Raw genomic sequence first — 105969 nt, forward strand, 5'->3', positions numbered from 1 at the left:
GTCAAAATCAACTGACATTAAGTGCACCCAGCTACTTGTTAGTCCCCGCCTTTGCCTTGCTATTTTCACATATTGTACTAGGTGAGGAAGTCACCACGCAGAAAGTATTATTTTCATGCATTGTCGTGCTGGGAGTGGTCATCAATGCTAGCGCACAAAATTTAGGGCAATGGCGTAGCGAAAGAAAAAAAGCGGCGATGATAGCATAGAATTTTTTTAGAGATAAGGTCGTTTTCCCCTCTGCTCAAAAATCGGAGGGGAAGCCAAAATAGCCATACTGAGCTTTAATCGACTGGAGTTCGAGCATGGCCTACCCTGACTTACAATTATTGCAAAATAATAGAAGTGAATTTTGTAGAATTGTATCCAACCACATTCAGTATCAGCTCCCCCAAAGCGAATGGGAGCGGCTATTGGCACTAGCACAAAGCGCCCCACCCTACTCGCCTGAGCTTAGCTTCACGGCATTTGACGCCATCGAGGCCCGAGTTCACCACCTAACCTTCATCGAGCAAATTTCGCCGTTGGAAATGCAATCAGTGCCTGAGTACTCCCAACGATTGCAAACCATCGGACTACTCGATGGGCAGCCCGTCTGCTATTACAGGGGAAGTGGCATTTATCAGTGGAGCATCGCGCCCGATGCCGACTCGCTCTGCTTCTGGCTGACTCATCCGGCCTACCCCCCTGACTGGCCTGCGGATGATTCCGAACGAGCGTATAGCAAGGCCTCTTATGGCCGATGTTTATTCAAGCCCTCTGATTTTATATAAACATATTTACAATATGGCAATTTTAATAAAAAAATGATTGGCGACACAGCATGATCGCCAATCATTCTTTTTCTCGGGTCAAATAACAGTAACAAAGAACAACGACAGCAACCACACCAAAGATGCCAAGCGATGAGAGTCCCATCAGTTACTCCTTAAGCCTCTTGTCTCGGAAGTTGCATCATGAATCCAGCACACTGGACTGGAACGCCGGCCGTCATCGATCTACAAGCTGGCTGCTTCCCGCCTCGATGAAAACGCTAAACCTCTTCGCAGCACGCTTGAGTGTCAGATACGATCTTCAATCGTGACGAATCCATAATACACCCGTGGTATACAGCATTATGGAATATTTCAATACGCCATCTGGATAACAAATCGCAACGGAAGAAGGCTTGGCGCGCCGCAATGGCACGTCGCGACAGCGTTTCCGGAATTGTCGCAGCGGTGGATAGCTTTGAACCGAAAATCGTTCGATACAGAGGTGGGGACAACAGCTCGGGGCGAGTCGCGCGTTTGGCAGCGGTTAGCTGGCCAGAAATGAAAAAAGGGTTACAGGAACATCCCCTGTAACCCTTCGTTCTGATGGTGCCGGTAAGAGGCCACGAACACAGATTGTGCATATTGGTACAACACTTCGGAAAGTGCTGCTAAGCCTGCATTTTAGTCCATTTCAAGAGCCGCCACCCCGATCTCTTTGTGGCGTAGTGGTGCATAATGGCGTAAATTCCTGCCATCGATTACGCCAAGAATTACGCCAAGATGGCAACCTACAGAAAACGCGGGGACAGCTGGCGCGCCGAAGTGGCAAAGAACGGCGTCCGCCGGTCCGCGACGTTCGACACAAAAGCCGAAGCCGTCACTTGGGCAACAAAGACCGAAGCGGAGATATTCGACGGGAAGCTGCGAGCAGTCAAGTCCATCAAGACAATGGCGCAAGCGCTGGAAAAATACCGCGACGAGGTTTCGCCCCATAAGGGCGGCCACAAGTGGGAAAGAGTCCGGCTGAATAAATTCATCGATGAGCTAGATTTCATTGCCACGCCCGTCGACAAAATCACCAACGACAAGATTTCGGCTTGGCGTGATAAACGCGCCAAAGAGGTATCGCCCGGTACGGTCAACCGCGAAATGAACCTGCTATCCGCCGTGTTCGAGGAATGCAGAACGGAATGGAAGTGCTGTTCTATCAATCCAGTGCGAGGTGTGAGGCGTCCAAACGAGCCGCCGCCTCGCGAGCAACGTATTACGGACAAGATGGTCGATGCGTTGATCGCCGAAATGGGTTATGAGCGCTGGACCACGCCAGAGAACAAGATCCAGCGTGTCGCGCTAGCGGTGCTGTTTGCGATCGAGACAGGCATGCGGGCGGGCGAGATAATCGGGCTGGCGCCTGAGCGCGTGTTTCTGAGCAAGCGGTATGCTCGTCTGCTTGAGACCAAAAACGGCGACGCGCGCAATGTGCCGCTTTCATCGACAGCCACGACAATTCTAAACTTGCTGATCACTGGAGATATGCAAAAGGGGGAACCGGTATTCGGCTTGACGAGCGCAACACTGGATGCGCTATTTAGAAAGTACCGCGACAAGGCCTTGCCGGCCTGCCCGGAACTGGAGAGTGTACGTTTTCACGATACCCGACATGAAGCGGTGTCGCGCCTGGCCAGGAAGCTAGACGTGCTCGATCTCGCCCGCATGATCGGGCACCGTGATATTCGCAGTTTGATGATTTACTACAATGAGCACGCGGCAGACATTGCCACGCGCCTTGATTAAGCAGCTTTCCGCCGCCTGCCATTCTGTCGCCCCACCGGAAGTGCTCCGCGATATTTACGAGCCCACTCGATCACCTCGTCGGCAAACCAGCGCTTCTGGCACTCTTTCGTGCCGGTGGCGCGGATGGCGGCCGGAAAGCCCGGCTGCGTCACAACATGATGGCTTACCGTGTATTCCGATAGGTCAAGCCATTCACCGATATTTTCAGCCTTCCACAGCGCCGGCGCATTCCTCACCGACATCGTTGTGACCAGCTTATCGATGCTGGCCACCAGTGCCGCCACGTCGACCGGTCGTTCCGGCTGATCCTGAATTTCTTCACGTTCTTCGATAGACATTCCCGCCCCCCTAAAAATACTGAGGGCCGCTCAGGCGGCCCATGCGAATACCGAATCAGTTGCGTACTGCGCCCATCGTCGCCTTGCGTTGTCGACGAAAGCACGCCAGGCCGCCACTTCCATCCCGGGCAACAGGTCGTTGAGCGCCCGCACCAGCAACCGCGCCGCCCTCAATTCGTCGCCGGTCAGCACCACCCGGTCGGCAATGCCGTGATCCGCACAGCGCTGTGCGCCGGCGATCCACATATCGCCGGCCTTGTCGGCTATCTGCTTAAGCGCGTCGTGCTTGTAGTAGAGCGCGGCATCGTATGCCGCCGCGGCGAATAGAGTGACCACGCGAATACTGATCGCGTAGCCCTGCCCGGCGGCTACTTCATATAGATGCGCCGCGAGCGGGAACAACAGTCGATCGGCGTCGTCTCGGCCGATCCGTTGCTTACCGGCGATCATCAACAGAGGGTTGCGCGCCGGCCGCGCCGTGCGCTTGGGTTTTGTGCTCATGCTCGGTTCCATGAAAAAAGCCGCCTGGCTGGCGGCTTGCTTAGTGTTGAGTGTGGTCAAAATGGGATTTTGATTTTTGCCCCAAAAATTGAAGCAACATAAAGACGCTCGAGCGCCTGCAGAAGATGCTTATCTCGCTGGCAGACCTCCGGGGCTTCTGAATTGTGAGGTGGAAGCGTCGCCTTCCATGTGCCATTAGGATCTTGTCTGATCCAGACCCCGGCCTCTTCAATATCGAAGGGCAGATTCTCCCAAAACTCATTTCGAGTTTGCCAGAACTGGCTATCAAGGTCTTTTCGGGTAAATTTATGCTCTCGCTCGCGATCTTCGTCCGTGGTTTCATGTTCCGTCTCGAACCGAAGTGCAAGAGTAACGGCGATATTCAAGCGCGTGTAATCCAGTCGTGCAACCGTGCGAATTGGCATAGCCAGGCCCATCGTCAGTTAAGCAATTGTTGGATTATAGCGCCTAGCTAGTTGCTATCCCCTCCGCTTTGGCGATGGCTGCGCGGGCTGTCTCATGCGCCTTGATGTTTTCGCCTGCGTCATACAGGCCGAAATGGCCATCGCTGGCGAGAATTCGTTTCAGCGCCGCCAGCAGCTCGGCGCTCTTTTCGCGCTCGCGGTCGAGCTGTTCCAGAAGCGGCGAAGCACTCGGCCCGACCGGCGGCCTCCACTCTGCCGCGCCTTCGAGATACGTCCAGCCCGTCCGGATTAGGGCGCGTTCAGCGCGATCAGCACGCTCGGCCAGGCGGTCGCGGTCGGACTCGGCTCGGCGCAGCTCCAGGCTAGATGGCCGCAAGAGTCCGTCACAGCCAGGGGTCTTGCAGCACAGGTCGAAGCCTTTGGGCGGCAGATGGATCGTGCGGCACTTATCGCAGAGCCATTCAGTCACATGGCCGGAGAGTAGCTCTGCCCGCTCGATCAGCTTCTGCACGGCGGCGGGGTTCGCAGCGGCGTAGAAAGCGGCCAGCGTCAGCACCTCTTCCGGCGCCACATATTGCCCAGCATCAATTTTTGCAACGGGGAACAAATACCCATCATCATCAGCGCCAACAAAGAAGACGCCATCCTTTTCGCCATGCGGCCAACACTCGGTGACATTTCGCCAGCTATTTGCCGCCAGCGCCCGCCGCTTCAGTTCGTCAAGGTTGGTCACGCTGTCTTCCTCCATGCGAACGACACCGGGCCAGGCATGACCCACAGGTGCCGCATGTTTGCTACGTTCACGACATCGCTTGCGCGCGGGAAAATCTCAACCGCGTCGAAATCCGCATAACCGACCTCGGCCTTGATCTCTTGCAGCTCGTCCCATGTGATGCCGTCCTCCCACCGCGAGCCGTCCAGCTTGGTGCGGCAGATGGAAAGGCGGACAACCGCCTCTGCCTCCATGAATGCCTGCACCAAGAACTTGCGACTTCGCCAGACCTTGAAAGGCGGCCTCACGGCGCGGGCCTTGGGCCACTGCCCGGCCGGTACCGCTTCCAGCCGTTCGGGAAACTTGGCGACATGCGCGTGCTGCGCCTTCTGCGCCATCCGGCGCTGTTCTCGGTTCATGCCGCACCATCCTTCACATGCTCGATGGCCTTGTTCGGATCGGCGGTGCGCCAGTCCGGCCAGGTGCGCGCCTCGTTCTTGGTCTGCTTGGCGCCCAGCGCCGCGGCGATCTCCTCCGGCGTGAAGCCAGCGCGCCAAGCGCCGTCAAAAGCCAGCAGGATGACGTCTGCCCATTCGGTGACGTCGTTCGGGCTCGCCTCGACTTCGATCAGTTCCTTGCGGATGTGGTCGCAGACGCCGGCCGTGCGTGCGCCGGGGCCGAAGGTCTTTTCCGAGAAAGCGCGCTGGCGGTGCAAGTGGGCGATGAGGTCGAAATGCGTGCGGTTCGGCCCAATGACAAAATCACACCCCTGGCGTTCCGCCTCTTCATCCGGCTGTAGGTATCCCGGCTGACAATCAGTCACGCCGGGGTTGTCACATGGCATTAGGTCGTCGCACTTGCAAGCGCAGATGTCAGTGTTGTACAGGCCGTCGAAGCCGTTGGCGTGTAGAAATTTGAGCGTAATTGCTTGAACGTCCATGCTGTCACCTCAAAAAGAAAGCCGCTCGGGGCGGCTGTTGCTTTGTTGCGATATTGAAAGTAACTATATGATTTTGTTGCTTAAATGCCGCAGTTGCGATGCTGCATCTTTCTGTGAGTTTGTCGTTGATATACAATCTCTTCGTCATAACAGCCGAAGGAAAAATGATGTGTGAATGTGCTAATTGGTATAACTTCAAAAGTTTCCGTGAGCCTCACGCCTTGCTTACACGAGTCCCAAAACATCCTGGACAAGATGGTTTCACTAGCGTTGCTGAACTAGCAAAGCGCCCTGTCTCCGACGTTCATGTAGCCTATTTATTTCGTTGTTCTGAGTGTTTTGGCCACTATTTGGTTGGTCAAAACTTCGGCTGGTTAAGCTGTAGGTAATGCCTTGGCTTCAGGCGGCATCGTCCTGGCCAAATAACCCGGCGGCGTGCGCCGCATCGAGCGCAGCTTTGCCACTCGCCTGACAGTACAGAAACAGGTACAGCTCAGTTGCGTATCCCATCACTTTCTCCTGTGAATTTGGGTGATGCCCAGGTTGATCGACTGCCCGCGCCGGCGCAGCGCATTGGCGAGCCGGCAGCGGTCGCGATGGCTTGCTGATGCTTGGCGAAGCAGGCCGAAATAGCTGTTGGCGGTCTCGAAAAGATTCTCGGCCGGCACGCCGACTGTTCGCCGAATTGCTTGGCGGTACGTTCGCCGCCGGGTCTCTCTCCGCCATGGCTTTATGACCTGGCCGACCATATCGACGCCGCGGTAAATCGGCTGGATGAATGTCTTGCGCGGGTTGAGCTGCAAGCCCAGCGCGGCCAGCTTCTCCTCGATCTGTAATCTGGCTTTGTGCAGCCACTGCGGTGACTCATGCAGCAGCACGAAATCATCCACATAGCGCACGTAGCGGCACTTGAGCCTGTGTTTGACGAACTGGTCGAGGCCGTCGAGCAACACATTGGCAAAGAACTGGCTCGACAGATTGCCGATCGGCAGGCCATGGTCGGCGTCGGCGTTAGTAAGCCGCTTATGTGGCGGCACCAGATCGAACAGCGCCGGATCCCCGCGAACCTCTACACCTTTGCGCGGATCGTGCATCAAGGTTTGCTCGGCCAGCGCCATCCACCAAGGCTCGTGGATCTTGCGGGCCAGCCGGTCTAGTACGACACGCTTGTCGATACTGACGAAGAAATTGGCCAGATCGCCCTTGAGATAGTACGCCGGCTGACTCCAGTTGCTTGTTATCGACCGGATGTGACCCTCAAGCCTTTCGGCGCAATAGCTTGTCCCGCGGCCGGGGATGCATGCGCACGAATCGGCGATGAAAGATCGGTGAAATCTTTCGCTGACGTGGTTGTACAGCAGATGGTGAATGATGCGGTCGCGGAACTGCGCCGCCCACACCTCGCGCGGCTTGGGCCGCGTAATAACGAAGCAAATGGAGTTCCCTGGCTGATACCGCCCCTCCATCAGTTCGTCGTATAACTCGATCAGATTTCGTTCGAGTTCTATCTCGAATGCTAGCGCCGAACGGCTGTTGCGCTTTGACTTCCTGCAATCGAAATAGGCTTGCACCATGGCGCCGAAAGTCGGCTGGGTTGAGTCTGCGGACTGCGACGGCGAACCCCTCGTAATCCTTGCCGGTGTCGTCCTGGTTGCCATTGTTGAAGTTCTGTTCGTACGCATTGTTCTCGGAGTACTCCGTCTTTTCGTGCTTTACAGGTCGCCACGCCGAAGGCGTTGCCGATCAGCGTAACGACTGCGCCAGACCTGCCGGCCTAGGCCGGTGGTTTCCCCATTGCGCATGGCGGTTCCCTTGTGAGGAAGCGGCACGACCAGATTCAAATCGCGCAGGCATAGCCGCCGTGACGGCTATGCAGCAGGCGATGCGTTGCGCCAGCCTGTGGCTTGCTTGCCTATCTCCCCGGTCAGCTTGATGGCCTGTGCGTACTGCGCCCGACTGATGAGCTGCAAATCGTGACTTTGTCTGAGCAAAATATTCACGACTTGCAGCCGCTCAAGAAGTTGGTTGAGGTGTGGGCGCTTGTCGTGCGCCACGTTGGCCCGATAGATCAACAGCGCCAGCTCAAGGCACTCTTCGTCCAACTTCACGCCGTGGCTTCGGAAGCTGCGCCGGAAGTTGGAAACGAGTCGCTTAACCAGTAGCGTCAGGTCGTAGGTATCTTTGTAGATGGGGAGATTGGTGCTTAGTGCCATGATGGAAGCGCGCGGCTAACGCCGCGCTTAAATGGTTAAAGGGATGAATCGGTAACGGGAATCAAGCGGACTGCGACGGCGAACCCCTCGCAACCCTTGTCGCCGTCGCTCTGGTCGCCATTGCCGAAGTACTGCTCGTCGGCATAGTCCTCGGAGCACTCCGTTTCGAGCCAGTGCCAAGCGTCCTTGAACAGACGCTTGAGATTGGCGTACAGCAGCGCGCCTTCCTGTCGGTTCGGCAGTTTGCCGCCAGCTCCAAGCGCCCATTCCTTCTGCTCCGCCCAGCCTCGCCGCGTGTCGGTCATGGCGACCAGAATCAAGTGCGCAGCCGGCTCGCCGGTTTCTTCGTTCAGTAGCAAGCCGGCGTAGGTTTCGCCTGGGTGCAGCACCAGCCCCGAGATTGCCGATGTCTTGGCCATAGGCTGAACCGGCGGCTCGAATACTGATTTCATGATGGCTTGCAGGATTGGAAGTGGTGCAGAAACACGGACTTCCTTGTGTTCAAAGGTGGCGATTTCGGACATGTCATGCTCCTGAAAAGGCAAAGCCCGGCATGCCGGGCTAAATGGGTGAATGGGTCAATGGGCGACAGCTACACTGCGGACTGCGACGGCGAACCCCTCGTAACCCTTGCCGTTGAGGCCCTGGCAGCCATTGTGGAAGGTCTGTCCGTAGGCATCGTCCTCGGAGGACTCCGTCGAAGAGACAATCCACTTCGCGGGCAAAGCCAGCTTGCCTCCCTCGCGGAACGCTTCGATGCGGGTCTGCGCCGGGAAGTCCGGCGTGTATAGCAGCTGCGGCGGCACGCTGACCGGATTGACACCATCGAGCCATCCGCAATAGTTCTTCTGCACCGTGGGTTTGAAGTTGCGGTATGCCATATCGAGGATGAAGAAGGCGGCGATACCCCAATCGTCCTTGCCGCCGATACGCAGCGCGAGCGCTTCCTGCGCCAGCTCGCTACCGGCCTCGGCCATGGCGATGGTGTTTGCCAGGCTGTCAGTGAAACTGCGTGCGCCCGGCACCGATTTGTAGTCCGGCAACCAGATGCCCTTCAGGATGCCTTCCGGCCCGGCAATGATTGATGCGCGCTCTTGGCCGTTTTCGAGGTAAAGCCCGTTGAAATATCCGCCCTCGAACGGGGTGCCGAGTTCGGAAGGAATGAGGTGTGCTGCGATTGCTTTTTGCATGGTTCAGTCCTTTGCAGGCGTAAAAAATGCCGCATCAGCGGCTATTGATTGGAGTTCCGGGGTTGGCGCGGCGCCATTCGTCTTCGTCCATCAGGCGGCCTCGCGCAGATCCTCGTAAGGCTCGATCTTCTCTCCAAGGTACACGACCCCGAGAACGGCTCGAACTGGCTTGGGCATCGGTCGGCCGGACTCGTACCGGCAACCGCCTGATTGAGTGATACCGATGCGGCCCCAAAAGTCGGTTTGGTTGAGGCCTAGTTGCTTGCGCAAAACGCGCGGGTCGAGTTTGGTCTGTTTCATGCGTTTCTCCAGGCGTAAAAAATCCGGCGCGCGGCGGGTCAGTTGTTCCGTTTGGCCGAACTACTCGGCTGGGCTACGGGCGATTGTCTGTACCGCAGTTGCGGCAGGTGCCGCCGTAGTAGTCGTCGATCTTCATCAGTCGTCCGCAACCATGGCAGCGATAGGTTTCCGGTTTCAGCCGCTGCGGTTTGTGCAGTTCGATGCCAGATCCTGCCAATGCCTTGGCACGCCTCACATGCTGCATATCGACGGCTGGGCGAGTGTGAGCGTCGATATATGCCTTCGGCCATGGGATGTCGGATTCGCGTGCATTGTGCTTTGCCTGAGCCTCGGCATGGCTATAGACCTGCGCCTTGCTGACGTCAGTCGTGTAGCCGCCATCCTTTGCCCAAAACAGCATGTCGTTGCCAACGTACGAGCGTGAGTCCTGCAGGTAGAAGCCATCCATCATAAACCGCCCTTCAACTTGGCCGCGATGGCGCGGGCGCATGCCTCCTCGGGTGTGCTGCCTTGCCCGCAGGCTAATACCACGCGATCAGGATCATCTGCGTGCGGCTTGCTGCAAATCCAAGCCATCCAATCGGTGCGGCGGGTGTACGCAAGCTCGAAATAGCAGTACGGGTTTGCATCCAAATACTCAGTGTGGATGCCAATCAGCTTGCGGATTGGGTCGCCGGCCAGCGTCTGCGCGGGTTGCGCCAGTTCTGTCACCTCATGGCACTCCGGGCAGAGGATCATGCTTGCGTCGTGCTTGGGGTGAACGGTCTCTGAAAGAGGGCCGATCCATCCGCACTCATCGCTGATGCATACGCGCCGTTCTTCTTGCGCCGTCAGCTCAACCTTCGGCGCGGCGCCGAGCATGGCTCGATATCCGTATACGGCGTTTGCCGAAATTCCACATTCAGCATATTGCGCGCCAGCTTGGCGCATTGATTCCGTTGGCTCTACGGGAACCAGCCTCCACCCATCCGGCACGCTCACCGGCTCGGGCGGGATGGCGGCGAGGATGGCGGGCAATGACAGTGGCAGTCTGTCAACGTCATCTGGATATGCAGCATCAACTGCTTTCATGACCGCCTCTGCAATCTTCAATTCACGTTCCGTGTTCATGTCCGCTCTCCCCTTGTTCCGATTCATCGGCCTGAACGCTTAGGCGCTGATCCGATGGCAATAAGTCACCCCACATTTCAATCAATATTTTCTCCGCTTCCTCTGGCGTCAACGGGTGTTGTTGCTCATCGGCCGGTGCACGCACAAGCGCCGGGATGAATTGATGCTGACATTCGCCGTCGAGGCCGCACTCGACCATGCCGGTGATGATGTACTGGCACATGCCGGTCTGCCGGCCACGCTGAAACAGGCCGTGAACATCACAATGAGGTCGGTTACTCACGATCTTCATCCTCCAAATACTCTTCCTCAGGCTCTTCGACGACCTGGTTATTGATGGCGCCGCAGGATAGGCAGAGGGTGTGCGTCAGGTTGCTCATCGGCCCTTGCCACTCAACGAGGCCACCGCAGGATGCGCAGATCATTTCCCTTGCTCCATCGGTGCGGCGCGGCCGGTCTTCCACGCCTCGCTCTCGGCCCGTAACTCGACATAGATTTCGTCGCGAGTTTTGGGTTGGCCATCGGCGTTTCGGTTGAACGGGTTCAGCGTCTGGAAGAAAGTCTTGGTTTGGCTACGGCGCTTGCCGGTCGCTGGGTCTTTCCATGTCCGCGTAGCCGTAAGCGTTACCTTCACGAAGGTCTGTCGCATCACTTCCCCTCCCTCAGTGCGGCGCGGGCTTGCCATGCGGCAAACATGCTTTCATGGAATTTTTCAAACCCGGAACCTTGAACCCACTTTTCAAACTCCGCCAGTTCCCGCACCTCGTCGTATCCCGGCAGCACGGGGGCGGCGTAGACGGCGAATGCCTCCTTGTTGTCCGGCTCGGCCACTTCCAGCCAATCGTGCCCTTCGGCATCCTGTCCGTCAGGGGATACGCGGAATGCGTGACACTCTGCCAAATGCGCCACCGGATCAACCGGCATCACCTTGGCGATGATGGCGTCGGGGGCGATAGCACGGATACGTTCTGCGTCTCTCTCCGCGATGAACTTTTCTCGCCGGTCTCCACGAACCATAGCGTGCATCTCGCAAGATGACGCCGCCTCTTCCAACGCCGCCCGCACCAGGGCTTCGGCGCCATACACGGGCGTGTTCATCGCTCATCGTCCTTATGATCTAACCAGCGTTTCCAGGCCATCAGGCAGAAGAACCCCAAGAGAATTAGTGCGTCCCAGCCGTTCATAGCTCGTCCTCAATCAGTTTCCGGCCGGCGCCGTGGAGTTCGTCCAGAGTGGTGCGACCGATGGCCTGCAGGCGCAGAAAGCCGTACAGCTCAGTCAGGTAGCACATACACATCCACCTTTCCGGTACCTCGGCACACCTGACACGGCTTGTTACGCTTGCCGCCAGAGCCGAAGCATGCCGGGCAACCTTTGATTCCCTTGGCCGGCGCATACTGCGGCGACATGGCGGCTAACTCGTCCTGCAGCACCTCGGCAGCCATCACCGCACGCTTGGCGCAACTGGTCAGTTGCTCAACGCTCGGATCGGTCAACCTAGCGATCAGATCGAGGTAGTGCTCTTTGGCGACCTCTTGGGCAATCGGAAGCATTACGCCGCCCTCCTCACCAAGTTGATGACGTTGTCGCGGCTCTCGGCCGGTAGCTGAGCGATCGCCAGCGCAGCCTCCAACTCGTCGATACGCCGGTCTGCTGCCTCGAGCTGAGCCTCCAACTGATCCGCCTGCTCTGCGCGTGCGGCCAGATCGGTATTGCGCCGGCCGAGTTCGTCGACCTGATCCTGAAAACGTAGCAATTCCGCCTGCATTTCGTTGCCGTCGCGCAAGATGGTCACCTGGTGCTTGAGCTGAACAATTTCCTTGTCCATGCCCTGAATGCGCTGCCAGTATTCACGCAAGACGTCGCCACGACCGTCATAGGCCGCGCGCATCGCGGCGTGCATGCCCTTCTCGCGCACAAGCGCAGCGCGCAAGCGCTCGATGAAGCTGGCGTCGTTACTGGCTTCGACTTCGGTTTCAATCACGATGATGGGGATCATGGAACTTCCCTCAGAAATGGACAGCCCCGCACTTGGCGGGGCCGTTGTTGGTCAGGCGGCGAGCTGGCCGCCGGTAGAGTCGTCGAACAGTGCGGGCTGGTCGGGCTCGCCGTCTAGGGCGTCGCCAACTTTCAGGAAGTCGGAGCCATCCTCGATCACGATCATGACCGTGCGCTCCGCGTAGTTCGCCAGCTCGTGCGCTTCGTCGCAGTTGACCATGGTCAGTTGGGCTTTGACGCCGTCGGGCTTGAATTGCACCGTCTCGACCGCGGCGCGGAAATTCACGCGGTTTCCGGCAGCGATGCAGACGACCGCTTTGCGGACTGCCGATTCGCAGGACAGGTGCACCTGGCGTAGAACGTTCTCTTGCTCGCGCTCGGACAAGCCAGCCCAGGTGACTGCCATTTCCCTCATGGGCTTGGTCGCGGCCTTGATCAGTTCGCCCAGCAAGAATTCCTGAGCGACTTCGTTTTCTTCAACGGTGCGGTCATGCAGCTGGTCGATGATGGCGTTTTCGGACATGTGTGCTCTCCAAATTGTTGGCAATGCGTTCAAGGTGATGGCGCTGCAATGCACTCAGGTGCATGTTGTCGCCGTAGGATTTGTGGCGATCGATCATGTCGCCGATGAAAGTCCGATCCCAGTCGCTGGAGGCGTTGTTGAAGGCGTCAGCCAGAAGGGACCGGAATTTCTGCGGCTCGTAGCAGAGGCTGACCGGCTTGCTGAGCGTGATGGCCATTACATCGTCTCGCGCCGGTCATTGACTGCGTCGTAAACCTCTTGCGCCAGTGCGTCCGGCAGTTCACGGGCCTCATCAGCGATCAGATTCAAGGTGTCATCATCGTTCGCCGACTGCGCGCGGCCGATCAGTTCCTCTTTCTTCTGCGCCAAGCCCTTGAGGTATGCCGTGCGCGCTGAGTACGCCTGCAGCGCTTCGGCGGCGTCCTGCCCGTGCGTCAGATCCTTGATCTTCTCTTTGGCGGCATGCAGATCAGCGCCGCCGGCAGCCTTGGCGATCATGCCGACCACCTCGGCCAGAAGCCCTGGATTGCGCGGATCGGCCGCCGGCGAAACATCGACGGGCGGCTGCTCGGCGCGCGTACCAATCTTCGACTTGAGCGTCGCGGTACGTGATGCGCGAGACGGTGCGGCCTGCTCTTGGTATTCACCCGCCGGCGTGATGTCGTGTTCTCGTTCTGTTTCAGTCAACTCGTCTGGCGTGTAGACGCCCAGCAGCACGTCTGGGCAGTGCAGGCGCGCCCAGCGCTTTGCCGCAAGATATGCGAGTTGCTGCTTGGGATCCTGCCCCCACAATGGCGAGTTCCGGACGCCTGCTTGGCTAAGAAGGAGATCCAGCACGCGCGGCTCACTCTCGCCACGGATCGTCGCCCAGACTTTGACGCCCAACCCCTTTTCATCGGCCAGCGACCAGTCTTTGACGATGCGCTTTTCATCTGGATTGTTCTTGGCCGGCACCTCTTTGAAACGGCCGATCACCCTGGCCCACTCGCCGTACCACTCATAGTTGAGACGGCCGACAATGGGCGCGCGCGTGTTCAGCACGGCCGTGACAAGCTGAGCCTCATACCCCAAGACGCCGTTGACGAGGTGCGTTTTCTGCGCGACGGCAAAGGGGTTCATCTGCCATTGCATGGACTGCATGATCACCGCCATGCAATCACCGGCATTGCCTCGAAGGTGCGCGGGGATAGTCGACTTTCCGGTCGCCATTACGGAAGCTACGCGCATCATGCTGTCGAAACTATTGGTGTCCAGTACCAGGGCGGCGGTACTTGTCGCCGGACCGTCGTAGCGCGGCGCCAGGCCGGCGCTATCGCCAACCTCGGCCAGTTGAGTATTTTGATTCACGCTGCTTTCTCCTTGGATTTCTTGAACCGGAAGTCGATGTAGGTGACGGCGTCGACGGCATAGGCGCCGCGCTGTACCGCCTTGCGGGTAAACTGCGCACCGTCCGGCAGGTGGCCGACGGCGGCCTCGCCCATCAGATGCAGAAGGTGATTCTTCGCGCCGTCGGCGACGCCTTCATAGAACTTGACCTGCTCTTTCGCGTCCGCCATCACGCGCTGCCAGTGGAGCGCCGCATCCGGCAGCTCGATTTCCTGACCATTGGTGCCCGGGTACAGCTTTGCCAGTACGCCGGCGGTCGTTGCGTGGTCGTAGTCCGGCGCCGGCGCGTTGCCGGATGTGACACGCGCCCAGAACTCGGCCTCGCGGGCGATCATTTCCTCAATCAGCTCGTTGTCGCGCTGAATGTGGTAGATGCGGAACTCCGGCCCGGACAGCAGGACGGCCAGGTCGCATATTTCAGCGTCAGTCACGGCCAGGTAGTGCTGGCACTGCGCCAGGTAGGACATAGGCACCTCGTCGGTACCGTCCGGTCCCCACAGCTCCTTGTCGACGAACCGGCCGAGCGCGGTCTTGCACTCGAGCAGATGGTTGGTGCGGATCTGGCCCTTGAACTGCGGCCGCTTGTCGCCTTGCCAGACGAGCCGATCGAGGTTACCCAGGATGAAGCCGTGTTCCGGGTGGCGGAGCATCGTGTTGCAGCGCTCTACCTTGTTGCCGCTGCGGCGCGCGTATTCCTGGGCGACCACATCTTCGAGCAGGTTGCCGAACAGCACCGACTCTTTCTCGCTGATGTCGTCCGGCTCGATCTCGCCGCGCTTCTCCAGGTAGAGCTGGAACTCGGTCTTGTACGGGTTGACGCCCAGCACGGTACCGGCATCGGATCCGCCGATCCCGGTATTGCGCAGCGCCAGCCACTCGTCGCGGGTAATTGCGTTCATGATTTCCTCATGCAGATAGTCGGTCTTGATATTCCATGTGCTCGGCCGCGCGTTCACAGGCGTGCAGCACCTCTTGTTCTTCGCGCCAGGTGCCCATAAAGGCGATCAGCTCGTCACCACCAAGCAGATCTGTCACATCGACCGCGCTGTCGGTCAGAAACACGCTCTCGAGCACGAACGGTGTGTCGTCGCCGAACTCGCCGGCCACCACCAGTTCCCAGCCGTCGAAATTGACGCGGTAGTGGTGGGCGCTGGTCTTGCGCCGCCCCGCCACATTGAAGTCGGCGATGTTCGCCGCTTCGGACTCGACGGCGGCGACATCACCCTTGGCAAAAGCCTGAAGCAGCCGCTCGGCTGCCAGAACGATTTTCAGGTTCATGGTCAGTACCACCCGATCAGTTGCAGGCCGGCGAAGAAGGTGATCGCAACGCACATCAGTGCCATGGAAAACGCGAAGGACTTGGCCACGACGGCCAGGAAGTCGCGAAAGTCAGCGAACAAGGGGGTCATGATCAGTTGCTCCAGTGCTGGGCCAGGCCGATCGCCAGAAAAAAGCCGGCGCTCAACAGCACGCCGGCAACGGTTTGCTTCAGGATGAAGAGAAGGCGCGCTTTCATCACGCCACCTCTTTGGTGGTGGCCGGCTTTACCAACTGGATGACGCGCGGGCCGCCACGCGTGCGGATGGCCACCAGCCCGGTGGCTTGCTCGACGGCGCGCACCGCGGCGGGGCTGTGCGAGCACGCCGGGTGCAAAATCACTTTTGACATGGTGACCTCCTGAATGAAAAAGCCCGCGGGTTGGCGGGCAAAGGGTCTTGCTAGAGAAACAGAGGGAATGAGCTGCAGACGCAGCGGTCAGGGGCCGACACCGAAATTGCCCATGTCTGCCAACGATGATCAAATCGCCAGCCCCTGGCCGATGCATCGCATCGGGCCGGTTACACCTTCCGGCGCGCTTTAGGCGGTCGCCTCCCGGCGGCGCTGCGCTGTTGTCGCGTGTTCAACCTACCTACGTACAACCATACCGGCGAACGGCCGGCGCGCTGGTGGGATACCCACCCGGAAACACATGGTTTGATGTGCTTTCGGGTAACTACCCCGGTCGGCATCAGGCTACCCCTGTGAGGGCTGCCGACTGCTGTAGCGAACTTCGAGCGATTGGGACAGTTCGCACGCCCCGAAGCGGTCACGCCTTGCGGCGTCCCGGTGCTCGTCCCTGGTCTGCGTTGCTACACACTGTTTAGCCGCTTCACGGGGATTGCCCGCAACCGGCCAGGCTCCCGAATCACTTGGCGTCGTTCATCGGGTAAAGCGGCTAAACGGTGCCGCCTCGAGTGAAGCGGCGCGCCGGGCTTTCCCCGGCCGTTTGCATATGAGCCTCCGTCGAGTTGGTTACGCGGTCTATGGCGTCCGCGCTGCCTTGGAAATGTTGCCGGTCTTTGCCGGCTGTCAGGGAAACTGTGTCTTAAAGTCGAACTATCTTTCCCATTCCCGACTGATCGGAGCTTTGGTCAGGCGCCCGCGTGTCGGGCATCAATCCTTGATACATATGTGGTGCCCTTTCTGAACCGTACTACCCGCTTGGCTTTCAATTGCCTTTGCTGCCGTTTCGCAAGCCTGAACGGTGTTGAAGCGGATACTGGTTATTGCCACATCGTCGTTGTGGCTCATCATTCCGGCGTGAAGCCAGATGATTAGAACGTATGCCATTTCGTTCTCCTGTTGATCACATGTAGCGGGGCCGGGCGCTAATCCGGCGGTTGGCATCGGTGCTCTTCTCGGGTAATTGCCTCGTCTGAGGTGATCATGCCGATGCCCGGAACTTCGTCAGCCTGATGGCTGCCCACATGCGCGCTTGTTCCCGCGCTTCCCGCGTGTCTCCAGCATCTCGATTCGCTGAGATGCAGCTTTCCACGCCGCCCGTTACATGTGCCCCCGCGTTGGCAGGGGTCACAAATCCGGATCTCCACTCCCCTCCTCTGCGTCTTGGCCGCCAGGCCTCCCATTGCTGGGTCGCATCGGTTCGTGTGCCGGTGTTGGTGGCACTCTCTTCGCAAGCCGATTGCCGTCGGCCTGATCTCGGCGAGTGCCTGTACCGCATGCATTTTGTTAAGGATCGAAGGCGCGTTGCGTTGGCGTGGGCTGCATCCGCTGATCTGATTCACTCGGCGCCGTGACGCGGTTCGAGGTGATCGGCTTACTCGGCCCAGGGCCTGCCTGGAGCCCGGTGCGTTGGGCTGTTGGAGTGAATATACAAGCAATGCTTTTATGATTCAAGCAAAACTTCAATTTATTAAAGCATTGCTTGTTGCGTGGACGCAAAAAAACCGCCGGCAGGCGGTTTGGGAAGGGTTACAGCGAGGCGATGATCTGTCGTATATCTCGGCGCTGCTGTTGTAGAACGGAGAAAATTCGATTCTCCATGAGGTCAATATTGACCAAAGTATTTTCCAGGCTAGCCTTGATCAGCTTGGCCTGGCTCGCCGAATTCCCGCCATCCTGAGCGAAGTGATGGCAGTTGCCGGCGTGATTGCACGCTCTGTTGGTACGCATTCTTTCCTCGTGTCTCGGTTGGTACTAGCTTATTTTTCAAAACTGGCTTTGGTCTACAAAGGCGACCGGTTCGAAAAAGTCTAGACCGCTTGGTCGACGATGGGGACTGTGGTTTGCACTTAGTCACCCAACTTTGGCCTAGCTAATTACTGGTTTTCGAGGGCATTAAGTCGGCGGAACTGATCCGATGTGGCGGCCAGCAGCGCAATCTGTTCGCCATCGAGGTGGGAAAGGTTTGATAACAACAGGTGCATGCTTGCCTCGCGCCCTGGATCCTTCAGTCCGGTTTCCAGGAATTCGACGCTGACGGCAAAGATTGTTGCCAGGCTGTGCATGTGCTTTTTGCGTGGGCGGGTTGGGCCTTTCAGCCATTTTGTAACGGACCAGGACGACACCCCGCATAAGCGAGCTATCTCTTTCTCCGTAAGCTTTCGCGCTCGCTTCAAGCCGCGTAGCCTGTCTTTAAATGCCTCCATAATCCGATGGTAGGCATATTTCGGATGTATCGTAAGTAAAAGTACTAATCGCACCCAACTTTACCCTATCGGCAAGGTTGAGCAAATATTCTATGACTGGCCGATAGTACAGTTGCGTTTTTTGTATGCTATTTGCGGGATTTCAGCTCGAGGATGCGCTGCAGCAGCTTAGCGATCTCTTTATCGCCTTTACCGATAAGCTTTTGAGCAAGATCGTCCAGGCTCGACGCCGAGACGTATGATGCGAGGGGATCGATGGCCGGGTGTTTGGGCTCTTTCCCTGATTCGAGATATGCGGGTTCCACTTTGAGCGCTCTAGCGATGGCGACAAGGCGAGTTGTACCACGATTTGGGTCTTTCTCGATCTCGCTGATCATCGTTCGACTTACGCCGGCCCGGCGCGCCAACTCTTCTTGCGTGAGGCCCAGCGCTTCGCGCTCCTCCCGAATCCGCGTTCCCATATTCATGGGTTGGATGATGTGACAAGGGAACGTCTGAATGCAGACAACACCGTTTGACTTCAGACAATCAAGGGAAAGAAAAACCCGCCGAAGCGGGTCTTCTACAGGAATGGCAGATCTTTACAGGCCAAATTTCTTGAGCAGCATGGGCAGCACCTGCGCAAGCAGGATGGCACTCACCACCCACATGATGATGCTGTTCTTGGCCTCAGCCACATCAGCCTTGGTTGCATAGTTTGACTTGATGACAGCGACGTCGGTCGTGACGGCATTTAACTTGTCGTTGATCTGAGCGAAGTCCTGCTCAAGCTTTGAGACTCTGGCTTCCATGTTTCTATTATCGGGCGGTTCTCCGCCAAAGCCAACCCCTGATGCTGCTTCCATGCGCTTTCTAATGGCAGCTGAGCGAGCACCAAGATCATTCACTGGCATAGCGTAGGCTCTCCACGTTTCCGACAAATCTGTCTGACGAATCCAATAAAACGGCAGCCATACTCTCTAGCTCGTTTAGGTCTTGCGGCTCAAGCGAAGCGGAATATTTCGTCCTAATGCGCTCAATCAACTCGGCAGCATACGTTGCACTGTCAACCAATTCGATCCCTGCAGTTAACAATGCAAGCTGCCGATCTTCCATTTTCATAAGAAACACCTCATTCAAACCGCCCCGCACGTCCCTTTGACCTGGCCAACGATCTGCACGTAGCCCATCTTCTCTTCCGGCACCGTGCGATCGCGGAAACGGGCTTTGTCCTGGCTGTCGCAGGTGATGCGCACGTCGCCGAATTCTTTGAACAGCCGACGAACCTGCATTTCACCCTCAAGCAAGACGACATATACCAATCCGTCGGTGATGACTTCTACCGGCGTGCATTCAACCACCAGTAAGTCGCCCTCCTGAAGCCTTGGAGCCATGCTCTGGTCGCCCATGGTCATCACTGCGGCGGCCTCAGGGTCTATCCCTAAACGCTCTGCCAGAGAGCGCGGATAGGCTTGGCGCTTTCCGTCGATGTCGACCATCCACCCCACCGCTTGCGCCCCATCACGCTCGATCTGCAGTTCCGGTAGAAAAATGTAGTCCGACTCGTCCGGCATGTCGTCCCACACTCGGACAGGAAACATGGATGGGGGTGGCGCCGGCTCGTCGAAAAACAACTCATTGATTGTTTTCCCAACAATTCGCGCGATGGTTTGTTGGCGCTCAGCACCTCGGGGCATGGTGATGCCCGCTTCCCATTGTTGATAGGCCTGCGGGCTCACGCCTGCTTTCTCCGCCAGTTCTGGCCCGGTCAATCCCGCAGCCTTTCTCGCATCGCGCAGGCGCAACCCAAAAGCCAGATGTTTCGCTTCTCTTTTCATGATGAACGCAACCTTACAAGCAAAACTTCAAGTCTTCCAGCAAGCAATGCTTCTGTTTTTTTGACAAAATCAAGCATTGCTTGAATAATGCCGACAGGAGGACTTTTATGGATCAGAACATCGTCACCCGAGCCGCTGATGCAGTGGGCGGGAAATCTCCCCTGGCAAAAGCTGTCGGCTTCTCGTATCAGGCCATTCAGCAATGGGAGCAGGCCGGCTATGTGCCGCCTAAACGTATCCCTGCCGTGGCAGCCGCATCAGGAATCGATATCGCCGAGTTCTATGCGGCGTATCAACGTGCCAGCGCAGCAAAGGAGGCGGCGTGATGGCCTGCGCTGCCTTCCCCACGAACCATAACCAGCAATGCGCGCAAGTGCATGCAAACCTTTTTGCACGACGTAAAGGAGAACCCCTGATGGATGAAATCATCATCCCATCGCTGGCGCATCGGATACGCCAGATCTTGATGGATCCAAAGCTCAAGCAGGAGCTGATGACGGTACTTGGATGGGACAACAGCAATGTGTCTCGCTACCTAGCCGGCAATCTTGGCATCACCGAGGACAAGATCGACAAGGTTGTCGAATTTCTCGGCATTTTGAACGTGGAGAACCGCCGTCTGGCGCCGATCATCGATATGGCGGATGTCGGATTCAAGGCGATCAAGTTGGACTTTGAAAGGAGGTTTGCGACGCGAGAGACGCTAATGAAAAAGGCCGGCTAAACGGTGCGCTAACACCTAACCGGCCTGTTGCTTAAGGCACAACCAATAAGCACAACCAGTATGCCCTGACAGACTTTTGAAATCAATAGTTTGTGGGGTATGCGGAGGACTTTTTTTATGAAAATCCAACACCGCAACAGCGGCAGGAGAAAGGCTTATATCCATGAATTTCTACAAGCGATTTATGGGTGACTACGCGCGCGGTACGGCGCACCTGTCGCTTGCTGAGCATGGCGCCTATTCGCTCCTGTTGGACTACTACTACGCGACAGAAAAGGGACTTCCTGACGACATGGTCGCGCTCTATCGGATCTGCCGTGCCTTCTCGCCCGAAGAGCAGCAGGCGGTTTCATCGGTTGCCGAGCAGTATTTCCCGATCGGGGATGATGGATTGCGTCACAACACCCGCGCCGACGAACAGATCGAGGATGACTCGACCAGAATCGACGCGGCAAGGGCTAATGGGAAGCGCGGCGGGCGCCCGAGAAAAACCCAAGCAAAACCCAGTGGGTTACAAGATGAAAACCCAATGGGTTTTGAAAATGAAACCCAGACGGAACCCAACGAAAACCCAGAAGAAACCCAGGACGAAAGCTCGCCACAGCCAGAGCCAGATGCTCATAAACCTAACGGTTTATTCGCGGGAGATTCGCGCGCGCCAACGCGCACGCACGGCGGGCACGACACGGTCATGACCTCCTGCCCATCAACCCTCGAGCCAACCCGAGCACATCGCGGCATTGCCGCAAACCAGCACCTGGATCTCGACAACGAACTCGCCATGTTCCTGGCCCATGCCAGGGAGAAAGCGCAGATGTCCGCCGACTGGAACGCCAGTTTCGAGAAGTGGCTTCGCCGATCGCGCAACTTCGGCGGCGGCAAAGACCAGCGCCAGCCCGCCAAAACCTCCCTCGAAGAACACAACCGCGAGGCCATGCGGCTCGCCAAAGCCAGGATCTTTGGCACGGACATGTCAGCCGAGAAGGAAATCAACCCATGACCCAAGACGACTTCGAGCAGTTCGACAAAATCCTGGAGGGCGTGACTGAGCTGTACGGCAAACGCCTGGCACCGTTCGCGATCGAGATTTACTGGCGCGCGCTCCAGCACCTCGACATCGCCGTGTTCCGCGAAGCGATGCAACGCCACGTCACCAGCCCGGACAACGGCCAGTTCATGCCCAAACCGGCCGACATCATCCGCATGACCCAAGGGTCGAGCCAGGACAAAGCCCTGCAGGCCTGGCACAAGGTCGACAAGGCCGTGCGCACCGTCGGCGTGCATCGCAGTGTGGCATTCGACGATCCGCTGATTCACCGTGCGATCGCCGAAATGGGCGGCTGGATCATGCTCGGCAACAAGACCGAGGACGAATGGCCGTTCGTGGCCCGCGAGTTCGAACAGCGCTACCGCGCCTTCGCCAGCCGGCAAGAGCGCCCTGACTACCCGCCGGTTCTAGTCGGCATCAGCGAGGCGAACAACAACCGCAAGGGCCACGACAGCGAGCCCCCGGCGCTGATCGGCGATGCGGCCGGAGCCAAGGCGGTCATGATCGCCGGCACGCAGAAGCCGCTGCTGGGCATCACGATGATGGATCCGCGTCAGGCGGTTCAAGCCCTGCAGCTCGTCGACAAGCGAGACGTGGCATGACCACCACCTGCCCACTCTGCGCCACCGGTGGCCACCTCTACGACCGAAATTGCCCCGATTGCGTCGCTCGCGACCTCGCCCGGAGTCCGAAAGGCCACCGCACTGCCGCGTATTCGGCCATAGAGCGCGAATTCTGCCGTCAGGCTGCCGAGGATATGCGCGAGCGCGTAATCGAGGCGCATAGGACGTTTGTGTCGAAATTTCTCGGAGGGAATGCAGCATGGCCTACGTTATCTCGTTCACCGTACCCGGTACGCCGGTCGGCAAAGGGCTGACGGCTGACCAGCTCAAGCAGATTGTCAGTTACGACAAAAAAACGGGCGTCTTCACGTGGCTCACGAGGATGGGGCCACGCCACCCAGGCGAAGTGGCCGGCACCAAGTGCCGAAGAGGTTATTTGAGCATCTGTATTCACCGGAAAATTTACAAAGCGCACCGGTTGGCATGGCTTTACGTGTATGGCGTTTGGCCATCCGGGCAGGTGGATCACATCGACAACAATAAGTCCAACAACGCGATTGCTAATTTGCGCGATGTGGATCAAGCGCTCAACCAAAGAAATCGGCGCATAGCCAAAAACGATAGCGAAACAGGTGTTCTTGGCGTGTCGCGCTGGCCAGATGGTCGCCCAGGTTTCAAGGCGCAGATCACAGTGGATGGGCGGTGTCGATACATAGGGACGTTTGAAACCATGGAATCCGCGCATGAAGCGTATCTGTTGGCGAAGAAAAACTTACACAAGGGGGCTTGCCTGTGAAGGTCGAATTTATCGTGCCGGGTGCACCAATCGGGAAGGCGAGACCGCGCGTATCCACTGTTGCCGGGCATGCTCGCATGTATACCCCGGCTAAGACCGCCAGCTACGAGGGCATGGTAGCGCTTGCCGCTCAACGGGCGATGGCAGGCCGTGCGCCGATCACCGGCCCGGCCGACGTTCGGCTGACCATGTTGCTGCCGATCCCGACGAGCTGGTCGAAGAAAAAACAGGCGGCAGCCCTCGCCGGCCAGGTCTACCCGACCAAGAAGCCGGACGCCGACAACGTCGTGAAGGCGATCTTCGACGGCATCAACGGCGTGGTGTGGGTCGACGACGTGCAGGCCTGCGACATCGCCGTGCGCAAGCGCTACGCCGAAACGCCTGGTGTGCAAGTGGTGGTAACCGAGATTCAAGGTGCGCTGTTCGCCGCGTAAGCAGTACCAGCAGGGCAAAAGCAACAAAACGGGGGGTGATATGCAGTTCTCAAGCGTGCGCAGTCTTGTCGGTTGGTCTTTCCAGATTGAGACCAGCTCGATGATCAAAGTCCAGAAGTTCCAAGAGCAGACCTCGCCGGCGTTCGCCAACCTCACCCCCATGGACTTGAAGGCGCAGTCGGCGATGGTCATGGCCAAGATCAACCGGTTGCCGTTCGAGGAACGCGCCGTGCTGTGGTGCCTGCACGTTCAGCGCGAAACCGAAATTATCTTCCTGGCCGATCGCACGCCGCGGCGCTGGAGCATGGCGACCGACAAGGACATCATCCGCAAGTGGTGCACCGGTGACGGCCCGGGATGTCGCGACATCGGGGATCGGCACGACGTCAGCTTCAAAACAGCGAATAGGTACGAGAAGGAAGTTGTCAGAATGCTGGAATGCTGGATGCACAAGGCTTACGCGACGCTAGAGATCCAGCACCGAGCGATATTGCAACACCTGTATTACGCCGAACGCTTGACAGCGTGATGACACAAAACTATCATTTTTGCAGCAGCCCGAACTTCGTCCAGAGTTCGGGTTTTTTGTTTTATGGTATCGTTTGACGTGCGTATGTTTGGCAGCGAAAATATATGCACTTTCAATAAAACGGTATCTGAGACATGAAACGAATCCTACTTGTTGCTCTATGTGCCACTCTCGCCGCCCCGGTGTTTGCAACTACGATTACGCCGCCGACAGAGGCTGATTGCAAAGGGGTAAACGATTCCACTCTTGCATTTGCCACGAATCCTGCGATGGTTTCCAATCAGCAGAAGGCCGCCGATATTGCGCAGTTAATCCAAGGCGGTCGAGGCAGCGGAGTGAGTGAGTGCCTAATCATGCAACAGGTCAAAGCCGCATCGATCCAATGAGTTGACTTGAAATTTACTGAAGACCCGCCACTTGGCGGGTTTTTGCATTTCAGGGGTCGCCAAATGCCCTTCACTTTGTCATTTTGTGTGCAATCGTTCCATGCTGGGGGTATATGATGTTTCTTCCTGTTGAACGAAAAAGGCACGCCATGATCACGTACGATATGCTGATGCAGCAGTACAAAACGTTTGATAAAGCGCGAGACATGTATTGGGATCGCCTGGCAAAAGCTGCCATACAGCTAGCCAACGAACTCGAAGAATCGCTACACCTCACCGCCAAATTTTATGCAGAAGACGGGAAATCATATCGATATGTCGACATCGGCGAGGTGGTGGATGGAAAGTTCGTGCCGAAGAATCCACACCTGTTGAACGCTGATGATCTTTCATTGAGCTTTGCAATAAAGGTTGCCCTTGAAGTGGCACCGAACGCCTTCCCTAAGCTGTTCTTTTCCCAGCAAGTTTTGATCAAGGATACTGGCGGCCGATTGCAGGTTACGCTTGTTGGAAATAGCGAACACATTCTGTTTGTGACTGGTGCGGATGCAACGGGGAAATTTTCAGAAGTGGCTGAGCAAATCAAACAGAACATTGTTGATCTGTTAGACCCTGCAGCTTTTAACCCCGCTGGCGCCTAGACAGCGCCTGATATTTTATTTTGATTGCCCCGCCAAGTGCGGGGCTTTTCCGTTTCTGGAGCCGTGATCATGAAAACTTGGTACCTGCAAACCGATGGTCTGCGCCAGATGATCGACGACCATCTGCATGCCGGCTTCGAAGAGGTCGACACCTGCGAGGCCGAATCCTGGCTGCAGGCTAAGGCCATTCTGGCTGGGGAATGATCATGCACCTCGAACGCTGCAAATCCGTGCTCGACGCGTGCCACCTCCGCGAAGGTCAGCATGTTCTCATGGCAACCGGCCGTGCTGCCAAGGTGGCCGTGATCGACCAGACTGTGATTCGCTTCGACTATTTCGAGCGCCGCGGCCCCGACGATTACGTGATTGTTCCGCGACACAAGGTGCCGGAGCTGGTTCGCGTCTGAATTCCCGGCCCGGCCGCCTCGAAAGGAGGTGATCCGGGCATTAACCCCTGCGAGGCCAAACATGGCTCACGTTGATGTACGAATCCCCGCTATCGAGATTGCGATGTGCCGGGACGAGATGGCTTATGGCCAGTTGCTGCTGACTCGCCTTCGCGAAGCCGGCATCCCGGTCATTGGTAAGCTGACGTTCCAAGGCGTCGAGAATGGCGAGCTACTGCAAAGCAAGTCCGACAAGCTCGATTACATGATCTACCGCTGGGTCCCCGGCGAGACCAATACCACCCACGACCAGATACTGGTCGCCCACTGACGCCGAGGAGGCGCGAGCCTCATGGCAAACACGACAAAAGCTACACCTGAAAAACTGGCGCAGTTCTTGGAGGTTCTGGCCACCACCGCCAATGTCTCTGCCGCAGCAAAAAAGGTGCGCATTGATCGCACTCACATGTACCGGCTGCGTGATGACGACCCCGAGTTCGCCGCAGCCTGGGACGAGGCGGTCAAGCTCGGTACTGCTGCGCTCGAGGATGAAGCCGTCCGCCGGGCACATGACGGCACCCTCAAGCCTGTGTTCTACAAGGGCGAGCGCTGCGGGACCATCCGCGAGTACAGCGACACGTTGCTGATCTTTCTGCTGAAGGCGCGCGACCCTGAGCGCTTCGCCGACCGGCTAAAACAGGAAGTCACCGGTAAAGGCGGCGGCCCGCTACAGAGCGTGGCGGTCACCACCACCGACCCGATGGAAGCGGCCAAGATTTACCAGGACATGATGAAGAGCTGACATGCCGATCCCGTTCCCCTTCGACTTCAAGAACCCTGACTACGTGCAGGTGTTCGAGTGGCGAGTGGAGCGGCTGAAGCGCATTCGCGCAAATCCTGGTTCGTTGCCAGCGCTCAAGGCGTACTACCGAGACCACCCGGCCCAGTTCATCATCGACTGGGGCATGACCTTCGACCCTCGCAATGTCGAGCGCGGGCTACCTGCCAGCATCCCGTTTCTGCTGTTCCCGCGACAGGAAGAGTGGGTCGAGTGGTTCATGGATCGCTGGAAGAAACGTGAACCTGGGCTGACTGAGAAAACCCGCGACATGGGCATGTCGTGGCTGACGATCGGACTAGCCGACACGGTTTGCCTGTTCAACACCGGCGTTGTCGCCGGGTTCGGTAGCCGCAAGGAAGAGTACGTCGACAAGATCGGCGCCCCAAAGTCGCTGTTTTGGAAGGCGCGTCAGTTTCTGCAGATGCTGCCGCCCGAGTTTCGCGGTAGTTGGGACATCAACCGGCACGCGCCGCACATGCGGATTCTGTTCCCCGACACCGATTCGGTGATTACCGGCGAATCAGGCGACGGCATTGGCCGCGGCGACCGCACAAGCTTCTACATTGTCGACGAGTCGGCTTTCCTTGAGCGCCCGCAACTGGTCGACGCTTCCCTATCGGCTACCACCAACTGCCGGCAGGACATCAGCACACCAAACGGCATGGGTAATCCGTTCGCTCAAAAGCGACACAGCGGAAAAATCAACGTCTTCACTTTCCATTGGCGAGACGACCCGCGCAAGGACGATGCCTGGTACGCAAAGCAAGTAAGCGAGCTAGATGCCGTCACCGTCGCCCAGGAAATCGACATCAACTATTCGGCGTCCGTTGAGGGCGTCCTTATCCCATCGGCTTGGGTTCAAGCTGCGATCGGCGCCGCGGAGAAGCTAGGCATTGAACCAACCGGCGGCCGTAAGGGTGCGCTTGACGTCGCTGATGAGGGAGCGGACAAAAACGCCTTCGCCGGTCGCACGGGGATCGAGTTAGATTTTCTGCGCGAATGGTCCGGTGTCGGCAGTGACATCTACCAGACTGTCATCAAAGCGTTTTCCATCTGTGACGATTTGGAGCTTGATGGATTTGAGTATGACGCCGACGGCTTGGGCGCAGGCGTCCGTGGCGACGCCAATCAAATCAATGCCACGCGCCAAAAGGAAAATATCCGCTCTATCAACTGCGACCCGTTTCGAGGCTCTGGCGAAGTACTGGATCCTGAAGGGGAAATGGTCAAGAAGCGGAAAAACAAAGATTTCTTTTCCAACGCTAAGGCGCAAGCCTGGTGGGCGCTCCGACTGCGATTCCAAGCGACCTATCGCGCAGTTGTTGAGGGGCTTGATTACGACCCCGACGAGATTATTTCCATCCGCTCGGATCTTCCTGAGCGCGCCAGACTGCAGATTGAGTTGTCGCAGCCGACATTCAGCAAGAACGGCGCCGGCAAAATCCTCATCAACAAAAAACCGGATGGCACAAAGTCTCCCAACCTAGCCGACTCGGTGATGATCTGTTTCCGGCCAGACATCGGCAATAAAACTGGCCTACTCACCTTCATGGCCCAGGCGGCGAAACAAGCCAAAGCCAACAAGCAGTAACCCCACCCAGCCCGCCTCGCGCGGGCTTTTTCGTATAGGTCCCCCCATGGCAACTTTTCTGATGCACCCGCCCGGCGCGGGCAGCTCGACCATTACCGTGAACGGCCGGAAATACTCGACCACGCCCGGTACGCCGATCCCGGTACCCGACTTCGACGCCGCAGTACTGCAGGCGAATGGCTGGATGGCCACCACCAACGGCGGCACCGGCACCACTGTGGCCCGACCGCTCAACCCCAAGTCCAACACCGTTTTCTACGACTCCACGCTCGGCATCGATGTGGTGTGGGACGGCAAAACCTGGCGCAACAAGATCACCGGCGCCATCGCATAACAGGGAATGATGGCCATGGCCGAGAAGAAACCGATTGATCCGGGGCTGGTTGCTTGGGCTACTGCGTTCCCGAAGGCGGCAAAATCGGCCAGAGTCGCATCCGCCGGATCCTCTCCGGCAGACGAGTTCATGGGGCCGCTCAATCCGCCGCAGCCGTCCGTAGAGCCGTCATTGGCCGCCAGCGTGATCGGGCGCCGGTTCGACTACGACGCCGGCTACAACATGCGGACGCGCCCGCGCCAGGGCGAGGCCGTTACGTTCGACCAGATGCGTGCGCTGGCGGACAACTGCGACATTCTCCGGCTGGTGATCGAAACCCGTAAGGATCAGGTCGCCAAAATCAAGTTCGCGGTCAAGCCGCGTAGCGACAAGCAAGAGCGCGACGCGCGCTGCGACGATGTCGAGGCTTTCCTGCAGTTCCCCGACGGGGAGAATACCTGGACGGACTGGCTGCGCATGCTGCTCGAGGACATGCTGGTCATCGATGCCGCCACCGTCTACCCGAGTATGACCAACGGCGGTTTGCCGTATCAGATGCAGTTGATCGACGGTGCCACGATCAAGCGCGTTCTTGATGCGCGTGGCCGGACACCGCTATTGCCCGCCCCGGCGTACCAGCAGGTCATCAAGGGTGTAATTGCCTGCGACTACACCTCTGACGAACTGATCTACGCACCGCGCAACAAGCGCACGCACAAGGTCTATGGCTACTCTCCAGTCGAACAGATCATCCTGACGGTCAACATCGCCATCCGGCGAGCCATGGGCCAGTTGCAGTATTACACCCACGGCTCTATGCCCGATCTGCTGTTCGGCGTGCCGGACACTTGGCAGCCGGACCAGATCAAGACCTTCGAGGAGTATTTCAACGAGCTACTGTCGGGTGACACCGCGGCTCGGCGCCAAGCCAAATTCGTCCCGGGCGGCATCAAGCCGATCGACACCAAAGAGCGCGCACTCAAGGACGATTACGACGAATGGCTGACGCGCATCATCTGCTACGCCTTCAGCGTGTCACCGCAGTGGGCCACCAAGCAGATGAACCGTGCCACGGCCGAGACGGCGAAGGAACAGTCGCTCGAGGAAGGCCTGGAGCCGATCAAGCTGTGGGTGAAATCGATCCTGGATCGCATCATCTGGCGCTACTTCGGTTTCCACGATCTCGAGTTCGCTTGGGTCGAGGAAGAAGCAACCGACCCGCTGGTGCAGTCGCAGATCGTCGACAGCAAGGTGCGCGGCGCACGGATGACCATCAACGAGGCGCGCGCCGCCGACGGCATGGATCCGGTGGAAGGTGGCGGCGTGCTGCTGATCTTCACGGCCACCGGCGCCGTTACGCTCGATAGCGTGCTCAATCCGCCGCCGGTCGAGCCCGGGCCAGAGGGCGACCCGCCGCCAGGATTGGACAAGCCGGCCGAGGACAACGCCACGCCGCCACCTGGCGAAAATCCGCCGTCCGAGGAATCGAAGAAGGTCGCCAAGTCGGCAAAAAAAGCGCTGCGCCCTATCGACCGGGAACGCAAGGCCATTCTGGCATTGCGCGCCAAGCTGAAACGGGCGCTGACGGATCTATTCACCGAGCAAGCGGATGCGGCTGTGGCGCAAGCCACCCAGACCATGGGCAAGATCGCCAAGGGGCGAGAGTTCCCTACTGACGAGTTGCCCGACTTCGACTTCTCGCCGCGCTCTGATGAGCTTGTGCCGCAAGTCGTCTACATCCTGTCCGCCGCAGGCAAGGATGGCGTCAAGACAGCCACCTTGCAGATCGACGCCGAGCTGGATGACGACGCGCTCGAGCTAGCCAACGAACGGGCGGTGCAGTTTGCCAACGACCGTGCCGCCGAAATGGTCGGCAAGAAGTGGGTCGACGGCAAGCTAGTCAACAACCCGGACGCGCGCTGGGTCATCGACGACACGACGCGCGACCGGATGAATGCGGTTGTCGCGCAAGCGATGGAAGAAGGCTGGTCAAACGACGAGCTGTCCGACGCCATCAATGACGACTACGCCTTCTCCGACGCGCGCGCCGACATGATCGCCCGCACCGAAACCGCCAATGCGGACATCGCCGGCAACCTGGCGCTCTACAAGTCCAGCGGCATGGTATCCAACAAGCAGTGGCTCACCGCGCCGGACTGCTGCGACGAGTGCCAGGATCTGAACGGCGCCGTAGTGGACATCGATGACGATTTCGAGGGAGGCGGCCCACCGCTACACCCGCAATGCCGCTGCGACGTCCTGCCGGTGCTTGATGACGAGACAGACGACAACTCCGACCAATGAACCCGCCCCCGTGGCGGGTTTTTTCATGGGTGAATCATGAAATTCAAACAGTTTGCAACGATCAGCAAGGTCGAAGAGCACGACGACGGCACTGTGACCGTCGAGGGCATCGCCTCCGACGGCAGCACGGATCTTGCCGGCGAGATTGTAGCGCCCGATGCGATGAAAGCGGCCCTCCCCGACTTCATGCGGCTAGGAACCGGCGCGCTACGTGAGATGCATCAGCCGATGGCGGCGGGTCGCGTCGACGATGCCTACGTCAATGACGCCGGCGAGACGATCATCCGCGCGCTTGTTGTCGACCCTGTGGCCGTGCTCAAGGTCAAGCAAGAGGTTTACAAGGGGTTCTCCATCGGCGGCAAGTCCACGCTGCGCGAGGCGAACGTGATCAAAGGGCTAAAGCTGACTGAAATCAGTCTGGTGGATGCGCCCTGCAACACCAATGCGGTCTTTCAAGTCTGGAAGGCCGATGGACTCGAGGACAACCAGATGGAAGCTCAGGAAGAACTGGCCTTGATGATCCAGAAGGGCGACATCACGCATGAAGCCTTGCTGGAGCTGGCCAAGGCCAAAAAGCCGAAGGACGACGACCAATCGACTGCCGCTGACGATAAGGCGGGTAGCACCGACCAAACCGGCAACGACAGCAACGACGGCCAGGATGGCAACGGCGATGGGGCCAAAGGCGGCGACCAGAACGTTGACGAAAAGAACAAGGATAAGGCGGCCAAATCCGCGCCTGAAGGCGATGTCGCGAAAGGCATGTGGACGCTGCAAGACTTCGCCGCGGTACTCCAGTCGTTGAGCTGGATCGTCGGCGATGCGCAGTACGAGGCCCAGGCCGAAGGCGACAGCAGCCAGATCCCGGCTCAACTGCGCGACTGGGTTGCCCAAGGCGCCAAGATTTTCACCGATATGGCGGCCGAGGAAGCCGGCGAGTTGGCAGCCAACCTGCAAACGCTGGTGCCGCCGCCTGTCGTGGTCGCGGTCGACGATGTGGCGCTGGCCGATGCTGGCGGCGATGTCGCCAAGGCCGGCGCGAAGTTCAGCACCGACACCAAGACCGTCCTGGACAAAGCCACGGCGTCGATTCAAGCCGCTCTCGATGCCCTGAAGTCCTTGGGCCACAACGACGACGCAGCGGACAACCAAGCCGCAGATGATGGCAAGTCGACCGATAAGGCAGTGGTAGCCGGCGACGTCGCCAAGGCCAGTGCCGGTACCGACATCGCCAAGCTGGCCGACGATCTCAGCAAGGCGCTAGCCGCCAATGCGGATCTGGCCAAGCGTTTCGACACGCTATCTGCCCAACATGACGATCTGCAAAAGCGCTTCGATGCACAGCCCGCGCCCATGAAGGGCGTGGCCATGGCCGTGTCGAAGGGCGAAGACATCAACGGCACGCACACCGCGGAAGCTGTAGAGCCGGTGCGCAAGGCCGACGGAACTGTCGACGACTTTGCCACCGAGATCAAAAAAGCGCAGCAGTCCAACGCGTTCCAAGTGTTCCGATAATCACCGGGCGTAAAAGCCCACTCCCCCCACCGCCTACGGGCGGTTTTTTTACGTCCGCAGCCGCCCATCGAGGCGGCTTTTTTATTTCCGAGGGAAAAAATGGGTGCACTCGCTGAAGTAACCAACGAAACGATGGACTTGATCAAGTCGTCTTACGGTAACGACATTTCCAAGTCCATCACCACCGCGTCGGGCCTGGTCGCCTACGACCTGCAGGCGCCGGCCAAAAACCTATATCCGGTCTACACCCCGCTGCGCAATAAGATTCCGCGTACCGGCGGCGGCAAGGGCGTGGCCACCAACTGGCGCACCGTGAAGTCGATTACGGGCTCCGGTTTCGACACTTCGCCGTGGTTGCCGGAAGGCCAGCGTTCGGGCCGTATGAGCTATGCGACCGCGCCGAAGGCTGCCAACTACGTGACGCTGGGCGAAGAGGACAGCGTCACCTTCGAAGCGACCAACGCGGGCCAAGGCTTCGAAGACGTGCGCGCCACCATGACCGCACGCCTGCTGCAGAAGTTCATGCTGAAGGAAGAAAACGCCATCCTGGGCGGTAATGCCACGCTCCAGCTCGGCACGCCGAGCGCACCGACCGTTTCGGCTTCCGGCACCGGGGGTACCCTGGCCGCCGCCACCTACTCGGTTATCGTCGTCGCACTGACCCAGGAAGGCTTCTACAACTCGAACATTTCCGCCGGCGTCGCAACCACCAAGACCGTTACCGGCGCCGATGGACAGACCTACGTTCTCAACGGCGGTTCGTCCAACAAGTCGGCCAACGCCACCCAGGCGGTAACCCTTGGCCAGAGCCTTGTTGCCAGCGTATCCCCGGTCATTGGCGCAGTCGGTTACGCCTGGTTCGTTGGTGCGGCTGGCTCCGAGTCGTTGCAGGCCATCACCACCGTCAACAGCGCGGCCTTCTCGGCGCCGCTGGCTGGCGGTCGTCAAGCCGTTTCCGCGATTACCGGCGACTGCTCGGCTAACCCGGGTCTGGCATTCGATGGCCTGCTCTCCACCGCCTTCAACCCGGCAAACTCGGCCTACGTGTCCATGCAGCCGACCGGTAACGCCGGTGTCGGCACCCCGCTGACCGCCGGCGGCCGCGGCAACGTTGTCGAAATCGATGCGATGCTGAAAAACATGTGGGACGGCTACAACCTGTCCCCGACGGTGATCTACGCCAACAGCCAGGAAATCAAGAACATCACCGACAAGGTGATGGCGACTGCCAGCGGCACGATCCTGCGTATGCAGCAGAACACGAAAGAGCCGTATGCGGTTGTGGCCAACGGTGTGGTATCGGCCTACTACAACCCGTTCATGCCGAATGGTGGCCAGATCATCCCGATCATCATTCACCCGAAGGTTCCCCCGGGTACGCTGATCGGCTGGTGCGAAGATCTGCCGATCTACTACCAGAACAACGAGGTGCAGAACGTGGCGGAGATTAAGACCCGCCAGGACTACTACCAGATCGACTGGCCGGTTCGCACTCGTCAGTACGAAACCGGCGTTTACGCCGAGGAAGTCCTGGCAATCTACGCGCCATTCGCCATGGGGATCATCGGTAACATCGCCAACGGCTAATCGCACAACCAACCTTGACCGGCCCTCTTGTGGGGCCGGTTTTCTTTTGGAGCGTTCCAAAATGAGCGATCAAATCAAACTGATGGCCCCGGAGAACTGTGATTCGTTCAACTTCGGCGGCCAAGAATACGACGTGTCGGATGACGGTACCGTCGACGTGTCGGCCGGTGCCGTCAAGGATCTGCTGTCGCACGGCTTTACCGTGTCGACCAGCCAGGACACGCCGCCGGCGAAGGGCAAGCGTGGCCAGAAGGCGGCGGCTAAGCCCGCAGACGTGCCGGCCGACGCCTCCACCGAAGGCAGCCAGGACACGCCGCCGGCTACCGATTCTGCCGGGAGCTGATCATGTCCACGCTGACGTCACTGGCGAACGTCAAGCAGTGGTTGACCCTGACCACCACGACCGATGATGCCATGCTGACGCGGCTGATTGCCGCGGCCAGCACGTTTATCGAGACGTGGCTAAATCGCACGCTTGGCCAGCAGCAATACACCGAGACGCGGAATGGTAACGGCAAGCAAACCATGCTGCTGGGCAACTACCCGGTGACGGCAGTGACGGGGGTTCAGATCAACGGCGCGCCGGTTCTGCCCTCTGCCGCATTCGGTCAGGCTGGCTACACGTTCGACGGCACCACGCTCTACCTGACGAGCTACACATTCGCGCGCGGACGGCAGAACGTGCAGATCCAATACACCGCAGGGTACGCCACCATCCCGCTCGACATTGAGCAGGCCTGCATCGACCTGGTGTGCGTGAGGTACAAGGAGCGGCAGCGCATCGGCGAGCAGTCGAAGGCAATCAATGGCGAGACCGTGAGTTTCATGATCAAGGATCTGTCGCCGTTCGCGTTGTCGGTTCTCCAGAACTACAAGCGCGTGGTGCAGCCATGATCAAGGGTGCCATCACCGGCGACCGTGAGGTGATCGCTCGGTTCACGCACATGCCGAGCAACCTGCTGGACAGGCTAACAAAGACCATCACTCGGCTTTGCATCAAGCTGCGAATCATGGTGGTTCAGGACTACCTGTCCGGCCAGGTGCTCAATGTGCGCAACGGGCGCCTGCGCCGCAGCATTACCTACGACGTGAGCCACGCAGGCATGTCGGATGTGACCGGTACCGTCGGCACCAACGTCGCATATGCCCGCTTCTTCGAGAAGGGTTTCCACGGCACCGAGAACGTGCGCGAGCACCTGCGCTTGGTGAAAAAGGCCTTTGGCAAGGAGCTACGATCTCCGGTCTGGTCGACGGTACGCGCCCATCCTCGTCAAGTCGACATGGATGCCAAGTCGTTTCTGGCGCCGGCGCTGAAAGGCATGACGCCAGAGATCCTGGATCAGATCAACGCCGCGGTGAAGGAGGCACACTAATGAATCTGCCACGCGAAACCATTTACGCGGCCTTGTTTGCGCGCTTGGCGGCCATTCCAACGCTGGTCACCACGTCGCGGAAGCTTCGGCACTGGTCCGATGTCCAGCCAGCCGAGCAGCCGGCGCTGTTCCAAGCACAGAAGAACCAGCGCGGCGTCGTCACAACGCCAGGCGCCCCGACCAAGTGGACGCTGCCGGCTGATGTCTACCTCTACGCCTGGGCGCCGGACGACCAATTGCCATCCAGCATCATCAACTCGCTGCTCGATGCCGTCGAAGCGGCGCTGGTACCGGATAACCCAATGACCGGCAAGTGCACGCTAGGCGGCTTGGTCGAGCACGTCTATCTCGACGGGGAAATCGAGACGGATGGCGGCGTCTTGGGCAATCAGGCCATCGCAATCATCCCGATCAACATCGTCACCACGTAGCCGGCGCCAACCGGCCAGTTGTTTCAACACCCGCCACTCGGCGGGTTTTTCATTTTGGAGACTCAAATGGCGCAATACGCTTTCGGCGCGGGCAACATGTACGTCACCCAGCTTATCGACGCATGGGGCAATACGATCGCCACGCCTACCCCATTGCCGCTGATGGTCATGCAGGAAGGGAGCATCGACTTGTCGGCAGACAGTAAGGAGCTGTACGGCCAGAATCAATACGCTGCGGCCGTTGCGCGCGGCAAGGGCAAGATCGCAATCAAGGTGAAGCCGGCCCGGATCTACGCCGGCATCTGGAACGCGCTTTTTTTCGGCCAAAGCCTGACCTCTGGCCTGCTGGCCATCAACACCGACAACGTCGGCACGGCGATTCCTGCATCGACCCCTTATACCGTGACCGTGGCACCGCCGAACAGCGGCACATTCGTTGCCGACATGGGCGTGATCGGCGCCAGTGGTTCGCCGTTGGCCAAGGTCGCCAGCAACCCGGCAACCGGCCAATACGCCTGCTCGGTCGCCGGCGTCTATACGTTCGCCGCGGCCGACTCCGGCAAGATGGTCTACATCAACTACCAGTACACCGTCGGCAGCTCGAGCGCCGGTACTGCGCAAATGCAGACCGTGCGCAACCTGCCGATGGGCTATGCGCCGCAGTTCCGCGCCGACCTCGGCGTGTCGTACCAGGGGAAAATCGTTACCTTCTCGATCCCTCAGGCCGTTTCCACCAAGATGACCCTGGGCTTCAAGAATGAAGACTTCATGATCCCCGAGTTCGATTTCTCGGCAATGGACAACGGTACCGGCAACGTTCTGACCTGGTCCACTTCGGAGTAAGCAACCATGATCGAAGGCGTAAAACTCAAACTCGGCGGTAAGGATCTGATCGTGCCGTCCCTGTCGTTCAAGCAGATCAAGGTTTTGCTGCCGACCGTGCAGAAAATCGGCGGCAAGGGCGTATCGGCCGAGAACATGGACGACATTGCACTGGTTGTCCATACGGCCCTAAGCCGGAATTACCCCGACATGACCGTTGAGGAGGTCGAGGAAGCCCTCGACATGAATAACGGGATGAAGGCAATTCTTGCTGTCATGGGTCAATCAGGTCTGGAGCTTGTCTCCGAGGGGGAAGCGGAACCGGGGAGCCGTTAGATTGGGATCTGCTGTACTCCCACATCATCGCTTGTACGGGTTGGACGTGGGAGTACATCGACGATTTCATGACGATTCCCCGGTTGGCGGCCATGAACCGCTATTGGCAAGACAATCCGCCGCTGCACTCGATGGTGGCGGCCTACTTCGGCATCGGCAAAGTCAGCCAGACCAGCAACACCCCGCGCGACCCTGGGCTTGATGAAGCTGGACAGAGCTTGTTCGACCTTTTACCGCGCGCGTAGAATCCTGTGACATTTATGTCAGGGGTATTCTATGAAAAGAGTCATTATTACTGCCCTTTGTGTCTTGCTGTTCGGATGCGCGGGCACTCCATTCAAATGGGGATCGGCCCGTCAAATCAAATCAGGCATGACGCCGACAGAGGTTACGCAGATTATGGGGGCACCGTATTCCGTGACGGCGTCAGGCGAGAAATTGATCTACACATGGGTTGACGTCAACAGCTTGACAATGTCGACCAAATCGCTTGCTGTCGTATTCATCGATGGCAAAGTCAAGCAGGCTCCTGTAATTCCACCCGATTATCAATAGCAAGTAAATCTTAAGAAGCCGCCCAATTCGGGCGGTTTTTACATTTCAGCCTCACGGTTCCCCGTGGGGCTTTTTTTGTCCACGGCTAGGGTAGCTCCCGAACATCTGGCGCCAAGACCCTGCACAACGCCGGCCGCCGTGGACGCCTTTCTTTGTGCAGGCGAGGGTAACAACATGACCGATCTGACGATTTCGAATTTCAGTGACTTGGTGATGATGGCCGGCGACAGGATCGTCACCGACTCGCGCCGAGTGGCAAGGCATTTCGGCAAACGGCACGACAACGTTCTCCGCGCATACGATCGCATCGAGTGCAGCAAAGAATTCAACCAACTCAATTTTGAGGCAGTTGAATACATGGATGCCAAGGGTGAATTGCGCCGCATGATTCGCATGACCAAGGACGGCTTCATGTTTATGGTCATGGGGTTCACTGGCAAAAAGGCCGCACAGACTAAGGAATCCTTCATCGTTGCCTTCAACGCCATGGCCGACCACATTCGCCGGCAGTCTGCCAGCGCCTGGCAGGAATACCGCGCTGCGGCGATTGAGTTCGAGAAGGGCCGCGACACGGCCAGCCTGTGCGGCAAGGGATTGCGGCGCTGGCGCACCATAAAGCACGCGCTCGAGGATCGCCTAGATCGACTCGAATGCGAAGTTCAACCTGCCCTCTTCCTTAACTGACCCGCTCCGGCGGGTTTTCTCATTTGTGAGCCGCCATGTCAGATAACGTCGAAGTAAAGATTACCGGCAATGCCGCTGGCGCGGTTGCCGCGATGACGGAGGCCAGTCAGGCGGTCAAGATCGGCGTCGAGTCGATGAAGGGACAGATCGAGCGCATGGGCTCGCTGTTCGAGGCGGTACAGTCCAAGTTCGCCATGCTCTCAGCGGTGCTTGCAGGCGGTGCAGCTTTCAAGGCGGCAATGAAAGCCGCAAGTGATTGGAACATGCAGGCGGGTGGCATGGCGCGCCAGCTTGGGATCACGACTCAGCAAGCATCGGTTCTGGCTGTGGGCCTGCATAGCGTCGGTGTCAGTACCGACACCTACCGCCAAGCAGCCATGCTGCTGACCCGCCAAATGTCGGCGAACGAGTCGGCATTCAAGACGCTGGGCGTATCGATCAAAGACACGCACACCGGCGCGTTGCGGCCGATCACCGAGATCATGTCCGACGTAAATACCAAGCTTGGCAGCATCCATAATGCCACCGAGCGAAATACCGCGGGGATGAAGGTATACGGGCGAGGCTGGGCAGAAGTACAAGGCGTGCTGAAGCTAAACGCCGCGGCGATGAAGGAAGCGCAGGAAACGGCTGAGCGACTACACCTCATTGTCGGCCCGGACGGTGTCGCACAAACCAAGGCCTACGCCAAGGAACAGCGCGAGCTGGGGCTGATCGCCGAGTCGCTGGAAATTCAGCTCGGCAACACCCTGATGCCTTCACTGGTTGATCTCGGCTCCTGGCTTGGGGAGATCGGCCCGCGAGCGGCCGATGCATTCGGCAAAGCGATGGATCTCGTAAAAACCGCCGTAGGCGGTGTATGGGAAATCGTCAAAGCCCTTGGCGAACTGTACAACCAAGTCTGCACCGAAGTGGTGGCCGCTGTGGCATCCGCCTTTGGCGAGAAGATTCCCGCCGATTTCGATGCCTTCGGCAGTGCAGTCAAAGTCGTGCAGTCTTTGTTTATCGCCTTCAAGTTCGCCGTACTGGAGTGCATCCAGTTCATTGCCGGCTATCTCGAAGCCGGGGCAAAAAATTTCGAGACATTTGGCAAGGTAGCCAACGATGTGCTGCACCTGGACTTTGCCGGCGCAAAAGCAGACATGGCCGCTGGGTTTGACGCGATCGCGGCCATTGTCAAACGCCGTGCCGCCGAAATGGTGGCAATCAAAAACGCGGCTGACGCCCAAGTCAAGGACGTGTGGAATGGCAAAAAGAAAACGCCGGAAGAAGGCGCCCAGCCATCGGAAGATGGCGCAGACAAGCACCTCGACTTCAACAAGGGGAAGAAAAAGGGCGGCGGCAGCGACCGCATGGCCGCCTGGCGCGACGAGCTGACGCAGAAGAAGGAGGCCGAGGGCGACTATTTCAAGTCCTCGCTGGACATGGAAGAGAGCTTTTGGCAATCCAAGCTCGCGCTCATCAAGGGTAACAGCAAGCAAGAGGTCGCCGAGCGCCGTTCCATCCAGCACGAGCTTTACCAGATCCACAAGCAACAGGCCGAGCAGCAGCGCCAGCTCGACGACGAGTCGATCGCGCAGAAAGAGAAGCTGGGCAAGGCTGACGTCGACGCCGCGCGCGAGGCGGTGCAAGCCAAGAAGGATTTGGGAGAGATCAGCGATGTGCAGGAGCTGCAATCGCTCCAGCAGCTCAAGGATTTGGAGTATCAGATCGAGCTGAAGGCACTGCAGGACAAGCTAGCGCTTTACCAGGACGACAAGCTGGCTAAGCAAAAGCTGCTCGACGAAATCGCCCTGCTGGAAAAGCAGCATGCTACACAATCTGTGCAGTCTGCCAACCAGATCGCCCAGGCTCAGAAAAAGCAGTCCGAGCAAATGCTGGCCCCGATCACCTCAGCAATGGATAAGTCGATCACCGGCATGATCATGGGTACGCAGACGTTGCAGCAGGCTGTATCCAATATCGGCCAGAACATCATCGCCGAATTCGTCAACATGACGATCAAGCGCGGTGTCGCCTGGGCGGCCTCTGAACTGGGCATGACCGGGGCGACCGAAGGTGCTACGGCTGTGCGCACCACTTTGCAGGCCACGAGTTCCACTGCGGTGGTTTCTGCCAAGGGAGTGGAAGCAACTGGGGTAGTCAGCGCCAACGCAGCCGAAGCCGCATCCGGTGCGGCAGCATCGGTAGCGAGCATTCCCTTTGTGGGCTGGGCTATGGCGGCCGGTGTGTTCGCGTCGACCATGGCGATGGTCATGGGCGCCAAGGGATCTATTCCATCAGCTCGAGGCGGTTTCGACATCCCGGCCGGCATCAACCCACTGACCCAACTCCACGAGCGCGAAATGGTGCTGCCGGCCGCGCAGGCTGACGCCGTGCGCGATATGGCCAATGGGGGTGGTGGAAGTGGTGCCATGCACTTGCACGTCCACGCGGTCGACGCGCAGAGCGTGCAGCGCCTATTTGCGCAGAACGGGGCGCAACTGACCAAGGTCATGCGAGAGCAAAAGCGGAGGTTCGCTCGATGAGCAATGCGGTCTATCCGGTCTTGGCCGGCCTGGCGTGGCCGGTCAAGCGCACACCGGAATGGAACACGCGCGTGCAGAAAACGGCCTCCGGGCGCGAGCTGCGCGCGCAGTTCTACTCGTACCCACGCTACACCTACGAACTGCAGTACGAGTTTCTACGAGGAGACCAGAAAAACGCCGAATTCCAAGCCCTGATGGGCTTTTTTAATGCCCGCGGCGGCCAGTTCGATACCTTCCTGTTCGACGATCAGTGTGATGACACCGTCCCGGCAAGCGCCCCGCAGCAGTTTGGCATCGGTGATGGGTCGAGCACGACTTTCCAGCTCGCGCGCGCCGTTGGCGGATATGTCGAACCGGTACTGGCGATCAATGGCACACCAACGATCTTGATCAGCGGAGCGGCGACCTCCGCTTTCACCGTTCAAGCGAATGGAATGATCCAGTTCGCCAGTCCGCCGCCGGCCGGCGCTCCGCTGACGTGGTCAGGTCAGTTCTACTGGGTGGTGCGCTTCGCCCAGGACACGGTCGATTTCGAAGAGTTCGCCTACAACTTTTGGCGTCTGAACAAGGTTCAACTTATTACGGTGAAGCCATGAGACAAGCGAGCGCGCAACTACGGGTCTTGCTGGCCTCGAATCAGTTCCTCATGGCCGATCTGTACACCTTCACACTGATCAGCGGCACGGTACTGACGTATACCGATGCCGATATCAATCTCAAGATGAACGGTGTCACCTATCTGGCCACAGACGCGAAGATCCAGCGTAAGGGCACCAAACTGCAGACTGGGATGACCGTGAACTCGATAGAGATCGATGTCTACGCTGGGGTGAACAATCTTGTGAATGGCATTCCGATGCTTCAGGCGATTTCAACCGGCGCATTCGACAGCGCCGACGTCATCGTGCAGCGGGTTTTCATGGCCACCTGGGGCGACACGTCGGCAGGATCCATCATTCTGTTCACAGGCAGAGTGTCAGATGCCACGGCAACGCGCACCAGCGCGGCGTTGACGGTCAAGTCGTATCTCGATCTGCTCAACATCAACATGCCACGCAATCTGTATCAAGCCTCTTGCTCAAACAGCCTATATGGTCTGGGGTGCGGGGTGAATCGCGAGGCAGTGGCCGTCAGTGCGACAGCCGGCGCCGGGTCGACCGCCAGTACCGTCAAGGTTGCCACCAGTAAGCCTGATGGTTGGTTCAACCAAGGATACTCGCTATTCACCGGCGGACAGAATGCTGGTCTACGCCGGACGATCAAGGTGCATGCCTCCGGACAGGTGCTACTGGCGGCACCACTGCCCTACCCGGTATCCGCCGGCGACACGATGAAACTCTATCCCGGCTGCGACCACACTCAGGCCACTTGCATCAACAAGTTCGGCAACGGCGCGCGTTGGCGTGCCATGCCATTCATTCCGGTACCGGAGACGGCGACGTAGCCCCGAGCAGGGGAATGCTCAACGCGGACAGATCGTACTCTTCCAGCAGGATCTGCAGGTCGGTTCCGACCTGATCAAGAAGTGTTTCGGCATGCACCTGAAGGGTGATGTAAGGGATGCTTCGGTACCCTCGTTCGCTGAGAACCAGCGGTCGATGCCTGCCATCGATGAACTTTACGCAACCCGATGCATTTACTTCCACGAACGGCACTTCTAGCCAGTCGAAACTCTTGGTTTGTAGGTGCGGAAGTCTATACGGGTTTGGGTAACCCGGCATCTGATACGCAAAGTCGAGGATCTTCCCCGGATCAACCGGAATAATGCAGAGGCTCATATCCCGATTCGGCGGGACTCTGAAGAGTTCTTCATACGGATAACCCGCCGGCCGCTTGCAAATGATTCGCTTCAACATGCTTTCTCCTCTCTAGGTTTTCCCTCAGAAACCATATTTTATTTGGTACTCATATGTATTGCGCAAGTACAAGCATGCGGCAACGCGTAGTCGATGAGGCTATGACATGGCTGCGTACGCCGTACCACCATGCCGCCCGGGTGAAGGGTGCCGGTGTGGACTGCGCGCAGATCCTGATCGCCGTCTATTCGGAGGTAGGACTGATCGATGATTTTCAGCCGGATGACTACCCGTCCGACTGGATGCTGCATCGCTCAGAGGAGCGCTATCTGTCGCACGTGACTCAATACGCACACCAAGTCGAGGCGCCGAAACCTGGGGATCTGATCGTCTGGAAGTTCGGCCACTGTTTTTCCCATGGCGCCATCGTCGTTGATTACCCGCTGATCATTCACGCATACCGGCCAGAACAGATGGTTGTTATGGGCGACGCTACACAGCCAGCGCTCGCGCGGTGCGGCGCGAAGGAGCGGGAAGTCACCTATTGGTCACTTTGGAAGGAATAACCCATGAGCGGACTTTTCGGTGGTGCCAAGACGCCGCAAAGCCAGACGCCGTCGGCCGTCTCCGATCTGAGCGTGCAAACCTCCAGCTTTGGCAAGGTCGTGCCGCTGATGTGGGGGACAAACCGGGTAACGGGCAACTTGATCTGGTACGGAAATTTTCAGTCGCACGCGCACCAGTCGAGTGGCCAAAGTGGCGGCAAGGGTGGCGGTGGTGGTGGGGGCGGAGGAACGACGAGCTACACCTACAGCACATCTTGGGCAATGGGGCTGACCGAGGGGCAAATCCAGAACATTGGCAACGTCTACGCCAGCAAGGCAGTCGGCAGCACCAGCAGCTACGGCTTGTCGGTCTTCCCTGGCGTTACGCCGCAAGCGCCATGGTCTTATCTGACCAGCGCGTTTCCATCGCTCGCCATCGGCTATTCCGGCCTGGCCTATATCGCTGCGGCCAACTTCGACCTGGGCAGCAACACTTCGTTGCCGAACTTCTCGTTCGAAATTTTCGGCCCGTTGGCCTATAGCTTCACCGGGTCCCAAGACGCACCGCCGGCAGCCGTGATGCAAGATTTCTTGACCAACAGCTACTATGGCGCATTGTTCCCGTCTTCGAAAATCGGTGACCAGACAGCGTGGGATAATTTCACCAAAGCGGCCGGGTTGCTGGTTTCGCCGGTGCTCGACACGGCAGCCGAGGCCCACCAGTTCATCGACGAACTCTGCACCGTGACATGCTCGGCCGCCGTTCCTGGCGCCGAATCGCTGCGTATCGTCCCTTACGCGGACGTTCCTATCACTGGCAATGGCGTTACCTTCACGCCGAGTGTGGCACCAGCCTACGACCTAACGGACGATGATTTTCTGGATGATGGCAGCACCGACCCGGTTGTCATGAACCGCGGCAACTCGGCTGACGCCTACAACTCTGTGACGGTCGAATACCTTGACCGCACGAACCAATACAATGCCGCAACCGTCACGGCGCAGGATCAGGCCAATATCGATCTGTTCGGTCTGCGACCGAGCCCGACGATGCAGATGCACATGATCACGTCGGCAGCGATCGCGCAGCAGGCGGCGCAGTTTGCATTGCAGCGGTCGTGCTATGTGCGAAACACCTACCAGTTCAAACTTGGCTGGCGCTACATCCTGCTGGAACCGATGGATGTGGTGACAATCAATGATGCCTTTCTCGGTCTGAACAAATACCCGGTGCGGATCACCGAAATCGACGAGGACAACGACACCGGCGACCTCACCTTCACGGCGGAAGACTTCCCCGATCATGTCTCGACGCCATCACTCAATGCGGTACAAGGCGGCTCGAGCTACGCCACGAATCTGAACACGCCGCCGGGGTCGGTTAATCAACCGGTCATCTTTGATGCGCCGGGCGTCATGACCGCCTCGGGATTCGAAGTCTGGGCCGCCGTTTCAGGCGGATCGAACTTTGGGGGCTGTAATGTGTGGGTTTCCGAGGATGGCAACACCTACGTCAAAGTGGGCGCCATTCACGGGTCGGCGCGCCACGGGGTGTTGTCTGCTTCGCTGGCGACTGGCACCGACCCTGACACGTCGAACGCGCTGGCTATCGATCTGAGCGTCAGCAATGGTCAGCTCATTTCTGGCACGCAGGCGGACGCCGATCGGTTCAACACCCTCTGCCTTGTCGGCTCGGAGCTGATCAGCTACCAAACGGCCACGCTGACCGGCGTCAATCGGTATTCGCTGTCATACCTGCGTCGGGGCATCTACAACAGCAAGTCCGGCGCGCACGCTGCAGGCGAAAACTTCGTGCGCCTGGATGCGTCGGTGTTCAAGTACGCATACGACCGCAAGCTGCTCGGCTCGACGATCTATCTGAAGTTCACCGCCTTCAATCTGTACGGCGGTGGCGAGCAGAGCCTAGCGGATTGCACAGCCTACCCCTATGTCGTCGGCGGCAGTATCTCCCGGCCGCCGAACGTCACCGGGTTTACAGCTAGCCAGAATGGCAACGTGGTGGTGATGCAGTGGAACAGCCTCAGCTCGATCGGGAACATTGCGGGCTACGACATCCGGTACGCCCCGGCCGGTGATGCTGTATGGGCACATGGCACGCCAGTGACGCAGGCCACCGCCGGCACGCTAATCACTACCGCCACGTTGCCACCTGGCAGTTGGGTGTTGATGATCTGCGCGGTGGACACATCGGGCGTGTATTCGGCCACACCGGCAACGTTCCAGTTCGCCATGCAGAACGTCAATTCCCTGCTAGCCAAGATGCAGCAGGACCCGGATTGGCTATCTCGTTTCACGGCTGGCCAGGTGAGCAATTTTGTCTATCACTGGACGGGCAAGCTGGTACCGCAAAGCCAGGGGGTCGCGGCAAACGATGGTTGGAGCACGTTCGACAGTTACGTGCCAAACCCCTACCCGCTTTGCACCTATCAGGCGCCAGAGATTGACCTTGGCAGCGACGGTCCAGTGCGAATTCACGGTGATATCGTCTCAGTTCTCGGCCCCGGAGCCCCTGGTATCGCCGCACCAGGTCTACAGATCGATACACGCACGTCGACCGGCCAGTACGGCGGCTTCACGCCGTGGACAATCGGTACGCTGACATGCCGCTACATCAAATTGCGCATCGCAGCCGACTCAACGGTCGGGCTGCCGGTCATCACCGGCTTTTCCCCGACAGTAGACGGTGAGCAAATTTCGCAGTCCGGACAGGTTACCGTCCCGGTTGGCGGCGTAACGATCGCGTTCGCACGTCAGTACCACATGAAGCCGATACCGCAGGCAACGACCATCGGTGGTACTGGCCTGATGGCCGTTGTCACCACTGTTTCCACCGCTTCGATGACGATCAAGGTCTTCGATACCACCGACACCGATGTAGGCGGCACCGCAACCTGGTCCGCCGATGGAGTGTAATTTATGGTCGCAGCATTCAATCAAACCAACTTCACCACGCAAGATTCGGCCACCTACAAGGCCTCGATCGATACCAATTTTGCTGTGCTGGCGCGCAACGGGCAGATGTTCGCCCCGCATGCGGCGGCATCGCCGAATATGACGATGGCGGTCGACCCTGGCTATGTGTTCGACGGTATCAACGTCACCACGCAGAGCCTGCAAACAACGTCGCAGATAAGCGCGCCGGTCAGCAACCCACGTATAGACCTGGTGGTTTGCGACATCTACACCGGGCAAGTGTCAGTGGTGTCAGGATCCGAGGCCGCCTCGCCGTCGGCGCCAGCAATCCCACAAGGCAAGTTCCCGGTCGCCCAGGTATTGCTCGCGGTCGGCGTGCAGGCCATCACAAGCGGCATGATTACCGATGTGCGCTGCGTGACAGCACCGCCGGAGCGCTCGCTTTCTGGCAGTGTCATCACCAGCGCATATAGCGCGCAGACAACCGACTTGGGCCGGACGTTGAAATTCAACGGTTCGTTCTCAGCTTCGTTGTCGGCCACGCTAGGCGCCGGGTGGTGGGCAAACATCAAAAATGTCGGCTCCGGGGTGATTACCTTCACACCGACCAGTGGGACAATCGACGGCGCGGCGTCCGTTCAACTGAATGCTGGCCAGGGCGGCAGCATTCTTTTCGATGGGGCAAACTTCTATTCGTTTGGGTTGGGCGGTGCCGGCAACCCTACCGGCACCATCATCAGCAGTGCCTGTGCGAGCCCTCCGACCGGCTATCTAGCCTGTGATGGGTCGGCCGTATCGCGTGCGGCCTATTCTTCGCTGTTTGCGGCCATCGGTACGACCTTTGGCGCTGGCGACGGCAGCACGACCTTCAACGTGCCAGATGCTCGCGGAGTGGCCTTGCGTGGCGTCGATGGTAGTCGGGGATTGGACTCTGGGCGCACGCTGGGTAGCTATCAAGCCGACGCGATTGCATCGCACTCTGTCGGTGTGAGCGATCCTGGGCACGCGCACTCGGGGATTGTTACCAACAACACCCAGATCGGTAACAACGGGTCGGGCACTTACCCAAACGGCGGCAAGTTTACCGTGTCAGCCTCCTCTACCTATTCTGGAGTTGGGACTGCAGCCCTGTACAACAACCAAGGCCAGGCGTTTGGTACAACCTCAAGCACGACCAGCATTTCCGCCTCATATTCCGGCGCCGCTGAAACGCGCATGAAAAACCTGGCCGTCAACTTCTTCATCAAATACTAGGCCCAACCATGAACACAAAAACCGTGTACCAATGCGATGCGGCCGGCGTCTATGCCGGCGAGACGGTGGCTCATGAGTCGCCGCTCGAGCCGGGCGTCTTTTTGATCCCTGCCGGAGCGGTTCAGACTGCGCCGCCGACGATTCCCGCCGGCCAACGCGCCATCTGGATGACCGACAGCCAAAGCTGGCGCCTCGAAGCTGTCCCAGTCGATCCGCCCCCCGCGCCCCCGGCTCAGACCCAAACTGATCTGTGGGCGCAGTTCCAAAAACAGGCCAAGACGAAGCTTGATGCATCCGATACCACGATGCACCGAGTTGCCGAGGCTGTAGCACTTGGCCTCACGACTTGGACGGCACCTGACGTCGTCACGTATGTCGAGATGCGCCGGAAACTTCGAGCGATTTTAAGCCAGCCAAAGCCGGACTCGATCCCCGATTCACTGCCCGACGCGCCGTACCCAGCCAATACCTAGCCCACACGGGCAAACCAATTCAGCCGCCTCAGGGCGGCTTTTTCATGCCTGAAGGGGGCTGATCGTGAGTGACCTGACCGAAGAGCAAAAACGCAAACTGGAAGAGATGCTGGACACCTGGGACTCGGCGCACCGCGCCATCCGAATGCTGAATTTCATGGGGCGCATGCTGAAATGGGGGGTCGGGCTAGCCGCTGGCTTGGCCATGATTTGGGGGGTATTTCACGGGAAGACACCGCAATGATCGATACCAAACTCATCTGCGCCGCCACCGGCTGCCCGCCGGCACGAGCGCAACAATGGCAACAGGCTCTATCCGACGCCTGCACCAAATACCTGATCAATACGCCGCGTCGAATCGCGGCGTTTCTGTCTCAGGTTGGGGTCGAGTCGGCCGGACTATTGGCGCTGAGCGAAAACCTCAACTACTCAGCAACCGGCTTGCTAGCCACTTTCCCGACGCACTTCGACCAAGCTGAGGCCGCGCAGTACGCTCGCCAGCCGCAGAAGATCGGCGCGCGAGCCTACGCCGGCCGGATGGGCAACGGTGACGAGGCTAGCGGCGACGGCTGGGTATTCCGTGGCCGTGGACTGATTCAGATCACCGGCCGGCAGGGCTATGCAGCATGTGGCAAGGATCTAGGCCTTGACCTGATCGCGCATCCTGAGCTGCTGGAGCAGCCGGCGAACGCCGCGCTTTCTGGTGCCTGGTACTTCGTGACCAATGGGTGCCTGCCTCTGGCGGATGCCGGGGACATTCGCGGCGTTTCTGGCGTGATCAACGCCGGCAACAAAGATGCCGACCCAAAGCGCATCAACGGCTACCCGCAACGTCTGGCACTGTACGGCGCTGCAACAAAGCTACTGGCGGCCTAGCTATTTCGCCAGTCGAATGTCGAGCCGGCGCCCTACTGCAGACAGCGCCGCGGCGAGCGTGTCGATCTTGGTGGTGTGCGCGAGGTCGACGATGCGACCGACTTCCTGCTTTGTCGTGTGCATCCGGCTCGCCAGCTCGACGTTGCTGATTCCCTGGGCCACAAGTTCATTCAGCAGCAGCACCTTGGCGGCGATGCTGGGCGGCAACTCGACAAACTGTTCGCCGGCTTCTGCCTTGGACGGTGCCGGCACAGCGCGGCGGTCTTCGAAATAGAAGTCCATCGCGGTGACCAGGGCATCGGCAGCCATGGCGGCGGTTTCTTCCACGGTTTCACCCTGGGTGATCGCCTCCGGGATGTCGCGGAACGTAGCCACAAAGCCGCCTTCGGCCACCGGCTCAAATCGCGCGGGATAACGCATATCTCGATCCTCTCAATCGGGGTGCGGTGAAAGCCAGCCCCGAGGGGCCGGCTGTTTCCTACTTGAGCTTGAGCTGCTTTTTAACTCCCTCGACCAGTGGTTGCTTAAGCTCGCTGGCCGGATGTCTCGGGAGGGTGGTTTGTTGTCCGTTGAGGTAGAGCTTCAAGTGCTTACTGCCTTCCCTGATCTCGACCCCTTGTGACTTGAGCCACCTAACAAACTCACTCTGTTTCACCGCACCCCCTTCCTTCGTTGAACATGAGTCCATGGTAAACAAATATGCTTACCACGGCAAGCCAAAAGTAATCATTTTTGATTACCGTTGCGTTTTCGCACATCACCTCATCGCCCGGCTCGCCCGGGCGTTTCACTTTCTGGAGATCGCCACATGGGCAACACCCTGCAAACCTTCGACTTGGTCGACCTTGCGCAATACACCAAAGAGGGCTCGTTCTCGCCGACCGCCTCGAAGGACTTTCACCTGTTTTTCGTTGGCCGCGACGACGTGCACGAGATCCTGAAACACGTTCTGAGCCGCGTCACCGTCAGCCTCTACCTCAACATGTTCGGCTATGACGACGACGAGCTGAACGAGCTGATCATGGGTATCGTCCACGACCCGTCGATTACCTGCCTGATCACGCTCGACAAGTCGCAGGCCGGCGGCGTGCATGAAAAGCGCCTGCTCGACTCCGACGCAGCCAAAGACCCGATCGGCTTCAACTCGCATTTCGTCATCGGCCAGAGCGCCACCCACCAGATCAGCCACACCAAGGGCTTTGTTGCCGACGGAAAGGTCGGCGGCGAGGGCTCGACAAACTGGAGCAATTCCGGCGAAGGCACGTTCGTTGTGAAGGGCCAACCCGGCGGCCCGGGCTACAAGGCGCAGAACAACACCCAAACCATTTTCACCTGCCCGGACGCTGTCGCCCGCTTCCAGGCCGAACTGCTGGCCGAGCACGTCGCGGCCCAGCGCCAACAAACCAAGTGAGGAAAACATGCAAAGAATCGACCCGAAACTCGCCGGCGTCGCCGGCATCCTGCTGCTCTGGTTTGGCCTGATCCTCACCGGGCAGGCCACATCTGGCGCCGGCGCCGATCTCGTCAGCGCGCTGAAGGACATCCTAGTCTGGCTGATCGGCTATCACGCCGTCACCAGCCTGCAGCCTGTACCGAAGGATCCGGCGCCCGCGCCGAGTGCAGAGCCGTTCGAGTTGCCGGCACTGACCCGCGCCCCTCCACCCATGCCGCCGGTCGCTGCCATCGCGCAAGAAGTCGCGCCGGTCGTTGCCACCGCCATCGCCGCCACCTCGCCTGTCGCCGCCGAACTGGTCGACGTGGCCAAGGCCGTGGCGCCGGTTGTCGAGGCTGTGGCGGAGCAACCGAAATGATCGCCCTACTCGCCTTCCTGCGCCGGTACTGGCGTGAAATCGCGACTGTGGTACTGCTGGCCGCTCTGGTGCTGCTGGGTTGGGAAATGCGCAACTTGGCGGCTCAGCGCGACACAGCACGCCAGGCCGACTTGCAGGACAAGGCGCGTCTGGTGCTGATCCAGCGGCAAGACGCCGTCACACAGCACGTCGACGCCAGCGCCACGGCCACGGCTGCGCACACACAAACCGTCTATCGAACCATCACCAAGGAGGTAACCCGCTATGTGGCGAGCAATCCCAATTCTTGCGTCCTGTCTGCTGGCTGGGTGCGCATCCACAACGCCGCAGCCGCTGGGCAGCTTGCCGCTTCCGCCGGCGCAGCTGATGCAGCCGAGTGAAGGCCTCCGGCCTCTGCCGGTTGGTGCAACTGCAAACGATGCACTGGGGGTGGTGACCGACAACTACGGCCGTTGCCACGTCACTGCCGATCGGCTTGCCTGGCTGCAAGCATGGGTACGCACCCAGGCGGCTCAGAAGTGACGCCCCGCGACTATGCGGTGCTGGCGCAGCAGGCCTACACCACGGCGCCCAGCATCGGGAATCCGGACAGCGCCGCGCGCGCTGTCATTTTTTCAGGGGGCGCGGTCGGTTTTCCGGGGACAAACAACCTAGCGTGTTGGCTGGCCGACCTCGACGCCGAGGCGATCGATGTGCCGGACATGGGGCGGCTGCATACCGGATTCTGGCGGGCGTTCCAGGAGATAGCCGGGCCGCTGCTGGCGCTCGAGGGCGTTCCGGTAACGCTGGGTCATTCGGAGGGCGCCGCGCTGGCGCTGCTGTATGCCGCGCAACTTTGCCTCGCCGGAAAGCCGCCGGCGGCCGTGTATGCGTTCGAGCCACCGCGCGTGAGCGCCGACGGCACACTCGCAGCGCTGTTCAAACTGCACGGCGTCGCGCTCTATCTCTATCGGAATGGGGAAGATGTCGTGCCGCTGGTGCCGCGGATAACTGAGGACTGGCAGCACCCGGGGGAACTGATGGCGATCGGCAAGGCATCGGTGCCAATTCCGAACGTGGAAGACCACTTCATTGATCGGGTGATTGCGGCGTTTCCGGTGTAGAAGACCCCGCTACTGCGTGGCTTGTTTTGCTTTCAGAGGGACGCCTCGGAACTCGATTGCTGAGCACATGATCATCACCGGCTGTCTTCATGATCAAAATTATGCCAGCGAGATCAGCTCAGCAAGAAACGGAAGAGCCCGCTAAATAGCAGGCTCTCCTGTGGATAAATCAGTCGTTACGCCAAATTTACGCCAAACTCATCGTAAGCCACTGATTTTATTGGTGCTAATGGTGCCGGTAAGAGGAGTCGAACCCCCGACCTTCGCATTACGAATGCGCTGCTCTACCAACTGAGCTATACCGGCAAACCAATCTGTTAAAAAAGCCTTGAACGCGCATCTGCTTGATCAAGGCTTTTTTGAATCCTGGTCGGGGTGAGAGGATTCGAACCTCCGGCCTCTACGTCCCGAACGTAGCGCTCTACCAGGCTAAGCTACACCCCGTTTCTTGCTTTCTGCAAGAGACACGCAATTTACAGCATTTCGTGCCTTTTTACAAGTATTTTTTGGTCGGGGTGAGAGGATTCGAACCTCCGGCCTCTACGTCCCGAACGTAGCGCTCTACCAGGCTAAGCTACACCCCGCCGCCAAAAATACTTCTCTAAGAAACCTGATGACAACCGCGCTTTCTGCGGTACAATCCAGCTCCCAGAGGACGCGCATTATGAAACAATTATGTGGTTTAAGCAACTCTCATTTTATCGTTTGAACGAACAATCCACCCCGGATAAGGAACAGCTATCCGCGGCTCTCGAAAAGACCCCGTTTCAGCCCTGTACCGGTCTCGACTGGTTCAGCGAAGGCTGGGTTCCGCCGGCCAACCACCTCGACACGCCCGTCTTTAGCGCGCGTGCGCGGCTGCTCGTCTCGCTCAAGCGCGAGGACAAGGTGTTGCCAGGTGCGGTGATCCGAGACTTCGTCGAACTCAAGGCCGCGGAAATCGAGGCGGCGGAGCATCGCAAGGTCGGCCGTAAGGAAAAGCAGGCGCTCAAGGAACAGATCACCGACGACTTGCTGCCGCGCGCTTTTACCCGCGCAAGCCGACTGTCCGCCTATCTCGACACCGGCCGACGCTGGCTGATGGTCGATTCGGGCACCGCAGGCAAAGCCGAAGCGCTGGTCAGCAAACTACGCGAGGCCCTGCCCCCGTTCCCGGCCGCGTTGCCGCGCACCGCCATCGCTCCGCATACCGCCATGACCGACTGGCTGGCGGCGGGTGAAGCGCCAGCCGGCTTCGAACTGGATGCGGAGTGCGAGCTCAAGGACAACAGCGAGAACGGCGCCGTCGTTCGCTGCGTACGCATGGATCTGACGGCCGACGAGATCCGCCAGCATATCGCCACCGGTAAGCAGGCGACTCGGCTCGGCCTGATCTGGAAGGAACGCGTGCGCTTTGTGCTGACCGATACGCTGCAACTCAAGCGTATCCAGTTCCTCGACGTCATCCAGGACGAGGCCAGCCATGCCGGCGACGACAGCGAGAGCCTGTTCGAGGCCACCTTCACGCTAATGAGCGAGGAGCTGTGCGACTTGGTCGACGCACTGGTCGAAGCGCTAGGCGGCCTGGAAGGCGAACCGGCTTAACAGGGCGGGTTGGCGCGTTGCTACGCGAACGCGCCCTACGCGCTGGTAGCGTGCATTCGCCGTAGGCAATGCATGATCAATCGAAACGCCACAGCGCCATCGACAAGCCCCCATAGCGCCAGTCGTCGTGCAGCCGGGTTGGGGCCACGCCATCGCTGGCGGCACCCAAGGCAATGAACAGCGGCAGGAAATGCTCGTCGCTAGGGTGCGCCTGGCGCGCATGCGGCGCTAGGTTCATCCAGGCATCCAACGTCTCGTCTTGACGCGCAAGCAACTGGCTGTCGACCCAGGCGGCGAACGCCTCCGCCCAAGCCGGCGGTGCGCTGCCGTCCGGCTGCATCTGCCACAAATTATGGGTGTAGCTGCCGGAAGCGAGAATCAGGATGTTCTCGGCGCGCAACGGGCGCAAGGCGCGCCCCAAGGCGCGCAGCCCAGCCTCGTCCAGATTGCGCGGCAGCGACAGGTTGATCACCGGCACGTCGGCATCGGGAAACATCCGCATCAGCGGTGTCCAAGCGCCATGATCGAGCCCGCGCGTCGCATCGTCCACAGGCTCGATGTCCCCCGCCCGCAAGGCTTCGCGCACTCGACCGAACAGCAGATCCGTACCATGGGCCGGATAACGCAGCGTATAAAGCACGCGCGGGAAGCCGCCGAAATCGTGAATAGTGTCCGGCGCGGGATGCGTACCCAGCGTCGGGCGCGCACTTTCCCAGTGGGCGGATACCACCACCACCGCGGTGGGGCGCGGCAGCGACCGGCCCAGCTGCTCGAGGAAGCGGGCCGTCGGACTATCTTCAAGCGCCAGTGTCGGCGCACCGTGCGACACAAACAGGGCGGGCTGCGAAAGACCTTTCATGATCAGGTTTCCATTTGGTTCGTATTAGTTCAATCATAGTACGAACATAATGATCAACAAACCCGCAACCCGTGCCGTCATTATTTACCAACCAACAACAATCACAGGGTTTTTAACCGCCCGCGGAAGTCAGCCAAGCACTGATAGCCCTTCTGCGCCATCAGCTCGGCCAGTTCATGCTGAATGCGGGCGAAAGCGCCGACCCCCTCTTCGTGCAGGCAGGTTCCGATCTGCACCGCCGTGGCGCCGCACAAGATGTGCATGAATGCTTCCGCGCCACTCTTGATGCCGCCGCAGCCGATGACATGCTTGTCCGGCATTAGCCGCGCAAATTCGCGCACATTGGCCAGCGCCGTCGGCAACACATAGTCGCCGCCCAAGCCGCCCAGCCCGCCTTTGGGGCTGATCAGCGTGGTTTCGCTCGCAAGGTCGATCAGCAAGCCATTGCCGACCGAATTGATGCAGGTGACGAAGCGCAGGCCCTCGAATCGGTTGAGCAGCGCGGCCATCTGCGCGAAATGCACGGGATCGAAATACGGCGGCAACTTGACGCCGAATGCGCCCGGATACACCTGACTGATTTTTTCCAGCGCCTCGGCGGTAGCGGCAAAGTCGTAAGCGAGCTGCGGCTTGCCGGGCAAGTTCGGGCAGGATAGGTTGATTTCCGGCAGACAGGGCAAGTGTCGATCGCGCAAGTCGGCCAGCATGAACAGATTGTCTTCCAGCGACATGCCGGACACCGAGACGAACAACGGTTTGCGATAATCGAACTGCTGCGCGTAATCGAAATAGTACGGGTAGCCTTCGTTGGGCAGCCCCATCGAATTAATACTGCCAAGCGCGGTGGCGTGATAGCGCGGTTCCGGATTGCCTTCGCGCGGCGTCAGCGTACAGCTTTTGGTGATCAGCGCGCCGGCGGCCGAACCCGCCACGGCATCCAGCTCTTCACGAGTACGGCACATGACGCCGGAAGCGTTATAAAGCGGACTCGCCATCCGCATCCCCAGCCATTCGAGCGACAAATCCACCGCCATGGCGATCTCTCCTGCTTGCAATGAAAGACGCGCAGTATGCCATAGCCGGCCGGACAATGATTTGACCTGCGCCAGACCGGCGCTGGCGGCGTTGCGCGCATGCAGGTAGAATCAACCCCATTTACCTTCAGGATAGTTACGGCAATGAGCATCAAATCCGACAAGTGGATTCGCCGCATGGCGGAAGAACACGGCATGATCGAACCGTTCGAGCCCGGCCAGATCAAGTCCGTGGATGGCCAGAAGGTAATTTCCTATGGCACATCGAGTTACGGCTACGATATCCGCTGCGCCGACGAGTTCAAGGTGTTCACCAACATCAACAGCACCATCGTCGACCCCAAGAATTTCGACCCCAAGTCGTTCGTCGAGATCTCCGGCGAGGGCTTTTGCCTGATCCCCCCCAATTCGTTCGCCTTGGCGCGCACCGTCGAGTATTTTCGCATTCCGCGCCAGGTATTGACCGTCTGCCTCGGCAAATCGACCTATGCCCGCTGCGGCATCATCGTCAATGTGACGCCGTTCGAGCCCGAATGGGAGGGCTACGTCACGCTGGAGTTCTCCAATACCACGCCGCTGCCGGCCAAGATCTACGCCAACGAAGGCGTGGCCCAGGTGCTGTTCTTCGAATCCGACGAGCCTTGCGATGTCTCGTATCGCGACCGCCAAGGCAAATACATGGGCCAAAGCGGTGTGACGCTGCCCAAACCCTAACGCCAGCCCCAGACGTAACAAAGCCGCGCCTTGCGCGGCTATTTTTTTATTTTATCAAGCACTTAAGTTGAAAATTTAGCAAAATCCACCTACGCATTTTTGTCCAGGTGTCCTACCATAAACATGGGTGATGCTTCTGCACACATCGCCCTGGCGCCTATGGCGCCTTCTTGAGGCGTTGCGGTTCCCCCTTGCCGCCACGTCTTTTTTTTGCCTTCCGAACACGCACGCCAGCAAGCAACCGGAGCCGCAACCCCGGTTGCTCGACACCGCCAGCGCACTCAGAAACAACAATGAGACCCGGCCGCCGCCTTGGCCTCGCGAGCCATGACGGCTAGATCATCGTCAAGCCCAGCGTGAATATCGGCCAAAGCCGAACGGAGAATCACAAACGCCAAATGAGCCGGTTCGCAGCCGAAAACCTCGGCCAGCGCCTTGAGCTCATGGCAAGTCTGCAGGTCCATCGGGATCTGCTGCGTATGAGGCACCTCGGCAAACAGCAGCTTGCACGCGGTATCTTCCCCCCGGCAGGCTTCCAACTCCGCCAGTAGGCCCTTCAATGCCTCTCCCATGATCATCACCTCCTTGTCGCTTCGCCCCCTGCATTGATCGTTTAATCAAAGCATAGTCTGCCAGCAAGGAAGCTGAACTTTTTATCTGACCCGCTTGATTCGTCTCAAACGCTTGATTCAAAAGCACTTAGCACATTGACCGCATTAATGCCGATCGGCTCGACGGCATAGCCGCCCTCCAGGCAGAACACGGCCGGCAACCCCAAGCGGCCGAGCCGCTCGCCCATGCGCAGAAAATCGTCGCTCGACAAGGCAAAGCGTGAAATCGGGTCGCCTTGGTAGGCATCGACGCCGAGCGACACCACCAGGGCATCGGGCGCGAAGTGCGCAATGCGGCCGCAGGCCTGTGCCAAGGCATCGAACCAGGTGTCGACGGTACTTCCGGCTGGCAACGGGTAATTCACGTTATAACCCAGACCGGCCCCTTCGCCGCACTCGTCGGCAAAGCCGAGGAAGAACGGGTATTCGGTGCGGGGATGGCCGTGAATCGACAGGAACAGCACATCGTCTCGCTGGTAGAAGATATCCTGCGTGCCATTGCCGTGGTGGTAATCGACGTCGAGCAGCGCCACGCGCTTCGCGCCGTTGGCACGCAAGTGTTGCGCCGCGATGGCGGCATTGTTGAAAAAGCAATAGCCGCCGCAGTAATCGCGAGCGGCGTGATGGCCCGGCGGGCGCGTCAGCGCAAAGGCCCCCTTCTGGCCGCCGATCAATGCGTCGGCGGCGGACAAGGCCACGTCGGCGCCGGCGCTGATCGCCGCCCAGGTCCCGGCGGTAATCGGCGTACCGCAATCCATCGAGTAGTAGCACAACTGCCCCTCGACATGTTCAGGCAACGCCTGACGCAGCCGACGAATCTGCCACATCTTCGGCAGGGCGTCGTAATCGCGCCCCAGAGCCTGCCAGCGCTGCCAGGCACTCTGCAAAAAGGCGACGTAGCCGGCATCGTGTACCGCCAAGACCGGATCGAGCCCATGGGCGCTCGGCGGACACACCTCGCCCAGGCCGGTGGCGCGGACCCGGTCAAGTACCATGTCGGCACGAGCCGGCATTTCGAAACAGGGCACCAGGGTACCGGCGTACAACTCGGTGCGGCCGTGATGCTGGCGATGGATATCGGAATAAAAGGTCTGCATGACGGATTACCGGAGAAACAACGGGAAGAAAGCTATGGTTGTCCTGTCGCTCGATGCGGTCAAGGCTGGCGACGGCAAACTTTGAGGCGGCGCAAGCGCGGCTTAGGACAGGTCGCCGTCGAGATAGAACCATCGCCCGTCGATAGCCACAAAGCGGCTGACCTCGTGCAAGCGCGCCGCACGACCGCCGAGCTTGTAACGGGCGACGAACTCCACCACCCCTTCCTGATCGCCGGACTCGCCGCCTACCGTACGCAGTACTTCGAGCCCCACCCACTTGAGTGCGGGGCTTTCGTCCGAAAGATCCAGCCGGTCCGGGCGGCTATCGGCATGCCAGGTCGCCAACAGATATTCGACAGCCTGAAGGGTATATGCGACATAGCGCGAACGCATCAGCGCCTCGGCGGTGGGGGCCGGCGATTCAAGGTGATCGATGTAACGTCCGCAGCATGAGGCATAGGGTGCCGACAAGCCGCATGGGCAGCTGACCTCGGTATGCCGGCGTTTCATGGTTGTGGGTTTTCCAGGGGCGGTAGATCGAACAACTGCATCAGAAAATTGGTGAAGGCGGGATCGGTTGGCCGATTTCGCAGAGTGGGCCACTTGCGCTGCCAGTCGCGCAGCTTCATCTCCATGCGCGAGTGGCTTTCCTCGGCCGACATGCCGTTGTTGTCGCGCTGAACCGCCAGATAGCGGTAAGTGGCAAAGGTCGAATCGTCGACCCGGTTGGCGCCCACCACACGCAAGCGGTAAATATTAAGTTGATCGGCCGCTTCGACCCGGGTCAGGCGCCCTTGCCCAACCTCGTCGGCCAGCCGATTGGCTTCGCGAAAAATCATCCCGGCGCGCGCAGGCTGCGGTGCGGCGGCACGCGCTGCCGCGCCCCGTCCGGACTGCACTGGGCTCGGCGGCTGTTTGAAGCTGCCGCACGCGGCAAGCGACAAGGAAAACAGCAACAGGATCGTCGGCGATTTCATGCTTTGAAGTGTAATACATTACGTTCGCCAACAGGGAACCTTCAGTGCGCACGCCGCGTCTGACCCCGTCGCGCAATGCTTTGCCATCCATTCAATCCACTGGAATCCGCCCCATCGTGTTCTCATCCCCCCCACCGCGCGCCGCCTGGCGCCGCAAACTGCAAATCCTATTTTTCGAACCCGATACCCGGCGCGGTCGGCTGTTCGATCAAACGTTGATTGCCGCCATTCTGCTGTCCGTGTTGACGGTCACGCTGGAAAGCGTACCGCGCATCCGCCAACAGCACGCCGGGCTGTTGCACGCCGTCGACTGGGGGCTGACCATCTTGTTCACCATCGAATACTTGCTGCGCCTGATCTGCTCTCCGAAACCGCTGCACTATGCCCGCAGCTTCTTCGGCATCATCGACCTATTGGCCATCCTGCCGCAGTATGTCGCGCTATTCGCGCCGCAAAGCCGCTTTCTGTCGTCAGTGCGCGTCTTGCGTCTCCTGAGCATGTTCCGGGTATTCAAACTGACCCGCTACCTGGGCGTGGCACAGAGTCTGCGCGACGCGCTGCGCGCCAGCCAACGTAAGATCACGGTCTTTCTGGTCGTGGCCTTGATCCTGGTCATGGTACTGGGCTCGTTGATGTATGTGATCGAGGGAGAGGAAAACGGCTTTACCAGCATTCCGGTCAGCATCTATTGGGCGATTGTCACGCTGACGACGGTCGGCTTCGGCGATATCACGCCGAAAACGCCGCTAGGCCAGACGCTGGCAAGCATGGTGATGATCCTCGGCTACGGCATGATTGCCGTGCCGACAGGCATTGTCAGCACGGAGATCGCCAAGCGGGACGCGGCGGACAGGCCCGGCTCGACTTGCCGTGCATGCGGGCGGAACGAGCCTGACGGCGATGCGCGTTACTGCAAATATTGCGGCCGCGCGCTATCGGCCGACAGGCGGCCTTGAGGCCGCATGACATCCCCGCAGCAAGCGCGCCAACTGCTCGGCGGTTTCGGCAATCAGCGGCGCGGCGTTAGCCTTGGCGAACGCCAGCGTCACCGGCCCGCGACACAGTGAAAACAGGCCATCGAACTCGGCGGTCAGCGCCGGCAGCGACTCGACGCTACCGGACAACAAGCTCACCGGCACACCCGCCAGCCGAGCTCGGCGCGACACCTCCAGCGGCGCCTTACCACCCAGCGTTTGCGCATCGGTACGCCCCTCGCCGGTCAACACCCAATCCGCCGCGCCGATAGCCCGATCGAGACGGCAAAGATCGGCCACCGCGGTCGCGCCGGCGCGCATCTCTCCCCCCAGAAACCGCAGGGCAAACCCCATGCCACCCGCCGCGCCGCTACCGGGCAACATCGCCAGATCGGCCGCCTGCAACAGTTCGGCCAACTGGGCGAGCACACTCTCCAGCCGCGGCAGATCCTGTGCGCTCGCGCCCTTCTGTCGGCCAAAGGTGGACGTCGCACCGCGTTCGCCCAGCAAGGGATGATCGACATCGCACCAGATTTCGAGCGGCGTATGCGCCAACCTCGGATCGAGTCCGGTCAGATCGACGCGCACCGCCCTTGCAAGCTGGGCCGGCGAACCATCCAACGGCTGGCCCTGACGATCGAGCCAGACCGCGCCAAGCGCAGCCAGACAGCCCGCCCCGCCATCATTGGTGCCGGAGCCGCCCAACGTCAGCACCAATCGACGGCACCCCGCGTCCAGACAGGCGCGCATCAACTGACCGACACCACGGCTGGTGCGCTGCATCAGCGGAAAGCCGGCGGCCAAGGGTAAGCCGACGATCCGGGCCACCTCGATCAGCGCTGTGCCGTCGGGCAGCAGCAGGCAATCCACCCATCGCGGCCGACCCGCGAGATCGTCGGCCTCGATGCGCAGCCAGTGGCCGCCGAGCGAGTGCTGCAATACGGCCAGCGTTCCCTCGCCACCATCGGCCATCGGCTGGAGCGTGCATTGAGCCGCCGGATCGGCACGCAAAATGCCCGTCGCCATCGCGCGCGCAACCTGTTGCGCGGTGAGACAACCCTTGAAGGCATCCGGCGCCAATAGCCAATGCATGATGCACCTCGTCGAAAAATTCGAAAGATTGCAAACAGGCCCTAGCCATAACAAAAAAGCCACCGCAAATCTTGCGGTGGCTCCGGGCCGGTGGAACTTATTCGGTCGCGGCGGTCGGCGGCGGGGTCTCGGCCACCGGCACAGGTGCCGCCGGCTTGGGTAGAGACTGCAGCTCGGCTGCTTTCTTTTCTTCCGGCTTGACCTCGCCGGACGGTTTTCCGCCCAGATCGAAGCGCTTGCCGCCGCGCGCGACGGATTTGATATAACGCGGCTTGCGGCAATGATTGGCAACCACGCGCGCAATCAGAACCGGGTCGAACTGCGGCAAGGCGGCGATCAGGCTTTCGTGAATGCCAAGCGCCAAGGGACGGAACTGACGAAACACTTCGAACTTGCTGTAGACATGTTCCGCGATCATCTCGGTCTGCTTTTTCTTGCTCAGACTCTGTACAGCGGATTTGAGAGCGGCGCCCAGTGCCGTTTCGGTATTTGGCTTCATGAACTTCAATCTAGTCGGTTAATGCTTCGGGCGGCATGGCCACCCGTCTGCGGTCTGAACTGTGCATCGATACAAACCGTTGCCACATCGTCGCCATCAACAACAATGGCAAAGCGCGTATCTTATGTCAAAACATTGGAAAAAGCGAAGCAGAGCCGTTCATTTTACCTGGTGCGAGGCAAAAATGCGCCAGTCGGCCACCGAACGACCCGGCCAATCGGCCAGGATGGCGTCAAAGCGGCCAGCCGCCGCCCAAAGCAGTGCCACCTGACTGCCCACGCCTGTTGTCAAAGTGCAATTCACTAGCATTTCGATTTCAATGCAGTTAAATAAACCAATAAATCGCTCGCAACCGGTCAATGAAGCCATTATAAATTTCATGCATGGTATTTAAACCCAGGTTAATTACCAGGCTAATATACATTTTCGCGACATGGGATGTCTTATTCTCGCCATCATTTGCTGCATAGCAAACATTTCAGGCACTATCGAGTCGTCTTTCGCCAACACGAGAGGCTGCTCCGTACAGATGGGTTCGGGAGCAGATTTGAGCTGGAGAACTAACGTCTTGTGAGCCGCCTTTGCGGCTCATTTTTTTTGTCCCCGCCTCAGTTGCACGTTTGTCCAAGATTGACCGACAGGATGTTATACCGTAACATTTGCAGATCGTTATAACATAACAACCGGAGAGTCGATGTCCGCGCTGACCAAGCTGTTCGCCTTCGCCGCCCTGGCGTTGAGCACTGCCCTCGCCTCGGCTGCCGACCAACCGCTCGCGGTGGTCGCCGCCGAAAACTTCTATGGCGACCTTGTGCAGCAAGTGGGGGGGCCGCATGTGCAGGTCACCAGCATCATGAACAACCCGGATCAGGATCCGCACCTGTTCGAAGCCAGCGTCTCGACCGCACGCGCCTTGAGCGCAGCTCGCCTGGTAATCTACAACGGTATGGATTACGACCCCTGGATGACCAAACTGCTGACAGCCGCGCGCGCGCAGGGCCGTGCGGAGATCGTCGTCGGGCGCCTGCTCGGCAAACGTTCGGGCGACAACCCCCACCTCTGGTACGACCCGGCCACCATGCCGACCGTAGCGCGCGCCATCGCCGCACGCCTACAGGCAGTCGACCCGGCGCATAGCGCAGACTATCGGCGCAACCTCGACCAGGTACTCGCCAGCCTTGCCGTCATCGGCCAGCACGTGCAATCGCTGCGCGTACGCTATGCCGGCACGGCAGTTACCGCAACCGAGCCGGTATTCGGCCTCATGGCCCAGGCCTTGGGTCTGACAATGCGCAACGAACGCTTCCAGCTCGCCGTCATGAACAATACCGAGCCCAGTGCATCGGACATCGCCGCTTTCGAACGCGATCTGAAATCGCGCCAAGTGCGCGTACTGTTCTATAACAACCAGGCCTCCGACCCATCGGCCAAGCGCATGCGCACACTCGCCCAGCAATCCGGCGTCAAAGTCGTCGGCATCAGCGAAACCATGCCGGCCGGCCGGCATTATCAGGATTGGATGCGCTCGCAACTGGATCAGTTAGAGAAGGCTTTGAATCATTAATATGGAAGTGCTTCGTCTCGATCGCGTCACGGTGTCGTTCCGCGGGCGCCGCGTCCTGGACGACGTCAGCCTGACGGTCGATCAAAATCAATTCATCGGCGTGCTCGGCCCCAACGGCGCCGGTAAGACCACGCTGATGCGCGCCATTCTCGGGCTGATACCGCCGGATGCCGGCAAAATCTCGGTGTTGGGTCAAAGCGGCCTGCGCGGCAATCCCGACATCGGCTACATGCCTCAGGTTCGTAGCGCCGGCACAGGCCAACGCTTGTGCGGACGCGATTTCGTCGCCATCGCGCACGGCGGACATCGTTGGGGCTGGCCACGCCTCGATAAGCGGCAATGGCAAGAAATCGACCGCGCGCTGGAGCTGGTCGATGCTCGCGAGCTCGCGCGCCGGCCTCTGATGGAACTATCCGGCGGACAACGCCAAAGATTGCTGCTAGCCCAGGCCTTGATCGGCAGCCCGCGATTGCTATTGCTCGACGAGCCGCTGATCAGCCTCGATCCGCGCCATCAACATGGCGTCATCGAGTTGGTGCGGCAAGTGAGCAAACAGCTCGGCATCACCGTGCTATTTAGCGCACACGAACTCAATCCCCTGCTGCCGGCCATCGATCAAGTGCTCTATCTCGGCCACGGCCAGTTGGCGCTCGGCACCGTCGACGAGGTCATCCAGCCCGAGGTACTGTCGCGACTATACGGCGCGCCAATCGACGTCGTGCGCCACAATGGGCGCATCTTCGTCATGTCCGGCGAAGTCGACGTCGAGAAAGAGGAGCACTACCACGATGTTTGAATACGACTTCATGCAGCACGCCCTGATCGCCGGCGGCATCGTTGCGCTCCTGGCGGGCGTGGTCGGTTATTTTCTGGTGTTGCGCGGACAAACCTTCGCCGGCCACGCACTGTCGCACGTCGGTTTTGCCGGCGCCACCGGTGCCGTGCTCATCGGCCTGTCGCCGATGGGCGGCCTGATCGCCGTGACCCTGGCCGGCGGCATGGCCATGGGCTACTTCGGCGACCGGCTGCAGGGCAGCGACATCGCCATCGGCTCGGTGCTGTCGCTATCGCTCGGGGTCGGCATGCTGTTTCTGCACTTCTACACCAGCTACGCCACCCAGGCGACCGCACTGCTGTTCGGTAACGTGCTCGGCGTCGGCACCGATACGCTGTGGTGGCTGGGCATCATGGCGCTAGTCAGCCTGGTGGTACTGGCCTGCCTCGCGCGGCCGCTGCTATTCATCAGCCTGCAACCCGAACTGGCGGAAGCCAAGGGCGTGTCGCTGCGCCTGGTGTCGATGCTGTTTCTGGCCATCGTCGCGCTGGCCACTGCCGCTTCGGTGCAGATCGTCGGCGTGCTGCTGGTTTTCACCTTGATGGTCGGGCCGGGCGCCACCGCGCAGAAATTGACCGTCCGTCTGGGGCCGGGCATCCTGCTCGCCGCGTTGATCGCACTGGCGGAAACCTGGCTCGGCATTGCACTCGCCTACTTCACCGACTGGCCGACCAGCTTCTGGATCACGGCCTTGAGCGCCACGGCCTACATGCTGGCCTCGCTTCAGGCCTCGCGCAACACATAGTCGTGGGTGATCTCGGCGGTCTTGCCAAGCATGATCGACGCCGAACAGTACTTCTCGGCCGACAACGACAGGGCGCGCTCGACGACTTCCGCTTTCAGTGCGCGCCCGGTCAACTCGAAGTGGAAATGAATGCGCGTGAACACCTTGGGATCCTCGTCCGCGCGCGCAGCCTCGATCGACACGCGGCAATCGCGCACGTCCTGACGCGCCTTTTTCAAGATAGTGATCACGTCGTAACTGGTGCAGCCGGCGGTACCCAACAGCAGCAACTCCATCGGACGCGGCCCGAGATTGCGCCCGCCCCCTTCCGGCGCGCCGTCCATCACCACAGCGTGCCCGCTGCCGGACTCGCCCATGAAACACACCCCGTCGACCCATTGCAATGCAGCTTTCATGCCGTTTCTCTCCATTTGATGTTCTGAAAATATCATGATCGATTTGGGGCTTCAAAGATTCGCAAGTAGAATGGAAAGCTTTCTTTGTTATAAAGAGCCTATCGGCAACTGACGGGCTCGCGGAGCATCATGCTGGTACTGGGTATCGAATCATCTTGCGACGAAACCGGCGTTGCGCTGTACGACAGCGAACACGGCCTGGTCGCGCATCACTTACACACTCAAATGGCCATGCACGCCGAATATGGCGGCGTCGTCCCCGAGCTGGCGAGCCGCGACCATATCCGTCGTGTCATCCCGCTGACCGAAGCCTGCTTGGCCGAGGTCGGGCTACGGCTCGCCGACATCGATGCCATCGCCTACACCCAGGGGCCGGGCCTCGGCGGTGCGCTCTTGGTCGGCACCAGCGTGGCCAATGCATTGGCCTTTGGCCTCGGTATTCCGGTCATCGCCGTGCACCATCTGGAAGGCCATCTTCTCTCGCCGCTCTTGGCGACGCCGCGACCGGACTTTCCGTTCCTGGCCCTGTTGGTGTCCGGCGGCCACACCCAACTGATGGCGGTGCACGGCGTCGGCCAGTACCAGGTGCTGGGCGAGACGCTGGACGATGCCGCCGGCGAGGCTTTCGACAAGACCGCCAAGCTACTCGGCCTCGACTATCCCGGCGGCCCGACCTTGTCGCGCCTGGCGGAAAGCGGCGATCCGGCACGTTTTACCCTGCCGCGCCCGATGCTCAACTCGGCCGACCTCGACATGAGTTTTTCCGGCCTGAAAACCGCGGTGCTGACGCTGGTTCGCCAGCAAGAAGCACAGCAACACGGCACCCTCGACGAACAAACCCGCAAGGATATCTGCCGCGCCTTCCAGGAAGCGATTGTCGAGGTACTGGTGAAAAAATCGCTCAAGGCGCTGAAACAGACCGGCATGAAGCGGTTGGTGGTCGCCGGCGGCGTCGGCGCCAACCGCCAACTGCGCGCAGCCCTCGACCAGGCTGCTGCCCGGCGCAAATTTGAGGTGTTCTACCCACCACTGGCCCTATGCACCGACAACGGCGCGATGATCGCCTTCGCCGGCGCCATGCGGCTGAAGTTCGCCGAGCCGGCGGCTGGATTCAGCGTCAAGCCGCGCTGGGATCTGGCTAGCCTGCCGGCCGTTTAAATCACGCTCGCCGGCTCCGACGGGCCGGCCCGGACACTCATGATACAAATCAAGCACCTCGCGCTGCGGCGCGGCCTGAAAGAACTGCTCAAGGATGTTTCGCTAACGCTCAACCCCGGCTACAAAGCCGGCCTGGTTGGCGCAAACGGGGTGGGTAAATCCAGCCTATTCGCCCTGTTGCGCGGCGAATTGCACGCCGATGCGGGCAGTGCCGACATTCCGCCCAACTGGGTGGTGGCGCACGTGGCGCAAGAAACCCCGGCTCTGACGCAAAGCGCGCTCGACTTCGTACTCGACGGCGACCGCGAGCTGCGCACACTGGAAGCTCGGCTGGCCGCCGCCGAAGCCGCCGGCGACGGCATGGCTCAGGGCCATCTACACGATGACATGGCCCACATCGATGCCTACAGCGCGCCGGCACGCGCCGCGCGCTTGCTGGGTGGCCTGGGCTTCGATACGGCACAGCATCAACGTCCGGTATCGAGCTTCTCCGGCGGCTGGCGTATGCGGCTCAACCTGGCTCAGGCCCTGATGTGCCGCTCCGACTTGCTGCTACTCGACGAACCGACCAACCACCTCGACCTCGAGACCGTGCTGTGGCTGGAAGAATGGTTGAAGAGCTACCCCGGCACCTTGCTGGTGATCTCGCACGACCGCGACTTCCTCGACGCGATCTGCAGCCACATCGTCGAAATGGCCCAGCAGGGCATGACCCTTTATACCGGCAATTACAGCCAGTTCGAAATCATGCGTTCCGAGCGCCTGGTACGCCAGCAGGCCGACTTCGACAAGCAACAGCGTGAAATCTCCCATCTGGAGAACTTCATCCGCCGCTTCAAGGCCAAGGCGTCGAAGGCGCGTCAAGCGCAAAGCCGCGTCAAGGCACTGGAAAAGCTGGAACGCATCGCCCCGGCGCATGTGCATTCGCCGTTCGACTTCCATTTCGCCGCGCCGGACAACCTGCCCAACCCGCTACTGCGGCTGGACGGCATCTCGGCCGGCTATGACGACCGCGCCGTGCTCGCCGGCGTCGACTTATCGGTCGAAGCCGGTAGCCGCATCGGCCTGTTGGGGGTCAACGGCGCCGGCAAGTCGACGCTGGTCAAGGTACTGGCTGGCGAACTCGCGCCGCTGGCCGGCCAATGCATTACGTCGCCGGCCATCCGTATCGGCTACTTCGCCCAACACCAGCTCGAACACCTGCGGTTGGACGAGTCGCCGCTATGGCACCTGCAAAAGAAAGCGCCGCAGGCGCGCGAACAAGAGTTGCGCACATTCCTCGGCGGCTTCAATTTCCGCGGCGACACGGTCAACGACCCGGTCGGTCCGATGTCCGGCGGCGAAAAGGCACGCCTGGCACTGGCCCTGATCGTCTGGGACCGGCCCAACCTGCTGCTGCTCGACGAACCGACCAACCACCTCGACCTCGAGATGCGTCACGCGTTGACCATGGCACTGCAGGACTTCCCCGGCGCACTGCTGGTGGTCTCGCACGACCGTTCTTTGCTGGAAACCACCACCGATACCTTCTGGCTGGTGGCCGACGGCAGCGTGCGGCCGTTCGACGGCGACCTGGAAGATTACCGCCAGTGGCGGCTAGCCCAACTGGCCGACGAGGCCCGGCCTTCCAGCGACGATGCGGCGGGCGTCAACCGCAAGGAACAGAAGCGCATCGAGGCCGAGCAACGCCAGCGCCTGGCGCGCGAGCGCAAGCCGTTGCAACAACGACTCAGTAAACTGGAACGCGAGCTGGAAACCCTCGGCGCGGAAAAGGCCGAGCTGGATGCCTTTCTGGCCTCGCCCGACGCCTACGGCGACGATCAACGCGAGCGCCTGGCATCCGGCATCAAGCGCCAGGGAGAAGTCAGCGCAAGGCTGAGCCAGGTGGAGGAAGAATGGCTCGGTGTGCAAGAAGCGTTGGAGGCGCTCGACGGCGGACAGTAGATTGTTTCCTTGACATCGCCAATGATAGGAAAATTTGTCGCAACCGTCGCACCCATTTCGCAAATATCATGAATGTATTGCCAGATCCACAGAGGAGATCATTCATGAACGTAGCCAATCCGCCACGTACCTTTCACTACGGACCGATGCCTTGTCAGGCCGGTGAATTGTATTTGCCCGTCGAGCCAACCCCACCCGTCGTCTGTCTACTGCACGGCGGTTTCTGGCGCACGCCATGGGGGCGCGATCAGATGGTGGCGGTTGCCCGCGACCTACAACAACGCGGGTTTGCCGTATGGAACCTGGGGTATCGCCGCGTAGGCGAAACGGGCGGCGGTTGGCGTGGCACATTGGAAGATGTTGCGGTGGGCGTCGATGCGCTGGCCGACTTCGTTGCCAACGGGATCGCGCTCGATCTGCAACGCGTCACCCTGGTCGGCCATTCCGCAGGCGGTCATCTGGCCTTATGGTGTGCCGCGGGCGGCAATACGCAGCGTATCCGGCCGTCCGCTGTCGTTGGACTGGCGCCGATCACCGACTTGGCGCGTTGCTTTGCCCATCTGCGCGAGCCAGGAGTCATCGCCGAGCTCATGGGCGGGACGCCCGACGAACAGCAACAACGCTATCGGCAGGCATCCCCCCTGAATTTGCTGCCGCTTGGCCTGCCGCAGCTGATTATCCATGGCAGCGAGGATGAGGAAGTGCCGCTTCGGTGGTCGAGCGATTATGTAACGCGCGCATGCTCGGCCGGAGACGACGCCAAGCTCGCCACAATCGCCGGGATGGATCACATGGCGTTTCTCGATCCGGCAAGCCCAGCACATGGCGTACTGTGCCGCTGGCTGTCTTAAAAACAACCGTGCCGGGTTGTGCACAAAAACATCGGGATAACACTGTGGATAACACTGTTAATTGCCTGTCGCACCGTGCATTTGGCTCGCAGGTCAATTTATAGCCAAAAATGAAGCCTGCATCAGTCAAAGCTTACAAGCAAAAGTTCCGCACAAAATCAAGCAGACTGAAAAAAAAGTCCTATCTCCCGCACAAAGGTTCCATAAGCATATATAGGAAGATTAATTTATATCTTTAGGTTGCCCACAGCAAACGGGGATAAGCCTGTGGACAACTCTGTTAATTGCCTGTCGCGCCGGGACTTTGTCTCCCTGGTCATTTTCTGGCCAGCCGACACGCGCATTTGGCCCGTCGCGCCCTCCACCTTACGGCAACCGTCAGCACCAAGGAGCGGCATCGAAACACTTACCGGAACTCTCTGACGGCTGTGCTAAAATCCCCATTTTTCAACCGCAAGCCGGAATCCGCAATGAAAAAAGTGCTGGCTCTTCTCGCGTTATTGCCAAGTCTGGCACTGGCTCAGCCGGTGGTGGAGCTGGATACCAACCAAGGCAATATCGAGATCTCGCTCGATCAGGCGCATGCGCCCAAAACCGTGGCCAATTTCCTGGCATATGTTAAATCCGGCCACTACAATGGCACCGTATTCCACCGGGTGATTGAAGGCTTCATGATCCAGGGCGGCGGCTTCGACGCCAAGCTCAAAGAGCGCCCGACTCGCGCGCCGATCGCCAACGAGGCCGCCAACGGACTGAAGAATACCGTGGGCACCATCGCCATGGCGCGCACTCCCGAACCGGATTCGGCAACCTCGCAGTTTTTCATCAATGTCGCCAACAACGACCCGCTGGACTTCCGCGACAAGAGCCCCGAGGGCATCGGCTACGCGGTATTCGGCAAAGTCACGCGCGGCATGGACGTGGTCATGCGCATCTCGCGCATGAAAACCGTGGATGTCGGCATGATGTCCGACGTGCCATCGACTCCGGTGATCATTCTCAAGGCCTCGATCAAGGGCTGAACCCACTGACCGCAGCGTTCACCACGCAGCATTTTCCAAGGAAAATCTCATGATCAAACTGACCACCAACCTCGGTGACATCGTTCTCGAGCTGTACCACGACCGTGCGCCGGACACCGCCGCCAACTTCGAGCAATACGTGCGCGACGGTCACTACGACGGCACCATCTTCCATCGCGTCATCAATGGCTTCATGATCCAAGGCGGTGGCTTCACCGCCGACATGGAGCAGAAGGAAACCCGCGATCCGATCAAGAACGAGGCCAACAACGGCGTGGGCAACAAGACCTACACCATCGCCATGGCGCGCACCATGGATCCGCACTCCGCCTCGGCCCAGTTCTTCATCAACGTCGCCGACAACGACTTCCTCAACCACACCTCGGCCACCGCCCAGGGTTGGGGTTACGCCGTATTCGGCGAAGTCGTCGAAGGCAAGGAAGTGGTCGATCGCATCAAGACCGTGCCGACCGGCCGCAACGGCATGCATCAGGACGTGCCGAAAGAGCCCGTGACCATCGTCAAGGCCGAAGTGATCGAAACCGTCTGATCTCGTAACACGCGCCCCTCGCACCAGGGGGGCGTTTTTCGAATACCGCCGCGCGGAGCCGCCATGGCCATCCACCTCATTTCCGACCTACACCTCAGCGAAGACACGCCCGATCTCAACCGACTGTTCCTCGGCACGTTGGACGACTGGCAAGGCCGAATCGATGCGCTCTACATCCTGGGCGACCTGTTCGAATACTGGGTCGGCGACGACGACGATTCGCCGTTCCTGCGCGAAACGCTGGCAGCGATGCATGCCTTCTCCGAGCGCACGCCATTGTTCGTCATGCACGGTAACCGCGACTTCCTGTTGGGAGAGGGTTTCGCCCGCGCCAGCGGCGCCATGTTATTGACCGACCCGCATCCGCTGGCGATCGGACAGATCCGCTACCTGCTCAGCCATGGCGATGCCCTGTGCACCGACGATACCGCCTATCAGCAATTCCGGGCGCAAAGCCGCCACCCCGCCTGGCAGCATGCCATGCTGGCCCGTCCGCTGGCGGAACGGCATGCGATCGCGCGCATGGCTCGGCAGGAAAGCGAAACGGCGAAACGGCAAAATGGATTGAGCGCCATCTCCGACGTCACCGACGGCGCGGTGCTGGCGCTCTTGGAAGCACACGATTGGCCGCTATTGATCCACGGCCACACCCACCGACCGGCCTGCCATGTGATCGAACGGCATGGCCGCCAGACCCAACGCTGGGTCATCGCCGACTGGCACGACGGCCAGGGTGGCTACTTGACCCTCGACGCACACGGCGTCGACGCTCACGAGCTAGGCGAACCCGCGCATGGTTAAACCGAGATAGACGACCGATTAAGCTGAGAGCCGCTAACCACCCGATCCATTCTTCCGAATGGATCGGGCACCGCGTGATGGTTCAGGCTATAGAACCAGACTTTTCAACACTTGCCTGGTCTTAACTCATGGGCGAAGCCTTTATTGGTCGCCTAACCTTCCACACCGAGAAATCCACCGACTGCGCCGCCAATGGTACACCCGAGGTGAATGCCAGCCACTGCGGCGGGGCCTGCGCCAATACCACCGGCCCACACCCCCACTCCCGCGCCAACGATTGCGCCGATGGCCGTGCCAACCGCAATACTCAGCGGCAGATCCCCCCCTCCCGATATGTTGTCCAATTGATCAATCGATAATTCGTACATGAAATAACTCCTCTAAAAGGGTTGCGTATGTTGAGCCTTGCGCCGCATCGACGCGATGGAAGGACGCAAAGGAAAAGGTCATTTAAGGTTGATCGCACTATCCGCCCAGTGCGCCGGCATAGCTGCCGAGCGCTCCGCCTACCACGCCCCCGACGTACGAGCCTAGCGTCGCGACGACGCTCGCGCCGGAGCCCGCGCCAGCACTACCGGCCAAAAACCCTAGTCCCGCCCCGACGGCGATGCCGACCCCCATTCCGATCGTCGCGCCCGTCGACGCATTGGGTGAGCCGCCCGCAACTTGCTCCAATTGAACTGTCGTTAATTCGTACATGAAAGACCCTCCGGAAGAATGGTGGGCGTTGAAGCTTGCACCGCATTGGCGCGATGCAAGAACGCAAAGGAAAAGTTCATTTACGGGTTGATCGCACTACCGCCCAGTGCACCGGCATAGCCGCCGAGCGCGCCCCCCATCAAGCTGCCGAAGTACAAGCCGATTGCCGCGCCGACGCTCGCACCGGGGACAGCGCCAACACCGCCGACCAAAAATCCCAGCCCCGCCCCAACCGCCACACCGACTCCCGTACCGATCGCCGCGCCCACCGTAGGATTGGGCGAGCCCCCCGCAATTTGTTCCAATTGGTCAGTCGATAACTCATACATGAGAATTGTCCTGAAAAAAGGCAAACATTTGCCTATTAAGGAGGACATCCACGACAAGACACGGTTCTAAACTAAAAACAGTTACAAATATCAGTTGATGATTTTTACAGTCAACTTGAGCAGCTCAGGCAAATTTCGCCGGCCCAGGCAGGAGGCAGCGCGGCATAGTCCTCGAACTCGGGCTGTTCGTCGAACGGTCGGGCCAGACAGCGGCGCAGACGCTCGATTTCCCCGAAATCGTGCGCATCGCGCGCGCGGGCGATGGCCTGTTCGGCCAGGTAGTTGCGTAAAATGTATTTCGGATTAACGGCCAGCATCGCGTGATGGCGGACGGGATCCAGGCTACCTTCCGCGGCTAGGCGTGCTCGGTAACGCGTGCGCCAGGCAAGCCAAGCATCCGGTTCGGCGAACAGCCCAGCCAGCTCATCCATTTCGCCCTGCAGCGGCAGCCGGCTCAACCGGCGAAAGAACACGGTAAAGTCGACCGACTGGGCATGCAGCAACAGCAGCAAAGCCTGCAGCAGCGACTCATCGTCCTCGTGCGCCGCGCTAAGCCCGAGCTTGGCGCGAAAAGCGCCAAGCCAGGCGTGACCGAACCATTCGGGAAACCGATCCAGCACGGCCAGTAATTCGGCCTCTTCGACGAACGGCAGCAACGCGCTGGCCAGGCACGACAGATTCCAGTGCGCGACGCGCGGCTGCTGGTTGTAGGCATAGCGGCCGCTCGTATCGGAATGATTGCAGATATGCCCAACGTCAAAGCCATCGAGAAAGCCGAACGGCCCGTAGTCGAGGGTCAAGCCGAGAATCGACATATTGTCGCTGTTCATCACGCCATGACAGAACCCCACCGCCTGCCAGGCGGCCACAAGCGTGGCGGTTCGGCGCGAAACTTCGGCCAACAGCGCCAGATAAGGCTGGTCGGCGGACAGACAATCCGGATAGTGATGCTGCAACACGTGATCGGCCAATTGGCGTAGCGCCTCATGCTGCCCGCGATGGTAGAACACCTCGAACGATCCGAAACGGATAAAGCTCGGCGCGACGCGCGTCACCACGGCCGTGGTCTCGGCCGTTTCGCGCCACACGGTCTCGTCGGAACCGGCCAAACACAGCGCGCGGGTCGTCGGAATACCCAGGCCGTGCATCGCCTCGGAACACAGATATTCGCGGACGCTGGATCGCAGCACCGCACGGCCATCGCCCATGCGCGAAAATGGCGTCTGCCCCGCCCCCTTCAACTGCAGCTCCATGCGCTCGCCGCCGCTGGGCAGATCGCCCAAGAGCAGCGCGCGGCCGTCGCCTAGCTGTGGAACGTAGACACCGAACTGATGCCCTGCGTACAGCGCCGCCAGCGAGTCGACGCCAGGCGGCAGCACAGAGCCTGCGAACAAAGGCAAGTTGGCATCGAGCACTTCGGCTGAAATGCCCAGTTCGGCGGCCAACGCCGTGTTCTGCGTCACCCAATATGGCGCACGCAGCGGCGTGGGCCGCACGCGGCGCCAAAAGGTTTCAGGCAAGGATCGAAAGCGTTGGCCGAAAGATGGCAGATCGGTAGTCATGCCCGGATTCTAGCGGGCGGCGGCAGGGATAAAAACGTCGACGCGAGTGGGGGAATTCTGACCTGCGAGCCCAGCTAGGCTCATCTAGCGCGCCCGTAACTCGCTTTGCGCGGATAAGAGCCAACGAGACAGCCCCGCGGATCGTAACCTTGATTGCCGGTCCAGGCGCGTCGCGCTTCGCGAGCGGCATGCAGCGCCGCCGCGGATAGACGGATGGAAGCGAAATGACTGACTTGCCGCGTCATCTTGGCGATGACGCCACAGGAGACGTCGCTCAAACGCAAGGCGCGGGTAAAGGGATAATCGCCATCCTGCCACGGCGTCAGCCAGAAAGCGTGCACGGCGCTGAGCCACTGCTCCGCCGCACGCTGCATTTCGCGCTGACTGTCGGCTTGCGCCTGCCACAGTGCCAACGAGGCGGCCATGGCATCGTCGACATGGTGCTGCAGATCTTGGTCTTGCAGGGTCATGGCCGAATTGAACGCCTCCATGACCGACTGGCAGACGTCGCGTTGCGCCGCGCTCAGGCAGCGGCGGTGATGATCCATAGTGTCGAGATAGGCTTGCATGAGCGATCCGCGGGCAAAAGGGTTAAGAGCCGAGCACTTCGGGCTCGGCCAGCTGCCAGACTTCGACGAGCGTATCGAGCAGCAAACGCATGATCGGGTCGCTCTCGCGATCCGCCGGATAGACGAACTGTAGATCGAACAATTTACGAATGCCCGGCACGATGCATAAACGGCCGGCGGACGCCAGTGTCAGCGCCACGTCCTCGCGTAGCAACGCAAGCCCCAACCCCGAGGTCACCAACTCTTGCAAAGCGTCGAGATGATCGCATTCGGCCACCTTGCGCGGCGAGATGTTCAACTCACGCCATAACTCGCTGGTCAGGCGATTGAAACTGGAAAACTGCGAAAGGCCGATCCATGGCAACTTACCGAGCTCGCGGAGTTGTCCGCTGTCGAGCCGATCGCGCCAGGCACAGGGCATGGCCACCACAAAAGGCAGACTGCACAGCAGTACGCTATTGACGTTGGCATAGGGATTCTTGCCGAGAAAGAAACCGGCCTCGAGCTCGTGCTTACGAACCTTGTTGAGCACATCGATGGTCACGCCTTGCGACAGGCGCAGATCCAGCAGGGGGAAACGCTGGCACAACCGTGCGGCCCAGGTGCCGATCCGCAGAATGTCGGGCGACAAAGCAATGCCGATACGCGCGACGCCGGCCGGCTGCCCTTTGAGGCCACGGGCATGGTCGACCAATTGACGCGCCGAATCCAAAATCGACTGCGCGCGTGGCAACAACGACTGCCCGGCCAGTGTCAGCGTCACGCCGCCCGCGGTCCGCTCGAACAACGGCAGTCCGACTTCCTCTTCCAGCGCCTTGATTTGCGCGGTCACCGCCGGTTGCGACAGGTGGAGAAGCTCGGCCGCCTGCGTCAAGTGGCCTTGCTGGGCCACGGTGACGAAGGTGCGCAGTTGATAGATTTCCATGAAATGTACTCAGCCGCCGCGCGACCCGCCTCCATCCTGCCCGTTAAGCTACGATGGCAGCGAGCATAGCAGCTATGCCATTTGGCTACAACGCTGTGTTTGCGCTGATACGACACCTCTATCCACACCACTATCCATGGCCTTCTCGCTCGAAAAAATCACGATAATCGAGCAAAAAATCTATTTTAGCCATTTGATTTATATAAGTTTTTGCGCCGCATCATCGGCACCACTAATTTGTAGCATCAAAAAATGCGATTAGCCAGCCGCCATGCTGGTCACATATGTTGAAACAAGCGGCGAAACATCCGCGCTACCAAGGAGACAACCATGGATCAAGATGTACTGCAAAAAGTACAGTCCAATCCGAAATTCGCAGAACTGGTGCATAAGAAAACCAGTCTGGGTTGGACGCTCAGCGTCATCATGTTGGTGATTTACTACGGTTTCATCGCCCTACTCGCTTTCTCCCCCAAAACCCTCGGCACACCGTTGGCGCCCGGCATGATCACGACACTGGGAATTCCGATCGGGGTGCTCATCATCCTTTCCGCCTTCCTGCTGACCGGCATTTACGTGGCCAAGGCCAACAACGAGTTCGACGCGCTCAACAAGCAAGTGGTGGAGGATGCGCAACAATGAAAAAACGACTGTCCCTATTCGGCACGGCCCTGATGCTGTTGGTCCCCGCGCTCGCACAAGCCGCTGATGCGATCAGCGGCGAGGTCAAACGCCAGCCGCTCAACTGGTCGGCGATCGTCATGTTCTTCATCTTCGTGCTGGCCACGCTCGGCATCACCTATTGGGCGGCGCGCCGCACCCGTTCGGCCAAGGATTTCTATGCCGCCGGCGGCGGCATCACCGGGTTGCAGAATGGCTTGGCCATTGCCGGCGACTATATGTCGGCCGCCTCGTTCCTGGGGATTTCGGCCATGGTGTTCGAGAAGGGTTATGACGGCCTGATCTACTCGATGGGCTTCCTGGTGGGCTGGCCGATCATTCTATTTTTGATCGCCGAACGCCTGCGCAATCTCGGCAAATACACCTTCGCCGACGTCGCATCCTACCGGCTGAGCCAAACGCCGGTGCGTAGCTTCGCCGCGCTCGGCACCCTGGTGGTGGTGGCGGTTTATCTGATCGCGCAAATGGTCGGTGCCGGCAAACTGATTCAACTGCTGTTCGGTATGAACTACACTTCGGCGGTTTTGCTGGTCGGTATTCTGATGGTGATGTACGTCACCTTCGGCGGCATGCTGGCCACCACCTGGGTGCAGATCGTCAAAGCGGTTCTGTTGCTGGCCGGCGCCACCTTCATGGCCTTCATGGTGCTGCAACACGCCGGTTTCAGTTTCGAGAACCTGTTCAAGCAGGCCACCGAAGTCCATAGCAAGCATCTGGCCATCATGTCGCCGGGGGGCTTGGTCTCCAATCCGATCGATGCCATTTCGCTCGGCATGGCGCTGATGCTGGGCACTGCCGGTCTGCCGCACATCCTGATGCGCTTCTTTACCGTGGCCGATGCCCGCGAAGCACGCAAATCGGTGTTCTACGCGACCGGCTTCATCGGCTACTTCTACATTCTGACCTTCATCATCGGTTTTGGCGCCATCATGCTGGTACTCAACCAGCCGGGCATGATGGAAACCGTGGTCAAGGAAGGCAAACCGGTCACTCAACTGATCGGCGGCAACAATATGGCGGCGATCCATCTGGCCGAAGCGGTTGGCGGTAATTTGTTCCTCGGCTTCATCTCGGCCGTCGCCTTCGCGACCATCCTGGCGGTCGTTGCAGGCCTCGCGCTGTCCGGTGCATCGGCGGTATCGCACGACCTCTACGCTTCGGTCTTCAAGAAAGGCCAAGCCAAGGAAGCCGACGAAATTCGCGTATCCAAAATCACCACCGTGGTACTGGGTCTGGTGGCCATCGTCCTGGGGATCGCCTTCGAGAAGCAGAACATCGCCTTCATGGTGGGGCTGGCCTTCTCCATCGCCGCCTCGGCCAATTTCCCGGTACTGTTCCTATCGATGTTCTGGCGCGGCCTGACCACGCGCGGCGCGGTCATCGGCGGCCTGGTGGGACTGATCTGCGCCGTCTCGCTGATCGTGGTCGGTCCGACGGTCTGGGTGGATGTGCTCAAGCACAAGGAAGCGCTGTTCCCGTACAAGAATCCGGCGCTGTTCTCGATGACGCTGGCCTTCCTGACCACCTGGCTATTCTCGGTCACCGATGGCTCGGCTCGCGCCGAACAGGATAAACAAGGTTTCGCGGCGCAGTTCGTGCGAGCCATGACCGGTATCGGCGCCAGCGGCGCCAGCAAGCATTAACCGTCGTCTACCGCCGCCGGTGCGAGCCGGCGGCGGTCATTGATAAGTCATTAAGGAGATACTATGTCCGCCCTGGAATCCATCCTCAAGGAAACCCGCAGCTTCCCCCCGTCCGACGATTTTCGCCAGAAGGCGGCCATCCCGGGCATGGAGGCCTACAACGCCTTGTGTGACCAGGCCAACGATCAATACCTGTCGTTCTGGGGGGATCTGGCACGCGAACTCCTGACTTGGAAAAAGCCGTTCTCTCGCGTACTGGACGATAGCGCCGCACCGTTCTTCAAGTGGTTCGACGACGGCGAGCTCAACGTTTCCTATAACTGCCTCGATCGCCATTTGCCGGAAAACGCCAACAAGATCGCGCTGATCTTCGAGGCCGACGACGGCGCCGTGACCCGTGTGACCTACGCCGAGCTGCACCGCCGCGTCTGCCAGTTCGCCAATGGCTTGAAGAGCCTGGACGTTCAGAAGGGCGACCGCGTGGTGATCTACATGCCGATGGTCATCGAAGCCATCGTCGCCATGCAGGCTTGCGCCCGCATCGGCGCCATCCACTCGGTAGTGTTCGGCGGCTTTTCCGCCGGCGCGCTGCGCGATCGCGTGCAAGATGCCGGCGCCCGCGTGGTGATCACCGCCAACGAGGGCCTGCGCGGCGGCAAGACCGTCCCGCTCAAGGCCACCACCGACGAGGCGATGGACATGGGCGGCTGCGAGAGCATCGAGCATGTCGTGGTTTACCGCCGTACCGACAGCGAACCGGTAAAATGGACCGAAGGGCGCGACGTTTGGTGGCACCAGCTGGTCGACAAGCAACCGGAACAATGCGAACCGGCATGGATGAATGCCGAGGATCCGCTCTTCATCCTCTACACCTCGGGCTCGACCGGCAAGCCCAAGGGCATCCAGCACTCGAGCGCCGGCTATCTGCTGGGCGCCATCAACAGTTTCCGCTGGGTATTCGATTACAAGCCGAACGATGTCTACTGGTGTACGGCCGACGTCGGCTGGATCACCGGCCACTCCTATATCTGCTATGGTCCGCTCGGCATCGGCGCGACCCAGGTCATCTTCGAGGGCGTGCCGACCTACCCGGACGCAAACCGCTTCTGGCGCATGATCGAGCAACACAAGGTCAGCCTGTTCTATACCGCGCCGACCGCCATCCGCTCGCTGATCAAGCTGGGCGCCGAGGCGCCGAAGCAATTCGACCTGTCCTCGCTGCGCTTGTTGGGCACTGTAGGCGAGCCGATCAATCCGGAAGCCTGGATGTGGTATTACGAAATGGTCGGCGGCGGTCGCTGCCCGATCGTCGACACTTGGTGGCAGACCGAAACCGGCTCGGCGATGATCGCACCGATGCCAGGCGCCGTGCCGACCAAACCAGGCTCTTGCACCCTGCCGCTACCGGGCATCATGGCGGATATCGTCGATGAATCCGGCGCACCGGTCGAAGCCGGCAAAGGCGGTTTCCTGGTAATCAAAAAGCCGTTCCCGAGCCTGGTGCGCACCATCTGGGGCGACCCGGATCGCTTCAAGAAGACTTATTTCCCGGAGGAGTTCGACGGCAAGTTCTACTTGGCGGGCGACTCGGCGCACCGCGATGAAAACGGCTACTTCTGGATCATGGGGCGGATCGACGACGTGCTGAACGTTTCCGGTCACCGTCTAGGCACGATGGAAATCGAGTCGGCACTGGTGGCCAACCCGCTCGTAGCCGAAGCGGCGGTGGTCGGCAAGCCACACGAAATCAAGGGCGAGGCCGTGGTGGCGTTCGTGGTGCTCAAGGGCCCGCGCCCGCAGGGCGACGAGGCTCGCAAGGTGGCCGATAACCTCAAGCAGTGGGTCGCACACGAGATCGGCAAGATCGCCCAGCCGGACGAAATCCGCTTTGGCGAGAACCTGCCCAAGACGCGCTCCGGCAAGATCATGCGTCGCTTGTTGCGCTCGCTGGCACGCGGCGAAGAGATCGTGCAAGACGTTTCGACGCTGGAAAACCCGCAGATCCTGCAGCAATTGCAGGAATCGGCCTAACCGACTGTGTAATATCGGGCCCGGCGCAAGCCGGGCTCTTATTCCATGAACCAGCCGTGACTCGCCAACAGCGATTGCCCGGTCAACGCGTTGGTCTTGAAGGCGGCAAACAGTAGCGCCAATTCGGCGATATCCTCTTCCGTGGTGAACACGCCATCCACGGTATTGCCGAGCATGATGGTGCGCACCACTTCCTCTTCGGAGAGCCCCAGCGCGCGCGCTTGCTCCGGAATCTGCTTATCGACCAGTGGCGTGCGCACATAGCCGGGACAAATCACATTGGCCCGGACGCCATGTTCGGCCCCCTCTTTGGCCACCACCCGGCACAAACCCAACAGACCATGCTTGGCCGTGACATACGGCGCTTTGAGCTTAGAGGCCTCTTTGGCGTGCGCCGACCCCATATAAATGATCGATCCACGCTTCTGCCGGTACATATGCGGCAAGCACGCCCGCGTCGTCAGGAAGGCGCCATCCAGATGCACCGCCAGCATTTTCCGCCACTCGGCGAGCGTGAACGCCTCGACCGGTTTGACAATCTGGATGCCGGCATTGCTGACCAGCACATCGACCGTACCGAATGTGTCGACGGTTCGCTCAACCGCAGCGTTGACCTGATCCTCGTCGCTCACATCGACGCCAACGCCGATGGCTTGTCCGCCCAGTTCGGCAATCCCATTGGCGGTCAGCTCGGCTTGTTCGGCATTCAGGTCGGCCACCGCGACCTTGGCGCCCTCCGCGGCATAACGCATCGCAATGGCCCGTCCCAAACCGCTGGCCGCGCCAGTGACAAAAGCAACCCGGTCTTTCAAGCGCATAAAGTTCTCCTTTATTGTTTAACTAATCAATGAACTTGTATTAGGCAAGGCCGCCGTTGTCGGTACTGGCACAATGGGCAAGTGACAGATCAGCAATTTCTGTCGGGACATATCTAATCCATTCGGGCATAGTGCACGCCATGACCGAAGAACGCGCACAGGCATATGTCAAACGCTTCAACCGGGTGTTCGATTACATCGATCAACACCTGGATGAGGACTTGTCGCTCGATCTGCTCAGCCAGGTGGCCAATTTTTCCAAGTTCCATTTTCAGCGCCAGTTCACCGACTATTGCGGCATCAGCGTGAGCCGCTATATCCAGCTGATGCGGATGAAGCGCGCCTCCTACCGGTTGGCGTTCAACCCGCCTGAACGCATCATCGACATCGCCTTCGAGGCCGGCTTCGAGAATCCAGAGTCGTTCACGCGCGCGTTCAAACAGCTATTCGGCCAGACGCCAAGTCAGTTCCGCGCCCATCCGGCCTGGGAAGATTGGTGCCAACGCTATCGCCAACATCGCCGCCAAAGACCCATGAACATGGCGGTGACCATCGTCGAGCACCCCACTTTGCAACTGGCCGTGTTGGAGCATCTCGGCCCGCCGCCGTTGGTCAACGAGAGCGTGCGCCGATTCATCGAATGGCGCATGCAAAGCGGGCTCGCACCGACCGAACACTGCCGGACGCTGGGCATCGCCTACGACAACCCCGACACCACGCCGCCAGAAGATTTTCGCTTCGACATCGCAAGCACGGTGGAAGCGCCGATTCCTGCCAATCCGCATAGTGTGATCAACAAAACGCTGCCCGGCGGCCGCTGCGCCGTACTGCGCCACACCGGCTCGCACGAGAGCCTGGGCGAATCGGTGTACTATCTGTACTGCGACTGGCTGCCGCAAAGCGGCGAGGAGCTGCGCGATTTCCCATTGTTTTTCCACTATCTCAATTTCCTGCCGGAGACGCCGGAGCACCTGCTCATGACCGATATTCACCTACCGCTGAAATAACGGCCTGGCGACGCGGTTGAAGGAGACTTGACTTCATCGGATAATGAAACCCTTTCAGCCCCCCGCCGCTTGTCGCATGTCCCAACCCGCCAAACACCCAGTCAGCGTCGACGACATCGACGCCATCCTGCCTCAGACCCAGTGCCGCCAGTGCGGCTACGACGGTTGCCGCCCCTACGCCGAAGCCATGGCGCGCGGCGAAGCCGATATCAACCGCTGCCCGCCGGGCGGCGAAACGGGTATTGAGCGGCTCGCCGCGCTGACCGGCAGAACCTTCCGTATTTTCGAAGCCGACGCCCCACAACCGAAACCGCGCGAGCTGGCGCTGGTGGACGAGGAGAACTGCATCGGCTGTACGCTGTGCATCCAGGCCTGTCCGGTCGATGCGATCCTCGGCGCCGCCAAGTCGATGCATACGGTGATCAACGACGAGTGCACCGGCTGCGGGCTATGCGTCGCCCCCTGCCCGGTCGACGCCATCGCCATGGTGCCGATCGAACCCGCCACCATGGGGTTGAGTGCCGAGCGCTCGGCGCTGGCCCGGCGCCGCTACCAGTTCCGCCTGGCACGCCAGGAGCGCGAACGGATCGAGAAAGCCGCCCGGCTGGCCGCGCGCGCAACCCCGCCTGCCGCCGCCGCGCCACAAGCCGCGCCCCAGGCCAATACGCTCGACGAACAGAAAAAAGCCGTCATCGCCGCAGCCATGCGCCGCGCAGCCGAACTTCAGTCGGCACGCAAAACGGGAGATCCGAAATGAACGACGCCAAACGGCGCGAGATTTTCCGTCGGCTACAGGCGGAAACGCCGCAGCCGACGACCGAGCTGAACTATCGCACACCCTTCGAGCTATTGATCGCCGTACTGCTGTCGGCCCAGGCGACCGATGTCGGCGTCAACAAGGCCACCGCGACGCTATTCGCCGTGGCTTCGACGCCGGAGGCCATGCTGGCACTGGGCGAAGAAGGCGTGATCCGCCACATACAGACCATCGGCCTCTACCGCAGCAAGGCACGGCACATCATGGCCACTTGCCACCTGCTGCTGGAACGTCATGGCGGCGAGGTGCCGCAAGAGCGCGCCGCGCTCGAAGCCTTGCCCGGCGTAGGTCGCAAGACCGCCAATGTGGTACTCAACACCGCATTCGGCCAGCCGACCATTGCCGTCGACACCCATATTTTCCGCGTAGCCAACCGCACCGGCATCGCGCCAGGCAAAGACGTGCGCGCTGTCGAAGACGGCTTGATGCGCAAAGTGCCGAAGGCATACCGGCAGGATGCGCATCACTGGCTGATTCTGCACGGACGCTACGTCTGCAAGGCGCGCAAGCCGCTGTGCGGCCGCTGCCCCATTGTCGATCTCTGTGAATTTTCCGCAAAAACGGTATGATGACCGGTCAGGGCACACTGTTTTAGGAACATTCCCGCTTGAAAAACGTCGCACCGCCCCGAGATTCTGGCGATATATTTGCTTCGATCACTTGATTCAAGTTGCATAAAAGGATAGCCCTGTGACCGTCCGTGTCCGTCTATTGCTCGCCGCCTCCCTGTCGCTCACGCTACTGACCGGCTGCGACCAAGTCAAACAATGGTTCCACAAAGACGAGCCCAGCGCGCCGTTGGTGATCCCTGGCCAACAAGACGGCAAGATCGGCATGTTGCTGCCGGACTTCACCCAGTTGGTGGAACGCGCCGGCCCGGCGGTGGTCAACATCCAGGCGATGCGCACCGGGGTGACATCGGAAGACGACTCCGGCACCGGCACACAGGACGATCCGTTCTTCGATTTCTTCAAACGCTTCATGCCCAATCCCTACGATCAGGGTAGCGAAGGTCAAGAGCAGCCGCAAAACGACAGCATCTCCTTCGGCTCCGGCTTCATCATCAGTTCGGACGGTTACATCATGACCAACGCCCACGTGGTGCAGGGCGGCAATCCGATCAAGGTGGTGATGACCGACAAGCGCGAGTTCAAGGCCAAACTGGTCGGCCTGGATAAACGTACCGACGTGGCTCTGCTCAAGGTCGACGCATCGAACCTGCCGGTCGTCAAAGTCGGCGATCCGGAACGGCTCAAGCCTGGCGAGTGGGTTGCGGCCATCGGCGCCCCGTTCGGCTTCGAGAATTCGGTGACGGCCGGCATCGTCTCGGCCAAGGGTCGCAGCTTGCCGGACGAAACCTACGTTCCCTTTATCCAGACCGACGTGGCGATCAATCCGGGCAACTCGGGCGGCCCGCTCTTCAACCTCAAGGGCGAGGTGGTCGGCATCAATTCGCAGATCTATAGCCGCTCCGGCGGTTTCATGGGCATTTCGTTCGCCATTCCGATCAACCTGGCAATCAACGTCGCCGACCAGATCAAGGTCAAAGGCAAGGTCAGCCGCGGTCAACTCGGGGTCAGCATCCAGGAAGTGACGCAGGAACTGGCGCAGTCCTTCGGACTGACGCAGCCACGCGGCGCGCTGGTCGTACGGGTCGACCCGCAAAGCCCGGCCGCACGTGCCGGCGTACAAGCGGGTGACATCATCCTGCAGCTCGACGATAAGCCGATTCAAAGTTCCAAGGATCTGCCGCAACTGATCGGCAACATGAAACCGGGCAGCAAGGTCACGCTACGCGTCTGGCGCAAAGGCAACGAAGTGGCGCTCAACGCCACACTGGGCGAGCTGTCGAGCGATACGGCAGCACAGCCGGCCGGCCAGCCCAATCAGCAACCGCAAAGTTATCAGTTCGGCAAGCTGGGGTTGATCGTCAGCGAGATCCCCCCGGCGCAGTTGGCGCAGATCGGCCTGCGCGGCGGCCTGCTAGTGGAGAAAGTCAAAGGACTCGCGGCCCGCTCCGGCTTGATGGGCGGCGACGTGATCATCGGCGTCAACCAGGCCGAGGTCACCACCATCAAGGGCTTCGAGCAGGCGTTGGCCAACTCGCACGGCAACATTGCACTCCTGGTGCGACGCATGAGCGACACGCTGTACATCCCGCTCAAGCTGAACTGACGCCCATCCACATCGTGCGTTGCTTCGCGAATGCACGCTACCTCGTAGCGTGCATTCGCCATAGGCAATGCACGTTTCGGCCGTACCCACCTTTGTCGTGCGTTGCTGCGCGAACGCACACTACAACAGTGTGCCCGCTAGCGCCCCCAGCGCAACATCGAGGATAAACCGGGCGGCACTGTCGTCGTCGCCATCCTGCCGGTGCCATACCGTCGACAACCCTGCCCAGGCGGCAATCCAGCTCAATAAGCGTACCCGCTCCAACCCGGCCTCCGCGGACACCAGTGCCAATCGCCGCTCGAACCGCCCAGGCGCGCGCACCACTTCCGGCGCGGGGTTACAGAACAAATTGGCGTAATCGAAGGTCCGCTCGCCATACAGCCCTTTGGGATCGATGGCCAGCCAACCGCGCGCGGCGCTATGCATGACATTGCCGTGATGTAGATCGCCATGCAGCGCGACCACGTCCTGCTGCCGTTCGAGTAGCGAGACCGCCAGCCGGGCCGCCTGACCGACCGCGATCTCGTGCCGTTCGGCCTCGTCCAGCAACGCCCGAAACCATTGCGACAAAGGCACCAACACCGGCTGCGGATCCGCGCCCAATCGGTGCAACCCGGCGGCCGTGCGACATAGGATACGAACACTCTCTTCGTCGGCGTCGGATTGCGCCATAACCGTCAACGACGGCGTCGGCGACAAGCGCTCCATCAACAATGCCGGGCCATGCTGGCCGAAGACCCGCGCGGCCTGGCGACCGTCCCACCAAGCCATCATCCGGTTACCGCGTGCTTCTTCTTCGTTGAGGGCGATCTTCAACATGGCCGGCTGGCCGCGCCAATATACCGGCCGTAACGCGCTGGAGGCCGTATAAAAAGGCACGCCGTCGGCTTTGAGTTGCCAATGGGCGATATAGCGGGCGAGTAGATCGGATGGAAAGCTACCTGGCATTTGAGAGGCTCTGAGCAAGTTATTTACCTGGCGACACGGTGACGGCTCGCTGGAAGGGGTGGCAATAACAGGTATGGATCTCGCCCGGGAAAGAAAATTCCTATTTGCCTAGAAAAAACCTGCCGGGAGCGCCAGATAACCCGTTTGGCATAACAACGGGCATTACTGCTAAGATATCCCATCTCTCATGCCGCAAGACGACCATGAAACCAATCGCCATTTTTCAGCACCACCCCGCTGACGGAGCCGGCCACTTCCTCGATTTCGCCCGGCGCGCCCATTTTCCCGTGGTACTGTTCCGCGGCTACCTGGGCGAGGCTCTGCCGACCTCGATCAAACCTTTCTCGGCGCTGGTGTCGCTTGGCGGCCCGATGAGCGTCAACGACCGGCTCGACTTCATCGAGTACGAGGCGCTATTGATGGAAGAAGCCATCGAACACGATATCCCGATTCTCGGTCATTGCCTGGGTAGCCAACTGCTGGCGCGCACGCAGGGCGCGGAAGTGCGCGCCCTGGCGCCGGCCGGGCGCGAGATCGGCTGGTTCCGCGTCGAACCAACGACCGACGCCTTGCCGGACTGGGTGAGCCCGTTTAGCGATGGCGAGGTGTTCCAGTGGCACAACGAGAACTTCTCCCTCCCTTCCGCGGCCACCCTGCTCCTGAAAAGTGCCCATTGCAGCCACCAGGCGTTCCTGCTCGGACCGCATCTTGGCCTGCAATTCCACATCGAAATCACCGCGGAAAAAGTGCTCGCCTGGTGCGGCGAGGGCGGCGACGAAGCGCGGCAATGGAGCCATCTACCCTCGGTGCAACACCCGACGGCCATGCAACAAGCGCTCGACGAACGCGTGGCCGTTTCCAACCGCATGGCCGACGCCATCTATCGGCGATGGTCGCAGACTTTTATCGCCAAGAGGTCATCATGACTTTCCTAACGACCGATCTGTGTGATGCTTACCCCGAGCTTATCGCCGTGGTGGCGCCGATCTTTCGGCAATATGGCGGCATGGCCCGCTTTTGCGGCCCGATCGCCACGTTGAAGCTGTTCGAAGACAACGCGCTGGTGCGCACCGCCCTGTCGGAGCCGGGCGAAGGCCGGGTCCTGGTCGTGGATGGCGGCGGCTCGTTGCGTTGTGCGCTATTGGGCGATCAGTTGGGGGAGCTGGCGGTGAAAAACGGCTGGGCTGGCGTGCTGGTTTACGGCGCGATCCGCGATTCGGTGGCATTGGCCAAATTGCCGCTGGGCATCCGCGCACTGAATACCCACCCGCTCAAATCGATCAAGCGCGGAGAAGGACAGCGCGATGTGGCACTGACCTTCGGCGGGGTACGTTTCGCGCCCAGCCATTGGCTCTATGCCGACGAGGATGGCGTGATCGTCACGCCGCAAGCGCTTAGCTAGAAACGCTTTTTTACGGGGGGGCTGGCCCTTACCCTACTCCAGATGCGCCTCGGCATGCTGTTCGCGTCGACGCCGGCGCGGCAGTTTGCCCTCTTCCATGGAGCGCGCGAACATCGGCAGCGCCCCCAGAACAGCAGGAACAACCCAATCCAGTCGGGATTCCCACCAGGTATGGTGCTCGGGCCGCAACAGATCGGGCCGGTCCAGCGAACACAGCGTCAAGTCGATTTCGCCCGGGTCGGACTCGTGACGATAGCTCAGCGAAGTCCCGCAACGCCGGCAGAAACCGCGCTCGACCGCGGCCGACGAGCGGTACAACGCCAAGGGTTCGCCGCGCCACTCCACTTCGGAAGAGCGCACGGTGAACCAGGTAAGAAAAGCGGCACCGCTGGCCTTGCGGCAGGTTGGACAGTGACAGTGGGTCAAATAGCTCGGCAGTCCCCGCACCACATAGCGAATCGAGCCGCAAAGGCAGCCGCCGGTCAGTTGCTCCTGCATGATGCCGCTCCTTTCATGCCGCCCGTCAGCAGCCAGGGCCGTATTATCACTATGGTTGTTGCATCGCAAAATGACAAGCGGGATCGTTTGACGATATTTGCCTAGGCAATATATTATCCGTCAATGCAAATACCGAGCGACACCACCGTCTCTGTGCTCTTTACCCCGGAAGATCTCGCCTGCCGCGATTCGTCGCAGGCGCTCGGCTACCTGATCCTGGGCGTCAAGCGCCGCCTGACGGAAATCCTGGAAGAAGAACTGGCGCCACTGGATCTAACCGCGGCGCAATTCGCCGTGATCATGCAGCTCCATCGCGAGGAAGAAAGCACACCCGCCGGCTTCTGTCGCCTGCTCGACTATGATCCTGGCGCCATGACACGCCTGCTCTACCGCATCGAGCTCAAGGGGTTCATCCGCCGCCAACGCAATCCGCAAGATCGACGTTCGGTACGGTTCGCGCTCACCGACAGCGGCCGGGCATTATGCCCGCAGATGATCGCCAAGATCTGCAACGCGCACAACCGCCTATTGGCCGGCTTCTCCCACGATGAAGCCTTGCTGTTGAAGCAGATGTTGCAGCGCATGCTGCAAAACCGCTAAGCCCCGCTCCCTTCACTTCACAGGACCTCCATGAGCCAGACAGACTCTGACGACCACACGCGCTTCAACGCCAGTCAATTGGCGCTTTTGACCCTGGGCCTCGGCCTCGGCACATTCATGGAGGTGCTGGACACCTCGATCGCCAACGTGGCGGTGCCGACCATCGCCGGCAGCCTGGGCGTCAGCGCGAATCAAGGCACCTGGGTCATCAGCTCTTACTCGGTTGCGGCGGCCATCGCCGTGCCGCTGACAGGCTGGCTGGCTCGCCAAGTGGGCGAGCACCGGCTGTTCATCGGTTCGCTGATCGCTTTCACGGTGTGCTCGATACTGTGCGGCCTGGCTCCCAATATGACGATGCTGGTGCTGTTCAGACTGCTGCAGGGGCTGGTTTCCGGCCCCATGGTACCGCTGTCGCAAACCATCTTGCTACGCCACTTTCCGATTCAGAAACGAGGCTTGGCCATGGCACTGTGGGCGATGACCGTGGTGGTGGCGCCGATTCTCGGCCCGCTGCTCGGTGGCTGGATCACGGAGAATTACCATTGGTCGTGGATTTTCTTCATCAACATGCCGGTCGGCATTGCCTCCGCACTGATCGTGCGCGGACTGCTCAAGGGGCGTGAAACGGCCATCCAGCGTTTACCGTTCGACCGTATCGGTCTCGCGCTGCTGGTCATCGGCATCGGCAGCCTGCAGATGCTGCTCGATCTGGGCAACGATCGCGACTGGTTCAGCTCGCCCTTCATTTTGACGCTGGGTATCGTCGCGGTCATTTGTTTGGTCTGGCTGGTGATCTGGGAATGGGGCGAGGTACATCCGGTGGTCGATCTGACGCTGTTCAAGAAGCGTAATTTCGCCTTCGGCGTACTCATGCTGGGCGTGGGTTACATGACGTTTTTCAGTACGGTGGTGATCTTCCCGCTCTGGCTGCAACAGGTGATGGGCTACACCTCCGGGCTCGCCGGGCTCGCCACCGCGCCCACAGGCCTACTGGCGCTGGTGTGCTCGCCGATCGTCGGCAAAAATCTCAACCGCTGGGATGCGCGCGCGGTCGTCTCGCTGGGCTTTATCATCTTCGCCATCGTCACCTTCTGGAGCGCGACTTTCACGCTCGACACCACCTTCGGCCAAGTCATTCAGCCACGCCTGCTTCAGGGCATAGGCATCGCCTGCTTCTTCGTACCGATCAACACCATCATGTTGTCCGGTGTCGAGGAGCACCGGTTGGCGTCGGCATCGGGGTTGTCGAACTTCGTGCGCACGCTGTCCGGTGCCATCGGCACGTCGATCAGCGTCACGCTCTGGGATCACCGAGCCATCTTCCATCATGCTCGGCTAGGCGAATCGATAGTCAACGGCACGGCGGCCACGCAAGACTACCTGGAAAAACTGGCCAGCCTCGGCATCGATGGCGGCCAAGCTCACGCGCAATTGGATCGTATCCTCACCGGGCAGGCCTACATGATGGCCGCCAACGATTTCTACCACTTGTGCGGCGCCGTGTTCGTGCTGTTGATCGGCCTGGTTTGGCTGACCAAGCCCCAGCGCGGCGCGACAGCGGCACTGGGGCATTGAACGGGTCTTAGCGCATGGACTCGTAGGCGCGCCAGGCGCATCGGCCCATCTCGTCGCCACTGTCGCATGCCGCCGTGTCGAACGACATGGCGGCGGCGCCCTCGCTGTCGAGTCCCACTTGCCGCCGCGTTGCCACATTAGTCAACCGATCCTTGTCCGTCCCCTCCCAACGCCACTCCTGGAAACCGTTCGGCTGGCAGGATTCGGCCGTGAGCCGGCCATCGCGCCAACCCGCCAGGCACAAGCCGGGCGACGCAACGGAGACGATCTGGTTGAGGTTGCGCTGCATCCATGTCTGTTGTCGCTTGGCGCCATCGCAAGCCTCCGGTCTCACCGGAAGCCCGGCCCCAACGAGCGCCAAGCAGTGCAGCGAGTCGTGCCGATACGCTTTCAACATCACAGTCGGTTCGGGCAAGAAGAAAGGCGATTGCCAATCGACGCGCAAAGTATCGGTAAAACGCAGTTCAGCGCCCGAACCGTAGGTTTCGTAGTCGCCGCCCAAACGCTTCTTCGAGATCCATGCCACAGTATCGGCGTAAGACTCGATGGAGACAGTGCTCTCCCCCTGTTTATCGAATGGCGCCTGGTAGGTGACCAAGTAGCCTGGCGCGAAATTGCCGTGCGACATGCCGCTCAAGCGAGGCTTGCCGGCCAAAGCGCTAGCGTCGCGGCCATGCATCTGTTCCTCGCTCAGCATCAACCGCCACGCCAACTTGAATCGGTTGCCCGCCGTACTGTTGAAGGTTTCGTATTCATTGAGTTTGTACTTCAGGGTGGAACTGGTCGTCTGGCTGTCCCCGCCCTCCCCGCCCAAGGTGACGCCGGGCGATCCGCCAAGCGTCAACGACGCCGTGGCGCTGCGCTGCCGCATATCGCTACGAACGACTTCGACCTCCAAACCTCGTGCGACATTCTTCGGCTCATGCTCGATCAGGCTGACGTCCCGATCGTTATCCAGGGAAATGGCTACGCCATACTCGTTGATGAAGGGACCGATCCACATATTGCTGCCATCGTGGTCCCAATCCTCATTGCGCAGCGCATCGACCAAATGCCAGCCGCTGCCCCCTGCGTTGCCAAGCCCTTGCGAGATGCGCAACAAACGGCCTGGCGGCAAATGCCCCTGTGCACCGCGGCTGTTGGACGAAAAAAAATCGAACCGCACCTTGGTCGCATACGAGGCCCTTCCCGCGCAGGCATCGAAATGCGCCTTCCACTCGCGGGCACCGAAAAAGATTTTTCTCTCGAACCTGCCGGGGTACACGCAGGACAAGCCCAGATGGGCAATCGAGAGATGCACGGTTTTCCCGACCAAAGCCGGCGCGGCTTGCGTTGGGGCGGTGTCGCGCTTGGCGCGTCGCGCCTGCGCACGCTCGCGTTTCAAGCGTTGCGCCATGCCGACATGCGCGCCGTAATCGGCCACGTACATATTGATCGAGCCGTCGGCATTGCGAATCGCCACGGCCATGGGCTTACCCGTCCGCAAACCGGATAGCCGTACCGCGACCTGGTCGGTCAAGCTGGCATCGTGCGCCTGGGTCGCGTCCAGAATCACAATCTCGCCACGCTGCAGACTGTCGAAAGCGGCCATGGCGGCCCGCCGAGGATCGGTCTGCGCCAGATTGAAATACGCCGGCGAATGCCTCTTCAGTACGTTCAGCACGGCTTGCCCTGCCGCCGAGAGCTCGCCAAACTCGCCGGCATGCACCGGCGCCACCGACCACAAGGAAACCAGACCCACCACCAAGATGCTGTTCGTCGGCCAATAGGCATGCCGTCGCCATAATGCCTTCATGATGCCACCCTCCATCTGAACATAAGACGGAGCAAGGCTAGGCGGGGGCGGCCACGGCAACAAGCTTGCGCGAACGCGGTATTTTATTGTGGAAAGATAACGGATCCGACCAGGGGAAACGGCGGGAACCAGACCGCCGCGGATGCGGCGGTCTGCGCGGCGATTACGCCGGCTGTGTGGGCACGGCGTGCTGGACTTCGGTCAAGCGATTTTCTGCGTCGACGAACACCAGTTTGGGACGCAGGCCGGCAAGCTCATGCTCTTCGTACTGCGCGAAGGTGGCGATGATCAGCAAGTCGCCGACGGCGGCGCGGCGGGCAGCCGAGCCGTTGACGGAGATGATGCCCGAACCGCGTTCGGCCTTGATGGCGTAGGTGGCGAAGCGCTCGCCGTTGGTGACGTTCCAGATCTGGATTTCTTCGAACTCGCGGATATCGGCGGCTTCCAGCAGATTTTCGTCGATGGCGCAGGAGCCGATGTAGTGCAGTTCGGCATGCGTGGTCGTGACGCGATGCAGTTTGGATTTCAGCATAGTGCGTTGCATACGGTTCTCCTTCAGTCGCGTCGCACGTCGACGTTGTCGATCAATCGGGTTTTCCCCAGGCGGGCCGCCGCCAGCACCACCACGTGACGCTCGCCGGCGTGGGCGATCTCCAGCGTATCGGCTTGGCGTACCTCGATGTAGTCGACCTGCCAGCCATGGGCTTCCAAATCCTGGCGGGCAGCCTGCTCCATCCCGGCGTAGTCGCTATCGCCGGCCAGCAGGCGTTGGCGGATGGCGTCCAGGTTATGGAACAACCGCGGTGCCTCGGCGCGCTCGGCCGGGCTCAGATAACCGTTGCGAGACGACAGCGCCAAGCCATCCTCGGCGCGGCCGGTGTCGACACCCTTGATCTCGATATCGACGTCCAAGTCGGCCACCATCGCACGAATGATGTGCAGCTGCTGGAAGTCCTTCTTGCCGAAGCAGGCGACATCCGGCTCGACGATGTTGAACAGCTTGGTCACCACCGTGGCCACGCCGCGGAAGTGCCCCGGGCGGAAGGCGCCGCACAGTTCGTTCTGGATGTGCGGCGGCTCGACGTTGAAATCCTGCTTCACGCGCGGATACAGCGCCTGCTCGTCCGGGAAGAACAAGACATCGACCCCGGCGTCGATCAATTTCTGGCTGTCGGCCTCGAAAGTGCGCGGATAGGCGCCGAAATCCTCGCCCTGTCCAAACTGCAGCCGGTTGACGAAGATACTGACCACGACTTTCGATGCCTGCTGGCGCGCTTCGCGCACCAAGGCCAGATGGCCCGCATGCAGATTGCCCATGGTCGGAACGAATGCCACCCGGCCTGCCGTCTTGCGCCAGGCGCGCATGTCGGCGATCGTACGGATGATTTCCATTTTTATGCCAGTCCTTTCAGAAACAATGTTCGGGCGCCGGGAAGCTTTGATCTTTCACCGAGCGCACATAGGTGGCCACGGCATCCTGGATGCTGTCGGCCCCCTGGAGGAAATTCTTGACGAAACGGGCCTTCTTGCCCGGATAAACGCCGAGCATGTCGTGCAACACCAGCACTTGGCCGTCGACGTGTACGCCGGCGCCGATGCCGATGGTCGGCACCGCCACGGCCTCGGTGATGCGCGTCGCAAGATCCGCCGGCACGCATTCCATCAAAACCATGCTCGCACCAGCCTCGGCCAGCGTCTTGGCGTCATGGAGAATACGCTCGGCATCGGACTCGCTCTTGCCCTGCACGCGATAACCGCCGAAGGTGTTGACGAACTGCGGCGTCAAACCGATATGCGAACACACCGGGATACCGCGCTCGACCAGGAAACGGGTGGTCTCGGCCATGAAGGCGCCGCCCTCGAGCTTGACCATGTGGGCACCGGCCTGGATCAGGCGAGCAGAGCTTGCGAAGGCCTGCTGCGGCGACTCCTGATAGCTGCCGAACGGCAGATCCGCCAGCACCAACGCGCGACGCGCGCCTTGAGCCACACAGCGGGTGTGGTACACCATCTCGTCAAGCGTAACCGGCAAGGTGGAGTCGTGAGATTGCACCACCATGCCGAGCGAGTCGCCGATCAGCAGAATGTCCACGCCGGCTTCGTCCAGCAAAGTGGCGAAGCTGGCGTCGTAGCAGGTCAACATGGCGATCTTTTCGCCCTCCTGCCTCATTTTGCTTAACGTGCTCACAGTCATTTTCATGCCAATCATCCTTTTGGCGTCGGAAAATCAGACGCTTTTATTGAAGTAGCTGCGCTGGCCGCGCATCTCGCTGATGCAGCGCAACAATAAATCAAAATCCTCCTGATTATCAATGAGATTCAGGTGGTCGGTATTCACAATCAATAACGGTGCGGCATCGAAGTCGTAGAAGAATTGGCTGTAGGCCTCGTGTACGCGCTTGATGTAGCCGTCGGGGAAACCGTTCGGGGTTCGGGCGGCCAACCGCCCTACCAGCGTCTCGGGCGAAGCTTCGAGATAGATCACCAGATCGGGGGTCGGATGTTCGATGGCGAGTGCGCCGGCCAGTTGCCGGTAGAGCGCCAGTTCGTCGCGATCGAGGTTGATGGCGGCAAACAAGTCGTCGCGCTCGAACATGAAATCGGCCACGCGTGCCTGATTCATCAAGTCGCCCTGTTGCATCTGCCGGGCGAGTTCGCGCCGCGCCAGCAGGAAGCTCAGTTGAGCCGAGAGAGCATGATGCTGGAACTGGCTATAGAAGCGCGGCAAAAACGGGTTCTCTTCCGGCTTTTCGGCCACAAGGCGAACGCCCCAGTGCTCGGCCAGGCGACGGGCCAGCGTGGACTTCCCCGCACCGATCGGTCCTTCCACCACCACGTAGCGTTTTGTATTCATTCGGAACTTTCGTTGTCTTCGACCTGCAGGCGCTCGATCCCCGCCGACGGGCAGTGCGCGGCAAGTTCGGCCGCGCTGCCGTGGGTGCCGATCGCGAGATCGGGCGCCAGCTCGGCCAGCGGATACAACACGAAGGCACGCTCATGCATTCGTGGATGCGGCAAGATCAAATCGGAGCCATTCAATACCACCCCCTGGAACCAAAGCAGATCCAGATCCAGGATACGAGGCGCGTTGCGGAAACTGCGCACGCGACCGAAATCGGTCTCGATGGCGAACAGGGCTTGTAACAGGTCGGCCGGCGCGAGCTCGGTATCCAGCTCGGCGACGGCATTGATGAAATCGGGTTGGTCGAGATAGCCGACCGGCGTGGTGCGATACAGCGAGGAGGCGCGAACCAGGCGGGTTCCGGGTAACAAGGCAAGGGCCGCGAAGGCGGCCCTGATTTGCCGTGCCGGGCGTTCCAGATTGCTGCCCAGCGCCACAAAGGCTCGCGTCATGCATCGCTCTCCGGCGCGCCGCCACCCGGTTTACGACGACGCCGCGGACGACGCTTGCGCGGTGCGCGCGCATCGCCTAGATCGCTGGACTTGGCGTCTTCCATCAGCGCCTCGCGCTCTTCGGCATCGCCATGTTGGAACGATGCCCACCAAGTCACCAGCGCGCGCGGCACTTCGCCGGCCTCGGCGCGCAGCGCCAGGAAGTCGAAGGCGGCGCGGAAACGCGGCTGTTCGAGGAAACGGTAGGGACGCTGGCCGACGCGGCTGTCGAAGCGCGACTGCAACGTCCAGATTTCGCGCATGGTGACGCTGTAACGGCGCGGGATCGCCAGGGTCTCGTCCTGCTCGCCCTCGACATCGCCGATGGCGTGTAACAGAGCCGGCAGAGAGCGCTCGCCCTGCGTCTGGCGCGACTGCCAGCGCTGGTTGACCTGGCGCCACAGCAACGTGGCAAGCAAGAAACCGACCGAAATCGGCTTATCCTCGCGGATTCGGGAATCGGTGCTGGCCAACGCCAGCTTGAGAAAGCGATGATCGTCGCTCTCGCCGCCCAGCACGACGTCGAGCAGCGGGAAAGCCCCATGCGACAACCCTTCGTCGCGCAGTTTCATCAAGCAGGCATAGGCCTGGCCGGACATCAGCAACTTGAGCATCTCGTCGAACAGGCGGGCCGCCGGTTCGCGCTTGAGCAGATGCGCATGCGAACGGATCGGCTTTTGCGTGTGCGGATCGATCTCGAAACCGAGCTTGGCCGCCAGCCGCACCGCGCGCAGCATGCGCACCGGATCTTCCTGGTAACGCCGGGCCGGCTGGCCGATCATCACCAGGCGCCGGGCGTGCAGATCTTTCACGCCGTGCTGATAGTCGACGATGGTTTCGCTGGACGGATCGTAGAACAGCGCGTTGACGGTAAAGTCGCGGCGATGGGCGTCCTCTTCCTGCGTGCCATAGCTATTGTCGGCCATAATACGGCCGGTTTCGTTGGTGTCGTGGATGCTGCCGCCGCGGAAGGTGGTGACCTCGATGGTCTCGGGCCCCATCATGACGTGCACGATGCGAAAGCGCCGGCCGATGATGCGCGAACGGCGGAAACAGTGGTGCACTTGCTCCGGCGTGGCGTTGGTCGCCACGTCGAAATCCTTGGGCACCACGCCGAGCAGCAAGTCGCGCACAGCGCCGCCGACGACGTAGGCGGAGAACCCCTCTTCCTGTAGGCGCGTGGTCACCTTGAGCGCCGCGCGGCTGATTTGTTCGCGGCGAACGCCATGCTGTGCCAGCGGAATCACACGCGGGCGGGCCCGGCCCCTGCCCAGGCCTACGGGCAGTTCGAGCATTTTACGGAAAAGCTTGCGGATCATGAGGGATAGATATGTATTGGGTGGATGCGCCGGGGCGACAATCTCAAGAGCAGGATTATAGCCTGAATCCGATCCGAATAAATACCCGTTTCTGTTATATCACCCGTTGGATACCCCCAAGCGCCCCCGCCATCGGGGCAATTCATTTGCGCTGCGAACCCCTATCCGAGGCCAATTTTCGGGCTTGACAGCGCGATGCCGCCGTCGGATGATGGAACGGCGCCGATTTGAAACAGCTTGCGGGCGCGGTAAAAATGCCAGCTAAAGCGTGAGAAACGGTCCATACCCGCTTCGCGCCAAGGCCAAGCGGGTTTTGTTTTGGCATTCGCTTCGATGCTGTTTCGCTTCGGATTACGTAACACATGGCCTCTCGCGAGGCCGGCGCCGAGTTAATCGACAACTTGCAGGGCGCCGAAAAATCCTGCTAAAGCGTCGCCTGGCGGTCGTCGGCCGGGCGCGCAAGCCCCGTGACCGATTGGAGAGAACCATGTACGACTGCCAGACCGATTCTTGCACCGATTTTTCTTTTGCCTTTTTTGATGCCGTGGGATGCGCTAGACCCCTTGCAGGAACCCTGACCGCCACACCGGCCACCTCCGCTGACGCCGCCGGTCTCGCCGCTTTGTTCGCATATGCCAATGGCCTGGGATATCAGGCCGAACTCACCGCAACCGCGGTGGTCGTGCACGACGTCAATTTAAGCGACGCCTTGGCCATCAATGCTCGCTTCGGCAATCAGTTGATCATCGGTTGCGATCTGCGGCGCGATCCGCCAGTCCGTTTTGGCTAGCCGCCAGCGGGCGCGTAGGACATCGCGCGCCCGGCCTGCCCGCCTCGGGTATAATCACGCTTTCTCCCGGTTTCCCGCGCCATGCTCTTCGAACTGAACCGCACCTCATCCGGCCGCCTCCTCGGCGAGTCGCGCCAGATCGTCCATCTGGCGCTGCCGATGATGATCGCTCAGACGGCGCAGGTTGCGACCGGTTTCGTCGATGCCGTCATGTCGGGCCACGTCAGCACCGACGATCTGGCGGCGGTATCGATCGGTTCCAGCATCTTCTTGACCTGCTACGTGACCCTGATGGGGCTGGTGACCGCCCTCAATCCGATCCTGTCGCATATGTTGGGCGCCGGCCAGTCCGACCGCTTGGGCGAGACCGGCCGCCAGGGGTTGTGGTTCGGGCTGTTCACCGGCTTATTCGGCATGGCGCTGATGCTGGCGATCCAGCCACTGTTACGCCCTGTCCTGCATCTGCCGGTCGCGGTCGAAGACAAGACCATGCTATTCATCACCGGCACGGCACTGGCCATGCCGGCGGCGATGGTGCACAGGGCGCTGCATGCCTATGCCGCGAGCCTCAACCGCCCGCGACCGATCATGTATATGAGCATCGCCGCCCTGCTGCTCAATATCCCGCTCAATTACATCCTGATTCACGGCCTGTTCGGCATGCCGCGCATGGGCGGCGCCGGCTGCGGCTGGGCGACGGCCGCGGCGTTCTGGTTCAACGCCATCGCGTTGTTTAGCTACGTTGCCGGCAATCGCCATTTCCGTCCCTACGGACTGACTCGCCGGATCGACCCGCCCAATTGGCGGGCATTCGGCGAGTTTCTGCATTTGGGCTTGCCCATCGGCCTGTCGTTCTTCGTCGAGATCAGCCTGTTCGCTTTCATCGCACTGCTGATCGCGCCGCTCGGCACCGTGACCGTGGCCAGCCACCAGGCGGCGATGAACTTCTCCAGCATCATCTATATGGTGCCGCAAAGTATCAGCAGCGCCTTGACGGTTCTGGTCGGCCAACGCATCGGCGCCGGCGATGCGCGCGGCGCACGGCGCATCACCGGCGTCGGTCTGGCGCTCGGCCTGGCCTGCGCACTGTTGATCATGCTGACGATTTTCCTGTGGCGCGACGACATCGTCCGTCTATACACCGACGACCCGCGCCTGATCGACATGGGCGCCACGCTGTTGTTGTTCGCCGCCGTCTACCAGCTGACCGACTCGACGCAAACCATCGCCTCCGGTGCGTTGCGCGGCTACAAGCTGACCCGGGTGCCGATGGCCATCCACGTCACCGCCTTCTGGGGGGTCGGGCTGGGCCTGGGCATCACACTGGGTCTAACGCACTGGCTGACCCCGCGCCCAATGGGCGTCTACGGTTTTTGGGCGGCACTGGTCATCAGTCTGTCCGCCGCCGCCGTTTTGCTGATCATCTACCTGGCGCGGCAAAGCCGTCTGCAACTAGCCGCCCTTTCTGCCTGGAGTCCCTCGCGTGAGCCTGACGTTCCTCGATAACGCCCCGCTAAAAACCCTCAACACCTTCGGCCTGGATGCTCGTGCCGCCCATTTCTGCCGCTTGGAGCACCAGGACGACCTACCGGCGCTATTGGATAGCGAGCCCTATCGGCAAGGGCCGGTCTTGTGGCTAGGCGGCGGCAGCAACCTGCTATTCACCCGCGACCACCCCGGCCTGGTCGTGCAGGTGGCGCTTTCCGGCCGCCGGCTGATCGCCGATCAAGGCGATTCGGTCGTGGTCGAGGCCGCCGCCGGCGAAAACTGGCACCAGTGGGTGCAATACACCCTGGCGCAAGGCTGGTTCGGCTTGGAAAATCTGAGTCTGATCCCTGGCTCGGTCGGCGCCTGTCCAGTGCAAAACATCGGCGCCTACGGGGTCGAGGTCAAGGATACGCTCTGCGAGGTGATCTGCGCCGACTTGGCCGATAGCGGCCGCCTGGTGTCGCTGTCGAACGCCGACTGCGCCTTCGGCTATCGCGACAGCCTGTTCAAGCACGAAGGCGGGCAGCGCTACCTGGTCTGCGCGGTACGTTTTCGTTTGTCGCGCACGCCGTCCCTCAAGACCGGCTACGGCGATATCGAGCGCGAGCTACAGTCCATGCCCAGCTGGCCCGCGCCAACGCCGCTGGACGTTAGCCAAGCGGTCGTGAATATCCGCTCGGCCAAGCTGCCCGACCCGCGCAAGCTCGGCAATGCCGGCAGCTTCTTCAAGAACCCGGTGGTTCCACAGGCCGACGCGGATGCGCTGGCGGCACGCTATCCGGCGCTACCGCGCTATCCGGCAGGCAATGGCCAGTGCAAGCTGGCCGCCGGCTGGCTGATCGAGCAATCGGGCTTCAAGGGATTTCGCCAGGGCGACGCCGGCGTGCATGAACGCCAGGCATTGGTGCTGGTCAATCACGGTTCCGCCAGCGGTCGCGAAATCCGCGCGCTGGCACAGGCGATCCAGGATGAGGTCGAGCGCCGCTTCGGCGTCCGGCTCGCCCCGGAACCGGTCATCATCTAACGGGAGATTTTCCATGCAAGTCGAGGTATTGCTGTTCGATCTGGGCGGTGTGCTGGTGGAGTGGGACGGCACCACCCCCTTGGTCGAACATACCGGCGGCCGCATCGACCGCGAGACGGCACGTCAATTCTGGCTGACCTCGCCATGGGTAGGGCGACAGGATTTAGGACAATGCACCCTCGAAGACTTTGCCGACGGCGCCATTGCCGAACTCGGCCTCGACTTCACGCGCGAAGCCTTTATCGAGGCCTATCTGGGCTGGGTCAAGGGCGTCTTTCCCGGCACCCATGCGCTACTCGACCAATTGAAAGGACGCTACCGGCTGGCGACGCTGACCAACAACAACGCCGCCCACTTCGGTCGCATTGCCAGCGAGCTGGCACTAGGGCAATACTTCGACGAGGTATTCGCCTCGCACGAACTCCACATGAAGAAGCCGGACGCCGAAATCTACCGCTACGTCACCGAGAAGCTGGGTGTGGCGCCGCAACGCATCGCCTTCTTCGACGACAACATCGAATGCATCGAACCGGCGCGCGCCATCGGCTGGCAAGCGTTCCATACCATCGGACTGACGCAGGTCGAGGACGCGCTACGGACGATCGGCGCGCTTTAGAACATATTCCCGTAGGAGTGGCTTTAGCCGCGAATATCCGGCGCCGACGAATCGCGGCGAAAGCCGCTCCTACCGATCCACCTAGCTCACGCCATGCCGGCGGCCACGAATAGATACACCACGCAGCCCATGCCGATCATCCAGCTCAACGAACGCGCCGTCGCCAGATTTCGCACATAGCACAAGCCGTGCGCCACGCGCGCCAGCAGAAACACCCAGGCCGCGGTATCGAGCTTCGTCGGCGGCACCTTCATGACGAACGCCACGATTACCGCGGCGGCATAGGGTGCAAAAGCCTCCCAGGCATTTTGCTGCGCCCAGTTGGCGCGCTGCCGGTAGCCGCTGGCATGCGCCAACACCTCGCGCGGCCGGCTATTGTCATAAGGGGCGCCGGCCTTGGCGACCATGGTCCAGACCAGGGGCAGGAAAGCGGCAATCAGAATGCTCCACAAAGCAAAAGGCATGGGGCGATCTCCTTCGAGTTTCAATCGTTCAAATAGCGCGCATCGTCGAAACTGGCCACCCAGTGTGGCTTGTAGACGATCAGCACCGCCATCATCAGGCCGGAAAGAAAAGCCTCCGACCAGGCCAGCAGCAGGTAATACGGCAACGCGTCTTGCAACAAAACATCCCAGCTGTAGATACCAAAAACGCCCAGCAGTACGACAACCGCACTGCCGGCCAATGCCATGCCCAGGCCGCCGGTCAAGAAGACGTTAAGGAACAGGTAAACGAAGTAATTGGTCGGCAAGCGCCGTTGGGTCAACCGCAACGCGAACCAGGTCAGCCAGATGGGCAACTGCCCGCGAGCCAGCCAATCGAGCCCGAATGCCCAAACATCGCCTCCAGCGCTAAAACAAGCCACGGCAACCACCACGGCGGCGGCGAGCGATGCCAGCACCGGCCCCATCATCAACGTCAGCACCGTCATGCCCAGCAAGTGGTAAGTCAGCCCGGGGCGTGCATCGTATTTCAGTGTCCACAGCACCAGCACCATCACGCAGGCGCCGAGCCAGGCATTGAACTGGCCGCCATCCAACCGCCGCCAAGCAACACGCCGTGCCAAGCATCCCAACACCGCCAGTGCAACCGCATCCAACACCAACAGGAAAGGCAGAGGAAAAAGACTCGCCGCGAGGTTCATTGGCCCACCATGACAAACGTATATTCCGATGATAACCGATTTCCCGGATGCTGCGTGTCCACCGGCCCCGCGCATTGGGTACAATAACGCTTTTGCCTGTCAGGACAAGCTATGACCACCCCGCCCCCCTCGCATCTGATCGCCCAGGACGTCAGCCGTGCGCTGGCAGAGGACATCGGCGCCGCCGACTGGACTGCGCAGTTGATCCCCGCTGACAAGCAAGGCGTCGCCACAGTGATCGCGCGCGAAGCGGCGGTATTGTGTGGCAAGGACTGGTTCGACGAATGTTTTCGCCAGGTGGATGCCGAGGTGAGAATCGCCTGGTCGGCGCAAGAGGGCGAGCAGATCGCCCCCGGCCAGACGCTGTGCCGACTCGACGGGCCGGCACGCGCGCTACTGACCGGAGAACGCACCGGCCTGAACTTCCTGCAAATGCTGTCGGCCGTCGCCACCCAGACCCGACAGTACGTCGATGCGGTAATCGGAACACGCGCCCGCATTCTGGATACGCGCAAGACGCTACCCGGCCTGCGCCTGGCACAGAAGTACGCGGTCACGGTAGGCGGCGGCGACAACCAACGCATCGGCCTATTCGATGGCATTCTGATCAAGGAAAACCACATCATGGCAGCCGGCGGCGTTGCGGCGGCGCTGGAGGCCGCGCGTTGCCTGGCGCCGGCACACGTCACATTGCAGATCGAAGTCGAAACCCTCGAACAATTGCGCGAAGCGCTGGAGGCCGGCGCACGGCTAGTGCTGCTCGACAATATGGATCACCAAGCCATGCGCCAAGCGGTTGCGCTCGCTGCCGGCCGTGCCGAACTGGAAGCATCGGGCGGTGTCGAGCTGGCTTCGCTACGCGCTATCGCCGAAACCGGCGTCGATCGCATCTCCGTCGGCAAACTGACCAAGGATATACACGCCATCGATCTGTCGATGCGCTTTCAATAAGCCTAACGTCATATACCGTTGCCCGCGTGCCAATCCAATTGCATGGTATAAACTGAAATAGCTGATTTCAAATGAGTGGCATACCATGGACATGGGCGGCATGCGGACACGACGGGGCGCTTTCTCGATAAAACTGGTGAGCGTCGCGTTCCTGATGGCCTTTCTCGCACTACTGGCCTTCGATCTGGTTCGCGACCAAAGCCACCGCGAGCTGGATGCCGAGCAGCGCATCGCCACAGCCAGCCAGTACTTGGCCAACCAACTCAACGACGCTCTGCGCGAAATCGACTTGGTGTTCGACACTCTCAGCGACAGCCCGCAAGTCGGCAACCATCTGATCGGCCAGCCGCTGACGCAGCGCGACCACGATTGGTTGCGACACACCCTCGGCAGCAGCATCGAACATATCGCCTATCTAGCGCAAATCCGCATTGTGGATTTGCACTGCAACACCGTGCTCGGCAGTCCCACCACCAACGGCACCAAATTGCCCGTCTCGCTCTGCGCCTGGATGCGCGGCGAGGGGCGGCGCAGCGATACTTTCTTCACCGCCACCGATGAAGGGAACAGTGCGATCCTGCACGCCACCCGCCTCTACGACGCTCAGCATATGGTTGTCGGCATGGTGGTGGCGCAGCTGTCGCAAAATACCTTACAACCGCTGTTCGCCAACATCGCCACCGGCGACAACGGCGAGATCCTGATCCTCGACCGTCATCGGCACTTGGCCGCATTCTGGCCGACGGACACCGCTCGACCGGCCTCAACGCAATCGGCGGACGATGCGCGCCAGGTCGTACTGCAGGAGGACAAACAGCAGATTTATCACGCCGTTTCGGCACGGGATCGGATTGCTCGGCTGTATAGCGAGCGAGAATTGGACAATTACCCGTTGATCGTCTCGGTGGGACAGGACCGCCGCTCGGATCGCACCGATTTCTTCTGGCAACTGACCTGCTACACGCTGGCGTGGCTACTATTGGCGATTTTGCTGCGCAGAGTCACCAGAGAACAGTTGAACCAACTGCAGACCCGCGAGCTACTGCTCCAATGCAGCGAATCCCTCCATAACAGCGAACTACGCTGGCGCAATATGCTCAACGAGCTACCGCTCGGCATCGTACTGGTGGATGCCGACAGCGAGCGCATCCATTTCGCCAATCCGCCGGCGCGCATCATGATGGAGCTTGGCAATCCGGATGGCAGCTGGAACGACACCGACCCCGGTAGTCCTTCGCCACGCTTCCACATCCGACCGATCGTCGAATGGTTGCGCCAAGGACACTTGGTACAGGAACAGGACGTCGAGATAGAGCGCGACACGCAGACACGGCTCTGGATGCGGGTCGGCATGCACCCGATGCATGTCGATGGCCGGATGCTATGGATGATCACCCTGGCCGACCGTTCGGAATACTATGACCTGAGCCGCAGTCTGGCCGACTGCCGGCAGCGATTGGACACCATGGAGCGTACCGATATGCTGACCCGGCTCGCCAACCGCAAGGCGATGGAGACCGGACTGAGCATCGAAATTCACCGCTGCCGCCGCTATGGCCTGCCGCTGTCGCTTGCCTACTTCGACATCGATCACTTTCGAGCCTTCAATGAACGTTATGGGCGGTTGGCGGGCGACAACGTTTTGATCGCGGTCGCCAACACGCTGCTAGACAGCACCCGCTCCACCGATATTTGCGCACGTATCGCCGGGGAAGAGTTCGTGGTGATTTTTACCAATACGTCACTGGACTATGCGCACCAGGTCATGGAACGCATTCGTACCAAGATCGCATCGACCATCTTCCCGTTCGCCGAGCAGAACGTCACATTCAGCGGCGGAATCACTTGCTGGCGTTTGGGAGACACGGCGGACGAAATCACCAAGCGAGCAGAAGCCTTGATGAACCTAGCCCGGCAACGGGGCTGCAATCGCTTACTCAGCGACGAAGCGGTGCATTGAAGTCAGTCGCCTGGCGGCTCGGAGAGCGTCAGCGCCAGCAGGCGCAACATGGCGGCCGTGGCACCCCAGATGAAGTGCTGTTGCCAGCTAAGCGACAAGGTGTAGCCATGTATCCCGTCATGCTCAAAAGCATGGCGTTGATACAAGTCCGTGCGCAGCACCTGCGCCAATGGCACCTCGAAGATCTCGGCCACCTCTCCAGGATGGGGAGTCAGCTCGGCAGGTGCCTCCAGGAAGCCTACCACCGGCACGACCGAGAAACGGGTGATGGTGACGAAACGCGGCAAGGTGCCGAGCACCCGCACCAACCCGCGATCCAGGCCGATCTCCTCCTCCGCCTCGCGCAATGCGGTATCGATCGGACTGCTGTCTTTCGCCTCCTGCTTACCGCCGGGGAAACTGACCTGCCCCGGATGGGTCGGCAGGTTATCGCTGCGCCGAGTCAACAGCACGGTCGGGCCTTCTGATCGCCATACCAGACCAATCAGTACTGCGGCTGGACACACCTGATCGAAGACCAGGCGCGGCGGCATCGCCTCGCGCCAACGGTCGTCCGGCCCGTGTGCCAACCGATCCGCGATCCAGTCGGACGCGGCCGTTCCGTCACTCGGCAACATGGATTATTCCTTGTCTCCACTCACCCCGATCTTCGGCAGGGTCATATCGCCCCAATGGCCGATCAACCTAATCGCCAGGCCGATGGCAAAGAGCAATTGCAAACTCAGATAGTTGACATACACCAACTGGTCCAACACGTACAGCCCACCGGCCACCAGGATCGATACGGTTCCGTAAAAATCCTCGTGCAGGATGAACGGGATGTCGTTGACCATCATGTCGCGCACCACCCCGCCGCCGACAGCGGTAATAAATCCGAGCAACACCACACCAAAGGCATTGAGGTCATACATCAGGCCGACCTGGGCACCGGTAATACTGAAGGCGATCAGGCCGAGCGAATCGGCGGCGATGAAGGCACGGTAAAATGTCTGGCTTTCAAGTTTATGCAAGCCGGCCAGCCACGATATCAATAGCGTGATAGAAATGATCACGACGTTGGTATAATCGTAGAACACCAACGGCACGCGGTGAACCAAAACATCGCGCATGATCCCGCCGCCGATACCGGTCAAGAGCGCCACGATCAGGATCCCCAACAGATCCAGACGCTTTTTCACACCCACCAAATAGCCGGAAAAGGCGAACGCCACGGTGCCGATCGCCGAAATCCATTCCATCAAATTCAAACGACTTGCTATATCCATGTTTTATTTTGAGCTGAACAACAGTATGAAAAACGCCAGGTCGAAACCTGGCGTTGGAAAGTCATGCCGATCTGTCTCAACGACGCATCGAGTCGAAGAAGGCCAGGTTGGACTTGGTTGCGCGGATCTTGTCTTGCAAGAACTCCATCGCCTCCAGATCGTCCATCGGGTATAGCAACTTGCGCAACACCCAGATGCGCTGCAGGTTTTCCTGCGGAATCAACAGTTCCTCGCGACGCGTACCGGAACGGTTGATGTTCAGCGCCGGGAAAATCCGCTTTTCCGCCATACGGCGATCCAGGTGGATTTCCATGTTGCCGGTGCCCTTGAACTCTTCGTAGATCACGTCGTCCATGCGCGAACCGGTATCGATCAGCGCGGTGGCGATAATGGTCAACGAACCGCCCTCCTCGATGTTACGCGCGGCACCAAAGAAGCGTTTCGGGCGTTGCAAGGCGTTGGCATCGACACCGCCGGTCAGCACCTTGCCGGAGGCCGGCACCACGGTGTTGTAGGCGCGCGCCAGACGGGTGATAGAGTCGAGCAGAATCACCACATCCTTCTTGTGCTCGACCAGGCGCTTGGCCTTCTCGATCACCATTTCGGCGACCTGCACGTGACGGGTAGCCGGCTCGTCGAAGGTCGACGAGACCACTTCGCCACGTACCGAACGTTGCATTTCGGTCACTTCTTCCGGACGCTCGTCGATCAACAGCACGATCAGCTCGACTTCCGGATGATTGGAGGTGATGGCGTGCGCGATATGCTGCAGCATCACGGTCTTGCCCGACTTCGGCGGCGCCACCAGCAAACCGCGCTGGCCCTTGCCGATCGGCGCAATCAAATCGATGACGCGGCCGGTGATGTTTTCCTCGGCACGGATGTCGCGTTCCAGATGCAGCGGCTCGGTCGGGAACAGCGGCGTCAGGTTTTCGAACAGGATCTTGTGCTTGGAATTTTCCGGGGCGTCGTGGTTGACCTTGTCGACCTTGACCAGCGCAAAGTAGCGCTCGCCGTCTTTCGGCGTGCGAATTTCGCCTTCGATCGAATCGCCGGTGTGCAGATTGAAACGCCGGATCTGACTCGGGCTGACGTAGATGTCGTCGGGGCCGGCCAAATACGAGGTATCGGGGCTACGTAGGAAGCCAAAACCGTCCGGCAGCACTTCCAACGTGCCTTCGCCGTAGATGCTTTCGCCTTTTTTAGCTTGGTTTTTCAAAAGCGCGAAGATCAGGTCTTGTTTGCGCAGCCGATTGGCACCGTCGATTTCGTTGGCAATAGCCATTTCGACGAGCTGGGTAACAGGGAGATGTTTCAGATCAGATAAATGCATAGCTGCCGGTTTCGACTCGAATACGATTGGCGAGAGGAGTGTTTTTTGGGTGTGGAAGCAGATACGACACGGGCGACTTCCGCCGCCCGCTTAAAGAATTCAGCCGAGAATAAACACTTTAAATGTGGCTGTCAACAAAAGCCGTCAATTGTCCCTTGGCCAGCGCACCGACCTTGGTCGCCACCACGTTGCCGTC

At 60.1% G+C, this 105969-nt stretch carries 138 protein-coding genes, 3 tRNA genes and 1 pseudogene (2 of these 142 only partly in view); 73 read left to right on the top strand and 69 right to left on the bottom strand.

All coding sequences use genetic code 11. The features are described from left to right. The 3 genes from DFP86_RS03265 to DFP86_RS03275 form a co-directional block, all read left to right on the top strand. A protein-coding gene (locus DFP86_RS03265) for a DMT family transporter (RefSeq protein ID WP_133678574.1) crosses the window boundary here: on the top strand, positions 1-209 show its 3' end. 685 nt of this gene lie to the left of the window's left edge; 209 of the gene's 894 nt are visible here — the last part of the coding sequence; its start codon lies beyond the left edge, outside the window; it ends in the stop codon at positions 207-209. A 96-nt stretch (positions 210-305) separates the two neighbouring features. Then, on the top strand, positions 306-773 hold the full coding sequence (locus tag DFP86_RS03270) for a hypothetical protein (protein WP_133678575.1): 468 nt from the start codon (positions 306-308) through the stop codon (positions 771-773). A gap of 762 nt (positions 774-1535) precedes the next feature. After that, positions 1536-2549 (top strand): tyrosine-type recombinase/integrase, encoded by a 1014-nt coding sequence (locus DFP86_RS03275; RefSeq protein ID WP_133678576.1) that lies wholly within the window; start codon positions 1536-1538, stop codon positions 2547-2549. Here DFP86_RS03275 and DFP86_RS03280 read toward each other — a convergent pair. From DFP86_RS03280 to DFP86_RS03420, 33 genes and pseudogenes are all read right to left on the bottom strand, one after another. Next, the gene (locus DFP86_RS03280; RefSeq protein WP_208108201.1) at positions 2546-2887 is read right to left on the bottom strand and encodes a hypothetical protein; all 342 of its coding nucleotides are present in this window, start codon (positions 2885-2887) and stop codon (positions 2546-2548) included. The two genes, DFP86_RS03275 and DFP86_RS03280, sit on opposite strands and share 4 nt — an antisense overlap. 30 nt (positions 2888-2917) lie before the next feature. Then, the gene (locus tag DFP86_RS03285) at positions 2918-3388 is read right to left on the bottom strand and encodes a hypothetical protein (protein ID WP_133678577.1); all 471 of its coding nucleotides are present in this window, start codon (positions 3386-3388) and stop codon (positions 2918-2920) included. A gap of 56 nt (positions 3389-3444) precedes the next feature. Further along, positions 3445-3774 carry a hypothetical protein gene (locus DFP86_RS03290; RefSeq protein WP_133678578.1) on the bottom strand — a complete coding sequence of 110 codons (330 nt, stop codon included), beginning with the start codon at positions 3772-3774 and terminating at the stop codon, positions 3445-3447. Positions 3775-3856: 82 nt separating this feature from the next. Beyond that, on the bottom strand, positions 3857-4561 hold the full coding sequence (locus DFP86_RS03295; protein WP_133678579.1) for a hypothetical protein: 705 nt from the start codon (positions 4559-4561) through the stop codon (positions 3857-3859). Further along, positions 4543-4944 (bottom strand): DUF7694 domain-containing protein, encoded by a 402-nt coding sequence (locus DFP86_RS03300; protein ID WP_133678580.1) that lies wholly within the window; start codon positions 4942-4944, stop codon positions 4543-4545. The genes DFP86_RS03295 and DFP86_RS03300 overlap by 19 nt, the downstream gene beginning before the upstream one ends. Then, positions 4941-5465, bottom strand: coding sequence for a dATP/dGTP pyrophosphohydrolase domain-containing protein (locus tag DFP86_RS03305; protein WP_208108202.1), 525 nt, complete (start codon positions 5463-5465; stop codon positions 4941-4943). Before DFP86_RS03305 ends, DFP86_RS03300 begins: the two co-directional genes overlap by 4 nt. Before the next feature lie 509 nt (positions 5466-5974). Then, entirely contained in the window at positions 5975-7123 is a 1149-nt protein-coding gene (locus tag DFP86_RS03310) for an RNA-directed DNA polymerase (RefSeq protein ID WP_166642129.1), read from the bottom strand. A gap of 210 nt (positions 7124-7333) precedes the next feature. After that, positions 7334-7678 (bottom strand): four helix bundle protein, encoded by a 345-nt coding sequence (locus DFP86_RS03315; RefSeq protein ID WP_133678582.1) that lies wholly within the window; start codon positions 7676-7678, stop codon positions 7334-7336. A 35-nt stretch (positions 7679-7713) separates the two neighbouring features. Continuing rightward, positions 7714-8202 (bottom strand): hypothetical protein, encoded by a 489-nt coding sequence (locus DFP86_RS03320; RefSeq protein ID WP_133678583.1) that lies wholly within the window; start codon positions 8200-8202, stop codon positions 7714-7716. A 54-nt stretch (positions 8203-8256) separates the two neighbouring features. After that, positions 8257-8868, bottom strand: coding sequence for a DUF1566 domain-containing protein (locus DFP86_RS03325; protein WP_133678584.1), 612 nt, complete (start codon positions 8866-8868; stop codon positions 8257-8259). 135 nt (positions 8869-9003) lie between these two features. Then, positions 9004-9168: pseudogene (locus tag DFP86_RS03330) on the bottom strand (helix-turn-helix domain-containing protein); the annotation flags it as partial. Between the two features lie 73 nt (positions 9169-9241). Next, the gene (locus DFP86_RS03335; protein ID WP_133678725.1) at positions 9242-9619 is read right to left on the bottom strand and encodes a hypothetical protein; all 378 of its coding nucleotides are present in this window, start codon (positions 9617-9619) and stop codon (positions 9242-9244) included. Then, on the bottom strand, positions 9616-10278 hold the full coding sequence (locus tag DFP86_RS19420; protein ID WP_208108203.1) for a hypothetical protein: 663 nt from the start codon (positions 10276-10278) through the stop codon (positions 9616-9618). The genes DFP86_RS03335 and DFP86_RS19420 overlap by 4 nt, the downstream gene beginning before the upstream one ends. Then, on the bottom strand, positions 10262-10570 hold the full coding sequence (locus tag DFP86_RS03345) for a hypothetical protein (RefSeq protein ID WP_133678586.1): 309 nt from the start codon (positions 10568-10570) through the stop codon (positions 10262-10264). The genes DFP86_RS19420 and DFP86_RS03345 overlap by 17 nt, the downstream gene beginning before the upstream one ends. Then, entirely contained in the window at positions 10554-10703 is a 150-nt protein-coding gene (locus tag DFP86_RS19210) for a hypothetical protein (RefSeq protein WP_166642130.1), read from the bottom strand. Before DFP86_RS19210 ends, DFP86_RS03345 begins: the two co-directional genes overlap by 17 nt. After that, on the bottom strand, positions 10700-10927 hold the full coding sequence (locus DFP86_RS03350; RefSeq protein WP_133678587.1) for a hypothetical protein: 228 nt from the start codon (positions 10925-10927) through the stop codon (positions 10700-10702). The genes DFP86_RS19210 and DFP86_RS03350 overlap by 4 nt, the downstream gene beginning before the upstream one ends. Further along, positions 10927-11376, bottom strand: coding sequence for a hypothetical protein (locus tag DFP86_RS03355; protein ID WP_133678588.1), 450 nt, complete (start codon positions 11374-11376; stop codon positions 10927-10929). The genes DFP86_RS03350 and DFP86_RS03355 overlap by 1 nt, the downstream gene beginning before the upstream one ends. A 176-nt stretch (positions 11377-11552) precedes the next feature. After that, the gene (locus DFP86_RS03360) at positions 11553-11831 is read right to left on the bottom strand and encodes a hypothetical protein (RefSeq protein WP_133678589.1); all 279 of its coding nucleotides are present in this window, start codon (positions 11829-11831) and stop codon (positions 11553-11555) included. Beyond that, positions 11831-12277 (bottom strand): hypothetical protein, encoded by a 447-nt coding sequence (locus DFP86_RS03365; protein ID WP_133678590.1) that lies wholly within the window; start codon positions 12275-12277, stop codon positions 11831-11833. The genes DFP86_RS03360 and DFP86_RS03365 overlap by 1 nt, the downstream gene beginning before the upstream one ends. 51 nt (positions 12278-12328) lie before the next feature. Further along, on the bottom strand, positions 12329-12799 hold the full coding sequence (locus DFP86_RS03370; protein ID WP_133678591.1) for a hypothetical protein: 471 nt from the start codon (positions 12797-12799) through the stop codon (positions 12329-12331). After that, positions 12765-13016: a hypothetical protein gene (locus DFP86_RS03375; protein WP_133678592.1), complete on the bottom strand. Its 252-nt coding sequence runs from the start codon at positions 13014-13016 to the stop codon at positions 12765-12767. The genes DFP86_RS03370 and DFP86_RS03375 overlap by 35 nt, the downstream gene beginning before the upstream one ends. Beyond that, complete coding sequence (locus DFP86_RS19685; protein WP_279526883.1) at positions 13016-14146, bottom strand: RecT family recombinase; 1131 nt, start codon at positions 14144-14146, stop codon at positions 13016-13018. Before DFP86_RS19685 ends, DFP86_RS03375 begins: the two co-directional genes overlap by 1 nt. Beyond that, the gene (locus tag DFP86_RS03385; protein ID WP_133678593.1) at positions 14143-15084 is read right to left on the bottom strand and encodes a YqaJ viral recombinase family nuclease; all 942 of its coding nucleotides are present in this window, start codon (positions 15082-15084) and stop codon (positions 14143-14145) included. Before DFP86_RS03385 ends, DFP86_RS19685 begins: the two co-directional genes overlap by 4 nt. 7 nt (positions 15085-15091) lie before the next feature. Next, positions 15092-15463 carry a hypothetical protein gene (locus DFP86_RS03390; RefSeq protein WP_133678594.1) on the bottom strand — a complete coding sequence of 124 codons (372 nt, stop codon included), beginning with the start codon at positions 15461-15463 and terminating at the stop codon, positions 15092-15094. Positions 15464-15465: 2 nt separating this feature from the next. Then, positions 15466-15594, bottom strand: coding sequence for a hypothetical protein (locus DFP86_RS19690; protein ID WP_279526884.1), 129 nt, complete (start codon positions 15592-15594; stop codon positions 15466-15468). Positions 15595-15700: 106 nt separating this feature from the next. Then, positions 15701-15853 (bottom strand): hypothetical protein, encoded by a 153-nt coding sequence (locus DFP86_RS19215; protein ID WP_166642131.1) that lies wholly within the window; start codon positions 15851-15853, stop codon positions 15701-15703. Positions 15854-16618: 765 nt separating this feature from the next. After that, positions 16619-16795 (bottom strand): hypothetical protein, encoded by a 177-nt coding sequence (locus DFP86_RS19220; protein ID WP_166642132.1) that lies wholly within the window; start codon positions 16793-16795, stop codon positions 16619-16621. 642 nt (positions 16796-17437) lie between these two features. Next, positions 17438-17638: a hypothetical protein gene (locus DFP86_RS03395; RefSeq protein WP_133678595.1), complete on the bottom strand. Its 201-nt coding sequence runs from the start codon at positions 17636-17638 to the stop codon at positions 17438-17440. A gap of 146 nt (positions 17639-17784) precedes the next feature. Continuing rightward, a complete protein-coding gene (locus DFP86_RS19695; protein WP_133678596.1) occupies positions 17785-18114 on the bottom strand; it encodes a helix-turn-helix domain-containing protein in 330 nt (109 codons plus the stop codon). Positions 18115-18242: 128 nt separating this feature from the next. Then, positions 18243-18581: a helix-turn-helix domain-containing protein gene (locus DFP86_RS03405; protein WP_133678597.1), complete on the bottom strand. Its 339-nt coding sequence runs from the start codon at positions 18579-18581 to the stop codon at positions 18243-18245. 114 nt (positions 18582-18695) lie between these two features. Next, positions 18696-19007: a hypothetical protein gene (locus DFP86_RS03410; protein ID WP_133678598.1), complete on the bottom strand. Its 312-nt coding sequence runs from the start codon at positions 19005-19007 to the stop codon at positions 18696-18698. Beyond that, positions 18994-19215, bottom strand: a complete 222-nt coding sequence (locus DFP86_RS03415; protein ID WP_133678599.1) for a hypothetical protein — start codon at positions 19213-19215, stop codon at positions 18994-18996. The genes DFP86_RS03410 and DFP86_RS03415 overlap by 14 nt, the downstream gene beginning before the upstream one ends. A 14-nt stretch (positions 19216-19229) precedes the next feature. Continuing rightward, the gene (locus DFP86_RS03420; RefSeq protein WP_133678600.1) at positions 19230-19931 is read right to left on the bottom strand and encodes a LexA family transcriptional regulator; all 702 of its coding nucleotides are present in this window, start codon (positions 19929-19931) and stop codon (positions 19230-19232) included. 107 nt (positions 19932-20038) lie between these two features. On the opposite strand from DFP86_RS03420, the gene DFP86_RS03425 reads away from it, so the two are divergent. The 29 genes from DFP86_RS03425 to DFP86_RS03555 all read left to right on the top strand — a co-directional run bounded on the left by DFP86_RS03425 (position 20039) and on the right by DFP86_RS03555 (position 41762). Continuing rightward, the gene (locus DFP86_RS03425; protein WP_133678601.1) at positions 20039-20257 is read left to right on the top strand and encodes a carph-isopro domain-containing protein; all 219 of its coding nucleotides are present in this window, start codon (positions 20039-20041) and stop codon (positions 20255-20257) included. 89 nt (positions 20258-20346) lie between these two features. Further along, the gene (locus tag DFP86_RS03430; protein WP_133678602.1) at positions 20347-20655 is read left to right on the top strand and encodes a helix-turn-helix domain-containing protein; all 309 of its coding nucleotides are present in this window, start codon (positions 20347-20349) and stop codon (positions 20653-20655) included. 163 nt (positions 20656-20818) lie between these two features. Continuing rightward, positions 20819-21655, top strand: a complete 837-nt coding sequence (locus tag DFP86_RS03435) for a YdaU family protein (RefSeq protein WP_133678603.1) — start codon at positions 20819-20821, stop codon at positions 21653-21655. Next, positions 21652-22305, top strand: a complete 654-nt coding sequence (locus DFP86_RS03440; protein WP_133678604.1) for a DUF6475 domain-containing protein — start codon at positions 21652-21654, stop codon at positions 22303-22305. The genes DFP86_RS03435 and DFP86_RS03440 overlap by 4 nt, the downstream gene beginning before the upstream one ends. A gap of 220 nt (positions 22306-22525) precedes the next feature. Then, positions 22526-23062, top strand: a complete 537-nt coding sequence (locus DFP86_RS03445) for an HNH endonuclease signature motif containing protein (protein WP_133678605.1) — start codon at positions 22526-22528, stop codon at positions 23060-23062. A 14-nt stretch (positions 23063-23076) separates the two neighbouring features. After that, the gene (locus DFP86_RS03450; protein ID WP_279526887.1) at positions 23077-23496 is read left to right on the top strand and encodes a RusA family crossover junction endodeoxyribonuclease; all 420 of its coding nucleotides are present in this window, start codon (positions 23077-23079) and stop codon (positions 23494-23496) included. A gap of 100 nt (positions 23497-23596) precedes the next feature. Then, positions 23597-24025, top strand: coding sequence for a hypothetical protein (locus tag DFP86_RS03455; protein WP_133678607.1), 429 nt, complete (start codon positions 23597-23599; stop codon positions 24023-24025). A 535-nt stretch (positions 24026-24560) separates the two neighbouring features. Then, entirely contained in the window at positions 24561-25052 is a 492-nt protein-coding gene (locus tag DFP86_RS03460; protein ID WP_208108205.1) for a hypothetical protein, read from the top strand. 69 nt (positions 25053-25121) lie between these two features. After that, positions 25122-25256 (top strand): hypothetical protein, encoded by a 135-nt coding sequence (locus tag DFP86_RS19700; protein ID WP_279526885.1) that lies wholly within the window; start codon positions 25122-25124, stop codon positions 25254-25256. Between the two features lie 2 nt (positions 25257-25258). Then, the gene (locus DFP86_RS03465) at positions 25259-25459 is read left to right on the top strand and encodes a hypothetical protein (protein ID WP_133678609.1); all 201 of its coding nucleotides are present in this window, start codon (positions 25259-25261) and stop codon (positions 25457-25459) included. Between the two features lie 61 nt (positions 25460-25520). Beyond that, on the top strand, positions 25521-25769 hold the full coding sequence (locus DFP86_RS03470; RefSeq protein ID WP_133678610.1) for a hypothetical protein: 249 nt from the start codon (positions 25521-25523) through the stop codon (positions 25767-25769). Between the two features lie 21 nt (positions 25770-25790). Further along, positions 25791-26240 carry a terminase gene (locus DFP86_RS03475; protein ID WP_133678611.1) on the top strand — a complete coding sequence of 150 codons (450 nt, stop codon included), beginning with the start codon at positions 25791-25793 and terminating at the stop codon, positions 26238-26240. A gap of 1 nt (position 26241) precedes the next feature. After that, positions 26242-27870, top strand: a complete 1629-nt coding sequence (locus tag DFP86_RS03480) for a hypothetical protein (RefSeq protein ID WP_208108206.1) — start codon at positions 26242-26244, stop codon at positions 27868-27870. Positions 27871-27916: 46 nt separating this feature from the next. Beyond that, complete coding sequence (locus tag DFP86_RS03485; protein WP_133678612.1) at positions 27917-28204, top strand: hypothetical protein; 288 nt, start codon at positions 27917-27919, stop codon at positions 28202-28204. A 15-nt stretch (positions 28205-28219) separates the two neighbouring features. Then, positions 28220-30487, top strand: coding sequence for a phage portal protein (locus tag DFP86_RS03490; RefSeq protein WP_166642134.1), 2268 nt, complete (start codon positions 28220-28222; stop codon positions 30485-30487). 36 nt (positions 30488-30523) lie between these two features. Beyond that, complete coding sequence (locus DFP86_RS03495; RefSeq protein WP_133678614.1) at positions 30524-32002, top strand: hypothetical protein; 1479 nt, start codon at positions 30524-30526, stop codon at positions 32000-32002. Between the two features lie 99 nt (positions 32003-32101). After that, positions 32102-33589 (top strand): hypothetical protein, encoded by a 1488-nt coding sequence (locus DFP86_RS03500; protein WP_133678615.1) that lies wholly within the window; start codon positions 32102-32104, stop codon positions 33587-33589. Between the two features lie 61 nt (positions 33590-33650). Next, entirely contained in the window at positions 33651-33932 is a 282-nt protein-coding gene (locus tag DFP86_RS03505; protein ID WP_133678616.1) for a hypothetical protein, read from the top strand. Positions 33933-33934: 2 nt separating this feature from the next. Continuing rightward, on the top strand, positions 33935-34483 hold the full coding sequence (locus DFP86_RS03510; RefSeq protein WP_133678617.1) for a head-tail connector protein: 549 nt from the start codon (positions 33935-33937) through the stop codon (positions 34481-34483). Next, on the top strand, positions 34480-34962 hold the full coding sequence (locus DFP86_RS03515) for an HK97 gp10 family phage protein (protein ID WP_133678618.1): 483 nt from the start codon (positions 34480-34482) through the stop codon (positions 34960-34962). The genes DFP86_RS03510 and DFP86_RS03515 overlap by 4 nt, the downstream gene beginning before the upstream one ends. After that, a complete protein-coding gene (locus DFP86_RS03520; protein WP_166642135.1) occupies positions 34962-35393 on the top strand; it encodes a hypothetical protein in 432 nt (143 codons plus the stop codon). Before DFP86_RS03515 ends, DFP86_RS03520 begins: the two co-directional genes overlap by 1 nt. A 66-nt stretch (positions 35394-35459) precedes the next feature. Continuing rightward, positions 35460-36236: a hypothetical protein gene (locus DFP86_RS03525; protein ID WP_133678619.1), complete on the top strand. Its 777-nt coding sequence runs from the start codon at positions 35460-35462 to the stop codon at positions 36234-36236. 6 nt (positions 36237-36242) lie between these two features. Next, a complete protein-coding gene (locus DFP86_RS03530) occupies positions 36243-36551 on the top strand; it encodes a hypothetical protein (protein WP_133678620.1) in 309 nt (102 codons plus the stop codon). Positions 36552-36619: 68 nt separating this feature from the next. Then, positions 36620-36796 (top strand): hypothetical protein, encoded by a 177-nt coding sequence (locus DFP86_RS19225; RefSeq protein WP_166642136.1) that lies wholly within the window; start codon positions 36620-36622, stop codon positions 36794-36796. Between the two features lie 31 nt (positions 36797-36827). Beyond that, positions 36828-37106 (top strand): hypothetical protein, encoded by a 279-nt coding sequence (locus DFP86_RS03535; protein ID WP_133678621.1) that lies wholly within the window; start codon positions 36828-36830, stop codon positions 37104-37106. Between the two features lie 174 nt (positions 37107-37280). Continuing rightward, positions 37281-37790 carry a Rha family transcriptional regulator gene (locus tag DFP86_RS03540; RefSeq protein ID WP_133678622.1) on the top strand — a complete coding sequence of 170 codons (510 nt, stop codon included), beginning with the start codon at positions 37281-37283 and terminating at the stop codon, positions 37788-37790. Between the two features lie 35 nt (positions 37791-37825). After that, a complete protein-coding gene (locus DFP86_RS03545; protein ID WP_133678623.1) occupies positions 37826-40318 on the top strand; it encodes a hypothetical protein in 2493 nt (830 codons plus the stop codon). Further along, entirely contained in the window at positions 40315-40914 is a 600-nt protein-coding gene (locus tag DFP86_RS03550) for a DUF2460 domain-containing protein (RefSeq protein ID WP_133678624.1), read from the top strand. Before DFP86_RS03545 ends, DFP86_RS03550 begins: the two co-directional genes overlap by 4 nt. Beyond that, positions 40911-41762 carry a DUF2163 domain-containing protein gene (locus DFP86_RS03555; protein WP_133678625.1) on the top strand — a complete coding sequence of 284 codons (852 nt, stop codon included), beginning with the start codon at positions 40911-40913 and terminating at the stop codon, positions 41760-41762. The genes DFP86_RS03550 and DFP86_RS03555 overlap by 4 nt, the downstream gene beginning before the upstream one ends. On the opposite strand, the gene DFP86_RS03560 is transcribed toward DFP86_RS03555, so the two are convergent. Beyond that, the gene (locus DFP86_RS03560; RefSeq protein WP_133678626.1) at positions 41734-42174 is read right to left on the bottom strand and encodes a hypothetical protein; all 441 of its coding nucleotides are present in this window, start codon (positions 42172-42174) and stop codon (positions 41734-41736) included. The two genes, DFP86_RS03555 and DFP86_RS03560, sit on opposite strands and share 29 nt — an antisense overlap. A gap of 101 nt (positions 42175-42275) precedes the next feature. On the opposite strand from DFP86_RS03560, the gene DFP86_RS03565 reads away from it, so the two are divergent. The 6 genes from DFP86_RS03565 to DFP86_RS03590 all read left to right on the top strand — a co-directional run bounded on the left by DFP86_RS03565 (position 42276) and on the right by DFP86_RS03590 (position 48196). Continuing rightward, a complete protein-coding gene (locus tag DFP86_RS03565; protein ID WP_243729295.1) occupies positions 42276-42680 on the top strand; it encodes an NlpC/P60 family protein in 405 nt (134 codons plus the stop codon). Positions 42681-42683: 3 nt separating this feature from the next. Further along, positions 42684-45593 (top strand): phage tail protein, encoded by a 2910-nt coding sequence (locus DFP86_RS03570; RefSeq protein ID WP_133678628.1) that lies wholly within the window; start codon positions 42684-42686, stop codon positions 45591-45593. Between the two features lie 3 nt (positions 45594-45596). Next, positions 45597-46847 carry a tail fiber protein gene (locus DFP86_RS03575; protein ID WP_208108207.1) on the top strand — a complete coding sequence of 417 codons (1251 nt, stop codon included), beginning with the start codon at positions 45597-45599 and terminating at the stop codon, positions 46845-46847. Positions 46848-46855: 8 nt separating this feature from the next. Further along, positions 46856-47320, top strand: coding sequence for a hypothetical protein (locus DFP86_RS03580; protein WP_133678629.1), 465 nt, complete (start codon positions 46856-46858; stop codon positions 47318-47320). A gap of 64 nt (positions 47321-47384) precedes the next feature. After that, the gene (locus tag DFP86_RS03585; RefSeq protein ID WP_133678630.1) at positions 47385-47564 is read left to right on the top strand and encodes a hypothetical protein; all 180 of its coding nucleotides are present in this window, start codon (positions 47385-47387) and stop codon (positions 47562-47564) included. Continuing rightward, on the top strand, positions 47561-48196 hold the full coding sequence (locus DFP86_RS03590) for a glycoside hydrolase family 19 protein (protein WP_133678631.1): 636 nt from the start codon (positions 47561-47563) through the stop codon (positions 48194-48196). Before DFP86_RS03585 ends, DFP86_RS03590 begins: the two co-directional genes overlap by 4 nt. On the opposite strand, the gene DFP86_RS03595 is transcribed toward DFP86_RS03590, so the two are convergent. Both DFP86_RS03595 and DFP86_RS03600 read right to left on the bottom strand, forming a co-directional pair. After that, positions 48197-48616: a type II toxin-antitoxin system HicB family antitoxin gene (locus tag DFP86_RS03595; RefSeq protein ID WP_133678632.1), complete on the bottom strand. Its 420-nt coding sequence runs from the start codon at positions 48614-48616 to the stop codon at positions 48197-48199. It lies immediately after the preceding gene. Positions 48617-48674: 58 nt separating this feature from the next. Next, a complete protein-coding gene (locus DFP86_RS03600) occupies positions 48675-48884 on the bottom strand; it encodes a type II toxin-antitoxin system HicA family toxin (RefSeq protein WP_243729298.1) in 210 nt (69 codons plus the stop codon). 120 nt (positions 48885-49004) lie between these two features. Between DFP86_RS03600 and DFP86_RS03605 the strand changes: the two genes are divergently transcribed. From DFP86_RS03605 to DFP86_RS03620, 5 genes are read left to right on the top strand one after another with little or no spacing between them, the layout of a single operon-like run. Next, complete coding sequence (locus DFP86_RS03605; protein ID WP_133678634.1) at positions 49005-49607, top strand: phospholipase D-like domain-containing protein; 603 nt, start codon at positions 49005-49007, stop codon at positions 49605-49607. Positions 49608-49614: 7 nt separating this feature from the next. Further along, positions 49615-50007: a hypothetical protein gene (locus tag DFP86_RS03610; protein ID WP_133678635.1), complete on the top strand. Its 393-nt coding sequence runs from the start codon at positions 49615-49617 to the stop codon at positions 50005-50007. Next, positions 50004-50387: a hypothetical protein gene (locus DFP86_RS03615; protein ID WP_133678636.1), complete on the top strand. Its 384-nt coding sequence runs from the start codon at positions 50004-50006 to the stop codon at positions 50385-50387. The genes DFP86_RS03610 and DFP86_RS03615 overlap by 4 nt, the downstream gene beginning before the upstream one ends. Further along, positions 50374-50529: a hypothetical protein gene (locus tag DFP86_RS19230; protein ID WP_166642137.1), complete on the top strand. Its 156-nt coding sequence runs from the start codon at positions 50374-50376 to the stop codon at positions 50527-50529. The genes DFP86_RS03615 and DFP86_RS19230 overlap by 14 nt, the downstream gene beginning before the upstream one ends. Further along, positions 50526-51110, top strand: a complete 585-nt coding sequence (locus tag DFP86_RS03620) for a lipase family protein (RefSeq protein WP_133678637.1) — start codon at positions 50526-50528, stop codon at positions 51108-51110. Before DFP86_RS19230 ends, DFP86_RS03620 begins: the two co-directional genes overlap by 4 nt. Before the next feature lie 230 nt (positions 51111-51340). On the opposite strand, the gene DFP86_RS03625 is transcribed toward DFP86_RS03620, so the two are convergent. The 3 genes from DFP86_RS03625 to DFP86_RS03635 form a co-directional block, all read right to left on the bottom strand. Next, positions 51341-51416, bottom strand: a tRNA-Thr gene (locus tag DFP86_RS03625). Positions 51417-51477: 61 nt separating this feature from the next. Further along, positions 51478-51554, bottom strand: a tRNA-Pro gene (locus DFP86_RS03630). Between the two features lie 63 nt (positions 51555-51617). Then, positions 51618-51694: transfer RNA gene (locus DFP86_RS03635), tRNA-Pro, on the bottom strand. Positions 51695-51785: 91 nt separating this feature from the next. Between DFP86_RS03635 and DFP86_RS03640 the strand changes: the two genes are divergently transcribed. Continuing rightward, the gene (locus DFP86_RS03640) at positions 51786-52694 is read left to right on the top strand and encodes a recombination-associated protein RdgC (RefSeq protein WP_133678638.1); all 909 of its coding nucleotides are present in this window, start codon (positions 51786-51788) and stop codon (positions 52692-52694) included. Positions 52695-52770: 76 nt separating this feature from the next. Here the strand turns inward: DFP86_RS03640 and DFP86_RS03645 are convergent, their stop codons facing one another. Both DFP86_RS03645 and DFP86_RS03650 read right to left on the bottom strand, forming a co-directional pair. After that, positions 52771-53553, bottom strand: a complete 783-nt coding sequence (locus DFP86_RS03645) for a DODA-type extradiol aromatic ring-opening family dioxygenase (protein ID WP_133678639.1) — start codon at positions 53551-53553, stop codon at positions 52771-52773. Between the two features lie 101 nt (positions 53554-53654). Beyond that, positions 53655-54587 (bottom strand): dihydroorotate oxidase, encoded by a 933-nt coding sequence (locus tag DFP86_RS03650; protein WP_133678640.1) that lies wholly within the window; start codon positions 54585-54587, stop codon positions 53655-53657. Between the two features lie 144 nt (positions 54588-54731). Between DFP86_RS03650 and dcd the strand changes: the two genes are divergently transcribed. Further along, positions 54732-55301, top strand: coding sequence for a dCTP deaminase (gene dcd / locus DFP86_RS03655; protein ID WP_133678641.1), 570 nt, complete (start codon positions 54732-54734; stop codon positions 55299-55301). A gap of 281 nt (positions 55302-55582) precedes the next feature. Here dcd and DFP86_RS03660 read toward each other — a convergent pair whose 3' ends face one another. The 4 genes from DFP86_RS03660 to DFP86_RS03675 all read right to left on the bottom strand — a co-directional run bounded on the left by DFP86_RS03660 (position 55583) and on the right by DFP86_RS03675 (position 57986). Continuing rightward, the gene (locus DFP86_RS03660; protein WP_133678642.1) at positions 55583-55873 is read right to left on the bottom strand and encodes a hypothetical protein; all 291 of its coding nucleotides are present in this window, start codon (positions 55871-55873) and stop codon (positions 55583-55585) included. Positions 55874-55977: 104 nt separating this feature from the next. Next, positions 55978-57009, bottom strand: a complete 1032-nt coding sequence (locus tag DFP86_RS03665) for a histone deacetylase family protein (RefSeq protein WP_133678643.1) — start codon at positions 57007-57009, stop codon at positions 55978-55980. A gap of 102 nt (positions 57010-57111) precedes the next feature. Next, entirely contained in the window at positions 57112-57519 is a 408-nt protein-coding gene (locus DFP86_RS03670; RefSeq protein WP_133678644.1) for a YchJ family protein, read from the bottom strand. Then, the gene (locus tag DFP86_RS03675; protein WP_133678645.1) at positions 57516-57986 is read right to left on the bottom strand and encodes a hypothetical protein; all 471 of its coding nucleotides are present in this window, start codon (positions 57984-57986) and stop codon (positions 57516-57518) included. Before DFP86_RS03675 ends, DFP86_RS03670 begins: the two co-directional genes overlap by 4 nt. Positions 57987-58030: 44 nt before the next feature. Between DFP86_RS03675 and DFP86_RS03680 the strand changes: the two genes are divergently transcribed. After that, positions 58031-58942, top strand: a complete 912-nt coding sequence (locus DFP86_RS03680) for an ion transporter (protein ID WP_243729296.1) — start codon at positions 58031-58033, stop codon at positions 58940-58942. Here DFP86_RS03680 and DFP86_RS03685 read toward each other — a convergent pair. From DFP86_RS03685 to DFP86_RS03695, 3 genes are all read right to left on the bottom strand, one after another. Then, positions 58919-60052, bottom strand: coding sequence for a glycerate kinase (locus DFP86_RS03685; RefSeq protein ID WP_133678646.1), 1134 nt, complete (start codon positions 60050-60052; stop codon positions 58919-58921). The two genes, DFP86_RS03680 and DFP86_RS03685, sit on opposite strands and share 24 nt — an antisense overlap. 97 nt (positions 60053-60149) lie before the next feature. After that, positions 60150-60551 carry a ProQ/FINO family protein gene (locus DFP86_RS03690; RefSeq protein ID WP_133678647.1) on the bottom strand — a complete coding sequence of 134 codons (402 nt, stop codon included), beginning with the start codon at positions 60549-60551 and terminating at the stop codon, positions 60150-60152. A gap of 159 nt (positions 60552-60710) precedes the next feature. After that, positions 60711-60920 carry a hypothetical protein gene (locus tag DFP86_RS03695; protein WP_133678648.1) on the bottom strand — a complete coding sequence of 70 codons (210 nt, stop codon included), beginning with the start codon at positions 60918-60920 and terminating at the stop codon, positions 60711-60713. A 325-nt stretch (positions 60921-61245) separates the two neighbouring features. On the opposite strand from DFP86_RS03695, the gene DFP86_RS03700 reads away from it, so the two are divergent. From DFP86_RS03700 to DFP86_RS03710, 3 genes are read left to right on the top strand one after another with little or no spacing between them, the layout of a single operon-like run. Then, positions 61246-62115, top strand: coding sequence for a metal ABC transporter solute-binding protein, Zn/Mn family (locus DFP86_RS03700; protein WP_133678649.1), 870 nt, complete (start codon positions 61246-61248; stop codon positions 62113-62115). A 1-nt stretch (position 62116) separates the two neighbouring features. Continuing rightward, positions 62117-62911 carry a metal ABC transporter ATP-binding protein gene (locus tag DFP86_RS03705; RefSeq protein WP_133678650.1) on the top strand — a complete coding sequence of 265 codons (795 nt, stop codon included), beginning with the start codon at positions 62117-62119 and terminating at the stop codon, positions 62909-62911. Then, positions 62904-63695 (top strand): metal ABC transporter permease, encoded by a 792-nt coding sequence (locus DFP86_RS03710; protein WP_133678651.1) that lies wholly within the window; start codon positions 62904-62906, stop codon positions 63693-63695. Before DFP86_RS03705 ends, DFP86_RS03710 begins: the two co-directional genes overlap by 8 nt. On the opposite strand, the gene DFP86_RS03715 is transcribed toward DFP86_RS03710, so the two are convergent. Further along, positions 63674-64090 (bottom strand): OsmC family protein, encoded by a 417-nt coding sequence (locus DFP86_RS03715; protein ID WP_133678652.1) that lies wholly within the window; start codon positions 64088-64090, stop codon positions 63674-63676. The two genes, DFP86_RS03710 and DFP86_RS03715, sit on opposite strands and share 22 nt — an antisense overlap. Before the next feature lie 129 nt (positions 64091-64219). Here DFP86_RS03715 and tsaD point away from each other — a divergent pair, with 129 nt between their 5' ends. From tsaD to DFP86_RS19425, 7 genes are all read left to right on the top strand, one after another. Then, complete coding sequence (gene tsaD, locus DFP86_RS03720; protein WP_133678653.1) at positions 64220-65248, top strand: tRNA (adenosine(37)-N6)-threonylcarbamoyltransferase complex transferase subunit TsaD; 1029 nt, start codon at positions 64220-64222, stop codon at positions 65246-65248. 39 nt (positions 65249-65287) lie between these two features. Further along, a complete protein-coding gene (locus tag DFP86_RS03725; protein ID WP_133678654.1) occupies positions 65288-67192 on the top strand; it encodes an ATP-binding cassette domain-containing protein in 1905 nt (634 codons plus the stop codon). A 104-nt stretch (positions 67193-67296) separates the two neighbouring features. Further along, a complete protein-coding gene (locus DFP86_RS03730) occupies positions 67297-68043 on the top strand; it encodes an alpha/beta hydrolase family protein (protein WP_166642138.1) in 747 nt (248 codons plus the stop codon). A gap of 470 nt (positions 68044-68513) precedes the next feature. Beyond that, complete coding sequence (locus DFP86_RS03735) at positions 68514-69065, top strand: peptidylprolyl isomerase (protein WP_166642139.1); 552 nt, start codon at positions 68514-68516, stop codon at positions 69063-69065. Between the two features lie 49 nt (positions 69066-69114). After that, on the top strand, positions 69115-69615 hold the full coding sequence (locus DFP86_RS03740; protein WP_133678656.1) for a peptidylprolyl isomerase: 501 nt from the start codon (positions 69115-69117) through the stop codon (positions 69613-69615). Positions 69616-69678: 63 nt separating this feature from the next. Then, positions 69679-70416 carry a UDP-2,3-diacylglucosamine diphosphatase gene (locus DFP86_RS03745; RefSeq protein WP_133678657.1) on the top strand — a complete coding sequence of 246 codons (738 nt, stop codon included), beginning with the start codon at positions 69679-69681 and terminating at the stop codon, positions 70414-70416. A gap of 128 nt (positions 70417-70544) precedes the next feature. Continuing rightward, positions 70545-70775: a hypothetical protein gene (locus tag DFP86_RS19425; protein ID WP_208108208.1), complete on the top strand. Its 231-nt coding sequence runs from the start codon at positions 70545-70547 to the stop codon at positions 70773-70775. Positions 70776-71195: 420 nt separating this feature from the next. On the opposite strand, the gene DFP86_RS03755 is transcribed toward DFP86_RS19425, so the two are convergent. The 4 genes from DFP86_RS03755 to DFP86_RS03770 form a co-directional block, all read right to left on the bottom strand. Further along, positions 71196-71444, bottom strand: a complete 249-nt coding sequence (locus DFP86_RS03755; protein ID WP_133678659.1) for a hypothetical protein — start codon at positions 71442-71444, stop codon at positions 71196-71198. A 110-nt stretch (positions 71445-71554) separates the two neighbouring features. After that, complete coding sequence (locus DFP86_RS03760) at positions 71555-73006, bottom strand: protein adenylyltransferase SelO (RefSeq protein ID WP_133678660.1); 1452 nt, start codon at positions 73004-73006, stop codon at positions 71555-71557. Positions 73007-73086: 80 nt separating this feature from the next. Next, positions 73087-73575 carry a hypothetical protein gene (locus DFP86_RS03765; RefSeq protein WP_133678661.1) on the bottom strand — a complete coding sequence of 163 codons (489 nt, stop codon included), beginning with the start codon at positions 73573-73575 and terminating at the stop codon, positions 73087-73089. Between the two features lie 22 nt (positions 73576-73597). After that, positions 73598-74500 carry a LysR family transcriptional regulator gene (locus DFP86_RS03770; RefSeq protein ID WP_133678662.1) on the bottom strand — a complete coding sequence of 301 codons (903 nt, stop codon included), beginning with the start codon at positions 74498-74500 and terminating at the stop codon, positions 73598-73600. 330 nt (positions 74501-74830) lie between these two features. Between DFP86_RS03770 and DFP86_RS03775 the strand changes: the two genes are divergently transcribed. The 3 genes from DFP86_RS03775 (at position 74831) to acs (ending at position 78855) form a co-directional block, all read left to right on the top strand. Continuing rightward, positions 74831-75142 carry a DUF485 domain-containing protein gene (locus tag DFP86_RS03775; protein ID WP_133678663.1) on the top strand — a complete coding sequence of 104 codons (312 nt, stop codon included), beginning with the start codon at positions 74831-74833 and terminating at the stop codon, positions 75140-75142. Between the two features lie 32 nt (positions 75143-75174). Further along, the gene (locus tag DFP86_RS03780; RefSeq protein WP_243729299.1) at positions 75175-76824 is read left to right on the top strand and encodes a cation acetate symporter; all 1650 of its coding nucleotides are present in this window, start codon (positions 75175-75177) and stop codon (positions 76822-76824) included. A gap of 63 nt (positions 76825-76887) precedes the next feature. Further along, positions 76888-78855: an acetate--CoA ligase gene (acs, locus tag DFP86_RS03785; RefSeq protein ID WP_133678665.1), complete on the top strand. Its 1968-nt coding sequence runs from the start codon at positions 76888-76890 to the stop codon at positions 78853-78855. Positions 78856-78893: 38 nt separating this feature from the next. Here acs and DFP86_RS03790 read toward each other — a convergent pair whose 3' ends face one another. Further along, a complete protein-coding gene (locus tag DFP86_RS03790; protein ID WP_133678666.1) occupies positions 78894-79673 on the bottom strand; it encodes a 3-hydroxybutyrate dehydrogenase in 780 nt (259 codons plus the stop codon). Between the two features lie 140 nt (positions 79674-79813). On the opposite strand from DFP86_RS03790, the gene DFP86_RS03795 reads away from it, so the two are divergent. The 4 genes from DFP86_RS03795 to DFP86_RS03810 all read left to right on the top strand — a co-directional run bounded on the left by DFP86_RS03795 (position 79814) and on the right by DFP86_RS03810 (position 83672). Then, positions 79814-80680, top strand: a complete 867-nt coding sequence (locus tag DFP86_RS03795; RefSeq protein ID WP_133678667.1) for an AraC family transcriptional regulator — start codon at positions 79814-79816, stop codon at positions 80678-80680. Between the two features lie 76 nt (positions 80681-80756). Further along, positions 80757-81437, top strand: a complete 681-nt coding sequence (gene rsxB / locus DFP86_RS03800) for an electron transport complex subunit RsxB (protein WP_133678668.1) — start codon at positions 80757-80759, stop codon at positions 81435-81437. Further along, positions 81434-82066 carry an endonuclease III gene (nth, locus tag DFP86_RS03805; protein ID WP_133678669.1) on the top strand — a complete coding sequence of 211 codons (633 nt, stop codon included), beginning with the start codon at positions 81434-81436 and terminating at the stop codon, positions 82064-82066. Before rsxB ends, nth begins: the two co-directional genes overlap by 4 nt. Positions 82067-82187: 121 nt before the next feature. After that, complete coding sequence (locus DFP86_RS03810) at positions 82188-83672, top strand: DegQ family serine endoprotease (RefSeq protein ID WP_133678670.1); 1485 nt, start codon at positions 82188-82190, stop codon at positions 83670-83672. Between the two features lie 120 nt (positions 83673-83792). On the opposite strand, the gene DFP86_RS03815 is transcribed toward DFP86_RS03810, so the two are convergent. Further along, the gene (locus DFP86_RS03815) at positions 83793-84620 is read right to left on the bottom strand and encodes an aminoglycoside phosphotransferase family protein (protein WP_133678671.1); all 828 of its coding nucleotides are present in this window, start codon (positions 84618-84620) and stop codon (positions 83793-83795) included. A 203-nt stretch (positions 84621-84823) separates the two neighbouring features. On the opposite strand from DFP86_RS03815, the gene DFP86_RS03820 reads away from it, so the two are divergent. Together DFP86_RS03820 and rraA are read left to right on the top strand one after the other, a co-directional pair. Further along, positions 84824-85546: a type 1 glutamine amidotransferase gene (locus DFP86_RS03820; RefSeq protein WP_133678672.1), complete on the top strand. Its 723-nt coding sequence runs from the start codon at positions 84824-84826 to the stop codon at positions 85544-85546. Beyond that, positions 85543-86022 (top strand): ribonuclease E activity regulator RraA, encoded by a 480-nt coding sequence (gene rraA / locus DFP86_RS03825; protein WP_133678673.1) that lies wholly within the window; start codon positions 85543-85545, stop codon positions 86020-86022. The genes DFP86_RS03820 and rraA overlap by 4 nt, the downstream gene beginning before the upstream one ends. 33 nt (positions 86023-86055) lie before the next feature. On the opposite strand, the gene DFP86_RS03830 is transcribed toward rraA, so the two are convergent. Next, complete coding sequence (locus tag DFP86_RS03830; protein ID WP_133678674.1) at positions 86056-86520, bottom strand: GFA family protein; 465 nt, start codon at positions 86518-86520, stop codon at positions 86056-86058. 123 nt (positions 86521-86643) lie between these two features. Between DFP86_RS03830 and DFP86_RS03835 the strand changes: the two genes are divergently transcribed. Continuing rightward, entirely contained in the window at positions 86644-87120 is a 477-nt protein-coding gene (locus DFP86_RS03835) for a MarR family winged helix-turn-helix transcriptional regulator (RefSeq protein WP_133678675.1), read from the top strand. Between the two features lie 30 nt (positions 87121-87150). After that, entirely contained in the window at positions 87151-88695 is a 1545-nt protein-coding gene (locus DFP86_RS03840; protein WP_133678676.1) for a DHA2 family efflux MFS transporter permease subunit, read from the top strand. Positions 88696-88702: 7 nt separating this feature from the next. On the opposite strand, the gene DFP86_RS03845 is transcribed toward DFP86_RS03840, so the two are convergent. The 7 genes from DFP86_RS03845 to pcnB form a co-directional block, all read right to left on the bottom strand. Next, the gene (locus DFP86_RS03845; protein WP_133678677.1) at positions 88703-90490 is read right to left on the bottom strand and encodes a hypothetical protein; all 1788 of its coding nucleotides are present in this window, start codon (positions 90488-90490) and stop codon (positions 88703-88705) included. Between the two features lie 163 nt (positions 90491-90653). Continuing rightward, positions 90654-91034, bottom strand: a complete 381-nt coding sequence (panD, locus tag DFP86_RS03850) for an aspartate 1-decarboxylase (RefSeq protein WP_133678678.1) — start codon at positions 91032-91034, stop codon at positions 90654-90656. 11 nt (positions 91035-91045) lie between these two features. Then, the gene (panC, locus tag DFP86_RS03855; protein ID WP_133678679.1) at positions 91046-91882 is read right to left on the bottom strand and encodes a pantoate--beta-alanine ligase; all 837 of its coding nucleotides are present in this window, start codon (positions 91880-91882) and stop codon (positions 91046-91048) included. A 16-nt stretch (positions 91883-91898) separates the two neighbouring features. Beyond that, a complete protein-coding gene (gene panB / locus DFP86_RS03860) occupies positions 91899-92690 on the bottom strand; it encodes a 3-methyl-2-oxobutanoate hydroxymethyltransferase (protein ID WP_133678680.1) in 792 nt (263 codons plus the stop codon). Positions 92691-92717: 27 nt separating this feature from the next. Continuing rightward, positions 92718-93344 carry a deoxynucleoside kinase gene (locus DFP86_RS03865; protein ID WP_133678681.1) on the bottom strand — a complete coding sequence of 209 codons (627 nt, stop codon included), beginning with the start codon at positions 93342-93344 and terminating at the stop codon, positions 92718-92720. Beyond that, positions 93341-93844, bottom strand: coding sequence for a 2-amino-4-hydroxy-6-hydroxymethyldihydropteridine diphosphokinase (gene folK, locus DFP86_RS03870; RefSeq protein ID WP_133678682.1), 504 nt, complete (start codon positions 93842-93844; stop codon positions 93341-93343). Before folK ends, DFP86_RS03865 begins: the two co-directional genes overlap by 4 nt. After that, complete coding sequence (gene pcnB / locus DFP86_RS03875; RefSeq protein WP_133678683.1) at positions 93841-95202, bottom strand: polynucleotide adenylyltransferase PcnB; 1362 nt, start codon at positions 95200-95202, stop codon at positions 93841-93843. The genes folK and pcnB overlap by 4 nt, the downstream gene beginning before the upstream one ends. A 487-nt stretch (positions 95203-95689) precedes the next feature. Between pcnB and DFP86_RS03885 the strand changes: the two genes are divergently transcribed. The 4 genes from DFP86_RS03885 (at position 95690) to DFP86_RS03900 (ending at position 99120) form a co-directional block, all read left to right on the top strand. Next, entirely contained in the window at positions 95690-95992 is a 303-nt protein-coding gene (locus DFP86_RS03885) for a hypothetical protein (protein WP_133678685.1), read from the top strand. Between the two features lie 81 nt (positions 95993-96073). After that, the gene (locus tag DFP86_RS03890; protein ID WP_133678686.1) at positions 96074-97498 is read left to right on the top strand and encodes an MATE family efflux transporter; all 1425 of its coding nucleotides are present in this window, start codon (positions 96074-96076) and stop codon (positions 97496-97498) included. Beyond that, the gene (gene murB, locus DFP86_RS03895; protein WP_133678687.1) at positions 97476-98504 is read left to right on the top strand and encodes a UDP-N-acetylmuramate dehydrogenase; all 1029 of its coding nucleotides are present in this window, start codon (positions 97476-97478) and stop codon (positions 98502-98504) included. The genes DFP86_RS03890 and murB overlap by 23 nt, the downstream gene beginning before the upstream one ends. Positions 98505-98517: 13 nt before the next feature. Continuing rightward, entirely contained in the window at positions 98518-99120 is a 603-nt protein-coding gene (locus tag DFP86_RS03900) for an HAD family hydrolase (RefSeq protein WP_166642140.1), read from the top strand. 86 nt (positions 99121-99206) lie between these two features. On the opposite strand, the gene DFP86_RS03905 is transcribed toward DFP86_RS03900, so the two are convergent. Both DFP86_RS03905 and DFP86_RS03910 read right to left on the bottom strand, forming a co-directional pair. After that, on the bottom strand, positions 99207-99584 hold the full coding sequence (locus tag DFP86_RS03905) for an MAPEG family protein (protein WP_133678689.1): 378 nt from the start codon (positions 99582-99584) through the stop codon (positions 99207-99209). Between the two features lie 20 nt (positions 99585-99604). Beyond that, a complete protein-coding gene (locus tag DFP86_RS03910; protein WP_133678690.1) occupies positions 99605-100264 on the bottom strand; it encodes an energy-coupling factor ABC transporter permease in 660 nt (219 codons plus the stop codon). Positions 100265-100375: 111 nt separating this feature from the next. Here DFP86_RS03910 and nadC point away from each other — a divergent pair, with 111 nt between their 5' ends. Then, complete coding sequence (gene nadC / locus DFP86_RS03915) at positions 100376-101215, top strand: carboxylating nicotinate-nucleotide diphosphorylase (RefSeq protein WP_133678691.1); 840 nt, start codon at positions 100376-100378, stop codon at positions 101213-101215. Between the two features lie 100 nt (positions 101216-101315). Beyond that, positions 101316-103175 carry a sensor domain-containing diguanylate cyclase gene (locus DFP86_RS03920; RefSeq protein ID WP_208108209.1) on the top strand — a complete coding sequence of 620 codons (1860 nt, stop codon included), beginning with the start codon at positions 101316-101318 and terminating at the stop codon, positions 103173-103175. A 2-nt stretch (positions 103176-103177) separates the two neighbouring features. Here DFP86_RS03920 and DFP86_RS03925 read toward each other — a convergent pair whose 3' ends face one another. The 4 genes from DFP86_RS03925 to trxA all read right to left on the bottom strand — a co-directional run. Then, positions 103178-103792 carry a CoA pyrophosphatase gene (locus DFP86_RS03925; RefSeq protein WP_133678693.1) on the bottom strand — a complete coding sequence of 205 codons (615 nt, stop codon included), beginning with the start codon at positions 103790-103792 and terminating at the stop codon, positions 103178-103180. 3 nt (positions 103793-103795) lie between these two features. Next, positions 103796-104413: a trimeric intracellular cation channel family protein gene (locus DFP86_RS03930; RefSeq protein WP_133678694.1), complete on the bottom strand. Its 618-nt coding sequence runs from the start codon at positions 104411-104413 to the stop codon at positions 103796-103798. Between the two features lie 103 nt (positions 104414-104516). Continuing rightward, on the bottom strand, positions 104517-105773 hold the full coding sequence (gene rho, locus DFP86_RS03935; protein WP_133678695.1) for a transcription termination factor Rho: 1257 nt from the start codon (positions 105771-105773) through the stop codon (positions 104517-104519). 118 nt (positions 105774-105891) lie between these two features. Further along, a protein-coding gene (gene trxA / locus DFP86_RS03940; protein WP_133678696.1) for a thioredoxin TrxA crosses the window boundary here: on the bottom strand, positions 105892-105969 show its 3' end. 249 nt of this gene lie beyond the right edge of the window; the window shows 78 of its 327 coding nt (coding positions 250-327); the start codon falls outside the window, past its right edge; it ends in the stop codon at positions 105892-105894.

The sequence above is a fragment of the Paludibacterium purpuratum genome (assembly GCF_004363805.1).
Lineage (GTDB): Bacteria > Pseudomonadota > Gammaproteobacteria > Burkholderiales > Chromobacteriaceae > Paludibacterium > Paludibacterium purpuratum.

What these genes read in the sequence shown, in the direction of transcription:
- DFP86_RS03270 (WP_133678575.1), top strand. Translation starts at nt 306, where the DNA reads ATGGCCTACCCTGACTTACAATTATTGCAAAATAATAGAAGTGAATTT.
- DFP86_RS03275 (WP_133678576.1), top strand. Translation starts at nt 1,536, where the DNA reads ATGGCAACCTACAGAAAACGCGGGGACAGCTGGCGCGCCGAAGTGGCA.
- DFP86_RS03280 (WP_208108201.1), bottom strand. Translation starts at nt 2,887, where the DNA reads ATGTCTATCGAAGAACGTGAAGAAATTCAGGATCAGCCGGAACGACCG.
- DFP86_RS03285 (WP_133678577.1), bottom strand. Translation starts at nt 3,388, where the DNA reads ATGAGCACAAAACCCAAGCGCACGGCGCGGCCGGCGCGCAACCCTCTG.
- DFP86_RS03295 (WP_133678579.1), bottom strand. Translation starts at nt 4,561, where the DNA reads ATGGAGGAAGACAGCGTGACCAACCTTGACGAACTGAAGCGGCGGGCG.
- DFP86_RS03300 (WP_133678580.1), bottom strand. Translation starts at nt 4,944, where the DNA reads ATGAACCGAGAACAGCGCCGGATGGCGCAGAAGGCGCAGCACGCGCAT.
- DFP86_RS03305 (WP_208108202.1), bottom strand. Translation starts at nt 5,465, where the DNA reads ATGGACGTTCAAGCAATTACGCTCAAATTTCTACACGCCAACGGCTTC.
- DFP86_RS03310 (WP_166642129.1), bottom strand. Translation starts at nt 7,123, where the DNA reads ATGGCAACCAGGACGACACCGGCAAGGATTACGAGGGGTTCGCCGTCG.
- DFP86_RS03315 (WP_133678582.1), bottom strand. Translation starts at nt 7,678, where the DNA reads ATGGCACTAAGCACCAATCTCCCCATCTACAAAGATACCTACGACCTG.
- DFP86_RS03320 (WP_133678583.1), bottom strand. Translation starts at nt 8,202, where the DNA reads ATGTCCGAAATCGCCACCTTTGAACACAAGGAAGTCCGTGTTTCTGCA.
- DFP86_RS03325 (WP_133678584.1), bottom strand. Translation starts at nt 8,868, where the DNA reads ATGCAAAAAGCAATCGCAGCACACCTCATTCCTTCCGAACTCGGCACC.
- DFP86_RS03335 (WP_133678725.1), bottom strand. Translation starts at nt 9,619, where the DNA reads ATGATGGATGGCTTCTACCTGCAGGACTCACGCTCGTACGTTGGCAAC.
- DFP86_RS19420 (WP_208108203.1), bottom strand. Translation starts at nt 10,278, where the DNA reads ATGAACACGGAACGTGAATTGAAGATTGCAGAGGCGGTCATGAAAGCA.
- DFP86_RS03345 (WP_133678586.1), bottom strand. Translation starts at nt 10,570, where the DNA reads ATGAAGATCGTGAGTAACCGACCTCATTGTGATGTTCACGGCCTGTTT.
- DFP86_RS19210 (WP_166642130.1), bottom strand. Translation starts at nt 10,703, where the DNA reads ATGATCTGCGCATCCTGCGGTGGCCTCGTTGAGTGGCAAGGGCCGATG.
- DFP86_RS03350 (WP_133678587.1), bottom strand. Translation starts at nt 10,927, where the DNA reads ATGCGACAGACCTTCGTGAAGGTAACGCTTACGGCTACGCGGACATGG.
- DFP86_RS03355 (WP_133678588.1), bottom strand. Translation starts at nt 11,376, where the DNA reads ATGAACACGCCCGTGTATGGCGCCGAAGCCCTGGTGCGGGCGGCGTTG.
- DFP86_RS03360 (WP_133678589.1), bottom strand. Translation starts at nt 11,831, where the DNA reads ATGCTTCCGATTGCCCAAGAGGTCGCCAAAGAGCACTACCTCGATCTG.
- DFP86_RS03365 (WP_133678590.1), bottom strand. Translation starts at nt 12,277, where the DNA reads ATGATCCCCATCATCGTGATTGAAACCGAAGTCGAAGCCAGTAACGAC.
- DFP86_RS03370 (WP_133678591.1), bottom strand. Translation starts at nt 12,799, where the DNA reads ATGTCCGAAAACGCCATCATCGACCAGCTGCATGACCGCACCGTTGAA.
- DFP86_RS03375 (WP_133678592.1), bottom strand. Translation starts at nt 13,016, where the DNA reads ATGGCCATCACGCTCAGCAAGCCGGTCAGCCTCTGCTACGAGCCGCAG.
- DFP86_RS03385 (WP_133678593.1), bottom strand. Translation starts at nt 15,084, where the DNA reads ATGAACGCAATTACCCGCGACGAGTGGCTGGCGCTGCGCAATACCGGG.
- DFP86_RS03390 (WP_133678594.1), bottom strand. Translation starts at nt 15,463, where the DNA reads ATGAACCTGAAAATCGTTCTGGCAGCCGAGCGGCTGCTTCAGGCTTTT.
- DFP86_RS19690 (WP_279526884.1), bottom strand. Translation starts at nt 15,594, where the DNA reads ATGACCCCCTTGTTCGCTGACTTTCGCGACTTCCTGGCCGTCGTGGCC.
- DFP86_RS19215 (WP_166642131.1), bottom strand. Translation starts at nt 15,853, where the DNA reads ATGTCAAAAGTGATTTTGCACCCGGCGTGCTCGCACAGCCCCGCCGCG.
- DFP86_RS19220 (WP_166642132.1), bottom strand. Translation starts at nt 16,795, where the DNA reads ATGGCATACGTTCTAATCATCTGGCTTCACGCCGGAATGATGAGCCAC.
- DFP86_RS03395 (WP_133678595.1), bottom strand. Translation starts at nt 17,638, where the DNA reads ATGCGTACCAACAGAGCGTGCAATCACGCCGGCAACTGCCATCACTTC.
- DFP86_RS19695 (WP_133678596.1), bottom strand. Translation starts at nt 18,114, where the DNA reads ATGGAGGCATTTAAAGACAGGCTACGCGGCTTGAAGCGAGCGCGAAAG.
- DFP86_RS03405 (WP_133678597.1), bottom strand. Translation starts at nt 18,581, where the DNA reads ATGAATATGGGAACGCGGATTCGGGAGGAGCGCGAAGCGCTGGGCCTC.
- DFP86_RS03410 (WP_133678598.1), bottom strand. Translation starts at nt 19,007, where the DNA reads ATGCCAGTGAATGATCTTGGTGCTCGCTCAGCTGCCATTAGAAAGCGC.
- DFP86_RS03415 (WP_133678599.1), bottom strand. Translation starts at nt 19,215, where the DNA reads ATGAAAATGGAAGATCGGCAGCTTGCATTGTTAACTGCAGGGATCGAA.
- DFP86_RS03420 (WP_133678600.1), bottom strand. Translation starts at nt 19,931, where the DNA reads ATGAAAAGAGAAGCGAAACATCTGGCTTTTGGGTTGCGCCTGCGCGAT.
- DFP86_RS03425 (WP_133678601.1), top strand. Translation starts at nt 20,039, where the DNA reads ATGGATCAGAACATCGTCACCCGAGCCGCTGATGCAGTGGGCGGGAAA.
- DFP86_RS03430 (WP_133678602.1), top strand. Translation starts at nt 20,347, where the DNA reads ATGGATGAAATCATCATCCCATCGCTGGCGCATCGGATACGCCAGATC.
- DFP86_RS03435 (WP_133678603.1), top strand. Translation starts at nt 20,819, where the DNA reads ATGAATTTCTACAAGCGATTTATGGGTGACTACGCGCGCGGTACGGCG.
- DFP86_RS03440 (WP_133678604.1), top strand. Translation starts at nt 21,652, where the DNA reads ATGACCCAAGACGACTTCGAGCAGTTCGACAAAATCCTGGAGGGCGTG.
- DFP86_RS03445 (WP_133678605.1), top strand. Translation starts at nt 22,526, where the DNA reads ATGGCCTACGTTATCTCGTTCACCGTACCCGGTACGCCGGTCGGCAAA.
- DFP86_RS03455 (WP_133678607.1), top strand. Translation starts at nt 23,597, where the DNA reads ATGATCAAAGTCCAGAAGTTCCAAGAGCAGACCTCGCCGGCGTTCGCC.
- DFP86_RS03460 (WP_208108205.1), top strand. Translation starts at nt 24,561, where the DNA reads ATGATCACGTACGATATGCTGATGCAGCAGTACAAAACGTTTGATAAA.
- DFP86_RS19700 (WP_279526885.1), top strand. Translation starts at nt 25,122, where the DNA reads ATGAAAACTTGGTACCTGCAAACCGATGGTCTGCGCCAGATGATCGAC.
- DFP86_RS03465 (WP_133678609.1), top strand. Translation starts at nt 25,259, where the DNA reads ATGCACCTCGAACGCTGCAAATCCGTGCTCGACGCGTGCCACCTCCGC.
- DFP86_RS03470 (WP_133678610.1), top strand. Translation starts at nt 25,521, where the DNA reads ATGGCTCACGTTGATGTACGAATCCCCGCTATCGAGATTGCGATGTGC.
- DFP86_RS03475 (WP_133678611.1), top strand. Translation starts at nt 25,791, where the DNA reads ATGGCAAACACGACAAAAGCTACACCTGAAAAACTGGCGCAGTTCTTG.
- DFP86_RS03480 (WP_208108206.1), top strand. Translation starts at nt 26,242, where the DNA reads ATGCCGATCCCGTTCCCCTTCGACTTCAAGAACCCTGACTACGTGCAG.
- DFP86_RS03485 (WP_133678612.1), top strand. Translation starts at nt 27,917, where the DNA reads ATGGCAACTTTTCTGATGCACCCGCCCGGCGCGGGCAGCTCGACCATT.
- DFP86_RS03490 (WP_166642134.1), top strand. Translation starts at nt 28,220, where the DNA reads ATGGCCGAGAAGAAACCGATTGATCCGGGGCTGGTTGCTTGGGCTACT.
- DFP86_RS03495 (WP_133678614.1), top strand. Translation starts at nt 30,524, where the DNA reads ATGAAATTCAAACAGTTTGCAACGATCAGCAAGGTCGAAGAGCACGAC.
- DFP86_RS03500 (WP_133678615.1), top strand. Translation starts at nt 32,102, where the DNA reads ATGGGTGCACTCGCTGAAGTAACCAACGAAACGATGGACTTGATCAAG.
- DFP86_RS03505 (WP_133678616.1), top strand. Translation starts at nt 33,651, where the DNA reads ATGAGCGATCAAATCAAACTGATGGCCCCGGAGAACTGTGATTCGTTC.
- DFP86_RS03510 (WP_133678617.1), top strand. Translation starts at nt 33,935, where the DNA reads ATGTCCACGCTGACGTCACTGGCGAACGTCAAGCAGTGGTTGACCCTG.
- DFP86_RS03515 (WP_133678618.1), top strand. Translation starts at nt 34,480, where the DNA reads ATGATCAAGGGTGCCATCACCGGCGACCGTGAGGTGATCGCTCGGTTC.
- DFP86_RS03520 (WP_166642135.1), top strand. Translation starts at nt 34,962, where the DNA reads ATGAATCTGCCACGCGAAACCATTTACGCGGCCTTGTTTGCGCGCTTG.
- DFP86_RS03525 (WP_133678619.1), top strand. Translation starts at nt 35,460, where the DNA reads ATGGCGCAATACGCTTTCGGCGCGGGCAACATGTACGTCACCCAGCTT.
- DFP86_RS03530 (WP_133678620.1), top strand. Translation starts at nt 36,243, where the DNA reads ATGATCGAAGGCGTAAAACTCAAACTCGGCGGTAAGGATCTGATCGTG.
- DFP86_RS19225 (WP_166642136.1), top strand. Translation starts at nt 36,620, where the DNA reads ATGACGATTCCCCGGTTGGCGGCCATGAACCGCTATTGGCAAGACAAT.
- DFP86_RS03535 (WP_133678621.1), top strand. Translation starts at nt 36,828, where the DNA reads ATGAAAAGAGTCATTATTACTGCCCTTTGTGTCTTGCTGTTCGGATGC.
- DFP86_RS03540 (WP_133678622.1), top strand. Translation starts at nt 37,281, where the DNA reads ATGACCGATCTGACGATTTCGAATTTCAGTGACTTGGTGATGATGGCC.
- DFP86_RS03545 (WP_133678623.1), top strand. Translation starts at nt 37,826, where the DNA reads ATGTCAGATAACGTCGAAGTAAAGATTACCGGCAATGCCGCTGGCGCG.
- DFP86_RS03550 (WP_133678624.1), top strand. Translation starts at nt 40,315, where the DNA reads ATGAGCAATGCGGTCTATCCGGTCTTGGCCGGCCTGGCGTGGCCGGTC.
- DFP86_RS03555 (WP_133678625.1), top strand. Translation starts at nt 40,911, where the DNA reads ATGAGACAAGCGAGCGCGCAACTACGGGTCTTGCTGGCCTCGAATCAG.
- DFP86_RS03560 (WP_133678626.1), bottom strand. Translation starts at nt 42,174, where the DNA reads ATGTTGAAGCGAATCATTTGCAAGCGGCCGGCGGGTTATCCGTATGAA.
- DFP86_RS03565 (WP_243729295.1), top strand. Translation starts at nt 42,276, where the DNA reads ATGACATGGCTGCGTACGCCGTACCACCATGCCGCCCGGGTGAAGGGT.
- DFP86_RS03570 (WP_133678628.1), top strand. Translation starts at nt 42,684, where the DNA reads ATGAGCGGACTTTTCGGTGGTGCCAAGACGCCGCAAAGCCAGACGCCG.
- DFP86_RS03575 (WP_208108207.1), top strand. Translation starts at nt 45,597, where the DNA reads ATGGTCGCAGCATTCAATCAAACCAACTTCACCACGCAAGATTCGGCC.
- DFP86_RS03580 (WP_133678629.1), top strand. Translation starts at nt 46,856, where the DNA reads ATGAACACAAAAACCGTGTACCAATGCGATGCGGCCGGCGTCTATGCC.
- DFP86_RS03590 (WP_133678631.1), top strand. Translation starts at nt 47,561, where the DNA reads ATGATCGATACCAAACTCATCTGCGCCGCCACCGGCTGCCCGCCGGCA.
- DFP86_RS03595 (WP_133678632.1), bottom strand. Translation starts at nt 48,616, where the DNA reads ATGCGTTATCCCGCGCGATTTGAGCCGGTGGCCGAAGGCGGCTTTGTG.
- DFP86_RS03600 (WP_243729298.1), bottom strand. Translation starts at nt 48,884, where the DNA reads ATGGACTCATGTTCAACGAAGGAAGGGGGTGCGGTGAAACAGAGTGAG.
- DFP86_RS03605 (WP_133678634.1), top strand. Translation starts at nt 49,005, where the DNA reads ATGGGCAACACCCTGCAAACCTTCGACTTGGTCGACCTTGCGCAATAC.
- DFP86_RS03610 (WP_133678635.1), top strand. Translation starts at nt 49,615, where the DNA reads ATGCAAAGAATCGACCCGAAACTCGCCGGCGTCGCCGGCATCCTGCTG.
- DFP86_RS03615 (WP_133678636.1), top strand. Translation starts at nt 50,004, where the DNA reads ATGATCGCCCTACTCGCCTTCCTGCGCCGGTACTGGCGTGAAATCGCG.
- DFP86_RS19230 (WP_166642137.1), top strand. Translation starts at nt 50,374, where the DNA reads ATGCAGCCGAGTGAAGGCCTCCGGCCTCTGCCGGTTGGTGCAACTGCA.
- DFP86_RS03640 (WP_133678638.1), top strand. Translation starts at nt 51,786, where the DNA reads ATGTGGTTTAAGCAACTCTCATTTTATCGTTTGAACGAACAATCCACC.
- DFP86_RS03645 (WP_133678639.1), bottom strand. Translation starts at nt 53,553, where the DNA reads ATGAAAGGTCTTTCGCAGCCCGCCCTGTTTGTGTCGCACGGTGCGCCG.
- DFP86_RS03650 (WP_133678640.1), bottom strand. Translation starts at nt 54,587, where the DNA reads ATGGCGGTGGATTTGTCGCTCGAATGGCTGGGGATGCGGATGGCGAGT.
- dcd (WP_133678641.1), top strand. Translation starts at nt 54,732, where the DNA reads ATGAGCATCAAATCCGACAAGTGGATTCGCCGCATGGCGGAAGAACAC.
- DFP86_RS03660 (WP_133678642.1), bottom strand. Translation starts at nt 55,873, where the DNA reads ATGGGAGAGGCATTGAAGGGCCTACTGGCGGAGTTGGAAGCCTGCCGG.
- DFP86_RS03665 (WP_133678643.1), bottom strand. Translation starts at nt 57,009, where the DNA reads ATGCAGACCTTTTATTCCGATATCCATCGCCAGCATCACGGCCGCACC.
- DFP86_RS03670 (WP_133678644.1), bottom strand. Translation starts at nt 57,519, where the DNA reads ATGAAACGCCGGCATACCGAGGTCAGCTGCCCATGCGGCTTGTCGGCA.
- DFP86_RS03675 (WP_133678645.1), bottom strand. Translation starts at nt 57,986, where the DNA reads ATGAAATCGCCGACGATCCTGTTGCTGTTTTCCTTGTCGCTTGCCGCG.
- DFP86_RS03685 (WP_133678646.1), bottom strand. Translation starts at nt 60,052, where the DNA reads ATGCATTGGCTATTGGCGCCGGATGCCTTCAAGGGTTGTCTCACCGCG.
- DFP86_RS03690 (WP_133678647.1), bottom strand. Translation starts at nt 60,551, where the DNA reads ATGAAGCCAAATACCGAAACGGCACTGGGCGCCGCTCTCAAATCCGCT.
- DFP86_RS03695 (WP_133678648.1), bottom strand. Translation starts at nt 60,920, where the DNA reads ATGGCTTCATTGACCGGTTGCGAGCGATTTATTGGTTTATTTAACTGC.
- DFP86_RS03700 (WP_133678649.1), top strand. Translation starts at nt 61,246, where the DNA reads ATGTCCGCGCTGACCAAGCTGTTCGCCTTCGCCGCCCTGGCGTTGAGC.
- DFP86_RS03705 (WP_133678650.1), top strand. Translation starts at nt 62,117, where the DNA reads ATGGAAGTGCTTCGTCTCGATCGCGTCACGGTGTCGTTCCGCGGGCGC.
- DFP86_RS03710 (WP_133678651.1), top strand. Translation starts at nt 62,904, where the DNA reads ATGTTTGAATACGACTTCATGCAGCACGCCCTGATCGCCGGCGGCATC.
- DFP86_RS03715 (WP_133678652.1), bottom strand. Translation starts at nt 64,090, where the DNA reads ATGAAAGCTGCATTGCAATGGGTCGACGGGGTGTGTTTCATGGGCGAG.
- tsaD (WP_133678653.1), top strand. Translation starts at nt 64,220, where the DNA reads ATGCTGGTACTGGGTATCGAATCATCTTGCGACGAAACCGGCGTTGCG.
- DFP86_RS03725 (WP_133678654.1), top strand. Translation starts at nt 65,288, where the DNA reads ATGATACAAATCAAGCACCTCGCGCTGCGGCGCGGCCTGAAAGAACTG.
- DFP86_RS03730 (WP_166642138.1), top strand. Translation starts at nt 67,297, where the DNA reads ATGAACGTAGCCAATCCGCCACGTACCTTTCACTACGGACCGATGCCT.
- DFP86_RS03735 (WP_166642139.1), top strand. Translation starts at nt 68,514, where the DNA reads ATGAAAAAAGTGCTGGCTCTTCTCGCGTTATTGCCAAGTCTGGCACTG.
- DFP86_RS03740 (WP_133678656.1), top strand. Translation starts at nt 69,115, where the DNA reads ATGATCAAACTGACCACCAACCTCGGTGACATCGTTCTCGAGCTGTAC.
- DFP86_RS03745 (WP_133678657.1), top strand. Translation starts at nt 69,679, where the DNA reads ATGGCCATCCACCTCATTTCCGACCTACACCTCAGCGAAGACACGCCC.
- DFP86_RS19425 (WP_208108208.1), top strand. Translation starts at nt 70,545, where the DNA reads ATGGGCGAAGCCTTTATTGGTCGCCTAACCTTCCACACCGAGAAATCC.
- DFP86_RS03755 (WP_133678659.1), bottom strand. Translation starts at nt 71,444, where the DNA reads ATGTATGAGTTATCGACTGACCAATTGGAACAAATTGCGGGGGGCTCG.
- DFP86_RS03760 (WP_133678660.1), bottom strand. Translation starts at nt 73,006, where the DNA reads ATGACTACCGATCTGCCATCTTTCGGCCAACGCTTTCGATCCTTGCCT.
- DFP86_RS03765 (WP_133678661.1), bottom strand. Translation starts at nt 73,575, where the DNA reads ATGCAAGCCTATCTCGACACTATGGATCATCACCGCCGCTGCCTGAGC.
- DFP86_RS03770 (WP_133678662.1), bottom strand. Translation starts at nt 74,500, where the DNA reads ATGGAAATCTATCAACTGCGCACCTTCGTCACCGTGGCCCAGCAAGGC.
- DFP86_RS03775 (WP_133678663.1), top strand. Translation starts at nt 74,831, where the DNA reads ATGGATCAAGATGTACTGCAAAAAGTACAGTCCAATCCGAAATTCGCA.
- DFP86_RS03780 (WP_243729299.1), top strand. Translation starts at nt 75,175, where the DNA reads ATGCTGTTGGTCCCCGCGCTCGCACAAGCCGCTGATGCGATCAGCGGC.
- acs (WP_133678665.1), top strand. Translation starts at nt 76,888, where the DNA reads ATGTCCGCCCTGGAATCCATCCTCAAGGAAACCCGCAGCTTCCCCCCG.
- DFP86_RS03790 (WP_133678666.1), bottom strand. Translation starts at nt 79,673, where the DNA reads ATGCGCTTGAAAGACCGGGTTGCTTTTGTCACTGGCGCGGCCAGCGGT.
- DFP86_RS03795 (WP_133678667.1), top strand. Translation starts at nt 79,814, where the DNA reads ATGACCGAAGAACGCGCACAGGCATATGTCAAACGCTTCAACCGGGTG.
- rsxB (WP_133678668.1), top strand. Translation starts at nt 80,757, where the DNA reads ATGTCCCAACCCGCCAAACACCCAGTCAGCGTCGACGACATCGACGCC.
- nth (WP_133678669.1), top strand. Translation starts at nt 81,434, where the DNA reads ATGAACGACGCCAAACGGCGCGAGATTTTCCGTCGGCTACAGGCGGAA.
- DFP86_RS03815 (WP_133678671.1), bottom strand. Translation starts at nt 84,620, where the DNA reads ATGCCAGGTAGCTTTCCATCCGATCTACTCGCCCGCTATATCGCCCAT.
- DFP86_RS03820 (WP_133678672.1), top strand. Translation starts at nt 84,824, where the DNA reads ATGAAACCAATCGCCATTTTTCAGCACCACCCCGCTGACGGAGCCGGC.
- rraA (WP_133678673.1), top strand. Translation starts at nt 85,543, where the DNA reads ATGACTTTCCTAACGACCGATCTGTGTGATGCTTACCCCGAGCTTATC.
- DFP86_RS03830 (WP_133678674.1), bottom strand. Translation starts at nt 86,520, where the DNA reads ATGCAGGAGCAACTGACCGGCGGCTGCCTTTGCGGCTCGATTCGCTAT.
- DFP86_RS03835 (WP_133678675.1), top strand. Translation starts at nt 86,644, where the DNA reads ATGCAAATACCGAGCGACACCACCGTCTCTGTGCTCTTTACCCCGGAA.
- DFP86_RS03840 (WP_133678676.1), top strand. Translation starts at nt 87,151, where the DNA reads ATGAGCCAGACAGACTCTGACGACCACACGCGCTTCAACGCCAGTCAA.
- DFP86_RS03845 (WP_133678677.1), bottom strand. Translation starts at nt 90,490, where the DNA reads ATGAAGGCATTATGGCGACGGCATGCCTATTGGCCGACGAACAGCATC.
- panD (WP_133678678.1), bottom strand. Translation starts at nt 91,034, where the DNA reads ATGCAACGCACTATGCTGAAATCCAAACTGCATCGCGTCACGACCACG.
- panC (WP_133678679.1), bottom strand. Translation starts at nt 91,882, where the DNA reads ATGGAAATCATCCGTACGATCGCCGACATGCGCGCCTGGCGCAAGACG.
- panB (WP_133678680.1), bottom strand. Translation starts at nt 92,690, where the DNA reads ATGAAAATGACTGTGAGCACGTTAAGCAAAATGAGGCAGGAGGGCGAA.
- DFP86_RS03865 (WP_133678681.1), bottom strand. Translation starts at nt 93,344, where the DNA reads ATGAATACAAAACGCTACGTGGTGGTGGAAGGACCGATCGGTGCGGGG.
- folK (WP_133678682.1), bottom strand. Translation starts at nt 93,844, where the DNA reads ATGACGCGAGCCTTTGTGGCGCTGGGCAGCAATCTGGAACGCCCGGCA.
- pcnB (WP_133678683.1), bottom strand. Translation starts at nt 95,202, where the DNA reads ATGATCCGCAAGCTTTTCCGTAAAATGCTCGAACTGCCCGTAGGCCTG.
- DFP86_RS03885 (WP_133678685.1), top strand. Translation starts at nt 95,690, where the DNA reads ATGTACGACTGCCAGACCGATTCTTGCACCGATTTTTCTTTTGCCTTT.
- DFP86_RS03890 (WP_133678686.1), top strand. Translation starts at nt 96,074, where the DNA reads ATGCTCTTCGAACTGAACCGCACCTCATCCGGCCGCCTCCTCGGCGAG.
- DFP86_RS03900 (WP_166642140.1), top strand. Translation starts at nt 98,518, where the DNA reads ATGCAAGTCGAGGTATTGCTGTTCGATCTGGGCGGTGTGCTGGTGGAG.
- DFP86_RS03905 (WP_133678689.1), bottom strand. Translation starts at nt 99,584, where the DNA reads ATGCCTTTTGCTTTGTGGAGCATTCTGATTGCCGCTTTCCTGCCCCTG.
- DFP86_RS03910 (WP_133678690.1), bottom strand. Translation starts at nt 100,264, where the DNA reads ATGAACCTCGCGGCGAGTCTTTTTCCTCTGCCTTTCCTGTTGGTGTTG.
- nadC (WP_133678691.1), top strand. Translation starts at nt 100,376, where the DNA reads ATGACCACCCCGCCCCCCTCGCATCTGATCGCCCAGGACGTCAGCCGT.
- DFP86_RS03920 (WP_208108209.1), top strand. Translation starts at nt 101,316, where the DNA reads ATGCGGACACGACGGGGCGCTTTCTCGATAAAACTGGTGAGCGTCGCG.
- DFP86_RS03925 (WP_133678693.1), bottom strand. Translation starts at nt 103,792, where the DNA reads ATGTTGCCGAGTGACGGAACGGCCGCGTCCGACTGGATCGCGGATCGG.
- DFP86_RS03930 (WP_133678694.1), bottom strand. Translation starts at nt 104,413, where the DNA reads ATGGAATGGATTTCGGCGATCGGCACCGTGGCGTTCGCCTTTTCCGGC.
- rho (WP_133678695.1), bottom strand. Translation starts at nt 105,773, where the DNA reads ATGCATTTATCTGATCTGAAACATCTCCCTGTTACCCAGCTCGTCGAA.